The 93,217-nt window shown below is 31.9% G+C and carries 66 protein-coding genes, 1 tRNA gene and 1 pseudogene; 32 read left to right on the top strand and 36 right to left on the bottom strand.

What is annotated here, in order from left to right:
* Window positions 1-261, top strand: a pseudogene (locus RCH18_RS10175) (hypothetical protein); the annotation flags it as partial.
* Between the two features lie 167 nt (window positions 262-428).
* Here RCH18_RS10175 and RCH18_RS10170 read toward each other — a convergent pair.
* From RCH18_RS10170 to RCH18_RS10160, 3 genes are read right to left on the bottom strand one after another with little or no spacing between them, the layout of a single operon-like run.
* Window positions 429-1,436 carry a TlpA family protein disulfide reductase gene (locus RCH18_RS10170; protein WP_326936647.1) on the bottom strand — a complete coding sequence of 336 codons (1,008 nt, stop codon included), beginning with the start codon at window positions 1,434-1,436 and terminating at the stop codon, window positions 429-431.
* A 43-nt stretch (window positions 1,437-1,479) separates the two neighbouring features.
* Window positions 1,480-2,016, bottom strand: a complete 537-nt coding sequence (locus RCH18_RS10165) for a hypothetical protein (RefSeq protein ID WP_326936646.1) — start codon at window positions 2,014-2,016, stop codon at window positions 1,480-1,482.
* Window positions 2,017-2,019: 3 nt separating this feature from the next.
* Complete coding sequence (locus tag RCH18_RS10160) at window positions 2,020-3,363, bottom strand: AAA family ATPase (RefSeq protein WP_326936645.1); 1,344 nt, start codon at window positions 3,361-3,363, stop codon at window positions 2,020-2,022.
* A gap of 253 nt (window positions 3,364-3,616) precedes the next feature.
* On the opposite strand from RCH18_RS10160, the gene RCH18_RS10155 reads away from it, so the two are divergent.
* Window positions 3,617-4,054: a hypothetical protein gene (locus RCH18_RS10155; protein WP_326936644.1), complete on the top strand. Its 438-nt coding sequence runs from the start codon at window positions 3,617-3,619 to the stop codon at window positions 4,052-4,054.
* A 143-nt stretch (window positions 4,055-4,197) separates the two neighbouring features.
* Here RCH18_RS10155 and RCH18_RS10150 read toward each other — a convergent pair whose 3' ends face one another.
* The 3 genes from RCH18_RS10150 to htpG all read right to left on the bottom strand — a co-directional run bounded on the left by RCH18_RS10150 (window position 4,198) and on the right by htpG (window position 8,212).
* Entirely contained in the window at window positions 4,198-5,244 is a 1,047-nt protein-coding gene (locus tag RCH18_RS10150; RefSeq protein ID WP_326936643.1) for a sensor histidine kinase, read from the bottom strand.
* Window positions 5,244-5,900: a response regulator gene (locus RCH18_RS10145; protein WP_326936642.1), complete on the bottom strand. Its 657-nt coding sequence runs from the start codon at window positions 5,898-5,900 to the stop codon at window positions 5,244-5,246. Before RCH18_RS10145 ends, RCH18_RS10150 begins: the two co-directional genes overlap by 1 nt.
* A 422-nt stretch (window positions 5,901-6,322) precedes the next feature.
* Window positions 6,323-8,212, bottom strand: a complete 1,890-nt coding sequence (gene htpG, locus RCH18_RS10140) for a molecular chaperone HtpG (protein ID WP_326936641.1) — start codon at window positions 8,210-8,212, stop codon at window positions 6,323-6,325.
* Window positions 8,213-8,394: 182 nt separating this feature from the next.
* Between htpG and RCH18_RS10135 the strand changes: the two genes are divergently transcribed.
* The 3 genes from RCH18_RS10135 to RCH18_RS10125 all read left to right on the top strand — a co-directional run bounded on the left by RCH18_RS10135 (window position 8,395) and on the right by RCH18_RS10125 (window position 10,890).
* Window positions 8,395-8,868 carry a lipocalin family protein gene (locus RCH18_RS10135; protein WP_326936640.1) on the top strand — a complete coding sequence of 158 codons (474 nt, stop codon included), beginning with the start codon at window positions 8,395-8,397 and terminating at the stop codon, window positions 8,866-8,868.
* Window positions 8,869-8,888: 20 nt separating this feature from the next.
* Window positions 8,889-9,584 (top strand): OmpA family protein, encoded by a 696-nt coding sequence (locus RCH18_RS10130; RefSeq protein WP_326936639.1) that lies wholly within the window; start codon window positions 8,889-8,891, stop codon window positions 9,582-9,584.
* A 358-nt stretch (window positions 9,585-9,942) separates the two neighbouring features.
* Entirely contained in the window at window positions 9,943-10,890 is a 948-nt protein-coding gene (locus tag RCH18_RS10125; protein WP_326936648.1) for an ABC transporter ATP-binding protein, read from the top strand.
* Between the two features lie 57 nt (window positions 10,891-10,947).
* On the opposite strand, the gene RCH18_RS10120 is transcribed toward RCH18_RS10125, so the two are convergent.
* A complete protein-coding gene (locus RCH18_RS10120) occupies window positions 10,948-13,359 on the bottom strand; it encodes a S9 family peptidase (RefSeq protein ID WP_326936638.1) in 2,412 nt (803 codons plus the stop codon).
* A 321-nt stretch (window positions 13,360-13,680) separates the two neighbouring features.
* On the opposite strand from RCH18_RS10120, the gene RCH18_RS10115 reads away from it, so the two are divergent.
* The 11 genes from RCH18_RS10115 (at window position 13,681) to RCH18_RS10065 (ending at window position 34,594) form a co-directional block, all read left to right on the top strand.
* Entirely contained in the window at window positions 13,681-14,688 is a 1,008-nt protein-coding gene (locus RCH18_RS10115; RefSeq protein ID WP_326936637.1) for a 3-oxoacyl-ACP synthase III family protein, read from the top strand.
* A 347-nt stretch (window positions 14,689-15,035) separates the two neighbouring features.
* Entirely contained in the window at window positions 15,036-16,091 is a 1,056-nt protein-coding gene (locus tag RCH18_RS10110) for a LacI family DNA-binding transcriptional regulator (protein WP_442788156.1), read from the top strand.
* Window positions 16,092-16,274: 183 nt separating this feature from the next.
* Complete coding sequence (locus RCH18_RS10105) at window positions 16,275-19,391, top strand: SusC/RagA family TonB-linked outer membrane protein (protein WP_326936635.1); 3,117 nt, start codon at window positions 16,275-16,277, stop codon at window positions 19,389-19,391.
* A gap of 22 nt (window positions 19,392-19,413) precedes the next feature.
* On the top strand, window positions 19,414-21,321 hold the full coding sequence (locus tag RCH18_RS10100) for a SusD/RagB family nutrient-binding outer membrane lipoprotein (protein ID WP_326936634.1): 1,908 nt from the start codon (window positions 19,414-19,416) through the stop codon (window positions 21,319-21,321).
* A 321-nt stretch (window positions 21,322-21,642) separates the two neighbouring features.
* Entirely contained in the window at window positions 21,643-23,640 is a 1,998-nt protein-coding gene (locus tag RCH18_RS10095; protein ID WP_326936633.1) for a beta-mannosidase, read from the top strand.
* A 163-nt stretch (window positions 23,641-23,803) separates the two neighbouring features.
* Window positions 23,804-26,080: a GH92 family glycosyl hydrolase gene (locus RCH18_RS10090; RefSeq protein ID WP_326936632.1), complete on the top strand. Its 2,277-nt coding sequence runs from the start codon at window positions 23,804-23,806 to the stop codon at window positions 26,078-26,080.
* 220 nt (window positions 26,081-26,300) lie between these two features.
* A complete protein-coding gene (locus tag RCH18_RS10085) occupies window positions 26,301-27,152 on the top strand; it encodes an endonuclease/exonuclease/phosphatase family protein (protein WP_326936631.1) in 852 nt (283 codons plus the stop codon).
* A gap of 171 nt (window positions 27,153-27,323) precedes the next feature.
* On the top strand, window positions 27,324-29,615 hold the full coding sequence (locus RCH18_RS10080; RefSeq protein WP_326936630.1) for a GH92 family glycosyl hydrolase: 2,292 nt from the start codon (window positions 27,324-27,326) through the stop codon (window positions 29,613-29,615).
* Between the two features lies 1 nt (window position 29,616).
* A complete protein-coding gene (locus RCH18_RS10075; RefSeq protein WP_326936629.1) occupies window positions 29,617-31,077 on the top strand; it encodes a glycoside hydrolase family 125 protein in 1,461 nt (486 codons plus the stop codon).
* Between the two features lie 292 nt (window positions 31,078-31,369).
* Window positions 31,370-32,242, top strand: a complete 873-nt coding sequence (locus RCH18_RS10070; RefSeq protein WP_326936628.1) for a glycoside hydrolase family 16 protein — start codon at window positions 31,370-31,372, stop codon at window positions 32,240-32,242.
* Between the two features lie 42 nt (window positions 32,243-32,284).
* Entirely contained in the window at window positions 32,285-34,594 is a 2,310-nt protein-coding gene (locus tag RCH18_RS10065; RefSeq protein WP_326936627.1) for a glycoside hydrolase family 20 protein, read from the top strand.
* Between the two features lie 397 nt (window positions 34,595-34,991).
* On the opposite strand, the gene RCH18_RS10060 is transcribed toward RCH18_RS10065, so the two are convergent.
* Both RCH18_RS10060 and RCH18_RS10055 read right to left on the bottom strand, forming a co-directional pair.
* Complete coding sequence (locus tag RCH18_RS10060) at window positions 34,992-36,647, bottom strand: beta-N-acetylhexosaminidase (protein ID WP_326936626.1); 1,656 nt, start codon at window positions 36,645-36,647, stop codon at window positions 34,992-34,994.
* Window positions 36,648-36,713: 66 nt separating this feature from the next.
* Window positions 36,714-37,544 carry a glycoside hydrolase family 16 protein gene (locus RCH18_RS10055; protein ID WP_326936625.1) on the bottom strand — a complete coding sequence of 277 codons (831 nt, stop codon included), beginning with the start codon at window positions 37,542-37,544 and terminating at the stop codon, window positions 36,714-36,716.
* Window positions 37,545-38,153: 609 nt separating this feature from the next.
* Between RCH18_RS10055 and RCH18_RS10050 the strand changes: the two genes are divergently transcribed.
* Window positions 38,154-39,152 carry an isoaspartyl peptidase/L-asparaginase family protein gene (locus RCH18_RS10050; RefSeq protein WP_326936624.1) on the top strand — a complete coding sequence of 333 codons (999 nt, stop codon included), beginning with the start codon at window positions 38,154-38,156 and terminating at the stop codon, window positions 39,150-39,152.
* Window positions 39,153-39,824 carry a copper homeostasis protein CutC gene (locus tag RCH18_RS10045; protein ID WP_326936623.1) on the top strand — a complete coding sequence of 224 codons (672 nt, stop codon included), beginning with the start codon at window positions 39,153-39,155 and terminating at the stop codon, window positions 39,822-39,824.
* A gap of 233 nt (window positions 39,825-40,057) precedes the next feature.
* Here RCH18_RS10045 and RCH18_RS10040 read toward each other — a convergent pair whose 3' ends face one another.
* On the bottom strand, window positions 40,058-44,323 hold the full coding sequence (locus tag RCH18_RS10040; RefSeq protein ID WP_326936622.1) for a choice-of-anchor L domain-containing protein: 4,266 nt from the start codon (window positions 44,321-44,323) through the stop codon (window positions 40,058-40,060).
* A gap of 1,310 nt (window positions 44,324-45,633) precedes the next feature.
* A complete protein-coding gene (locus tag RCH18_RS10035) occupies window positions 45,634-49,914 on the bottom strand; it encodes a T9SS type B sorting domain-containing protein (protein WP_326936621.1) in 4,281 nt (1,426 codons plus the stop codon).
* Between the two features lie 1,121 nt (window positions 49,915-51,035).
* On the opposite strand from RCH18_RS10035, the gene RCH18_RS10030 reads away from it, so the two are divergent.
* Complete coding sequence (locus RCH18_RS10030; RefSeq protein ID WP_326936620.1) at window positions 51,036-51,554, top strand: SRPBCC family protein; 519 nt, start codon at window positions 51,036-51,038, stop codon at window positions 51,552-51,554.
* Window positions 51,555-52,033: 479 nt separating this feature from the next.
* On the opposite strand, the gene RCH18_RS10025 is transcribed toward RCH18_RS10030, so the two are convergent.
* The 4 genes from RCH18_RS10025 to RCH18_RS10010 form a co-directional block, all read right to left on the bottom strand.
* Entirely contained in the window at window positions 52,034-52,162 is a 129-nt protein-coding gene (locus RCH18_RS10025) for a hypothetical protein (protein ID WP_326936619.1), read from the bottom strand.
* A gap of 181 nt (window positions 52,163-52,343) precedes the next feature.
* Window positions 52,344-52,784 carry an OsmC family protein gene (locus RCH18_RS10020; RefSeq protein ID WP_326936618.1) on the bottom strand — a complete coding sequence of 147 codons (441 nt, stop codon included), beginning with the start codon at window positions 52,782-52,784 and terminating at the stop codon, window positions 52,344-52,346.
* A 382-nt stretch (window positions 52,785-53,166) separates the two neighbouring features.
* Entirely contained in the window at window positions 53,167-53,586 is a 420-nt protein-coding gene (locus tag RCH18_RS10015) for a fasciclin domain-containing protein (protein ID WP_326936617.1), read from the bottom strand.
* A gap of 497 nt (window positions 53,587-54,083) precedes the next feature.
* Window positions 54,084-54,845 carry an SDR family NAD(P)-dependent oxidoreductase gene (locus RCH18_RS10010; RefSeq protein ID WP_326936616.1) on the bottom strand — a complete coding sequence of 254 codons (762 nt, stop codon included), beginning with the start codon at window positions 54,843-54,845 and terminating at the stop codon, window positions 54,084-54,086.
* A 1,074-nt stretch (window positions 54,846-55,919) separates the two neighbouring features.
* Between RCH18_RS10010 and argS the strand changes: the two genes are divergently transcribed.
* The 3 genes from argS (at window position 55,920) to RCH18_RS09995 (ending at window position 60,703) form a co-directional block, all read left to right on the top strand.
* Complete coding sequence (gene argS / locus RCH18_RS10005) at window positions 55,920-57,710, top strand: arginine--tRNA ligase (RefSeq protein WP_326936615.1); 1,791 nt, start codon at window positions 55,920-55,922, stop codon at window positions 57,708-57,710.
* 619 nt (window positions 57,711-58,329) lie between these two features.
* Complete coding sequence (gene ffh / locus RCH18_RS10000) at window positions 58,330-59,691, top strand: signal recognition particle protein (RefSeq protein WP_326936614.1); 1,362 nt, start codon at window positions 58,330-58,332, stop codon at window positions 59,689-59,691.
* A 130-nt stretch (window positions 59,692-59,821) separates the two neighbouring features.
* On the top strand, window positions 59,822-60,703 hold the full coding sequence (locus RCH18_RS09995) for a bifunctional 5,10-methylenetetrahydrofolate dehydrogenase/5,10-methenyltetrahydrofolate cyclohydrolase (protein ID WP_326936613.1): 882 nt from the start codon (window positions 59,822-59,824) through the stop codon (window positions 60,701-60,703).
* 424 nt (window positions 60,704-61,127) lie between these two features.
* On the opposite strand, the gene rluF is transcribed toward RCH18_RS09995, so the two are convergent.
* The 4 genes from rluF to RCH18_RS09975 form a co-directional block, all read right to left on the bottom strand.
* A complete protein-coding gene (rluF, locus tag RCH18_RS09990) occupies window positions 61,128-61,943 on the bottom strand; it encodes a 23S rRNA pseudouridine(2604) synthase RluF (RefSeq protein WP_326936612.1) in 816 nt (271 codons plus the stop codon).
* 322 nt (window positions 61,944-62,265) lie between these two features.
* A complete protein-coding gene (locus tag RCH18_RS09985) occupies window positions 62,266-63,108 on the bottom strand; it encodes an alpha/beta hydrolase (protein ID WP_326936611.1) in 843 nt (280 codons plus the stop codon).
* A 95-nt stretch (window positions 63,109-63,203) separates the two neighbouring features.
* Window positions 63,204-63,983, bottom strand: a complete 780-nt coding sequence (locus RCH18_RS09980; RefSeq protein ID WP_326936610.1) for a zinc ribbon domain-containing protein — start codon at window positions 63,981-63,983, stop codon at window positions 63,204-63,206.
* Between the two features lie 3 nt (window positions 63,984-63,986).
* Window positions 63,987-65,081: a Nif3-like dinuclear metal center hexameric protein gene (locus RCH18_RS09975; RefSeq protein ID WP_326936609.1), complete on the bottom strand. Its 1,095-nt coding sequence runs from the start codon at window positions 65,079-65,081 to the stop codon at window positions 63,987-63,989.
* 229 nt (window positions 65,082-65,310) lie between these two features.
* Between RCH18_RS09975 and lpxK the strand changes: the two genes are divergently transcribed.
* Both lpxK and RCH18_RS09965 read left to right on the top strand, forming a co-directional pair.
* Window positions 65,311-66,348: a tetraacyldisaccharide 4'-kinase gene (gene lpxK, locus RCH18_RS09970; RefSeq protein ID WP_326936608.1), complete on the top strand. Its 1,038-nt coding sequence runs from the start codon at window positions 65,311-65,313 to the stop codon at window positions 66,346-66,348.
* Entirely contained in the window at window positions 66,320-67,132 is an 813-nt protein-coding gene (locus RCH18_RS09965; protein WP_326936607.1) for a purine-nucleoside phosphorylase, read from the top strand. The genes lpxK and RCH18_RS09965 overlap by 29 nt, the downstream gene beginning before the upstream one ends.
* A 2-nt stretch (window positions 67,133-67,134) precedes the next feature.
* Here RCH18_RS09965 and RCH18_RS09960 read toward each other — a convergent pair whose 3' ends face one another.
* The 11 genes from RCH18_RS09960 to recF form a co-directional block, all read right to left on the bottom strand.
* Window positions 67,135-69,300 carry a tetratricopeptide repeat-containing hybrid sensor histidine kinase/response regulator gene (locus tag RCH18_RS09960; RefSeq protein WP_326936606.1) on the bottom strand — a complete coding sequence of 722 codons (2,166 nt, stop codon included), beginning with the start codon at window positions 69,298-69,300 and terminating at the stop codon, window positions 67,135-67,137.
* Window positions 69,301-69,329: 29 nt separating this feature from the next.
* Window positions 69,330-70,337, bottom strand: a complete 1,008-nt coding sequence (gap, locus tag RCH18_RS09955; RefSeq protein WP_326936605.1) for a type I glyceraldehyde-3-phosphate dehydrogenase — start codon at window positions 70,335-70,337, stop codon at window positions 69,330-69,332.
* 40 nt (window positions 70,338-70,377) lie between these two features.
* The gene (gene lipA, locus RCH18_RS09950) at window positions 70,378-71,277 is read right to left on the bottom strand and encodes a lipoyl synthase (protein WP_326936604.1); all 900 of its coding nucleotides are present in this window, start codon (window positions 71,275-71,277) and stop codon (window positions 70,378-70,380) included.
* 513 nt (window positions 71,278-71,790) lie between these two features.
* Window positions 71,791-72,618, bottom strand: a complete 828-nt coding sequence (locus RCH18_RS09945; protein ID WP_326936603.1) for an energy transducer TonB — start codon at window positions 72,616-72,618, stop codon at window positions 71,791-71,793.
* Window positions 72,619-72,896: 278 nt separating this feature from the next.
* A complete protein-coding gene (locus RCH18_RS09940; protein ID WP_326936602.1) occupies window positions 72,897-73,448 on the bottom strand; it encodes an RNA polymerase sigma factor in 552 nt (183 codons plus the stop codon).
* Window positions 73,439-74,545, bottom strand: a complete 1,107-nt coding sequence (locus RCH18_RS09935) for a glycosyltransferase (RefSeq protein ID WP_326936601.1) — start codon at window positions 74,543-74,545, stop codon at window positions 73,439-73,441. Before RCH18_RS09935 ends, RCH18_RS09940 begins: the two co-directional genes overlap by 10 nt.
* A 161-nt stretch (window positions 74,546-74,706) precedes the next feature.
* Window positions 74,707-75,720, bottom strand: a complete 1,014-nt coding sequence (murB, locus tag RCH18_RS09930; RefSeq protein ID WP_326936600.1) for a UDP-N-acetylmuramate dehydrogenase — start codon at window positions 75,718-75,720, stop codon at window positions 74,707-74,709.
* A gap of 175 nt (window positions 75,721-75,895) precedes the next feature.
* Window positions 75,896-76,960 (bottom strand): glycosyltransferase, encoded by a 1,065-nt coding sequence (locus RCH18_RS09925; protein WP_326936599.1) that lies wholly within the window; start codon window positions 76,958-76,960, stop codon window positions 75,896-75,898.
* A gap of 10 nt (window positions 76,961-76,970) precedes the next feature.
* Complete coding sequence (locus RCH18_RS09920; protein ID WP_326936598.1) at window positions 76,971-77,642, bottom strand: DUF2461 domain-containing protein; 672 nt, start codon at window positions 77,640-77,642, stop codon at window positions 76,971-76,973.
* Window positions 77,643-77,647: 5 nt separating this feature from the next.
* Window positions 77,648-78,346: a thioredoxin domain-containing protein gene (locus RCH18_RS09915; protein WP_326936597.1), complete on the bottom strand. Its 699-nt coding sequence runs from the start codon at window positions 78,344-78,346 to the stop codon at window positions 77,648-77,650.
* A 78-nt stretch (window positions 78,347-78,424) separates the two neighbouring features.
* On the bottom strand, window positions 78,425-79,504 hold the full coding sequence (gene recF / locus RCH18_RS09910; protein WP_326936596.1) for a DNA replication/repair protein RecF: 1,080 nt from the start codon (window positions 79,502-79,504) through the stop codon (window positions 78,425-78,427).
* 231 nt (window positions 79,505-79,735) lie between these two features.
* On the opposite strand from recF, the gene RCH18_RS09905 reads away from it, so the two are divergent.
* The 6 genes from RCH18_RS09905 (at window position 79,736) to RCH18_RS09880 (ending at window position 85,919) form a co-directional block, all read left to right on the top strand.
* On the top strand, window positions 79,736-80,512 hold the full coding sequence (locus tag RCH18_RS09905; protein ID WP_326936595.1) for a tetratricopeptide repeat protein: 777 nt from the start codon (window positions 79,736-79,738) through the stop codon (window positions 80,510-80,512).
* A gap of 104 nt (window positions 80,513-80,616) precedes the next feature.
* On the top strand, window positions 80,617-81,189 hold the full coding sequence (gene ribH / locus RCH18_RS09900; protein ID WP_326936594.1) for a 6,7-dimethyl-8-ribityllumazine synthase: 573 nt from the start codon (window positions 80,617-80,619) through the stop codon (window positions 81,187-81,189).
* A gap of 165 nt (window positions 81,190-81,354) precedes the next feature.
* Window positions 81,355-83,196 (top strand): DNA mismatch repair endonuclease MutL, encoded by a 1,842-nt coding sequence (gene mutL / locus RCH18_RS09895; RefSeq protein WP_326936593.1) that lies wholly within the window; start codon window positions 81,355-81,357, stop codon window positions 83,194-83,196.
* A complete protein-coding gene (locus tag RCH18_RS09890; protein ID WP_326936592.1) occupies window positions 83,193-83,939 on the top strand; it encodes a rhomboid family intramembrane serine protease in 747 nt (248 codons plus the stop codon). Before mutL ends, RCH18_RS09890 begins: the two co-directional genes overlap by 4 nt.
* A gap of 22 nt (window positions 83,940-83,961) precedes the next feature.
* Window positions 83,962-84,831, top strand: coding sequence for a rhomboid family intramembrane serine protease (locus RCH18_RS09885; protein ID WP_326936591.1), 870 nt, complete (start codon window positions 83,962-83,964; stop codon window positions 84,829-84,831).
* Window positions 84,832-84,872: 41 nt separating this feature from the next.
* Complete coding sequence (locus tag RCH18_RS09880) at window positions 84,873-85,919, top strand: endonuclease/exonuclease/phosphatase family protein (RefSeq protein WP_326936590.1); 1,047 nt, start codon at window positions 84,873-84,875, stop codon at window positions 85,917-85,919.
* A gap of 192 nt (window positions 85,920-86,111) precedes the next feature.
* On the opposite strand, the gene RCH18_RS09875 is transcribed toward RCH18_RS09880, so the two are convergent.
* The 6 genes from RCH18_RS09875 to RCH18_RS09850 all read right to left on the bottom strand — a co-directional run bounded on the left by RCH18_RS09875 (window position 86,112) and on the right by RCH18_RS09850 (window position 91,681).
* Window positions 86,112-86,738 (bottom strand): WbqC family protein, encoded by a 627-nt coding sequence (locus RCH18_RS09875; protein ID WP_326936589.1) that lies wholly within the window; start codon window positions 86,736-86,738, stop codon window positions 86,112-86,114.
* Between the two features lie 72 nt (window positions 86,739-86,810).
* Window positions 86,811-88,364, bottom strand: a complete 1,554-nt coding sequence (gene lepB, locus RCH18_RS09870) for a signal peptidase I (RefSeq protein WP_326936588.1) — start codon at window positions 88,362-88,364, stop codon at window positions 86,811-86,813.
* 142 nt (window positions 88,365-88,506) lie between these two features.
* Entirely contained in the window at window positions 88,507-89,205 is a 699-nt protein-coding gene (gene dapB, locus RCH18_RS09865; protein ID WP_326936587.1) for a 4-hydroxy-tetrahydrodipicolinate reductase, read from the bottom strand.
* A 245-nt stretch (window positions 89,206-89,450) separates the two neighbouring features.
* Window positions 89,451-90,011, bottom strand: coding sequence for a DUF5683 domain-containing protein (locus tag RCH18_RS09860; protein ID WP_326936586.1), 561 nt, complete (start codon window positions 90,009-90,011; stop codon window positions 89,451-89,453).
* A complete protein-coding gene (locus RCH18_RS09855) occupies window positions 90,011-90,910 on the bottom strand; it encodes a ParB/RepB/Spo0J family partition protein (RefSeq protein WP_326936585.1) in 900 nt (299 codons plus the stop codon). The genes RCH18_RS09860 and RCH18_RS09855 overlap by 1 nt, the downstream gene beginning before the upstream one ends.
* Window positions 90,911-90,913: 3 nt before the next feature.
* Entirely contained in the window at window positions 90,914-91,681 is a 768-nt protein-coding gene (locus RCH18_RS09850; RefSeq protein ID WP_326936584.1) for a ParA family protein, read from the bottom strand.
* 317 nt (window positions 91,682-91,998) lie between these two features.
* On the opposite strand from RCH18_RS09850, the gene RCH18_RS09845 reads away from it, so the two are divergent.
* Together RCH18_RS09845 and RCH18_RS16145 are read left to right on the top strand one after the other, a co-directional pair.
* Window positions 91,999-92,073, top strand: a tRNA-Pro gene (locus RCH18_RS09845).
* A gap of 499 nt (window positions 92,074-92,572) precedes the next feature.
* Complete coding sequence (locus RCH18_RS16145) at window positions 92,573-92,677, top strand: hypothetical protein (protein WP_442788154.1); 105 nt, start codon at window positions 92,573-92,575, stop codon at window positions 92,675-92,677.
* The last annotated feature ends 540 nt before the right edge of the window (window positions 92,678-93,217 follow it).

Genomic DNA, 93,217 nt, shown 5'->3' with positions numbered 1-93,217 from the left:
GTAAATGGCGAACACAGTTTGATCATGTTAGTGTACAACATCAAACGCACGATGAATATTCTGGGCGTTCCCGATTTAATTGATAAAATCCAGAAGTGGAATGCAAAATACCCACCAAAAGGGTATGCCGTAATGAAAACGACCTTTTTTAAGCTCTTATGCGAGTTCAAAATTAGTAAACATTTATTTCTATCTCCAAAAACCGCCTCGCTTACAAGCGAATTTTGTGCGAATAGAAAAGGAGTTATTGAGTTAATTTGAGCAAAAGTGGGGTAAATTCACATCCTGACGTTCCCGCGCTAGGCGTCCGTTGCCAATGAAAGCGAACTGAGAACTTTCGGCAAGATAAAATATTTTCGTGAAAACAAATGTTCTGGCTACAAAAAAAGTTGGCAATGGCGCTTAGCGTGTGTTACCAGAAGGCAGAATTAGTAGCCAAATATTTTTAATAGCTGTTCTTGCAATTCTTTTTTATTCAATTCTCCTCCACCTTTCCATTTCCCGATTATTAGTCCATTCTTATCAATCAGAACTTTGTGAGGAATCCCGTTCACAAAATAATCTTGTTTTACAGTGCTGTTGTTTTCTACTAAAGAATAATGAATCCAATTATTGATTTTGTCTTTTTCAATTGTCTTTTTCCAATTATTCAAGTTTTCATCAATTGAAATGCTGATGATTTCAAATTTATCTTTCCCATATTTTGTAGATAATTCCTTTAAATATGGAAATTCTTCTTTACACGGAGCACACCAACTTGCCCAAAAATCTATTAGAACATATTTATTACGAAAACCTTCAAGTGAAATGTGTTCATCCCTTACATCTTTTCCTTGAAATGCGGGTGCGTTACTTCCCACTTTGCTTTGCTTAAAAAATATCAATTGTTCGGACATCCTCTTTCCCGCGTCGCTCTCTTTCACATTTTGTGATGCATTGACGTATAATTCTTCAAAGTCGTTATAAAAATTTTTACCTGGCTGCCTAGAAATTTGTTGCTGTACTAGTTTAAATGCATATAAAGAATAAGGATGCTTTTTAGCAAAGTCAAGATTACGCTTTAACTCTTGTATTTCAATTCTATCTGCTAGGTTCCATAAGGTGTCAGCTTGTAAAGTAAGTTTCTCAAGGATATTGGGTTCAATTGTAGTTTTGGTCTTTTCATTTAATGATCCTATCAAACTATGTAATGAATCCCGACTTTTTTTGCTTTCGCTATTTAAAATTTCAAGGTCAAATTGAATCTGAGTTTCAGATTTCTGTCCACGGCAGACAAAAATTTGAAGTGTTAAGAATGTTAGAAAGATAATCTTCATGTTTCGATTTTTTACTGCTTTCTGGTAACGTTTGGCGGCTTGCGGAAGTGGCGAACTTCGTAACCGAGATTTTTCGGCTAAGATAAAATTTCTTGCGATAGATAAATATGAATTTACCACATAATTCGCCATTTTTGCAAACCGCTGTTGTGCGTTCGTACTTTTATTTAATCAACTTTTCAAGTCTAATTCTGGCAGGAAATCCTGGAGTTTTTATATCAATTGAATTACCACAACTATCGGATGTAGATATATCCTGAATTCTACTACTTGCAGTGAAACCAATATTATATTTAGGACTTAATAAAATTCTTTGAAATGTATAAGTGATTTTTGTACAACTAATATAGTTAGAAAGTTTACTACAATATTCTATAAAAATTTCAGAAGCAACAAATTGATTTACGTAGTCTTTAACTTTCGGTTTTAAAGACTTTAGTTCAAATAAAATTATTTTTTCTTGAGAAGGAATAATTAAACAATAATCACAACCTTTGTGAATAATAGGCGTATCTCTTTTTAAATACATAGACTTTCTTTTAAATTCACGTTTATCTACATCAAGTTTTAGTAATATAGAATCAGTTGGAATTCCTCCAATTAAAATTTCTTGGTTAGTGTCTATTTCTTTAAGAATCATAGTTTGATTTAGTAAATCAAAGTTCTGAATAACTTCTTCATCGCAGAATATTTCTCTCATAGACTAATCAATTAAATAATCTAAATCTGAAGATATAGAAAATAGATTATTTATTTCATCATCGAAGAAAGGAATTTCTATTCCTTTATTTGTAACTTTTAGTTTATCGAGTTTCCCATTAATTGCTTGATAAACTGAAACCTCATCATTTTTTATGAAATCTAAATTAGAGTAACTCTTTTTGTTTTTTAAAAGCCATTGATTCTTATCTTTAAATTCGTTAGATAATAAAATTAAATTATTTAATTCTTTTACAAGAAAATCACTGTGAGTTGTAATAAAGACTTTAATGCCAAGATTAATAATCGATGCAATAAGTTTTGCAATTAATCTTTGATTTTTTAATGTTAAGTGACTTTCTGGCTCATCAATAATAAGTATATCACCTTGTTTTGCAAGATGTTTTAAATAAAAATAAATATCAACAATACATCTAGCAGAAGAAGATGCTAAATAAAGTGGAATATCAAATTTATTGTTTTTTTTATTTTTTGTGTAAAACCTAATATCTTGTTTGTTTTCTTTTTTAAATTCCGCTCCTAATATTTCTTTAATAATTTCCATAGGATAAGTGGAATCTATTTTTGAAGTATTTTTTTTGATATTATCCAAATTTCTTGTAAAAGCAATATGATCTCTAATTGGAGTTGCATAATAAGCACTCATTGACATTAGAAGTTCAAAAGGATGAAAGTTACCTTCTTTATCGTCAAGTTTTTGTAAACCGTCAACTAAAGAATTTCTTTGCTCGTCTAGTTCTTTGTAGAAAAGTGAAATCCCTAATCTTTCAGCCGTTATAATTGTTGGGTCTGGAAAAATTTCATCAAATACTAAATATGCAAATAAATCACCAAGAACTCTTTTAAACAAAGTGTCGTCAATTTCATTTTTTGTTTGTTTAATATAGCTTATAGATAAAATATTATTTTCAAGTTTACCATCAAAAACTATATTCTCTCCAATTTGGATTTTCTTTTCAGAATCCTTAAATTCGGTAGGTTTTTCAAAATCCAATTTTACTTTTGCGTCAGCAAATATTTTCTCTTTATCGTTGAATAAATCTCTAATTCTCTTTTGAAAATTAGAGCTTTCAGTAACAATACTTTTAGATACTATTTCTTGGATTTCCTCTTTATTTAGTGATATTTGACCTTCACTTTTAAGTCTTGTTTCTAAATTTTTGAAGCTATTATAGTTAATGAAATCAGTCCAATTTTTTAACATTCCATATATACTATAAGTAATGTAGGTCTTTCCTGAATTATTATCTCCAACTAAAATAGTTAGATTATTTAGTTCAATTTCGCTTTGAACTATTTTTCCAAGATTGTCAACAGTTAATTTCATTTAATTTTCATTCAAAATTTATTATGCGAATTTACGTTTTTTTTTCGTATTTAAAAATAAGGTTGAATTTTAGCAGTTTTTTTAGTATGACGCCTAACGTTTGGTGCTTTGCGTAGTGCAAGGCTAAGTAACTGTGAATTTTCTGTTTTGCACCAAATATGATGCGAACCTATAATTACACTAAATCCTTGCATTACGCAAAACACGTGTTAGGCATAGTGCTCTTTACACGATAATTTAAAATTAACAAAAAATGAATATAGCAGATAACAAAGAATATTTTGGAAAAATGATTCATAATTGGACTTCTGAAATGAAAAATAAATATGTAATAACTGGTTTTATTGCAGGAAAAGAAAATATTGCAAACAACCGAGTTGGTAAAGTTGTACAGGTCAGAATTGATGCTGGTGATTATGGAAGTGATTGTGTTCTTTTGAGACATAAAGACGATACACTCACTCCTCACGAAAATCAAAGTTTTTGGTTAATTCCTGATAAATTTAACGATTATTTAGATGAAATTTTTAAAGATGTTTCAGAAGATGATTCTGATAACTACGCATACACCTTGCAAGGAACTAGAAGTGAAAAAGGATTTATAATTAAATCTACTTTAAAAGATGATGAACCTTCTCCAATGCGTGATATTAAAAAAGCAATTTTAAATAAATTAAACGAGAGTCTTTAGCCCGCATTATGCCTAACGTTTTGCTGCTTTGAGATGGCTGGAAGTTCGTAACCGCTCAGTTTTCGGCTTAACGAAAATATGATGCGAAACGGTAATTCCACTAAATTCCAGCTATATCAAAACAGCTGTTGTAGGCTGTGTTTTTAGTTGTCAAATACGATTTCAAATGTATTTCTAACATAATTAATTCCTTCAATCTTTTTAGAGTAAAGTGGTAATTGATTTATGTGAACAATTAATTTTGCATCATTTAAATTTAAAATTCTATTTACAATATACAAACCTAGACCATCTCCATTTTTACCACTTTGCTTAGCATAAACTCCTGAATATCCTTCACGAAGAACATCATCTAATTCATTTGGTTTTATTTCCATACTAATCATTTCTACGATTAGACTGAAATTATTATTATCTATATTTTCAGAAAAAAGTATTTTCAATTGTGTATTTGGTGAAATATATTTCGCTGTATTATCTATAATATGGTAAAGTGCTACTCTAATCGTTTCAAAATCAAATTTTAAAAGTTTTTCATTATCTTCAACTAAAACATGAACATCTAATTCTTTAAAATCTTGATAAAAAACATGCAAAACTGTTAAAACTACTTTTCTAATGTAATGTTGTTGTTTTTGAAGTGTTGCAGAACCTCCATCTAATTTTTTAAAAACCGTAAATTCTGCTTTCATTGCAATACTGTTTTTTGCAATTCTTAAGAATGCATCTGCAACAGCGTCAGGATCTTTAGATAAATATGTTTTTATCGTTTCTTTTACTTTTCTGTAATCTTTGCTTAATTTTTCTTCTGGAACTACAACATATAATTCTTGAATATTATGTCCGTTAAATGAAGTGATGTTATGAATTAGTCTTCGATTATCTGCTTGAATATCTTGAGTTAATTTGTTTTTGATATTATTTATTTCTTGAATTTGTTCAGAATAAATAGTTAACTTTTCTTTGAAATATCTTGGTTTATTTATTAATTCAGAATTAAATGTAATTAAATATGCTATTCCATTTTCAGAAATAATTTTGCCGTGTCTAATTTTTTTACCTGTAAATTCACATTTTTCAATGATTTCTGTTTTATTTTCGCAAAGCTCAAAATAGTAATCTTGTTCTTTGGGTAAATTAGAATAAATAATAACATTGTCTTTATTTACGAGTTTGACATATGTACTCATTAGTTTAATTCTTTACTAAATCGTTCTATTAAACTGATAAACTCATACGGTTCTGCATCTTTTGAAAGAAGAAAATCTACTTTTTGAATTGCATCGTGAAATACATTATGGATTTGCACTGCTGAATAGATTACAACTTTTTTATCTGGATATTTACTTTTTATATTTAGTGCAAGTCCTAAACCTTCATCTTTACAGTCTAAAATTTTACCGACTCCTTGAACATCAACAAAAACAATATCACTGTTTTTAATTACGTCATCATTATAAGATTTCAAGTCAGTTATGCTTTTAGTATTAATCCACCCTTCGTTAATAAGAATTTTTACAACCTTAAATTTAGTGTCATCGTCAATAAAAAGAATTGATGTTGACTTTCGCAATTTATCAATATCAATAGTTTCTTTAATTGGTGTGATTTTATCTGAATTTAATTGTTCAGCATTACTTGCAAAATTCACTGTTAAATTGTTTGCGTTATTATTTGTTGGTGATATTTGAGGATTATTCTCGATTTGAAGTGGTGATGTTGTATTTGGACTTTTCTTTTTATAATTTTTGTATCCAATTGTTATTGTAATAATTGAAAATATTGATGCTATTGCTATCTTCCAAAAATCAGGTGTGTCAATAAGAGTTTGTAATAATATACTCATAATTTAAATTTGGTTTTTTTGATGGTTATTTTTTCTTCTTTTTTTAACATAGCCTACAACTAGTATATATGCGAAACAAACCTTCGCATATACACCCAAATGTGGATAGATTGGCGAAGGTTTGTTTCGCTTTATTGATTTTCAAATATATTAAAATATTCTTACAAATTTATTTTATAAACAACCTCTTATAAAAATCACACCTCATTTCTAGCCCCGATAGCAGTGAAAATCCTTTGCTTTGGCGGTAGCCAAAAGCAAAGATTGCAGCGCATAGCGGGACAAAACCTCTTTTGAAAACCGCATACTCTGCTCCAAAAAAAAAAGCTGCCCAGCGGTGGACAGCTTTAATATATTTGATATTCCGTACTAATCCGGAATTAGCAATTACGCCATTTTAATTCATAAAATGGGTTCGCGGCTTATTTAATCAACTCAAAACTTCTTTTTACAAAAGCCGTAAGTGCTTCTCCTTTTAAAAGGTTTTGTGATAGTTTAGCCAAGTCAAGTGCTTGTTTAATCAAGCTTTCTTGAGCTGCTGTATCTTTATTGTTTAGAATGCTGGTCGCTAATTCAGAATTAGTGTTTACCACTAAATTATACATTTCTGGCATATTACCCATTCCAAACATTCCGCCACCACCGCCTGATTGACTCATTTCTTTCATTCTACGCATGAATTCTGGTTGCGTGATAATGAATGGTGATGCGTTGCTGTCTAGCGCTTCTAGTTGAACCGTGTAGGTTTGCTTAGGAACAATTGATTCCAAAACGGTTTTTAAGTTGGTTTGCTCTTCTTCTGACAATTTAGAAATCGTGGTTTCGTCTTTTTTGATAAGATTATCAATATGATCTGAATCGACACGTATAAAAGTTATGTTGCTGTTATCGCCTTCAATTTTTTGAATCAAATGCGAGATAATAGGAGAATCAAGTAATAGAACTTCATACCCTTTCTCTTTTGCAATCTCAATGTAAGAGTGTTGTGCTTCCTTATTTCCAGCATACAAAACGACTAATTTACCATCTTTATCCGTTTGATTTGCAGCAAGATTTGTTTTTATCTCTTCAAGAGTGTAGAATTTGTCATCTACTGTTGGGTATAAAACAAAAGCCCCTGCCTTTTCATAGAATTTATCTTCAGATAACATTCCGTATTCCAGAACGATTTTGATGTCATTCCATTTTTGTTCAAAATCGGCGCGGTTTTCGGTAAACAACGATTTCAATTTATCAGCTACTTTACGAGTAATGTAGTTAGAGATTTTCTTAACCGCAGCATCCGCTTGCAATCCAGAGCGAGATACGTTTAGTGGAATATCTGGTGAATCAACAACACCTTTTAGCATCATTAAAAATTCAGGAACAATTCCTTCTACATTATCAGTTACATATACCTGATTTTGATACAACTGGATTTTGTCTTTCTGAATTTGTAAATCAGAACCCAATTTAGGGAAATATAAAATTCCAGTTAAGTTAAAAGGATAATCTACATTTAAGTGAATATGGAATAATGGCTCCTCAAATTGCATAGGATACAATTCATGGTAAAAATTTTTATAATCTTCAGCCGATAATTCACTTGGCTGTTTCGTCCACGCTGGATTAGGGTTGTTGATGATATTGTCTTTTTCAACCGTTTCATTTACATAATCTTCTGGTGCATCCTCTGGTTTAGGAAGTGTCTCTGTTTTTGTTCCAAATTTAATTGCAATAGGCATAAACTTATTATACTTATTCAGCAAACCTTTGATTTTAGAATCTTCAAGAAATTCTAAAGAATCTTCGGCAATATGTAAAATAATTTCAGTTCCACGAGTGGTTTTATCTGCTGGCTCTAGTGTAAATTCTGGACTTCCATCACAGATCCAGTGAGCAGCGGGTTCGTCTTTATAAGATTTAGTAATAATCTCTACTTTTTCAGCAACCATAAAAGCCGAATAGAAACCAAGACCGAAATGGCCAATAATTCCAGAATCCTTAGCCGAATCTTTGTATTTATCTAAAAATTCTTCAGCTCCAGAAAAAGCAACTTGGTTGATGTATTTCTCCACTTCTTCAGCAGTCATTCCTAGACCTTGATCGATAATGTGCAATTTTTTCCCTTCTTTATCGATTTTTACTTCAATCATTGGGTTGCCATATTCCACTTTAGCTTCTCCAATACTTGTTAAATGTTTAAGCTTTAACGTTGCATCAGTACCATTTGAAATCAATTCTCTTAAAAAAATTTCGTGGTCGCTATATAGAAATTTCTTGATTAAGGGAAAGATGTTTTCAACTGAGACATTAATTTTACCTGTTGCCATATTTTAAAATATTAAATTTTGTTTTAATGGCTTATGATCTTTCAAACACAATACCATTTGTAATTAAAGTGACAAAATGGCGTAAGTGATAATTTTAATAAAATTTATTATAATCATGCAACAAAAAATAGCGATTAGCTAGCTACCTTTGTGTAAGTATTAATTCATTAAAATCTACAAAAATGAAAAAAATTATTTTATTGTTTGCGCTATCTGTAGTGCTTTTTGCCTGTAAATCACAGTCGGCTACAAACACTGGTACTGATAGAAAAGCACAGGTTGCTATTAAAGGAAATTGGGAGATTACTGCTGTGACGTATCCAGGATCAGAATATATTAAAGTGAATACTTTTCAATTAGCAGATTCAGAGTGTTTTGTAGGTAGCACATGGAAATTTGTTTCAAATAATAACAAAGGAACAATGGCATTAAACAAAGCAAATTGTATTGCGTTTGATTCACCAATTACTTGGTTTGTGAATGATAATGGACAATTTGTACTTAAAATTTTAGATGCTGGCGAAAAAGCGAAGAAAGTAAGAGATGGATATGTTTTAGGATTAGCTAATCAAACAGAATCATCATTCCAATTGATTGATAAAATTGATGTAGGCGGAAAAATAACTGATGTTGTTTACCAATTCCAAAAAAGATAATTAAGATAAAAATTACAATTATGAAAAAGATTTCAGTAGTTGCAATAGCAACAATAATGGTTATAGGTTCTATGTTTACAAGTTGCGAAGCTGTAAAAAACACCAATCAAAAACAAAGAGGAGCAGGAATAGGTGCTATTGCTGGTGCAGTTTTAGGTGGCGTTCTAGGAAATAATCTGGGTAAAGGTGGAAATGGTGCTATGGGTGCTGTTCTTGGTGGTGTTGTAGGTGGTGTTGCTGGTGGCGTTATTGGAAATAAAATGGACAAGCAAGCCAGACAAATTGATGAGGTACTTCCAGGCGCTGAAGTAGTGCGTGTTGGTGAAGGTATCAAATTAGTTTTGAATGAAAACGCAGTGCGTTTTGATACTAATAAATCATCTTTGACCGCTGACGCAAAAGCAAACCTAGATAAATTAGTTCCTGTATTAAGTGAATATCCTGATACTAATATTACTATTTATGGTTATACAGATAATACTGGTGCAGCAGAATATAATTTAAAACTTTCAGGAGAGAGAGCCGCGTCTGTCAAAAATTATTTATCGGGTAAAGGTGTAGCGTCAAGTAGATTTCAAGTAACTGGTTTGGGAATTGCTGATCCAATTGCTTCAAATGAAACATTGCAAGGAAGAAGTCAAAATCGTCGTGTTGAATTTGCTATCACTGCTAATGAAAAAATGATTAAAGACTCTGAAGCAGAAAGTAAAAATTAATAAAATATTTTTAAATTATAAAGGTTGTTTCGTAAAGAAGCAGCCTTTTTTTATGTTTAATCTGATTTTAATTTTTTTGATAATCACTTTTATTTGCTGAAAAAGTAAAAGTGAAATCTGTAAGTAATATAAAAAACTATTAGGATAAAATATTTTTAAATACTACCTATTTTAGTTGATTAGCGGATAAGTAAAACGACCTACTATTTATTTTTTGATATTGTATTGATTATTTATTTAGTAAATAGGAATGGGTTTTAATTTTACTATTTTTTCATTACTAATTGAATGATAAACAGAATCAAATCGTGGTATAAATAAATTTAACATTGTAAATTTGCACTCTTAAATATTAATGATGCTAGAGATAAAAGACATAACATTTACGTATATTGAAAAACCAGTTATTGAGAATGTTAGTTTTGCAATTACAAAAGGTAAAAACACAGCTTTAATTGGCGAAAGCGGTTGCGGCAAAAGTACAGTATTAAAACTCATTTATGGATTGTATGATTTAGATAGTGGAGCGATACTGTATAATGGAAAGCCTATTTTAGGTCCTAAAAATAAATTGGTACCCGGTGAAGATTTTATTAAATATCTAGCACAAGATTTTGACTTGATGCCCTACATTACTGTTGAAGAAAATATTGGTAAATTCTTGTCTAATATGTATCCTGAACAAAAAAGGGCGCGTGTTCAAGAGTTATTAGATATGGTTGAAATGAATGCTTTCGCAAAAGTAAAAGCAAAATTTCTTAGTGGTGGACAGCAACAAAGAGTGGCACTAGCGCGGGTTTTAGCATTGGAGCCAGAAATTCTTTTGCTAGACGAACCTTTTAGTCAAATAGATTCCTTTCGAAAAAATGCATTACGACGCAATTTATTTAAATATTTAAAAGATAGAGGAGTTACTTGTATTATTGCTACCCACGATAGTACAGATGCGCTTGCTTTTTCTGATGAAACGATTGTTATTCAAAATGGTAGAATGGTAGCTCAAGGAGATTCAAAAACATTATATGAAAATCCAACAACTAAATATGTTGCTTCACTTTTTGGAGAGGTGAACGAGATAAAACTATCAAATTTGATTGATGTTGAAGTTGCCGATGATCAGATTCTTTTATTATACCCACATCAATTGAAAGTGGTTGACAACGCATTAATGCAAGTAGTGGTAAAGCAATGTTATTTTAAAGGCAGTCACTACTTAATTAAAGCTGCGTTTGAAAAAAGAGCTATTTTCTTTGAACATGATCTAGACTTAGCGTTAAACCAAGAAGTGTATTTGATGTTATCTTAAAAAACAAAACCCCGAAAATTAATTTTTCGGGGTTTTTTGATATTATTTACGATGTCATTAATTCTTTAAATACTTTTCTAAAAACTGATCCTGTTCCCATAGCAGGTGCAAGATATTTTCTTTTGCAGCGTAACCATGAGATTCTTTTGGCAAAATCACCATTCTTGCTGGAGCTCCTAGTCCTTTTAAAGCTTGGAAATAGCGTTCTGTTTGCAAAGTAAAAGTTCCTGGATTATTGTCTGCTTCTCCGTGAACTAGAAGCATTGGTGTTTTCATTTTACCCGCATTCATAAATGGTGACATGGCAGTATACACTTCAGGACTTTCCCAATAGTTACGTTGCTCACTTTGGAAACCAAAAGGGGTCAAAGTTCTATTATAAGCACCGCTTCTTGCAATGCCGCAAGCAAATAGGTTAGAATGGGTCAGCAAATTAGCAGTCATAAAAGCGCCATAAGAGTGACCGCCAATGGCTACTTTTTTTCTGTCAATATAACCTAAAGCCTCTACAGCATTGATCGCAGCTTCAGCATTATCTACCAATTGCGTTATAAAATTATCATTAGGTTCGGTTGTTCCTTCGCCAATAATTGGGAAAGCAGCATCATCAAGAACAACATATCCTTTAGTTACCCAGTATACAAATGAGCCGTAACTAGGAAAAGTGAACTCATTTGGGTTTTGAGTAACTTGTCCTGCTGAGTTTTTATCTTTATATTCAGCTGGGTAAGCCCAAATTAGCAATGGCATTTTTTCTTTTTTGGCTTTATCGTACCCACTTGGTAAGTATAAAGTACCTGATAATTCAACACCATCTTTGCGCTTGTATTTTATCACTTCTTTACTCACATTTTTAATACTTTCAAAAGGATTGTTAAAGTCAGTAATAGCGGTTAATTTATTTTTTTGTTTTATATTTCTCAAGTAATAATTTGGATACTCATTTTTAGATTGAATTTGAACTAAAACAATTCCCTTTTTAAAATCTTCAATTTCAATAATATCTTCCTTTTTATCAGTATATGTTGAGGTATAAAGTCGATTTGTTTTTAATGTTTTCAAGTTAAATTCGCTAATAAAAGGAAATTGACCTTTTTTTGTAAATCCATCTCCAATAAGAAAAGCATTGTCATTCTCAATTGCTAGAACATAGCGATTGAATTCGTTTTTTCGTGTTTCAAAATTACCTGGATTTGAATAAGCATCTTGCGAATTTCGATCAAAAATCACTTTAGGAGCCTGATTAGGATTAGAGGGATTAATTAAATAAGTCTTGGTATTACGAGTGTCATACCATTCATCAGCAACAATAGCAGTTGTCTCATTCCCCCAAGTCATACGGCTATAACGTTGTGGTGTTTTTACTAATGATGTCGGTGCAGCATTAAAAGGAGCATTCCATAGAAAAACTTCGTCTCTAAATGCAACTTTGTTAGCTGGATCTCCACCATCCAAAGCTTCAGCATATACTAAAGTTGCTGGCTTATCTGATCTCCAGCTCATATTTCTTTTTCCTTTTCTAACAGCCATAAAACCTTTTGGAATAATTTCAGTCAATGGCACTTCATTCACTACTTTTATTTGTTTTCCTGACCTATCATAAATTGTTGATTTTGAAGGAAAACGACTAAGTGGAACAATGTAAGAAAACGGTTTTTCAATAGTGGTTACCATTAAATAATTACCATCTGGCGAAAAACTTTCTCCAGCGTACATATCTGCTTTCATAAATAAAGTAGCATTTCCGTTTAAGTTTACTTGATACAATTCAGATGTCATAATATTCTCAAAATTAATTTCATCATTCTTGTTTTTCAACATATCAGGATAAGTTCTATTTTGAGATTTTTCGCCATCAGCATTGGATATTATAGGACCTGCAGGTAAATCTTTTTTAGAATCTAATAAGGCTGCTTTATTTTTTGGAAGCATTTTTACTAAAATAGTCTCATTGTCGTTCATCCAGCTAAAGGGACTTCCTATATTAGCATTTACAGTAGCAGCGGTAAGCTTAGTGGCTTTGGCAGAAGCTACATCAATCACCCAAAGCTCAACTCCAGAGGCTGCTGTATGAGAAAATGAGATTTTTTTATCATTTGGTGACCAAGCTATGTTACTGATTTTTGGATTTTCAGGCAATCCTGTAACTTGCATTTCGTTTTTATCTTTTAATTTTCTGATTTTAAGATTATTAATGTAAGTAACAGTACTCGAAATATTAGTAATAGGATTAATTCTTAATCCGCCTAAACGCAATTCATCTTGGTTAAGATCATCAAGTGACTTATACGTATTTCTATAGGAAAGTAGCATATACTCTTTCTTAGTGTCCATTGATACCGAAGGAGCTCTTTCGAAATCAGCTAATTCTAAGATGGATTTAGAAGGTTTTTGATAACTTAAGTTTTCTTGTGCAAAGGCACTTAAGCTAAGCCCTAAAAATAGGAAAAAAGGAAATTTTAACTTCATAATTTGAATGATTTTAAATTAGCGGTCGTGTTAACTAATAATTCTCGAAAATAACCTAATGTTATTACATTTGAAAATAAATAATCTTTTTTAACTTTTGTACTCAATTTTATTGGAGATATATAATTTATATTTACTTTAGAAATAGGAATAAGCAGGAGTTTGCATTCATTAATAAACATAAAAATCATAAATTTTTATTTCTTTAGATTTATATTTTAGCCAAAAAATATTCTATTTTTAGTCATTAATAGTTAGTTGGTTTTTAAGTTCAAAAAATTAAATTCTTATAGATTTAAACAAAATTTAATAAAAAAATATATGTATCATTCAAAAATAACAGGATTAGGTTTTTATGTTCCTGAAAATGTCGTTACTAATGACGATTTATCAAAAATAATTGAAACCAATGACGAATGGATTCAAGAAAGAACAGGGATAAAAGAACGTAGGCATATCATAGCAGGACAAGATACCACAACTTCAATGGGCGTTAAAGCTGCGCAAATTGCTATTGAACGTTCTGGTGTAGCTAAAGAGGATATAGATTTTATTGTTTTTGCTACATTAAGTCCTGATTATTATTTTCCAGGTCCAGGTGTATTGGTGCAAAGAGACTTAGGTTTAAGAACAATAGGTGCATTAGACGTAAGAAATCAGTGTTCAGGTTTTATTTACGCTCTATCAGTAGCGGATCAATATATTAAAACTGGAATGTATAAGAACATATTGATAATTGGATCAGAAGTCCATTCATCAGGATTAGATATGACTTCTCGTGGAAGAGGCGTATCAGTAATTTTTGGAGATGGAGCCGGAGCAGCTGTTTTAAGTAGAGAGGAAGATGTAACTAAGGGAATTTTATCTACACATTTACATTCAGAAGGGCAACATGCTGAGGAGTTAGTTTTAAAAGCACCTGGAATGGGTGGTCGCTGGGTTTCAGATATTCTTGCAGATAACGATCCTAATGATGAGAGTTACTTTCCACACATGAACGGACAATTTGTATTTAAAAATGCAGTTGTGCGTTTTAGTGAAGTAATTAATGAGGGTTTGCAGGCTAATAATTTAGAAGTTTCGGATATTAATATGTTAATACCGCATCAAGCTAATTTGCGGATCTCGCAGTTTATCCAAAATAAATTTAAGTTAAGTGACGATCAAGTCTTTAATAATATCCAAAAATATGGTAATACAACAGCAGCATCTATTCCAATTGCCTTAACGGAAGCTTGGGAACAGGGTAAAATTAAGTCAGGAGATTTAGTGGTACTGGCTGCTTTTGGAAGCGGATTTACTTGGGGAAGTGCTATCATAAGATGGTGATAATTAAAGTGTTTTTTCACATCGAAAAGCATTCAATTGATTATTTGTATCAGTAAAAGATGAAAATTTAACCAGTATTTAATAAATACCTGATGGTTCTCGTGAGTTAAAAGTATTTAATAAGTGTTTCTAATATTTTAAAAATTGAGTGTAAGATTATTTTAATTAATAAATCGAGTAATTAATTTTAGAATAAATGAATTGTTGATAGATCGTAAAAGATCCTGATTTTGCTAAGAAATTCAGTGGTCTTTTACTTTTTCAAATTATTCATTAATTAAATAATTAACTTTAAAATTATAAATTATAAAAAAAAGGGGTGACAAAATCGTTTTAGAAAAAGTTTTATTATATATATTTGTGATGAAAATATCACAATGTTAATTTCTCAAATGAAAAAGATTACGATCAAGGATATTGCCATGGAGGCTCGAGTTTCTATCTCAACGGTGTCTTTTGTATTGAATGACAAAGGTGAAAAAATGGGAATTAGTACTGCAGTTATAAAAAAAGTTCAAGCAGTAGTTGAAAAATTAAATTACCGGCCTAATATGACGGCAACAAGTCTTAGGACAGGACGTACTAAGTCTATAGGTTTAATAGTGGAAAATATTTCAAATCCGTTTTTTTCTGTTCTTGCTAAAGTGATAGAAGAAGAAGCGGTTAAAATAGGATATAGAGTTTTTTACTGTAGTACAGATAATGATGACAAAAGGTCCTCAGAAATTGTGCAAAGTTTACTACAGGCAAACGTTGATGGTTTTATTATCACTCCAACAGAGAAGCTGGATAAAAGTATTGATCAACTTTTAAAAATGAAAGTGCCAGTGGTTTTAATTGATCGTTACTTTTTAGGTCAGGACGTAAGTCATGTGGTTATGGATAATTATGAAGGCGCATATAGCGCAACAAGTCACATAATTACACATGGCAGAAAAAATATAGCTGTTATAAATAATGATTCAGGAATGATTCAAATGCAGCTAAGAGAAAATGGTTATATCGATGCTATGAAAAATAGTGGTATTTACAATGAATTACTGACTCTTCATTTAGACTACCATAGTAGTGAGGAACAAAAAATAGAAAAGATAGTTCGTTTTTTTGAAAGTAACAAAACGATTGATGGTGTTCTTTTTTTAGCAAATTACATGGGTCTTGCTGGGCTTCAAGCCTTTCAAAAACTAGGTTTAACATTGCCCCATGATTTATCAGTTATTAGTTTTGATGATCACGATAGTTTTAGGTTACACTCACCGCCAATAACAGTAATGGAACAGCCAATAAATGATATTGCTGTTAAAACCGTACAATTATTAATGAGTCAAATGCAGAGTGAAAACAACTATATTGTAGAAAAGGTATTGCAAAAAGGTAAGCTGGTGATTAGGAATTCCGTTTAATTTTGATTTAATTTTTTTGCTCTATTTTAGAGTGACTTTTTTTTATAATTTACTAAAACGATTTAGCTTGTAAAAATGAAAGTACAGCGCTGCTAAATTGTTTTAATTGAAATGAATATAATGACTAATTTGAATTCAAATTTTTATTAATAGTAATCACAAACCAAAAAAAAACAAATGCTTATGAAACGAATTTTAGTAATTTTAGGGTTAATCTTGTTTAGTTGCTTCAGTGCAATTGCGCAAAATAGATCCATAACAGGAATTGTTGCTGATCAGGATAACAAAGGAGTTATTTCGGCAACCATTAAGGTCAAAGGAGTTTCCATTAGTACAGTTACTGATTTTGATGGGAAGTTCACCATTAGTGTTCCTACTGGTAAAGCTAACTTGTCAGTTTCATCGATGGGTTTTATTTCAAAATCAGTTGACGTTGCTGCAAATGAAAACAATATTACTATTATTCTTGCTTCAAATACAGAAGAGTTAGGAGAAGTAGTAGTGACAGCTTTAGGTATAAAAAAGCAGAAAAAATCATTAGGTTATGCAGTTCAAGAAATCAAAGGGCAAAGCCTTGTAGAAGCTAGAGAGCCTAATTTAGCAAATGCACTTACTGGAAAAGTAGCTGGATTGCAAGTAGTGCGCTCTAGTGCAGGTCCAGGTGGATCTTCTAAATTAGTATTGAGAGGTTTCAACTCTTTAACTGGTGATAACCAACCATTAATTGTTGTTGATGGAGTTCCTATGGATAACTTTACAGGAGCAACTAACAATGATTATTATGTTCCAAGTCTTGACATGGGTAACGGTATTTCAGATTTAAATTCAGAAGATATAGAAAGCCTTTCGGTATTAAAAGGACCCTCAGCTGCAGCACTTTATGGTTCACGAGCTGGTAATGGTGTAATCTTAATTACTACAAAGACTGGTAAAAAACAAAAAGGACTAGGTGTTACTTTTACTTCATCTGTAGGTTTTGAAACTATTTTTACTAAACCGAGAATGCAAGGTGATTTTGGACAAGGCTCTAATAAGATTTTTGACAGACTTTCTGGTTCAAGTTGGGGACCTAAAATTGAAGGTCAAAGTGTTGTTAATTGGGATGGAAAGACAGAGATGTTAGCTTCCTATGATAATGTAGATAATTATTTTAGTAAAAGTGGCGTTACTAAAAATAATAGTATTTCATTTCAACAGTCTATTCAAAAAACTTCTATTTACACTTCTGTAAGCCGAATGGAAGATTTAAGCATGGTTCCAGGTGCTAGATTAGGACGAACAAATTTACTAGCTAGAGCTGTGTCGAAATTTGGTGATAGTGATCGTTGGACTGTTGATACAAAGTTTCAATATACAAATGCAAAAGCAAACAATAGAACTGTAGGCGGACCTAATGGGACTAATCAATTCTATTCCTTAAATCTTTTTCCAAGATCATTAGATATTAGACAATTCAGTGAAGGCGTAAATGCACAAGGTAATATGATTTGGTTCGGAAGCGGTAGTGGTATAAATCCATATTGGGCCAATAAATTTAACTTGAATGAAGACGTAAGAGATCGTTTTATGATGAATGCTTCTTTAAAATATCAAGTAGCAAGTTGGTTAAGTGCTGAGATTAAAGGAGGAGCTGATATGTACACTAATAATTCAAACGCAAGAACCTTTGGTGGTAGTCCAATGACTCCAACTGGAAGATACAGTTTAGGAAAAAGTACTTTTACAGAAACTAATTATCAAGCATTATTAATTGCTCAAAAAGATGATCTATTTGGGAAATTTGGAGGAATGGCAACTTTAGGAGGTAACTTGATGGAGCGTGAATCATCATCAGTGGGTGCCAATGCGGGACAACTAGTAGTTCCTAATTTATTTGCTATAAATAATTCTGAAGGGAATCCAGGAGTAAGCGAAGGTTTTAGCACGAAATCAATTAATTCAGTTTTTGGTTCCGCTCAACTTAGTTATGACGGCTACTTATATTTAGATGCTACTTTTAGAAATGACTGGTCTTCTGCATTAAGCAAAGCAAACCGCTCTTTCTTTTATCCATCATTGAGTCTATCTTATGTATTTACTGATATGTTTACTACTATGGATATTAATTTGCCAGATTGGATATCTTATGGAAAATTAAGAGCTAGTTACGCATCGGTAGGGAATGATTTAGATCCATATCAACTAGAAAATGTTTATGGGATTGGGAAAGATCCTAATGGAAACGTAACAGCCTCTAGAGGAAAAATTTTGTATGATGAAAATGTTAAAAGTGAGTTGATTAAATCTACGGAATTTGGAGCTGAATTACGTTTCTTTAATAATAGATTTGGTATTGACGCATCATTTTATAAATCTAACGCAACAAACCAATTGATAAATCTCCCGTTAGATCCATTAAGTGGTTATATTGCTAAGAAAATTAACGCTGGTAATATAGAAAACAAAGGATTTGAATTAGTTGTTGATGGACGAATATTAACTAATCCAAGTTCATTATTGTGGAATTTCACAGCAAACTTCTCAACAAATAAAAGTAAGATTATTGCACTATCTGAAGGAGTGACCCGTTATGGATTAGGTGGATTTGATAATATTTCAGTTGTTGCTGAAGTAGGAAAACAATACGGAGAAATATATGGAAGTCAATACTTAAGAGTTACTGATAATACAAATCCTGCATTTGGACAGTTAATAATTGACGCCAATGGATTACCACAGACAGCTCCTGGAGCTGCAGTTAGTTTAGGTAATCAACAAGCAAAAGGAATGGCAGGATTAACAAATACTTTCGGGTATAAAAATTTCTCATTAGCATTTTTAATAGATGCTAGAATTGGCGGAAAAATGTTTTCAGGAACTTTAGCTGATATGCAAGCAAGCGGAAACTCATCCTTGACTGTTGTTGATGGTTTAAGAGAAGATTTTATTGTTAACGGCGTTGTTGCAAGTGGTTCGAATTTCTCTCCAAATACTAAAGCAGTGCCTACTCAGTTATATTGGGATAGAGTTGCGGGTTCTGGTAATTTAGGTATTACAGAAGCAAATATGTATGATGCATCTAACATCCGTTTAAGAAATGTGCAATTGAACTATGATTTCCCTTCTAAATTTTTAACTAAAACATATATTCAAAAAGCTAAAATTGGATTTTCTTGTAATAATGTTTGGATGATAAAAAGCCACATGAATGGCTTAGACCCAGAATCTGTTTTTGCAACAGGTTCAAACGCAGTAGGTTTTGAAAATGGTGGAGCACCAACTACCCGTACTTTTTTAATTAATTTAGCCTTAAGCTTTTAAATAAATTATTAATTTTTATATCATGAAAAATATATTAAAAAAATCAAGCTTGGGTCTGGCAATGGTCGTTATGCTTGCTTCGTGCGATAACTTCGACGAAATAAATACAAACCCTACTGCAGCAAATGCGGATCAGGTGCAGGTAGAATATTTTATAAATAACGCTATTATTGGTTCACAAATGAATCCTGATGTAGCTGAAAGATCATTTGTTCTTTATTGGAAAACAGCAGGACATCAAATGCTAAGTACAGGAATTTCAGGTGGTAGCTTCAATGATGATTGGACTTCTGCTTATTATAATAGTTCTGCGGGCTGGTTAAATTCCATAAACACTGCAATTCAAGTAGCTGACGAAAAAGAAGCAAAGGGCAATGTAAAAGCCTATTCATCTAATTTAAAACAAGTAGCTCGTATTTGGAGAGTATATTTAATGAGTGAATTAGCAGATAATTTTGGTCCCATAGCTATTGAAGCTTTCCAGGCTAAAAACCCAGAATTTAACAATCTTAAAGACGTTTATTACTTTTTATTAGCAGAGCTTAAAGACGCTTCAACTAAATTAGACGTTGCGGTTATAAATCCAGATATTTTAAAGAAACAGGATCCTGCTTTTCAGTATGATTATGTTAAGTGGAGAAAGTATGCCAACTCCATGCGTCTAAGATTAGCGATGCGAATAGCTGAGGTAGACCCAGCGAAAGCGAAAGCTGAATTTGAAGCTGCTGCTGCAGGTGATTTATTAAAAGATGCCACTGATACTTTTGAAATACAAGAAAAATCAGGATGGGATGACTTAACAGGAGTAATGAGTCGTGAGTGGAATTCACAAATTATGTCTGTTACTTTAAATAATCTTTATATCGGATTAGGAGGTATAAAGTCAATAGATCAGTTAGCTTCTTCATTTCATGCTAGTGTTAAACCAGTTGATTATATCGGTTTAAAATTTGCAGATCATTTTGCTATGAAAACTAATGAGCCAGCTGCCGGCTATTGGTTGGATGGTTTGCCAAATCAAATTGATCCACGTGCTTATAAAGCATTTATTATTCCCGGAGACTTAAATAATCCTAATTTTTCTAAATATCCTTCATGGGATGATAGTTCAACGACTACCTCTGCAAATTTACTAGGTGCAACTGGTGCAGTGGTCAAAACAATCAATGCAACAAACACATGGAATGCTTTTGCTGTTGGTGACTGGGGAGCTATGGCGAGCACAAATCAAGTGAGATCTTTTAACGGCACTATGCCGCGAATGTCACAAGAATTTAGAGGAAGCAAAAGTAAAAGAATCTTTTTTGCTCCATGGGAAACTTACTTCTTGTTAGCAGAAGCTGCTGTAAAGGGCTGGACAGTTCCTATGAGTGGTCAAGCTGCTTATGAAGATGGAATCAAAGCTAATTTTGCTTACTGGGGAGTTTCCTCACATTTAGGTGCTTATCTTGCATCATCTGATTATAATAGAGCCGGTACTTCTGTAAGTTGGTCACATACTACTGAGCCGCCTGCAAGTCGTGCTATGAATTTTAAAAATGGTTACACTGATGTAGCCGGTGTAGCAACTATTTTATATCCTAAAAATGATTTGTATAAAAATGGAACGGTAAAAAATGATTTGCTTACAAAGATTATAACACAAAAGTTTATCGCTCAAACGCCTTGGTTACCTCTAGAAGGATGGAGTGACCATAGACGTTTAGGTTTACCATTCTTTGAGAACCCTGCTATTGAATCACCTTTAGTAAATCTGCCGCTTCTTACAAATGGGAACTTTATGAGCAATCAAGTTGGATTTTTTCCACAGCGATTAAAATATCCTTCTGGTCTTAAAAATTCAAATGCCAAAGGATATGATCAAGCAGTAGGTTTTTTAGGTGGTGCTGATAATGTACTTACGCCGCTATGGTGGGCTAAAAAGCAATAATTATTTTTATTTTTGAGTTAGTTTAAAATGAGTCGGGTAAAATTTACCCGACTTATTTTTAATATAAAATCTGTCTTTGTAAAGAAAGCAATAGCTCACTTAGAAAAAAAAGGTCTTTTAGTTCTATTCTTTTTGCGTGTTAACAATCAAGCTGCACGCAAAAAAAGTAGCATTATAAACAATGATCTTAATGATTAAGTTGCTAAAATGAACTTTAAATGATACAAAGAACAGAAGAATGTTAGGTTGATATAAGTAAAAGTTTTTATCACAATACTATAGAAGAGAGAGGCTCTTATAAAAATTTAAAATGCCATAATAATGAAAAATCTGAATAGCTTTTATTATTTAATTATCATTTGCGTGACGAGTTTTTCTTTTCTAGTCAATGCTCAAAACAGTAGTAATATTATAAAAAAAGGATGGCAATTTCGTCAGCAGGGAACTGCAAATTGGAATAGTGCTACTGTTCCAGGAGAAGTACACAGTGATTTGCTTAACAATAAAATGATACCAGATCCGTATTATCGCGACAATGAGAAAAAACTAGAATGGATTGAGAAAGAAAATTGGGAGTATAAAACTTCGATTGCTGTAACTCCAGCAACATTAAAAAATAAGTATATTGAATTAGTTTTTGATGGATTAGATACCTACGCAACGGTATATCTAAATGGAAAATTAATACTAAAAGCGGATAATATGTTTCGCCAATGGCGCGCTGATGTTAAGAGCGTTTTGCGTTCTGGAGATAATCAGTTAAAAGTTGTATTTCTATCAGCACAAAACGTGGTTGATTCATTGGCTAAAAAAGACCTTCCCTTTGTAATACCGGATAATCCCCGTACCTATGCGCGAAAAGCACAGTATCATTTCGGTTGGGATTGGGGTCCTAAATTAACTACTTGTGGCATTTGGAAAGAAGTAAGATTGGAAGCCTATAATGTGAAACCAAAAGAGAAAGAATATGTGCCAAGTCGTAAGGTCGAATTAGTGCAACAACCTGATAGTATTGGTAAATCATTTTATTTTAAAATTGATGGAAAACCAGTCTATATGAAAGGAGCTAATTATATTCCCTCAGACGCTTTACTTTCTCGAATGACTAAAAAAGAATATGAGAAAGTAGTCCTATCAGCCAAAGATGCGAATATGAATATGCTTCGCGTGTGGGGTGGCGGTATTTATGAAGATGATTATTTTTATGAATTGTGTGATAAATACGGAATCAATGTTTGGCAAGATTTTATGTTTGCTGGAGCAATGGTTCCTGGTGATGACGCTTTTTTTGACAATGTAAGGGAAGAGGTGAAGTACCAAGTTAAGCGTTTGCGTCATCATAAAAGTATTGTACTCTGGTGTGGAAATAATGAAATCGACGAAGCATTTAATAATTGGGGTTGGCAAAAATCAATGAAAATGTCTAAACAAGACTCCACTCGTTTGTGGAAAGATTATGTGCGACTATTTCAAGACAGTATCCCAAAATGGGTAAAAGAAGTAGATCCCACAAGACCTTATACAAGCAGTTCACCACTATTTGGTTGGGGAAGAGAAAAAAGTTATACAGAAGGCGATAGTCATTACTGGGGAACATGGTGGGGATTAGCCGATATTGAAGACAACAAAAATAGAACGGGTCGTTTTGTAAGCGAATACGGAATGCAAGCGATGCCCAATTATTCTACTATTGAAAAAATTACTGCTCCTGAAGATCGACATTTATTTTCAGATGTGTTAAAAGCACATCAAAAAGCGGGAAATGGTTTTGATAAACTAAATTCGTATTTGCATCGCTATTTTATTGATTCGACCAAAGTGGCAAAAATGAATGTAAAAGATTATACCTATCTAACACAATGTTTACAATATTATTCACTTAAAAATATTATCGGAATTCACCGTTCTAAAGCACCTTATAATATGGGGACATTAGTGTGGCAGCTCAACGATTGTTGGCCCGCAACTAGCTGGAGTGTGACTGATTATTACAATCGGCAACCAAAAGGCGCTTGGTATGCCATGCGGGAGGCTTATCGAGATGATATTATTCCAGAAATAGATTTAACGCGACCAATCAATTTGCCATTAGAAAATCCGAATATAACTTGGAATTTAAAAGGAAATGAGATTACTTTAAAAGCTTTAAAAGCTGCAAAATATGTTTACATCGAAATTGAAGGGTACACAGGAAAATTAACAGATAATTACATAGATTTAGAAGCTGGAAAAGAAATTAAAATTTCATTTGAAGGTAAGATAAGTAAGCCCGCTATTAGTGTTATCTCATTGTATGACGTTTTAAATAAATATAAATAATAGATTATAATATTTCATTTCACGAATTAAAAAAGTTATCAAACTATTCACTTACTAGATTCCTCCTTAATTACAATGGCAAAAAAAGACGTTGCCATAAGATTTTTATTAACCTTGATTGATAGTAAATTCAAAACATCAATAATCACTTAAATAAAAAATAATGCTTGTAAAACAGCCTAAAATAGTTTTCCTCTTTCTTACCGCCATCAGCGTATTGTTTACCCAAAGTACTTTTGCGCAAGCGAAAACTAAAAAACAAGCGCGTACAGATTATACTAAATATGTTGACCCTATAATAGGCTCGGCTAAGCATGGTCATGTATTTGTAGGTGCTAATGTTCCCTTTGGAGCCGTACAACTTGGTCCTGTAAATGTATTTGAAGGATGGGATTGGTGCAGTGGCTATAATTATGCGAGCAATACGATTTTAGGATTTACACATACGCATTTAAGCGGAACTGGAATTGGCGATTTAAGTGATATTTTAATTTTACCAATCTCTGGAAAAGTTAACCTTACTAAAGGGACTAAAACCGATATGGAAAATGGTTACGGTTCCTATTTTTCACATGCAAATGAAGTAAGCAAGGCTGGATATTACAGTGTTTTATTAGACAAATATAAGATAAAAGCAGAGCTAACTGCATCAGAAAGAGTAGGCTTTCATAAATATTCCTTTGAATCCGCAACAGACTCACATATATTATTAGACCTGGCAGATGGTGTGGGTTGGGATAAACCAGTGAAAACTTTTATCAAGAAAACAGGAAAGAATAGTTTAGTAGGTTACCGACTTTCTAAAGGTTGGGCTGATGACCAAAGAGTATTTTTTGCCATAGAATTCTCAGAGCCAATTACTAATATGGCTTTGTATGATAGTATTTCAAGCATCAAAGGAAATGAAGGCGAAGCGGTTCGCATGAAAGCGGTACTTGATTTTAATTTGAAAAAAGGAAAAACAGTATTAATAAAAGTTGGAATTTCACCGGTGAGTTATGAGAATGCTTTGGCAAACATTAAAGCTGAAATTCCACATTGGGATTTTTCAAAAACCGTTCAGGAAGCTAAAGCAAAATGGAATGCTGAATTAAATAAAATCAAAATTCAAGCAGACGAAGACACAAAAACGATTTTTTACACGGCTTTGTATCATACGATGTTTGCGCCTTCTATTTTTAATGATGCCAATGGCGATTATAGAGGTACGGACAAAAAAGTGTATAGAAATGCTGGTTTTACTAATTACACTACTTTTTCACTTTGGGACACTTACCGCGCTTTGCATCCTTTATACACCATTATTCAACCCGATAAAATCAGTGATATCGTAAAATCTTTTCTGGCAATTTATCAGCAGCAAGGTAGATTACCAGTTTGGCATTTGATGGGGAACGAAACCAATACTATGAATGGAAACCATTCAATTGCTGTTATTGTTGATGCTTATTTTAAAGGGTTTAGAGATTATGATGTGGAGCTTGCTTATGAAGCCATCAAGAAAACATCGATGCAAACTCGCGCTGGGATGAATTATGTTCAAAAACTAGAATATATTCCTGCTGATGTTGAAATAGAGAGTGTAGGAAACGCTCTGGAATATGCCATTGACGATTGGTGTGTGGCGCAAATGGCAAAAGCGTTGAACAAGCAAGAGGATTATGAATATTTCTCCAAAAGAGCTAAATTATACAGTCTTTACTTTGATACAAAAACCGAGTTTATGCGTGGAAAATTGAAAAACGGACAATGGCGTGAGCCTTTCAATCCACTTTCTTCTTCGCACCGTGAGGATGATTATGTAGAAGGAAATGCATGGCAATACACTTGGTTAGTTCCACAAGATCCTTATGGTTTGATTACATTATTTGGAAGCGAAGAAAAATTCATCAACAAACTCGATACTTTATTCACTTTAGAGGAAGGTGTTGTAGGCGATAACGCTTCACCCGATATTAGTGGTTTTATTGGTCAATATGCACAAGGAAATGAACCTAATCATCATATTCCGTATTTGTATGCTTATGTGGGTCAACCTTGGAAAACAGCCAAATTAGTTCATGAAATAGCAGAGAAGTTTTACACCTCGGAACCTGATGGACTTTGCGGAAACGAAGATTTAGGCCAGATGTCAGCTTGGTATATTCTTTCTTCTATGGGATTCTATTCGGTTAATCCGGCTAATGGAATTTACGTTTTAGGAAGTCCATTAGTTGAAAGTGCTACTATTACTCATAAAAATAGATTGTCTTTCAAAATGACGGCTAATGGATTAAGTAAAGATAATATCTATATTCAAAAAGCAGAATATGACGGAAAGCCTTATACCAAATCATATATTACACATGAAATGATTGTAAAGGGTGGTGAGTTGAAATTGTATATGGGAAACAAGCCTTCAGCTACTTTTGGAGTAAAAAAAGAGGATAGACCGATGTAGTTTAGATACTGTTTTGGGCGTGACCCCTGAAAACGGGGTCGGGCTATTCGTTACAATCTTTTTTTATTTCGCTATCGCTCCATATAAAAAAGGATTTTCACTACTATCCCTCACGCAAACTACCGATAAAGAGCGGTTTTGAAGTAAAAAAAGAGAGCAAGTTTTTATAATTGTATGATTAAAAATTGGAAGTATGAATTATTCAAAAATTAAATCGTGTATGAAAAGCATATTTTTTTTATTGTTGATTTTTAATCTTGCATCTGTTACAACAACTAAAACGAAACTTGATTTAAGAGTAATGACTTTTAATATTCGATATGATAATCCAGATGATAAGTTGAATAATTGGAAGTATCGAAAAGCCGAAGTGATAAAAATGATTCGCTCTCGAAACATTGATATTCTTGGTGCGCAGGAAGTTTTGTCAAGTCAACTAAAAGACATGACTCAACAATTACCAGAGTATAATGTCATAGGCGTAGGCAGAGAAGATGGCATTAGTAAAGGAGAATTCAGTCCACTATTTTATAATAAATATAAGTTCACGGTTGTTAAATCAGGTTATTTTTGGTTGAGTGAAACCACCGATAAACCCTCAAAAGGTTGGGATGCTGCTTGCGAACGAATTGCAACTTGGGCAAAATTACAAGACAAAGTTACTGGAAAAATAGTTTTTGTTTTAAATACTCATTTGGATCATCAAGGTACTGTTGCACGACAAAAAAGTGTGGAACTGCTTAAGGAACGAACAAAATTGTTAAGTAAGGGTTCGCCCCAAATAATTATGGGCGATTTTAATGCTGAACCATCTTCAACGGTGGTAAAGGAAATGCTATTGGCTTCAGATTCAGATACACTTTTTGATTCAAAATCAGTGGCCAATAAAGTAAAAGGTACGAATTGGACATTTAACGGATTTAATAAAATCGCTATAAAAGATAGACTAGTGATAGACTACATTTTTGTTAGTAAAGATTTTTATGTAAAGGAATATCATGTTGCTGCAGAAACTGTTAATAACATCTTAATATCAGATCATTCTGCTGTGTTTGTCAAAGTTACATTGTAACATTTCAACAATCGCTCAAGGTTTTAACCTTAGGTACAAAATAAGATTTCAAAATATTTCAGCCATAGCCCAAGGTTTTTACCTTGGGTACAAAATTTTATATAAAGAATAGCTCAAGGTTTCAGCCTTTGAGACTTTAGTATTGTCGATAAATCATTAATGTTAAAAAATATGATAAAAAGGTATTTAATTTTATTCTCATTACTATTATTTTCTATTGTATCACAAGCACAAACAAGCGTTAAAGATCCAGTAGATTACGTGAATCCTTTAATGGGAACACAATCCGTTCATAGTCTATCTAATGGAAATACCTATCCCGCAATCGCTAGACCTTGGGGAATGAACTTTTGGACTCCGCAAACAGGCAAAATGGGCGATGGGTGGATTTATACCTACACTGCCGAAAAAATCAGAGGTTTTAAGCAAACGCACCAACCATCGCCATGGATGAACGATTACGGACAGTTTTCGATCATGCCAGTAACTGGAAAATTAGTTTTTACCGAAGACGAGAGAGCCAGTTGGTTCAGCCATAAATCTGAAATCGTAAAACCTCATTATTATAGTGTATATCTTGCTGATTTTGATGTAACGACAGAAATAACCGCAACCGAAAGAGCAGCTCAATTTCAATTTACTTTTCCTGAAAACGAGAAATCTTCTATTGTAGTAGATGCTTTTGACAAAGGGTCTTACATTAAAATAATTCCATCGGAAAACAAAATTATAGGTTATACAACCCGCAATAGCGGTGGCGTTCCTACTAATTTTAAAAATTTTTTTATTTTAATTTTCGATAAAGCATTCAAAACTAATTATACATGGCGCGATGCTATTTTAGAACAACAAAAACTGGAATTGACAGATAATCATGTTGGTGCAATTGTAAGCTTTAAAACTAAAAAAGGAGAGAAAATTAACGTAAGTGTGGCTTCTTCCTTCATCAGTTTTGAACAGGCCGAATTAAATTTAAAAAGCGAATTAGGCAGTAAGTCTTTTGATCAAACGGTAGCTGAATCTAAAAATGAATGGAATAAAGTCTTGGGGAAAGTAGAAGTTGAAGGTGGGAGTGAAGAGCAATTAAGAACTTTTTATTCCTGTTTATATCGTACTACTTGCTTTCCGCAAAAGCAATATGAGATTGATGCTAAAGGAAAAACTATTCACTATAGTCCTTATAATGGAAAGATTTTACCGGGATATATGTATGCAGGAACTGGTTTTTGGGATACATTTCGCGCCTTATATCCATTGTTAAACTTAGTTTATCCTTCGATAAATAAAGAAATGCAAGAAGGATTAATTAATGCGTACAAAGAAGGTGGTTTCTTGCCAGAATGGTCTAGCCCAGGGTTTAGAAACGTTATGGTAGGAAATAATTCGGCTTCTGTGGTTTCTGAGGCGTATATAAAGGGATTGCGTGGTTACGATATAAATACGTTGTATAAAGCTTTGCTAAATGGAGCTAATAATGAAGGACCAATGGATGCAGTAGGAAGAAAAGGGGTAAAGTATTACAACACTTTAGGCTATGTTCCTTATGATGTACAAATAAATGAAAATGCCGCAAGAACCTTAGAATATGCTTACGATGATTTTGCGATTTGGAAATTAGCCAAGGAATTAAAGCGCCCTAAAAAGGAAATCAATCTGTTCGAAAAGCGAATGATGAATTATAAAAACCTGTTCAATCCCGCAGTAGGATTAATGAGCGGAAGAAATAAAGACGGCAGTTTTCCCGCTAATTTTAATCCATTTAAATGGGGTGATGCTTTTACCGAGGGGAATAGCTGGCATTACAGCTGGAGTGTTTTCCATGATATTCAAGGGTTGATCGATTTGATGGGCGGTGAAAGAAAGTTTACGGATAAATTAGACTCCGTATTTACAATGCCTCCTGTTTTTGACGAAAGCTACTATGGTTTCGTAATTCATGAAATTCGTGAAATGCAAATCATGAATATGGGACAATATGCTCATGGAAATCAGCCTATTCAGCACATGATTTATTTGTATAACTATGCAGGCCAACCATGGAAAACACAATACTGGTCAAGAGAAGTAATGGATCGTTTATACAAACCGGAACCTGACGGATATTGCGGAGATGAGGATAACGGACAAACATCGGCTTGGTATGTTTTTTCGGCAATGGGATTTTATCCTGTTTGTCCTGCTTCTGACGAATACGTTTTGGGAGCACCTTTATTCAAGAAAGTAACTTTGAATTTAGAAAATGGAAAGCAAGTCATAATCAAGGCGGATAATAATTCCGAGACTAATAAATATGTTGACGAATTAAAATGGAACAATTCGACTTACACCAAAAATTATCTTAATCACTTTGATTTGCTCAAAGGAGCTACTTTAGATTTTAAAATGATCAATACACCTAACCAACAAAGAGGAACTTCAGAAAGCAGTTATCCTTATTCTTATTCAGCCCAAAAAACTAAATAATATGCAATCACGTAGAAAATTTATCAGAAATACAGGAATTTTATCAGCCGGATTATTGGCAATCCAATCGCAGGTTTTCGCTTCAGAGTCTAATGCTTTACATTTTGTGATGAAAGATTTTGTTAGCAATAGACCACCATTGGCACAACGAAAGTTTACTAGTAAAGCGATAGAAGCAGCGATTGTTCGAATCAAGAAACAAATTGCTAATCCTGAATTAGCTTGGTTATTCGAAAACTGTTTCCCTAATACATTAGACACCACAGTTGATTTTGAAATAATTGATGGTAAACCAGATACTTACGTAATTACAGGCGATATTGATGCCATGTGGTTGCGTGATAGCACGGCACAAATTTGGCCTTATCTTCCTTTTATCAAAGAAGATGCAAAACTTCGCGAACTAATAAAAGGAGTAATCAACCGACAGACGAAGTGTATCATACTAGATCCGTATGCTAATGCTTTTTACAAAGATTTTAATGAAATTAGCGAGTGGAAAAATGACATCACCAAGATGCAACCTGGAATTCACGAGCGCAAATGGGAGATTGACAGTCTATGTTATCCTATCCGACTAGCACATGAATACTGGAAAAATACGGGTGATATCAGCATGTTTGATGCTGACTGGAAAAAAGCAATGGGACTGGTATTACAAACATTTAAAGAGCAACAACGTTGGGAAAGTAAAGGTCCTTATACGTTTCAAAGGACTACAGCTTGGGCCACAGATGGCGTTCCATTAAGTGGATATGGCTATCCTGTAAAGCCATGTGGATTAATTGTTTCCACCTTTAGACCAAGTGATGACAGCACATTGTTTGGCTTTTTGATTCCAAGTAATATGTTTGCTATCGAAGTTTTGGTTTATTTAGAAGAAATGTTTTCATCTCCTAAATTAAAGGATAATGAAATGGTTCGAAAATCTAAAGAATTACGACTTCAAGTCGAAAAAGGCTTGCAAGAACAAGGGATTATTGATCATCCAAAGTTTGGTAGAATCATTGCTTTTGAAGTAAATGGTTATGGTAGTTTCCACATGATGGATGATGCTAATGTACCTTCCTTATTATCATTGCCGTATTTAGGTGCGATTGCTGCTGCTGATCCATTGTATCTAAATACCCGAAAACTTGTACTTTCAGATAACAATCCGTTTTTCTACAAAGGAAAAGCAGGCGAAGGAGTTGGAGGACCACACACGGGAACTGATACGATTTGGCCAATGAGTATTATACTTAGAGCCATCACCAGTGTTGATGAAGCGGAAATCACAAAATGTATAAGTATGTTGATTAAAACTCACGCTAATACTGGATTTATGCACGAATCATTTCATAAAGATGACGCTATGCAGTTTACTCGTAAATGGTTTGCGTGGGCAAATACTTTGTTTGGGGAATTGATTGTGAACACGAGTATTAATCATCCAAAAATATTGAGTATTAAAGAATTCTAGTTTAAAAAAAAACAATTGAATTTTTAATTAAGTATAGTTATTCTTTCTTGCAAGGTTTTTAAAACGTTGTTGGTATAAAAACTATTTAAATGGATACCTACAAGGTCAAAAAAGAACTCGCAGGATAAAAAGAATCTCGTTTAACTTCGTTTCATATATCCCACGATTTCAACCTTGGTTACAAAACAATATTTCAAATAGCCCAAGGTTTTAACCTTGGGTACATTTTATTCCAGTGACAACATAGTTCAAGGTTTTAGCATTGCTTAGTTAAAATTTAAAACACTCAAAAATGAATCAACAAAATAGTGCTGCAACAAAAAATATATTTCTTTTTAATTCTAAATTACTGTTTGTAATTATATTTTTAGGAACAGTGTCTTTAAACGCACAAAACAAGGAAAAATGGAAATTAGTATGGAAAGAAGAGTTTAGTTATACAGGACTTCCCGATCCAAACAAATGGAGTTATGAAGTAGGACATATCAGGAATAATGAAAAACAGTATTATACAAACGCAAGGGAAAAAAATGCTTGGGTAAGCAATGGAGTTTTAGCTATTACAGGTAGAAAGGAAAACTATATAAATGAATTTTATTCGAAAGAAAGTGCCTCATGGAAAACTAAAGATTCTACAGCGCAATATACTTCAGCCAGCATTAATACACTGGGCAAAGTAAGTTGGAAATATGGAAGAATTGAGGTAAAAGCCAAGCTTCCTTATGGTGGTGGAATTTGGCCCGCGATTTGGATGATGGGAACGAATCGATCAGAAGTAGGATGGCCTATATGTGGCGAAATTGATATTATGGAATTCGTAGGAAATCAGCCCAAAGACATTTACGCAACTACGCATTTTCCGAATCCAAATGGTGAAGGAAATAAATCGAATGGTAATAAAGTTATTTCAGATGATTTAAAAAACGATTTCCATTTGTATGCGATAGAATGGAATAATCAAACGATTGATGTTTTTTTTGATAATAATAAGTACCATACTTTTTCAATTGATTTGGCTGGATTGGGTACAGATAATCCATTTAGAAAACCATTTTATCTATTATTGAACTTAGCCATGGGCGCGAATTGGCCTGGACCAATTGACGATAGTGTTGTACCGCAACAATTCTTAGTCGACTATGTAAGAGTTTATGAAAAGAGATAAATAATATATTATAATAATACACCAAAAATAAAATAAAAGAAAATGAAAAAGACAATTTTAATAGCCAGTTTGCTGTTCACCATGCTGCTACAGGCGCAACAAACCGTTCATATCATTCCGCAACCTTCGAGTATAGAAATGAAAGAGGGTAGTTTTATAATAGACAATAACACTTCAGTTAAATTTTCAAAAAACGATAAAGCTGTTGCCGATGTCGTTCATTTTTTTACAGAATATGTCAATAAGGTTTCTGGTTTTACATTAAAAGCGAATCAGCTTAAAGGCAAAGCAATCACTTTTAACATTGAAAAAATAAAAGAAATCGGTGATGAAGGATACTTGATTTCAGTAAGTCCAACGGGAATTTTGGTAAAAGCAAACACTTCTAAAGGATTGTTTTATGGGGTTCAATCCTTATTACAAACCTTGCCATTTATACGAACTAATGATTTAGTACAAATTCCAGGTATGGAAATTAAAGATTATCCTCGTTTTGGATGGAGGGGAATGATGCTTGATGTGAGTCGTCATTTCTTTTCAACTGATTTGGTAAAAGAATTTATCGACTTATTAGCGACCTATAAAATGAATGTTTTTCACTGGCATTTGACGGATGGTGCAGGATGGCGACTAGAAATTAAAAAATACCCAAAATTGACGCAGCAAGCTGCTTGGCGTGTAGATTCATGGGGAAAACCGTGGGATTGGGCAGGAATAGAATTTAATGCGGATAGAAGCAAAGCAACTTATGGTGGTTATTATACTCAAGAGCAAGCGAAGGATATTGTGGCTTACGCCAAAGCAAGAAATATTACAGTAGTTCCAGAAATCGAAATGCCAGGTCATTCTGAAGCTGCAATGGCTGCTTATCCTGAACTGTCTTGTAATCCTAAAAATACATTTGCGCAATCAGGAAATTTCTTGGCTAGCAAAGTAGAAAGTAATTATTGCGCAGGAAATGACCAAGCATTTACCTTTTTGCAGGATATTTTAGTGGAGGTAATGGCTATTTTTCCATCTAAATACATTCATGTTGGAGGTGATGAGGTAGACAAAAAGAGTTGGAAAAACTGTCCTAAATGTCAAGCCAGAATGAAAAAAGAGAATTTGAAAGATGAAAAGGAACTACAAAGTTATTTCATTCGTCGAATGGAAAAATTCATCGTTTCAAAAGATAGAAAAATGATTGGTTGGGATGAAATCTTAGAAGGAGGATTAGCTCCAGAAGCTACTGTTATGAGCTGGCAAGGTGAAGCAGGTGGCATTGAGGCTGCTAAAATGGGACACGATGTGATCATGACGCCTGGCTACCCACTTTATTTTGACCATTATCAAGGCGATCCAGAAACAGAGCCATTGGCAATTGGAGGGTTTAATACCTTGAAAAAAGTGTATCATTACGAACCAATTCCAGCAGAATTAACTGCCGTAGAAGGGAAAAGAGTTCTAGGTTCTCAAGCCAATCTATGGACGGAATATGTACCGACTTATGAACATGTAGAGTATATGATTTTGCCTCGTATGCCAGCATTGGCAGAAGTGTTGTGGTCTCCAAAAGAGAGCCGCAATTGGGAGGATTTCAACAAGCGACTACATCCACATATTGTGGGTTATGAGCAAAAAGGGTTTCATTATTCTAAAGGAAATTATAAAGTAGATATAAAGCCGATTGTTGCCAATAACTCGCTTTCTATAGCACTAGAAACTGAGAATGCCGAGGGTGTGATTTATTATACAACAGATGGAACTACACCAACAATTGGTAGTACTAAATATGACAAACCATTTGTAGTAACTACATCGATGACTGTAAAAGCAATCATGGCTTTGAATGGCAAAGTGATGAACAGTAAACCAGCGGAACAATCATTTACTTTTAACAAAGCCACAGGAAAAGCAGTAAAATATGAAAGTGTAAATAGTCGTTATTATCCTGCAAATGGCATAAATACATTAACGGATGGATTTAGAGGAACAAAAGATATTGGAAAACAATGGCATGGTTTCAGTGGAAATGATATGGTTGCTACAATTGATCTAGGTGCACCAATATTAGCAAGTAGTATCTCCTTAGGTACTATTCAAAATTGGCCACAATGGGTGTTTTTCCCGCAATGGGTAAAGTTTGAAGTGTCAACCGATGGGATTAATTTTAAAGAAGTTAAGACGGTTAACAATACCATTCCTGTTGATGCTAGAGATACTCAAATTCAAGATTTTTCTATTAAATTTCCGGAACAAAAGATAAGAGCTGTTCGAGTTACGGCTAAAAATTTAGGAATTTGCCCAGCAGGTCATCCTGGAGATAAGCAAGCGGCTTGGTTATTTGTAGATGAAATTATCGTAGAATAATTTGATACAAAAATAATTCAATACCTTTTCTATTGAGCGATCTTTATTGATAAACGAGTAAGAATTTAGTTTAAAAAAATTAAGTTCTTACTCGTTTACTTTATAGACAAATATTTTACTGAAAGATAATTCGTATTACATGAGAAATATGAGAATTTCATACTATAGCTGAAATTTTAGAAATATATGATGTGACAATTAATCAGGTGACCATATTAAGTAACTAGAAGAAAATAATGTTGCTATTTTTTATCATATAAGCCATGTATGTTTTCAATATAATTTTTTTAAGTTTTGAATTTAATAAGGTTAAAAGATGGTTGATTAGTTTTAAATTAAGAACATATAAGTAAGTAAACTGCAAGATGTAACTGCGACAATAATTTGTTCCCATAACTTAGTAAACTGATTTTGTATAATATTTTGGATGAAAACGAATACCATTCGATTTCCAATAATCGTAATGCCCTTGATTTAAACGGGAGATAAAAGAATTATAATTTTTATTTGCAGGAGTAGACCATAAATTTTCGGCAAATGCAGGCATTCTAGGTAATAAAATATATTCTAAGTGTTCTACTGAAGAGATGTGTTCAGTCCAAATGGCAAACTGTCCACCAATAATATATTTAGCTTCTTCGCTAGAAAGTTCCGTAGGGATTAAACTGTAGTTGTAAACTTTTTCTAAAGTGTTGATGCTGAAAATTTCACCATACGGTTCGTTCTTTGGATCTTCCTGAACTCTGTTGAAATACAATGGATTGTTGGGTGCCATAATAACATCTTGTTTTAATTTAGCAGCTTCAATTCCGCCTTTTTTACCTCTCCATGACATAACGGTAGCGTTAGTAGGCGCACCGCCTTCTAGAATTTCATCCCAACCAATAATTTTTCGATTATTCTTTTCTAGAAATTGTGCGATCCTTTTAATAAAATAGCTTTGTAGTGCATTCTCATCTTTCAAACTATTTTCTGCCATTCTCTTTTGACAATTTGGACATTTTTTCCAATAGGATTTATCTACTTCATCGCCGCCAACATGAATGTATTGCGATGGAAATAAAGACATTACCTCAGTAAACACATCTTCTAAAAATTTGAAAGTGCTCTCTTGACCTGCACAATAATTTAAATTTACATTTTCAGGTTTTACCACACCGTTCCACAAAGCAGAATTTGGGGTTTCTTGTGTGTGTTTCTCACAAGAAAATTCAGGATAAGCGGATAAGGCCGCACCAGAGTGTCCTGGAACATCAATTTCTGGAACTACGGTTATATTTCTATCTTTGGCATAAGCCACCACTTCTTTGATCTGCGCTTGTGTATAAAAGCCTCCGTATTGATACGATTTACCATCTAATTTTTTGGCGTAAGTGCTGTCTTTTTTATAAAATATGCTGCCTGGAATTTCGGTTCTCCATGCGCCGACTTCGGTAAGTTTAGGAAATTTTTTTATCTCTAATCTCCAACCTTCATTATCAGCTAAATGCCAATGGAAAATATTTAATTTATAAAATGCCATGAGATCTAAGAGTTCTTTAATGGCTTTTACATTATAAAAATGCCGACTCACATCCATTACCATTCCGCGCCACGCCACATTAGGTTTATCGCTAATACTCAAACATGGAATTTTGATTGGTGTTTGTGTGTTATTTGCAATAATGTATTGTAATAGTGATTGCGTTCCGTAAAATAAGCCCGCATAAGAGTTGGCAGTAATTTGAATTTCGGAACTTGAAATGTTTAAAAGATATCCTTCTTTTCCTAAATTTTCATTGAGCGTACGCAATATTTCTACAGATATATTTTTTTTACTTTGTTTTTTATTGGAAACGACAACATTAGTTTCAGTGGCTATTCTATTTATAATGTATGACATTAATTTAATGCTTTCAGCTTTGTCCGCATTTTCTATCGATATTCCCGTAGTTGCATCTAAAACAAAATGACCTTTTTCAATTTTTAGATTTTCGGGTGCAGGAATTAATTGCGCTTTACCGTTGTAAGTGCTAACGATAATTAAAAGCAGAATAAATAGGCTTTTTTTCATGGTTGATTTATATGGCTAATTTTTTTTCTTGATTGATTTTAACGGCTTGAAGTACTTTGTTAACTATTATTTTACCTCCCAAACCTTTACATAATCAATCATCATTTCATAAGGAAATTTTTCTGTAAAAGTAACATTTCCTGGCCAAAAGCTGACCCCTGATTGTCCTTTATCGGCACAAGCAAAATTTAAGATCAGATAATAGTCAGTTTCAAAGGGCCATCGTTTAGCAAAATCGCCTTTCGGTTCGTGCACCATAGTTAAAACATCATTCACGTAAAATTCTATTTTGTTAGGTGATTTAACAATACCATACGTGTTATATTCCGTTACATTAATAGCAGCTGTCGTAGCAGCTGAAACTTGTTTTTTTTCTCCATTGCTCTGATGCACTACTTGGTGAACAAATGAATCATTATTTAAACGTTCCATAATATCAATTTCACCTCCGTTTGGCCAGCTCGCGTAGATTTCATTTTGGGGCATTAGCCATATTGCTGGCCAACCACCTTGACCTGCAGCATTGAATTTGGCTTTAACTTCAATCTTTCCATACATAAAACTAAATTTATCTTTTGTTTGAATCGCACCGGTTTCAGGAAGATTTGTTTTTGTGTTCCAACGTGCTTTTATGTGTAAATGTCCATTTTTTACTTCAGCTAAATTACCATCGTCAATTACATACCTATTCCAAGGTGATTTTCCATTTTTTGTTTGATAGCTGCTCCAAAACTTTGAATTGTAAGCATTGCCGTTGAAATTGTCATTAAATATTAATTTATATTTTGAACTACTACTTTCCTTGTTTTGTGTTTTGATTGTGGAGCAGGAGTACAGTGCCAAAGCAAGTAAAGCAATTAGTTGGGTTCCTCTTAAAAGTCTTTTTTTAATGGTCATTTTCTTATTTTTTAAATAAATAGTTATTTGCTTTTTAATAGTATCGGTACTGCTATTTCTTCATCGTAGTAGTTATTATTCGTTCACGGGATCAAGATATAGTGCAAGTAAGAAATATAGGTATAACGATGCATAAATGTAAAATAATATTTAGATAAAAGGTAATAGTCCTACTTTATAAAACGATTAAAACTGTTTTATAACATTTTTAATGAGTCTTGATGTTTTTCTAACACTGATATCTTTTACAAAACAATTGATTTTTTCAATCTATAATTTAGCTGTTACATTAAAATCTCATAAATTATTTTATAAATTGTAAATTATAGAAGTAACGACACTTTTAAACTGTCGTAAAATTTTTAAAATACAAGCTATACTTCAATATTTTACTAGAATAAGAGTAAAATTCTCATTGTATTTGAGGCTGATTGTTTAAATTCGTAACGATTATAAAATCAAATCTGTTACTGAGACCGTTTAAAGTATAAAAATTAAAATTTTTGTTATAGTTCTAAATTATAAAAGAACAAAAGTTAAGTACTAGTTTTATAAAATTATAAGGTATCATTGTCAATTTTAAAATAGTTAAATACAATAAATAGTAATATGAATAACCGTAGAAATTTTATAAAAACAGCGGCGGTTGCCTCAGTAGCTGTGGCGCTGCAATCTTTTACTGGAAAACCAAAGGAAGAGTCAATCAATGATTTAACAAAAAAAATTAATAAACCTATAGTGCTTTCTACTTGGAACTTTGGATTGCAAGCCAATGAAGCTGCCTGGGAGATATTAAAAAATAAAGGACGTGCTCTGGATGCTGTAGAAGCTGGAGTAAAAATTCCTGAAGGTGATCCAAAGGAGCGAAGCGTAGGTTATGGTGGAAGACCCGATAGAGATGGTCATGTCACACTTGACGCTTGTATTATGGATGAGCAGGCTAATATTGGTGCTGTTGCTTGTTTAGAAAATATAAAACATCCTATTTCTGTCGCACGTGCTGTGATGGAAAAAACACCTCACGTTATGTTAGTAGGCGAGGGTGCACTACAATTTGCAGTAGCGCAAGGATTTAAAGAGGAAAATTTATTGACTGAAGAGTCTGAGAAAGAGTGGAAAGAGTGGCTAAAAACCAGCCAATACAAACCGATTGCTAATATTGAAAATCATGATACCATTGGGATGATTGCTTTAGATGCTGATGGAAATCTTTCGGGAGCTTGCACTACCAGCGGAATGGCTTTTAAAATGCGAGGTCGTCTTGGAGATTCTCCTATTATAGGTGCGGGATTATTTGTGGATAATGAAATTGGTGCCGCTACCGCGACCGGTCACGGCGAAGAAGTAATTAGGATTTCAGGTTGTCATTTAGTGGTTGAATTGATGCGTCAAGGAAAATCACCTCAAAAAGCGTGTGAAGAAGCTGTATCTCGTATTATTAAATTAACTAAAAACAGAAATAAAGATTTAAAAGATATACAAGTAGGGTTTATCGCTTTGAACAAAAAAGGAGAATACGGATCGTATTGCATACAAGGCGGTTTTAATTATGCCGTTTATGACGACACGGGCAACCGATTAATTGATGCTAATTATTTTTTAAAGTAAATGGAAATATATAAATTAGAAATTGCCTGTTTTAACCTAAAATCTGCAATTATTGCCCAAAAGAATGGCGCTGATAGAATAGAATTGTGTGCCAATATGGAAGATGGTGGAACAACACCAGATTTTAAAATTACCGAACAAGCTCGTAACGAGTTAGATATCGATTTGAATATCATGATTCGTCCTCGTGGCGGAGATTTCGTTTACACAGACGCTGAATTCGAACAGATGAAAAGTGAGATAAATACATTCAAACAATTAAATGTTGATGGTTTTGTTTTCGGCATTTTAGATAAAGAAGGAAATATAAATTCCATTCAAAATACAGAATTAATAAAACTAGCTAGCCCAATCCCATGCACCTTTCATCGCGCTTTTGATGTTGTAAATGACGTTTATAAATCACTTGAAATTGTAATCGAATGTGGTTTTAAAACAATACTGACTTCTGGGCAAGAAAAGAATGTAGTAGAAGGAATTGATGTTTTAGCAGAATTAGTCAAAAAAGCGAACAACAGAATTGTGATTATGCTGGGAGGTGGGTTACGTTCAACTAATATTGATTTAATAAGAGAAAAAACAAAGGCTCTATTTTATCATTCTTCAGCTATTACTCAGGCGGGCGAAATAGCGAATGGTGATGAAATTAAAAAATTAAAAAACAGGTGCTAATAGGATTACAGGCGAGTAAAATAAGACGAGAAATAATTGATTATTCATTATCAATTATTTATCTTCTTTAGTTTAAATAATCTTAGCGTTTTAAAGAAAAATGAGCTTTAAATATTTTGAAGATTCTTTTTCTTCATAATTTACAGTAAACAATAATTAGTAGCCACTAAATCCTGTCCGTTTAGCGTCCCGTCCCAGCCTTTTTTGGACGGCGTTATCTAGTTTAAATAATCTTAGCGTTTTAAAGAAAAATGAGCTTTAAATATTTTTGAAGATTCTTTTTCATCATAATTTACAGTAAACCAATAATCAGTAGCCAATAAATCCTGTCCGTTTAGCGTCCCGTCCCAGCCTCTTTTGGATGGAGTTATTTGCGTAATTAACTTTCCAAAACGATCAAATATTGAAATTATAGCATTTGGATTAGTCGATAGTAAATGCGATATATTCCACGTTTCGTTTGCTCCGTCTCCATTAGGAGTAAAAAATTTCGGATAATTTATGATTACTACATTAATAGGTGCAGGGTTACAATATCCACTTTTATCATTAACAGAAATGAGATGCTCACCAGCAAGAACATTATGAAATTGATTACTTTCCTGATAGGGGTCATCATCAAGTTTATATTCGAATTGCCCCGAACCTACACCAAGTATATTGACTTTGATGTAAGTAGGATCATTAAAATGATCACTACTACTAATTTCTAGATAAGGGCTGTATTTTATTACTTTAGTGGATACAGTGTACGAACAATTAGTCTTAATATTTGTAACTTTTACTTTGTATTCACCCGTTTTAGTTGTTGAAATCGCTGCTGTATCTCCACCAAAAACAACACCGTCATGCCACCATTCAAATTTGTATTGTCCTGCTGAGATTTTAATGGCGATGTTTGCAGGATTAAGTAATTTTCCAGTCTTATAATCTTCACAGATGAAATATTCAGGCTCTAATTTAGGATCTGATCTTAAATATACAGCTAATTTTAATTCAACAACAACGAAACAGGAATCAGTAATAGTATTGTTTTCTAAACGAATCCAAACACTTTCAATAAAGGGATTTCTATTGATATATGCTTGGGGATTTTTGATATTGCTAGAATTTGAATCATTAGCTGCAGCAAAAGAATTGTAATACGTTATATTAAAATTCGAATGCAACCCTTGTCCGTTCAAAATTTGGTTTCTTATAGCTAAAGTTGTCAAATCAAATTGTGCGACACCATCATTTGCGCCATATTCGTCACAGATTTCTAAAGGTTTGAGATTGTTTACGATAGGTTTTGGAGCCACTGTAATGCTAAATGATTTTTCGTCAGTACAATTTAATCGATTTCCAGATTCATAATAAATATAATATTTTGGTAATACTGTCGCAGTTGTTACCTTCGTCCCAAAAGGGATTATATTACCTGAGCCATAAGGACCTCCTGGAGCATCATAATAAAAATTCTTTGGAGTTGGTAATGCTGGAAAAGTAAAACTTTCACAATAAGATAATTGCGTTGGTACAGGGTCCGTTTCGACTCCGTTGATTTTAATGTCAAAAAAGTTTTCACTGTTGCAAGCGGCATCATTAACGTTAGCGGCGTAAATATAAATTCTTTTGCTAATTTTTATACGAGTTCCAGCCGCAATAGGTTTAACACCGTTTGGTTCTTCATAATAATTCCCATTAGTTAAAGGAGTTAAAACATAAGAATTACATTGATCGATGTTAGATCTTGAATCTATAAGTGCTTTTTTATAAATTGTTATAAGCCAAGGTTTTTCATTATAACAATTCGCTAACGTTGTTGATGGTTTATAGATATAAATTGTGGCAGTTTTAGTCACAGCACTATTAGGAAGTAGTTTTTTATTACCCGCCTTTGATGGTCCTCCAGGTAACGTATAATACTCACCATTTTCTGCTTGATTTGGCAACAAAAATCGCTCACATCTAAACACATTTTCTGGTGTTGAAAGAAAAGGCGCATTAATAGTAATGGTAAAAAAATCATCATCTGTCACATTAGGTGTTCCTGAATTAGGAACATAACTATAAATAGTTGTGTTTTTTGTGATTATTCCAGCTTTAATAATATTCCCTTCACCATTGGGTGCGTCGCGATATTCTCCTATAGGAGCGGGTGGTAATGTGTAGGATATGCAGACATTTTCATTTTTTATTCCCACTGTGTTGATGTATACTGTAAAAACAGTATCTGGAGTTCTACATATATTATTAGTAGCATAAACATATAGTTTTGTGGTAGTTGTTATTGGCGAAGTGGCAGGCGTATATATTTTAGTAACAGCATCATAAGTGTAATAATTACCAACACTTAAAGGCGGTAAAGTATAGGAAGTACTTTCAAAAACATTTGCAATGGGTAAAACTTTTGGTGTTTGATATATAGTGATATTGAATTTCCCTTCTAAAACGCAAGGATTAGTAATTTCTGTTGAATTGAAATAAGTATGGACAGTTGTTAATCCTAATGTTCGTATTGTTGATCCTGCTGCAATTTCTACTCCACCTCCAGTTGGGCCACCTGATCTAGTATAATATCGAATACTATAATTTGTTTTAGGTACGTAATATTTATCACATGAAAATTTATCTACTTGATTGAGATGCACTTGTTTTACAATTACTACTTTAAAACTACTTTCAGATGAACAACTAGGTGTGCCAGATGTTTCATGGTATATATAAATAGTTTTCTCAGTTGAAATGACATCTCCAGCATTGAGAATTGGTAATTCTTTATTAGGTCCACTGTAATAATTACCAGGATGTTCTAATGGAAGAAGTGTATAACTAGTACAAACGTATTGATCATCAAATACATCAATGATTGGTTTTGGTATAACAGTTAAATCAAAATTTGTAATAGTATAGCATAATTTATCTGTTAAGTTTTGGATACGAGCGAATATAGTAGTGCTTTTAGAAGAATAAGGTTTATTGCTATCAATTGGATTTTTAGCTGTTTCAGCATCGGTATTGTTTTTATAATAACTGACATGATACATACCAGCAGTTTGCGAACCTAATATCGTTGCAGTTACAGTGGCAATATTAAAACTTGCCATTTCTGGATTAGAAGTATCTTCACACAAAAATAAGGTTGCTGGTGTATGAGCTATTGGAGGTGCAGTCTTATGTAACTCAAATGATTTAGTAGTTATACATTTAGTTATAGTATTTTGAAAACGAATCCACACTGTTAGTGGTAAATTACTATTCACAACACTATAATTATTGTTAAGTGGATTATTATTAACAAGAGCATCTAATTTTGAACTGTGATAACTCGTTACCACACCTGCAGTACTAACTATTGGAGTATTATAAGCAAGATCAAAAACGGAAGTAGTGCCAGTGAAATCACATTGATATAAATTAACAGGATTGGGCGTAATAATAGGAGCGTAGTATTCAATTACTATTTCATCAGTAGTTACAACGCAGTTGGATTTGATAATAGTGTAAGTGAGTCCATAAGTTCCGGGTTTATCAACGAGGATATCTGGAGTGTTTCCACCAATTTTTGTTCCGTTTAATGTCCATGCAAAGGTGTATATTGATGAATCTAATCCTGAGGTTAAAAGATGAGTTTCTTGAGCACAAATTGCCGTTTTTGAAGCCACGGTAAGATCTTTTCCCAATACATCCTGTCCTACATTAAAACTATTTGCGCCAAGAAATATAGCTGAATCTGATTTAAAATCCTTTCCGTCAGCAATAACTAACTTAATATGGTAAGTAGTGTTAGGAATTAATGTTGTAGATGATGCACTCATCGACACGGTTTGACCGTTAAAATTAGTGGCAGAATTAGCTGCATTTGAGCCGCCGTTAAAACTCCCAAAATAATTTACATTTTCAGAAGAACAAGAAGAATTATAAAGAGAATTTCTAATAGTTACTACTGAGATGGGATCAGAAGTATCTGGTACAACAGCTAAATTTGTAGTAACTCCAGTAGATTTATTGGTCAAAAGAAATGCAAATGCATCTGAAAACTGACACTGAAAGTTACCGTATTCTTCTGATGCAAATATGAAATTAAAATTAAAATTGGAGGAAAATGGTACAAAGTCAAATTCTAATACTGTTGCATTTGTAGATTTTACTCGTACGCCAGCAGCTAACATAGCCGATTCTAAATCTAGATCTCCACTCCATAGTGTGTTGCCATCACTTAATTCACTTACATTAGGACCCGCTGCTTTTTCTACATTTCCAGTGCTTAGAATTACCCCTCTTGATAGTGGGAAATTACTGTTAGTGTTAGTAAAATAGCCTATACCATTAGTAGATCCAAAATTATTAGTATTGCCTGTTCTCCAGCTGATATTTGATATAGAAACACAATTTTTATTTACTAATACATCAGTAACTAGTTGAGGAACGGTGTACGTTGACGTATTCACTGTAATGGACTGAGAGAAGGATCCCAACCAACAAAGCAATAATACAAAACTAATTTTAGCTCTCATCGATTTATAAGTTGTTTGCAAGTATCAAACTTTATATTAATTTAAATAAAAGTTGAATACGTGATAAAAATAATGAAAATAGATTATCAGTAGTTTGTAAACATATTAAATATTATCGACCAAGAGTAAATATTATCGATGAAATACACTAATTATTCAAAAATAAAAATAAATATAAGTTATTTCAACTATTTTTATATTTATTTTTTTTATCATTTAATTATTGATAGCAGTTTAGCAAAAGTGTCTATTATTTTTTAATCAATAAATCTAATTACAGAATTAAAAGAAAAATAGGTCATTATTATAATTATCTAAGCCATATAAGTTTTAAATATAATCTTTAATCTAGGTCATAATAAATGAAATTGTTTTTGGTCAAATTAAAGCATTATGAGTATATACGCTAAAAAAGTTGAATGCATCGATGAGTTGTTCCAATAACTTAATTTACCTAATCCTTAAAGATTAGTTATACTAATTATTTGGTGCGCAATCTTGAAATAATGATATTATCACACTAACTGAAAATGTAAAGTTATTTTTTGGTAGATAGGGTAAATATGTGATCAAAAGCAGTTGAGCAGATATAATTATAAATAAATAACGATAAATCTTAAGCTAAAAAATTTATGTGGTTATACTTAAATTATACTCTAATATAAAATTTTTTAGAGGTATTAGTATTGACTAAAAAAGGAAATTTATTAATACTGAATAATTAAAGTTGGAAATTTATCGCTCTTTAATCTTAAAAGCAATAGCTAAAATTTAGCGTATTTATTTTGATTATCTATAAAATTGATAATGTTGGCTTTAAAATTTTTAAAAATAAAAAAAGCAAGTCTAATTTATATTTTTAGAATTGATCAAAATGAATAATACCAATAGCAATAGCATATTAGCTTCTGCAAGATCATTAGGAAGAACTAATAAAAAAAAATAAGATGTAAGTTTGTTTTTATCGATAATTGGGTAAAATCTAACAATACTAATATCTCGTTCTCAATTTGAAATAGTTAACTAATGGAGCGTACTTGTGTTTGTTTGCAATTATTTAATCAGTTATGGGAATTTTAGAAATGAAACTAATTCGAGACTAAATAAATTGCAGTAAAATGTTTTATATCAATTTAATAGGCTAACGATAACTCTCTTTTTTCTACTAAAAAGCAATTGAAAAAATGCTTATATAATTGCAAATAAGAAGTAGTAAATACTATTATTTAAAATATAAACTTGAATTACTATTTTATTAAAATGAGCATAGGATTTTCGATTAAAAAATCCAATGCTCATTTTGCTTATTTTTATCGTTTTAATGAAAAATGTGATTTGTATTCTTTATTCACATCATCTTCAGTGTAGGTGATGGTAAACCAGTAATCATCCGCTGGAAGAGGTATTCCATTTAAAGTTCCATCCCATCCTCTTTTGTCATTAGGTCGTATTTCTTTTAATAGTTTTCCATATCGATCATATATATATACTTTTAAATTTTGAATAAATGGCAATCCTGATATATTCCAAGTGTCATTTAAGCCATCATCATTAGGAGTAAAAAATTTAGGACTATAGATTAACTGGATTGTTAATGGAATTGTAATGGTTCCACAATTAGAATCGCTCACTATTATGTCGTGAATTCCAGAACTAATATTTGTAAATATATTTGATACTTGCGGTGTTCCTCCATCTAGTGAATATAGAAAATTAGTTCCATTACCCACAAAAGGGACAGCATTTACAGTTATAGTTTGCTGATCAGTAAACCAATTACTGCTAGTATAAGTAACAGATTTAGGTATTGCAGATTCTATAATTGTAAATCGTGTAGTAGAGGAGCAACCAGATACCGATAAGTCAGTTATTGTCAATGTATAATCGCCAGCAATAAAAGTGGAGAAGTTTTCATCGGTACTTAATAGAGTGCCATCTTCACTATTCCATTCTATGGCGTACTTCGGTGTGGGAAAATTAATATTAATTAAAGCAGCAGTCTTAATTCCAGTAATGATATCGACACAAATAGCAGGGACATTTAATATTGGCTGAGGTTTATTTAAGATCGTAATTAAAATTGGTTTTTCAATAGGGCAAATTACAGTTGAATTAGTTCCAGTTTCAGCATAAGCGTAAATAGTAGTAGATGTAGTTATAAGATCTCCTGGAAATCTTTCCGTATTAATAACAGATGGTCCTCCTTGATTTACAAAATATTGATTTACAGGGAATAAATATGGCGGAAGTGTATAGTATTCGCATCTTGTTACAGGAGCAATATCAGGTATAACTGGGCTATTGTAAATAGTTATAGTAAATTCGTCTTCATCTACACAGCTAAGTCTGTTATTATTTGAATAATAGACATAAAGTGTTGTTGTAGAGCTTATAAGAGAATATGGAGACAATGGCGTTCCTGTCCCATCGGGGCCATTAGGAGCTGTGTAATAAGTACCCATACCTACTATTGGAGGCAGTACAAAGTTATTGCATGCATATTTATCCTCAATATCATTCACAAGAGTAATGGACACATCTATACTATATTCAGAAATACAATTGTTTGGATCATCAGCTTTTGCATAAACATAAATTGTTTTTGAACTGTTTATGATAGTACCAGGAATTAGAATAGGATTTGTAGGCGATGGACCTCCTGAGAATTCATAATATTCTCCATTAATTAAATCATCTAAAACATAGCTTTGTCCACATTGAACAACTTCGATTGGTCTAGCGTCAATTGGTGGTGATTGATTAATAGTTATAATAAAATCTTCTTCAACATAACAAGTTCCTGTTGCAAATTTGTCAAAAAAATATATTTTTTGTGTACTTGTAATTGGGAAACCTACTTCACGAAGTTGACCTGTTCCTAACGGTCCTGTAAAATAATTGCCTGAATGATCGACTGGAGGTAAATAATAAACATCACACTGTGGTTCAGTGTCAAGCATTTCAGGTAATGGTGGAATCTTTACTGTAATTGTAAAGTTTAAATTATTGGTACAATATTCTCCAGAAACATAAAACCATAGTGTCGTTGTTGTATTTATTAGTCTACCAGCAGGTACAGAAATTCCACCACCTGAAGGAGCAGTTCTATATTCGCCAACCGTTAAAACAGGTAACCTATAAGCAGAGCAAGAGTCTTTGTTTTCAGGAGGCATTATGCTAGCAAGACCAATAAAAACTTTAAATGACTTTTCTGAAATACAATTTATTAACGGAGTATTTGATTCCTTATACACATATATTAAGGTTGTTGTGCTAATGGATTCACCGGGCAATATTTTACGTCCATTTTTATTTGATTCAGTATAATAAGTTCCCCCATTATCATCTTGAGGTACAGTATAAGAGGTGCATCTAAATTCATTTGAATAAGAGGGTAAGTCTACAAAAGGAATAATTGTGATATTAAATTGTTTTTCCTGCTGACAAGAAGGTGTAACTGTTTTGTCTTCAGTCCACACATAAATAGTGTTTAATCCAGCTGTTGTCATTTTATCTCCAGAGTTCAGCTGAACATTTCCTGGGGTGCTAGTGCCTTCGCTTTGTGTATAATAATTGCCATAAGGCAAAGCGGGAAGCTCGTATTGTGTACAATACGAACCTGAAGAAGGCGTAATGCTATCTAAATCTATAATTGTGACTTTAAATGCATCTTGATTAGTGCAAACTCCTGATTTATTATAAATGTACAAAGTTTTGCTTTCAGAAATGAGAGCACCTTCTGCGATTATTATTCCTGCACCATCTGGTAAAGTCCGATATTCAGATCCAAGGTTTATTAACTGTGGTAACTTATATGAAGTGCAGGCATATACATCTGGTAAAATATCTACTTTAGGAATTGGAGTTACGATCAAATTGATCTTAGTTATAATATAACACTCTGTATTAGAAACGTTTTGTACTCGCACCCATAAAGTAGCACTAGGAGACAATAATCGATTGCCTGAACTTAAATTTATAGTATTGGAATTGTTATTTGCTGCAATTTCTGATGGATGGAATGATATTTTATTATATGTAGAACTACTCGATCCTAAAACAGCAGCGATTTGTGAAGTCAAGATAAAATTTGCTCTTAAAGGACTATCTGTTAGATTTCTAGCGCACAATATAATGTCTTCTGGCACAGTTGCTATGACTGGTGCATTTACAATAATTAACCGGAAAGATTTTATTTCACTGCACGATGTTATTGTGTTTTCAATTCTTACAAATATTTGTTTATTACTTTCGGTATTTGAAATGATAAGTTCATTTGGTAATGCATTATAATTATCTTTTGCGTCCGAGTCAGTAAAGTGATAAGTGATAATGGTTGTTGAAGGTAGATCATCAAGAATACCACTTGGAGTGGTAGCCTGATTTATACCTGCTTTAATTATCTTAGTGTTTTTATCAAGATCAAATTTGTAAGTTGATTCTTCAGAATTACAAGCATATATGTTTGGTACAGTATTTAACACTCTGATTTTAGGATAAATTTCAACAATAATTTCATCAGTAACTTCAATACAATCAGGTTCTTTATAGGTTACGCTGAATTTATTCACGCCAGAGCTAATTAAAGGCACAATAGTGTTTAAATTTAAGGTCTCTGATGTTTGTGCAGGTGTAAATGCAACTCCTTGTTTTTTCCAAACAAATGTAGTTCCCGGACTTAAACCAGTTGCAGACAATATTGGTAATGTACTTCCAGGACAAATTGCTGTGCCATTTTCAGCGCTATAGTCTTGACCTAAAATATATTGACCTATATTTAAACTATTCGCTTCTAAAAATATAGCGGAATCATTTTTAGTATTACCTCCTCCATCAGCAATTACAATTTTAATTCGATACACATGATTAATATCTAAATTATTGGCCGAAGCCACCATTGCAACTGTCTGGCCATTAAAATTAATAGCTGGACCAAATCCACTTCCATTAAAACTTCCAAAATAATTTTGATTAGCAGATGGGCAATCCCGATTATAGGTATCATCTCTTATGGTTGCAACTGAAACAGGTATACTTGTAAATGGTATTACTGCCAAGTTTTTGTTACTGCTAGAAGCTGTCAAGTCTTTCAAAAGAAATGCAAAAGCATCAGAAAAATCACACTGAGAAGTACCATACTCCTCCGATGCAAAAATAAAGTTAAAATTAAAATTAGGTGTTTTAGGTTGAAAATCAAATTCAATATAACTTGCATTTATTGAATTAATTGAAATGTTATTTTGCGCAAGCAAGACATTCTCCAAATCTGTGTCGCCAAGCCAAGCAGAGATACCATCGCTTAATACGTTAATGTTTGGCCCTGGACTTCTTGTAACATCTCCTGTACTTAGCACTACTCCGCTTGCAAAGGGAAAGTTAGTAGTTGTGCGTTCAAAATAGCCTATTCCATTTGAAGAACCATAATTAGTTCCTGTCCTCGACTTTACATTTTTTCCTTGTACACAAGGAGAATTAACCAATACTTTATTTATCAATTCATCTGCAGTATAAATAGTGGTATCTACTGTTAATGCTTGAGAATAACCGTTATAAAAAAATATAAAAAAAATGTAAACTACTGCTTTTTTCATTTAAAAATTATTGTTGTTAACAGGATCAATATTTATTTAAGATTCAAATAACTATCATAAGTTACGAAAAAAAATTAATAAACATGCATTGTTATTTGCAAAACGACTTTTTTATCTTATTAGTGTTTCAATAAGTAATTTTATCTTTTTTTATTTTCTTTAATGAGTTAAAATTATGTTCACATTTTAAATTTTTTTTGACTACCGTACTAATAATACTTAAACATTCTGTTTAGAAAGGTAATAAGGTGTTGTTTGTTAATGGTTAACAGTAATTTAGATTTTAATACATACACACGAACTTTATAGATACTATTATAATAGTTATATTGCCATTAACGAATTAGTAAAATATTCCTGCAGTATTACAAATTAAGATCGGAAATTGTTTAACTGAAAATCTTATTTAGGTGACCTGTCTTCAAGTAGTCTTTGGATTTAAAATAACAATAATTCGGATAACTAATATTTAGATTTTGTTCGAAAAATAAAAGATTAAACTAAGATAAGTTTCGTGATTTCATCTTGAAGTATGGGGACAGAAGATCAAGAAATAATAATTTACTTTTCTTTTTTTGTACTTATAAAGTACCCCATTTAGTTCCTGATAGAAATAATCAATTAGGATTTATTATGGATAAAATAGTAAAATTTTTTCGCTCACATCAAAAGACAATTAATTTAAAAACTTGTTAATTTATTTTGGTCAGTTAGTCAGTTAATTAAGCTATTGGCGCACTATCTAAAAATATCTATTACTAATATGCTGATTTCCTTTATGCTAATTTCTATAGGACTCGGTTTATTGACGACAAATAAAATTTTAACCACAATCAGTTTTTTTTATTGATGCACAAAAAATTTGTTAAAATAACGGCGATATGTATTCTTATTGTATTGACTATGGAGCGAAACAAAATAAGATGTCATTTAGTGAATCAATTAATTTTACTTTGCTTAAAAGTTGATATTTTTTAACTACCGCAATTATAAACGGTTAGTTGAAAAATAAAAGAACATACAGAATAAAATTCGTTTATTTAAGAAATAGGTTATTTGCCACGTAAGTTTTAATTTTTAAATCAAAAATGAAATGAATTGCGTACTTTTATAAAAAAAATATGACTGTAATTTTAATAATAGCCATCGCCGTAATTGTGTTAGGGTCTTATTTAAAGAATGATTATTTAATTGTTAGAGAGATAAGAATTAATAAACCAAAACAACAAATTTTTAATTACATAAAACTTCTTAGAAATCAAAATGAGTATAGTTATTATAATAGAAAAGATCCAAATGCAGTAAAGTCCTATTCTGGAATTGATGGTGAAGTTGGTTTTACTTATTCATGGAGTAGCAAAATAAATAGTATCGGTACAGGCACCCAAACAATATCAAAAATAGTAGAAGGAGAAGAAATGTGCTGTAATATAAAATTTACAAAACCATTACCCTTAAAGTCAATTGCTATAATTGCATTGACAGCAATTAATGAAAACGAAACTAAAGTGACGTGGACTTTTAGTAGTTTTTATAATTTTCCACTAAATATTATAATTTACTTTGTAGATCTTGAAAAATTAATAGGTGAAGATATTGCAAGTAGTTTAGTAACATTAAAAGAAAATCTTGAACGATAATTTTTTTAAATGAAACTTTTAATGTGCTAAAGTTGTTTTCTTAACTTTAATCAAAAAATTTAAACAGATAATTTCCTACTATTTGGAATCTTTACAAAATATGAAATATTTTTAAAAAAGATAAAGTAGAAAGTATCTGACCATTTAATGTAACGAATAGTAAGCTTTATTGGATCTTATTATTTAGACTATTTCAATTCTTTACACCATATTTAATTTTGTAGTCAAGTGAACTAAAAATGCTCATCAATATTAATTTTCTCTATTATTATAGTTGAACAATTTTATATCTTTCTTTTTAGCATTCTGATTAATTTTAACAAAAAAATCGATATTACACCTAAAATAGCCATGACAAGAATTAAAATGTAATCATCCAAGCGGGTCTGATAAGAGGTGATGTTTTTACTCACTTAAAGCAATAACAGAAAATGGAGATCAAATTCAGCTTTTAAATAATCTATTTACTTTTTTAATTTTTAATTTTTCGTTTTTTTAGGAACACAGTTTGGCACTTTTTTACCATCTTTAGTTTTTATTCCTAATTGATGATACCCTTTCCAGCAAGGATCTTCTTCTTTATTATCTTTCTTATTTTCTTTTTTCATGTTTATTTTTTTTAAAGTGTAGTTGATAGCGATAAATTCTTTTTAATTAATGTTACCAACGTATTTCATTTGGTTCATAACATAATGATTCCCTTTGTTAAATTTTAAATTCAAATAATTCAGCTTGTAAAATAAGCTAGATTTTACTACAATAATTATTTTGCAAGGAATAAAGTTTTAATTAAGAAGAGATTATAATTTCAGGTTCCACTATTATAGTTGATTTTACAGAATTTGAAATCAAACAATTTTTCTCGCTCATTTCTATAACTCGCAACGCTTTATCAGATTCTTCGGCATTAGCAATGGTTAAGATGATTTTTAATTTTATTTCAGTTACCGTAAACGTTTCATCGCTTTTTTTTACAATACCAATAGCATTAGATTTATAGCTTTCATATTCCAATTCAGAATTTTCGGCAATGGCAAAAAAAGTATTCATGATGCAACTATTAACGGCCGCAATAAATAGATGTTCAGGTGACCAAATATTTGGTTCTCCTTTTGGAAAATCAGGTGGCGTTGCAATTTCTATTTTTTGGTGTAAAACGGGTGACGAAATTATTCCTTTTCTATCCTCTGTCCATTCGACATTGACTTCATATTGATGATTGTTTTCCATTGTATTTATGTATTTAGAAGTTTTAAATTAAAGTTATCGTTTTATAAAAAAAGGATTAAAATAGGTTTAGATAAATTTTTTCTTATTTCAGGGAATTATTAACTTTTTAGTCAAGATTCATTGTTTTCCACTAATACTAGATCCTTTTTAAAAACATACGCTTTTAGGTTTAATATTTTATTGCAGTAATGTGAATTACTGATAAATAAATTAGTATAAAATTAATTAAGAGTTATATCTTTAAAAAAATTATAAAATAGCTCCCTCGCTAAATTCTGAATTTTAGTGCATTAATTAATTTATTTTTAAAAGAAAAGTGTTAATTTTAATATACAAAAAATAAAACCTCACATGAGTAAGGTTTTATTTTTAATTAAGAAATTTAATCTTTTGGCATTAATACTTGATCAATAACATGAATGACTCCATTTGATGCCATGATATCTGCAGATGTAACATTAGCGTCTCCTATTGTTACTTTTCCATCCTTTATCTTTACATGTAGATTACTTCCTTCAACTGTTGTCAATTCTTGGCCATCTTTTAAATCAGCTGCATTCATTTTACCACTTACTACATGATAAGTCAAAATCTTAGTAAGTTTTGATTTATTTTCTGGCTTTAATAATTCATCAACATCTGACTGAATAGCAGCAAAAGCTGCATCAGTAGGAGCAAAAACAGTAAATGGACCCTCTCCCTGTAAAGTTTCGACTAATCCAGCTGCTTGAACTGCTGCAGCTAATGTTTTTGCTGATGTTGTAGCTATTGCTACAATGTCATTTTGCATTTCATTTTCCATTTTATAATTGATTTATTTAGAAAAAGAATTTTTTCTAATTGTAAAATTCAAAAAAAAATAATAAATATATCTTATAAAATAATGTTTTAAAGTTGCTTATTTCACAGTAATGTTTAATGATCATAAAGTTTTACTATTATGTTTTTAATTTTAAAGTGCAATCATAGATGGGTTAGACAGCCTAAATAATCTAATTTTTTGTGTTAATTTAAATCACAAAGTGAATAATTGTTAATTTTATTAAAATTTATTTAACAATAAAATACTAGTTAATTAAGAATTTCGACACTCACTGTCTAACTAGAAAGATAAACTAAAAAAAACAAGAGTACAATTTCCACTGAATTAAATTTTTTAAAAAATAAAAATAAAATATCGCTATATTAATTTCTAGTTCAAGAAGTACTAATAAATACCGTATGAGTTAAAAAGATCTTGACCATTCAATAATCAATTTATCTTTTAAGCTGACAAGGTGAATAAGTTATCAAATTTTATTATTGAGCTGACAAACCACCATCTATAATTTGAGTGGTTCCTGTAATAAATTGACTGTCATCACTTGCGAGAAATAGAACTAATTTGGCAATTTCTTCAGGTTCGGCATAACGTTTTAGTGGTATAGTTGCTTCAAAATCGCGTTGTGCTTTTTCTGCGTTACCAGATGAAACACCATCTTCAATAGAGCGCATCATTCTACTATTCACAGGGGACGGATTTACCGTATTTACTCGAATTTTCCTTGGTGCTACCTCAATAGCTGCACTTCTCATAATTCCTATAATGGCATGTTTACTAATAATATAAGCACTCATATTGCCCGATCCTAAAATTCCTGCAACAGATGAAGTCATGATGATGCTTCCTCCATCTTTCATGTGAGGGATCGCATATTTATTTCCTAACCACATACCCTTGACATTAATAGCAATAACTTTATCAAAAATTTCTTCAGGATAATCTACTATTGGCTTCACGGCGCCTTCAATTCCAGCATTGTTAAAAAAAATATCAATTTCTCCAAATATTTTAACTGTTTCATCAATGTAATGTTGAACCTCGGGAGCTTTAGTTACATCGGCAACACAATATTTAACGTGTTCACTGTTCAACTCTTTTGTATTTTTTTCAAGGGACTCGCCGTCAAGGTCAACTAACATCACTTTAGCTCCTTCATCTAAAAATAGTTTGGCAGTGATTTTTCCAATACTACCAGCTCCACCAGTTATTATTGCTACTTTATCTTGTAATTTTTTCATTTTCCTTAGTTTTGTAAATTTTTATATCCTTTTGATTTTCATTATCGAATATTACCTTTTGTAAAATATATTTCTATCTAAAAATTTTAAAATGTTTTGATATTTAAACTCATACTATTAATCATAGAACAATTAAAAATTTGATGTTTTATTTTAAATATTTTTTCTTCAATTAAATTACTATTAATGTCTTTTAAACAGTGATAATTTTTATCTTCATTGGAACTGAAAATACTTTTTAATTGATTGTTTACTCCGAGCTTAAAATACTTGAATTGATTATTAGTAATATATTTGATGTTTTTTTATGTTAGCTGCGCGTTTTGAATTGGCTAATATTATTATTCAAGTGTTTACAAAAAAAATATCTGCCTCTTTCTCAAACTATATTTAAGTATAATTTCCATTAGGAAATTCAAAAATATGGGTAAGAAGTTTTTTTTACTTTTATTTTGATGTAACTGTAATTAATGTTTTTTATAAAGTTGATAAATTAGGTTTCAAATGATTGCTTATATTCGTCAAAATTTTACTTTTTACTAGTCATTCTATGTGCTTTTAAAACGCCTGTAATCTCTCCTGAATATTTCTTGTAGAATCTCTCCTGTTTATTGTAGTTCTTTTATCCTCTTTTATTTTCAGTTTTTCTGCAATACCCTTTTCGATAGTCGCCGCAAAAGATAACATTGATAATAAGTAAAATTTATATTGTTTCTTATTTTACGATCTCTTAGTAAATCATTTTTAAAGTAACACTTCACAAGTTATAGTAGAACATTTCTTCTTGAATTTTTAGTACCACTTGAATAAATAGCTATATGATAAAGGTCAATATTTACTGAAGAAATTGAGTTATACAATTATTTTCATTCATTGTCTTATTCACACTTTTAAATATAAAATTATCTTCTTTATATTCCACTTTATGATATACATATCAAGAATTTTAATATGGGAACTATATTTTAAATAAAGACTATAGATTTTGGTTTGATTATAAAATATATTCTATAACTCTCAATTCACAAATTCCTTTAGAATAACTATCTTTGCGCTCTTAAAAAAGTTGATAAAATGACATTACCACAAATTCTTACGCCCGCTGTCGAAAAAGCTGTAAAAGCATTATTTGACGTTACTCTTGATAAAGTTGAATTTCAGACCACACGGAAAGAATTTGAGGGCGATATAACAATGGTCATTTTTCCACTTTTAAAAATGGTAAAAAGCAATCCCGTTGAATTAGGGAATAAAATAGGAAACTATTTAGTTGAAAATTTGACCGAAGTAAGCCAGTTTAATGTGGTATCTGGATTTTTAAATATTGTTATTTCTGACACGTATTATATAGAATTTTTCGCTAAAATAAAAGATAATGACAAGTTTGGTTATGTATCTTCATCCCAAAGCGGTGGCGAAAATGAAAAAGCAATTCTGGTAGAATATTCCTCACCTAATACTAATAAACCCCTTCATTTAGGGCATGTACGTAACAATCTATTAGGTTATTCAGTAGCTGAAATAATAAAAGCGAGTGGGAAAAAAGTATATAAAACCCAAATAATCAATGATAGAGGAATTCATATTTGTAAGTCTATGTTGGCTTGGCAGAAATTAGGAAACGGACAAACCCCGCAATCAACTGGATTAAAAGGAGATAAATTAGTAGGTAACTATTATGTGGCTTTTGATAAAGCTTATAAAGAAGAAATAGCACATTTAATGAATGCTGGTAAAACTGAAGATGAAGCTAAAAAGCAAGCGCCAATTATTTTAGAAGCACAAGAAATGCTTTTGAAATGGGAATCCGGCGATGAAGAAGTTATTAAACTTTGGAAAATGATGAACCAGTGGGTTTATGATGGTTTTGCTATTACATATAAAAATTTAGGAGTCGATTTTGACAAGTATTATTATGAAAGTAATACTTATTTATTAGGAAAAGATGTTGTTCAGATAGGTTTAGATAAAGGTGTTTTCGAAAAAGATCCTGATGGTTCGGTTTGGATTGATTTAACCGAAGAAGGTTTAGATCGTAAAATTGTATTGCGTTCTGATGGAACTGCTGTTTATATGACACAAGATATTGGAACAGCGATTCAACGTGTAAAAGATTTTCCAGATGTTGGCGGAATGGTCTATACAGTAGGAAATGAACAAGATTATCATTTTAAAGTCTTATTCTTAATCTTAAAAAAATTGGGTTTCGACTGGTCTAAAAATTTATTCCATCTGTCTTATGGAATGGTAGATTTACCATCAGGCAAAATGAAAAGCCGCGAAGGAACTGTTGTTGATGCTGATGATTTGATGCAAGAAATGACAGATACGGCTCAGAAAATTGCGGAAGATTTGGGAAAATTAGACAGTTATTCGGAAGAAGAAAAAGCTAAATTATATAACACAATTGGTCTTGGCGCTTTAAAATATTATATTTTAAAAGTAGATCCTAAAAAGCGCATTTTGTTTAATCCAGAAGAATCCGTTGATTTTGCTGGAAATACAGGTCCGTTTATACAATATACTTATGCCAGAATTCAATCTATAATTCGAAAGGCAGATTTTGATTTTACAAATAAATCAGAAATAACTATACTTCATGAAAAAGAAAAAGAATTAGTTAAGCAATTAGAGCTGTTTCCTGAAGTCATCCAAAACGCAGCGCAGCATCATAGTCCAGCGTTGTTAGCCAATTTCACTTATGATTTAGTACGTGCATATAATTCATTCTATCAGGCGGTATCTATATTAGGCGAAGAAGATTTACATAAGAAAATATTCCGAGTACAATTGTCTAAAAAAGTAGCTGATGTTATTGCATCTTCCTTTAAATTGTTAGGTATAAATGTTCCGGAGAGAATGTAATATTATTTACTAAAAAACTTAAAACGACTTCAATATGAGGTCGTTTTTTTGTCGTATAAGTGCCCCGTAAAATCTCCAACTTTGAGGATGGTTTTTTCAGTTTTAAACGGATATAAATAAATGCTTCGACTCGAGTAAATTATTGGTTTATATGATTTTCTTGATTAACGATTATGAGTAGCAAGCACATGTTTTTGATTTAAAAATTACTCTGCAAAGTTTGTGACTTTGAGTACTTGATTTTTAGTTTTTTAATACTTATCGACATTGCCACTTTTCATTATTCGAAAGACATGGTTTGTAAAAAAATTATTTTCTTCCCAATATTACTGTATTGTCCTGATCTCAATCCAGTTTTTTAATATTTCCAAGGTTGAGGATTTTGTGTTCACTGTTTAATCCAAAGAAAGCAATTGTAACATAAATGAAGTGATACCACAACTTATTACATGTTGTAGAACTAACATTAATTTACTCGACACTTTATCCGTTAAAAGCAGCTCACAATCTATTTTTTTTTATTTCAAAAGACCATTAAAATATCCAGCAATTATCTAATGTATCTAATTGCCTAATTATCTAATTAGTTTATCTTTGCATTTCAAAATAAATCAATACTATGTTCGATAATTTAAGCGATAAACTAGACAAGGCCTTTCATATACTTAAAGGTCACGGAAAAATCACCGAAGTAAATGTAGCTGATACGCTAAAAGAAGTTCGTAGAGCCTTGCTTGACGCCGATGTCAACTTTAAGATCGCAAAAGATTTTACCACTAAAGTAAAAGAAAAAGCACTCGGACAGGATGTATTAACAACGCTTCAGCCAGGACAACTGTTAGTAAAACTTGTAAAAGATGAACTAACAGAATTAATGGGTGGTGATGTTGCGGGAATCAATCTTTCTGGAAATCCAACTGTTATCCTTATGTCAGGTTTACAAGGGTCAGGAAAAACTACTTTCTCGGGAAAACTAGCTAATTATCTTTTAAATAAGAAGAACAAAAAACCGCTATTGGTTGCTTGTGATATTTATCGTCCAGCAGCGATCCAACAATTATATGTTGTAGGAGATTCGATAGGAGTTGAGGTTTATTCAGAACCAGAGAATAAAAATCCAGTTGAAATTGCTCAAAATGCAATTAAGCACGCTAAAGCAAATGGATTTAATGTGGTTATTGTCGATACAGCAGGCCGATTGGCTGTTGACGAAGAGATGATGAACGAAATTGAACGTGTTCATAAAGCGATTCAACCGCAAGAAACCTTGTTTGTTGTAGATGCCATGACGGGTCAAGATGCAGTAAATACCGCAAAAACATTCAACGATAGATTAAATTTTGATGGAGTAATCCTAACTAAATTAGATGGTGACACCCGTGGTGGAGCGGCTCTTTCGATAAAAACGGTTGTTAACAAACCAATTAAATTTGTAGGTACTGGTGAAAAGATGGATGCTATTGATGTATTCTATCCTATTCGTATGGCCGAAAGAATTTTAGGGATGGGAGATGTTGTGTCTTTGGTAGAAAGAGCACAGGAACAATTTGACGAAGATGAAGCTAGAAAAATCCAAAAGAAAATTGCTAAAAACGAATTTGGTTTTGACGATTTCCTTTCTCAAATTCAGCAGGTAAAGAAAATGGGTAATATGAAAGACTTGGTTGGTATGATTCCAGGTGCTTCAAAAGCCATGAAAGATGTTGAGATTGAAGACGACGCATTCAAACATATTGAAGCTATAATTCACTCTATGACGCCTATTGAAAGAAGTAAACCTGCAGTTATTGATGTAAAAAGAAAGGCGAGAATTGCAAAAGGTTCTGGAACCAAAATCGAACAAGTCAATCAATTAATGAAACAATTTGAGCAGATGAGTAAGATGATGAAAATGATGCAAGGACCAGGCGGAAAAAACCTAATGAAAATGATGGGTGGCATGAAAGGTGGAATCCCCGGAGGAATGCCTGGAATGAGATAGAGATTCGTAATCAGTGTTCAGTGTTCCGCAATTAGTGTTCAGTTTTCAAGTGATCGGTTTTAAAGGATAAAATATAGCTAACTATTAAATGTGCCAACGGTCAAAAACCAAAAGCCAAAAACAATAATAAATGCAATTATTAGACGGAAAAAAAACAGCAGAAGATATAAAAGTTGAAATCGCTGTTGAAGTACAAAAAATGAAAGATAAAGGGGAAAAAGTTCCTCATTTAGCAGCTGTAATTGTTGGTAATGATGGTGCTAGTTTAACTTATGTAGGAAGTAAAGTTAAAGCATGTCAAAGAGTTGGGTTTGAATCTACTTTAGTTAAAATGCCAAGTACTACTACTGAAGTTGAATTACTAAAAAAGATTAAAGAACTCAATGAGAATGATGAAATAGATGGATTTATTGTTCAGTTGCCTTTGCCAGAGCAAATCAATGAACAAAAAGTGCTTATGGCGGTTGATCCTAGTAAAGATGTTGATGGATTTCATCCAGAGAATTTTGGGAAAATGGCCTTAGACATGAGTACATTTATTCCTGCAACACCTTTTGGAATATTAGAACTTTTAGAGAGGTACGAAGTAGAGACAAAGGGGAAACATACTGTAGTTATAGGTCGTAGCCATATTGTAGGAAGACCAATGAGTATTTTAATGGGTCGTAAAGGTTTCCCTGGAAATTCCACCGTTACTTTGACACATAGCTATACTAAAAATATTGAGGAGATAACGATACAAGCTGATATAATAATTACTGCTTTAGGAGTGCCAAACTATCTAAAAGCCAATATGGTTAAAGATGGTGTTGTGGTAATTGATGTTGGTATTACTCGTGTTCCAGATGAATCTAATGAAAAAGGATATGTTATTACTGGCGATGTGGATTTTGAGCAAGTATGTAAAAAAGCTTCTTATATTACTCCAGTTCCAGGCGGAGTAGGTCCAATGACTATTGCAATGCTTCTAAAAAATACGTTAATTGCGAGAGAAATGAAAAGAAGTAAATAATTTTAAAATTTATATTTACTTGAATTGTAACTTTTCAAAGCAATTAATTAATAATTTACATTTTGTAATTATTGAAATAAATTTTCTTTAATCTAAGATCTAATTAAATAAACACTTCTTAGTGTCTGCCATTCAAATTTAAAAATTTTTTTAAATATAGCCTTTACGTAAGATAAAGGCTTTTTTTATTTTTAAAGTTTAAGATAGATCGCAATTTCTAGTTAATCAAATGGCTCGATTTTTCTAATGCAAGATACTTTTAACTAAACAGCAATATTAAAAATACATTGTAATTGCTATGTTCAAATAATTTGCGAGAATATGAAATATTATTATGATAAATTTTAAAAGTGGAAAGTGATTTATTTTTTATGCAAATATTATTTAAATAACTATAAAATTCAATAAGAGTAAAACTTACCATTCAATAATCACCTCTTTTCTTAAACCTCGGGTCGTCTCTTTTTATGAACTCTGTTCTTCTTTTTACAACAGGTTCTATTTTTGGCAAACTTCCTTCTTCGGTTTTAATAGAAGGTTCTATGAGTTGGTTCATTTCTATTATTTCAGCTTCCGTCAAATCACGATAACGACCTACAGGGATATCAAGCGAAATATTGATGATTCGGATGCGTTTTAAGGCTGTAACTTCATACCCTAAATATTCCGTCATTCTACGAATTTGTCGGTTTAAACCTTGGGTCAAAATGATTTTGAAAGTGGTAGAGCTAACTTTATCTACCTTACATTTTTTTGTAATAGTATCCAAAATAGGAACACCATTTCCCATTTTTTCTATAAAACGATCGGTGATTAATTTGTTTACGGTTACGGTGTATTCTTTTTCGTGGTTGTTTCTGGCACGTAATATTTTATTGACGATATCTCCGTCATTAGTCATGAAAATTAAACCTTCACTGGCTTTATCTAATCGTCCAATGGGGAAAATACGTTTGGGATAGTTGAGGTAATCTACAATATTATTACGTACTTCTAAATTAGTCGTACATTCTATTCCCACCGGTTTGTTGAAAGCAAGATAAACAGGTTTCTCGTTTTTTTCACGGATCAATTTTCCGTCAATACGCACTTCGTCATTTGGCGAAACTTTTGTTCCTAGTTCAGGCACAATTCCATTAATGGTAACGCGACCTTCTTCGATGATTTTATCGGCTTCACGACGTGAACAAAAGCCCGTTTCTCCTATAAATTTATTAAGACGTTTTAGATTTTCTTCCATAATGCAAAAGTAAGTAATTAGAAAATTAGTTAATTAGAAAATTGGTAAATTAATTAAGTAGAAAAATAGAAAATTTGGAATAAGTTTTTCGTTAGCTACAAGAATAAGTAAGTCATAGCAACAATTTCTTGTGGTATTTAGCTGTTGTGGTTTAGTTACTTATATGTTCTTAATTTAAAACTAAACAGCTGTCCTTTACCCTTATAATTTCAAATATTATGAAAGATTATTTTTTAAATCTTAATTGGCTTATACTGCAAAAAATAACGACATTGTTTGCTTCTAATTACGTACTTGATAGCATTTTAGAATATGCATGCGTTTATTCAAATAAAAACGTACTTACTTTTCTATATAAAGCGTCATCATGTAATTTGTGTCCCAATCCTTTTGTTATTTCAAATTGAACATCTTTCCATTGTGCCGCAATTTTTTCCCCTTCTTTGAACAATACAATAGTGTCATCAATATCATGTGCTAAAAAACCTTTAGTTTCCATGTTTGAAACAAATTCCTTTGATGCAAACTGTGCCAAATTTGTATCTAATATTTTTGTGTATTTATTTTCCAAAGCTTTAGTAACTTTTGTATTCAAACTTAAAAGAACAATAAAATTTTTCAAAATAACAGTAAAGTCACTTGGCGCTCCTAAAATAACGATCTTTTTTAAAGTTGGATTTTGATATTTATAATGATAATATAAACTTGTTTTACCACCCATAGAATGACCAATTAGGTAATGAGGTTTATATTTTTTGGCAACAATATTAATAAACGCTGCATAATCAGGTACTGTAAATTCCTTTCCACTTGACAATCCTTGTCCAGGCCCATCGATAGCAATTATGGTACTGCCAGATTCAATAAGATAGGGTAACATTCTCTTCCATCTTGACGAATTACTTTCCCATCCATGAATCAGCAAAATGATAGTTTCACTCCCTTTCCAAATATAAGTTTGGATTATATTATCATTATCAGTGATAATCTCTAGATTCGCTTTCTGTAGGGTTTCAGGAAGTTTATTACTTTCAATTTTTCCTTTTCTAGGTTCGCTAAAATAACAATGCGCTATTTTAATTGCTTTTTTTGGAAACAGATAAATCAATATGTTGATGTAGGATCCAATCGACTTGGTAAGCAAAAAATAAAGTGTTTTTTTCATCAAATAGACTTAATATAATAACCAAAAAAGTCTGCAAAGCAGACCAAATATAATATAAAAAAAAAGTCCCGATGGGTGTCGGGACTTATGTATATCTAAAACTTAGCAAATAATTGATCCATTTTTTCTTTTTCTTCATCAGCAAGCACGCTATCTACTAAAATTCTTCCTGAGTGTTCATCAGTAATGATTTTCTTTCTAGAAGCAATCTCAACTTGAGTTTGTGGTGGTATTGTAAAAAATGATCCTGCAGAGGCACCTCTTTCAATAGATACAACCGCTAAACCATTTCGAACGCTAGTTCTTATTCTAGTGTATGCCTTTAATAAACGCTCTTCAATTAAAGCTTGGTATTCAGCTGATTTCTCAGATAAGAAAGCCTCTTCTTTCGCAGTTTCAGACATGATAGCATCCAACTCCGATTTTTTATGCTTTAAGTGATTAGATTTTTGCTCTAATCTTTCTTTTGAACTTGAAATTACTTCTTTCTTATGCTCAATAGAAGCCTTCATTTCTTTAATTTGTTTTTCAGACAATTGAATTTCAAGTTCTTGAAATTCAATTTCTTTGGTCAGCGAATTAAATTCTCTGTTATTACGTACCGTTTCTTGCTGCTTAGTATATTTTTTAATAGATTCTTTATGCTCATCAATGGCATTCTTCTTTATTTTGATATTATTCTCAGCAACTTCAAGCTCTCCTTTTAATTTTTCTGCACGTATGCTTAAACCAGCCACTTCATCTTCTAAATCTTCTACTTCTAAAGGAAGTTCTCCTCTTACGTTTCTAATTTCGTCAATTCTAGAGTCAATAAGTTGCAAATCGTAAATCGCTCTTAACTTGTCTTCAACACTTAATTCTTTCGTATTCGCCATATTCTATAAGTACTTAACTGGATTTGAATTTTCTTCTGATAAAATAACGGCAAAATTAAGGATTTTTTTTCGAAGATACTCTACAATATAATTTTTTGTATAGCGTTCGCTTTCAAAATGTCCAATATCGGCCAATAAAAGTTTGTTTTCGGCTTCATAAAACTGATGATACTTTAAATCAGCAGTCAAATAAGCATCGGCTCCAGCTTGAATTGCATTTTTTATGGCAAAACTTCCAGCACCGCCAAGCACTGCTATTTTTTTTATTTCTTTATCTATAAAGTTGGAATGCCTAATGCCATCAGCTTGCATCTTATCCTTGACAAAAAGCAAAAATTCTTTTTCTTTCATTGGCATCTTTAGCTCGCCAATCATTCCCAAACCAATATTTTGATGTTGGTTTTGCAGCTCGTAAATTTCATAAGCTACTTCTTCATACAGATGACTTGCAAACAATGCTTTTAGGATTTTATTTTCTAAATGTTTCTCAAATGTAACTTCGATCTTTACTTCCTCTGTTTGCACAAATTCAAATTTGCTTCCTAATTGCGGATCGCTATTTTCGTTGCCCATAAACGTCCCAATTCCTTTTGAACTAAAACTACAATCTTTATAATTCCCAATATTTCCTGCACCAGCATTAAAGAGCGCGTTTCTAACTTTTTCTGCGTTTTCTGGAATAGTAAAAGTTACTAATTTATAAATGAAATTTTGTTTTGGGATAAGCACCTTAGTATTAATTAAACCAAGCGCATCACAGAAAATTTTATTTACGCCATATTGATGATTGTCTAAAGCGGTGTGAACTGCATAAATAGCGATATCATTTTTTATAGCTTTTATAATAGCACGTTCTACATAATTTTTACCTGTAATTTTCTTTACCCCAGAGAATAAAATAGGGTGGAAGCAAACAACCAAATTGCATTTTTTGATAATTGCTTCATCTATTATGCTTTCTAAAGCATCATGACAAACGAGTATGCCTATGGCCTCTACGTCTTGGTTTCCCACCAATAATCCTACATTATCAAAATCTTCAGCATAGGCGAGCGGTGCCATTTCTTCAAGTATATATATAATTTCTTTTATTTTCATTTTATAGTTAAAGATGTTAATTTGATTTTGATAAGAGCAAATGTGATAGTCAAAGGTTTAATGTCCCTTTAGTAAATCGTAAAAATTTTAATTACAATCATAAAAAGATTGATTTTAATTTTTATCAATAAAATTAAATTTACTAAAACAGCAAGATCAAATATAATTCATTTACTGAAATAAAAAGGATTAAATTCGTCAATTCAGCTCAAATTACTACTTTCGCAATATGAATTTAATTAGAAAAATACTCTTTCCATTTGCCATTTTATATGGTATTATAACGAGTATTCGAAACTTTCTCTTTGATAAAGATATATTAAAATCATACTCTTTTGATTTGCCCATTGTTGTCGTTGGTAATCTCAGTGTTGGCGGAACTGGAAAAACGCCGCAAATTGAATATTTAATTCGATTGTTAAGTGACAACTATAAAATTGCTACACTAAGCCGAGGTTATAAAAGAGGATCAAAAGGCTATATTTTAGCAGATAAAAATGCCAATGTAAAACTCCTAGGCGACGAACCTTTCCAATTTTTTGAAAAATTTAAAAACATACAAGTTGCCGTAGATGCTAATAGAAAAAATGGAATTGAACAATTGCTTTCGCAAAAAGAAAAGCCGGAAGTTATATTACTAGACGACGCTTTTCAGCACCGCAAAGTTAAAGCTGGATTTTATATATTATTAACTTCTTATGGCGATCTCTATTCACAAGACTTTATTCTTCCAATGGGCAATTTGCGCGAGAGTAAAAATGGAGCTAAAAGAGCAAATATTGTTATAGTTACTAAATGTCCCGCTACTCTTTCAGTTGAAAAACAGGATAGCATCAGAAATCAGTTAAAACTTTCTGCTAAGCAAGAATTATACTTTACTTTTATAGCTTACAACGAGTTTATCTTTGGTGAAAACCAAAAAATAAAAGCAAGCAAAATTCAGGTAAATTCTAAACTATTAGTAGCTGGAATTGCTAAACCACAGCCTTTTTTCACTTACCTAAAAAATATAAATGATGTTTGCTTGTCTTTTCCAGACCATCATAATTTTACAGATAAAGACATTTTAGAAATTAAAAAATTAGCTCAAAATAAAATCATTATTACAACCGAAAAAGATTATGTGCGATTAAAAGGAAATTTGCCAAGTGAACAGCTTTTTTATTTACCTATACAAAGTAAATTTGTTGCTAACAATGACAATTCGGGTAATAATTTTGATAAAACAATTTTAAATTATGTGGGAACAAGTTCAAGAAACCGTTAATTATATTAACGACAAATTTAATTTCAAACCAGAATATGGTATAATCTTGGGGTCAGGATTAGGAAGTTTTACTGATGAAATGAAAATAGTGCATACATTGCCTTATAATGAAATTCCTAATTTTCCAGTATCAACAGTGCAAGGTCATAAAGGTGCGCTGGTTTTTGGTACAATTGGAGACAAAACAGTAGTTGCTATGCAAGGACGATTTCATTTTTATGAAGGATATTCTATGACAGAAGTTACGTTTCCTGTTCGAGTAATGAAATTTTTAGGTGTTCAAAAATTAATTGTTTCTAATGCTTCTGGTGGTGTAAATCCGGCTTATAAAGTTGGTTCTATTGTCTTGATTACAGATCATATTAATATGACACCAGAGCATCCGCTTCGTGGTAAAAATGACGAGCGTTTTGGTCCACGATTTGTAAATATGAGCGAGCCTTATTCTAGAAAAATGATTGCTAAGGTAACAGCCATTGCTCAGAATTTAAATATTGAGGTTTATGAAGGAATTTATTTAGGACTACAAGGACCAACATTTGAGACCTTAGCCGAGTATAAAATGGTTAAAATTCTTGGTGCAGACTGTGTAGGAATGTCTACTGTTCCAGAGGTAATTGTAGCGCGTCACATGGATTTAGAGACTTTTGGTGTTTCTGTAATTACTGATATGGGAAATGAGGAAAGCATCGGAAGTATTTCACATGATGAGGTTCTCGAAGCTGCAAAAGAAGCAGAACCTAAAGTAAGAAAGCTTATAAGAGAATTGATTGTAAACTATTAGTTTTAAATATTTTGTGCAATTACAGTATAAAAATCTTCTGGAATGAATGGCTTAGTTATTACTTCATTCATTCCAAAAGATAATAGCATCTCGCGATTTTCATGCAGAGATATTGCTGTAAGTGCTATAATGGGCGTTGTCTTATCAAATGATCGAATTAGTTCTGTAGCAATAGTTCCATTTATACCAGGTAAATGGACATCCATCAAAATCATATCATATTTATTTCTTCGAACTTCCTCAACTGCATCTTCACCATTATCAATCATTTTGCAAATAACTTGTTTGTTTTCAAGCATTTTTTTGGTAATCATTTGATTGATTTTGTTATCCTCAACCACTAATATTTTTTTATCTTTCAATTTAGAAATATAATCAAACTGTAATACTTTTTGTATCTCTATTGGGATTTCACCTTCCTTAAATGCTAATTTGAATGAGAATGTAGAACCTTGACCCACAATACTTTTTAATTTTATCTTTCCACCCAATATCTTAACTAACTTTTTAACAATGGTCAGTCCTAGTCCAGTACCACCATATTTGCGATTAACTTCAATAGAACCTTGTGAAAAGCTATCAAAAACACTCGATATTTTGTTTTCAGGAATTCCGATTCCAGTATCAGAAATTTCAAAGTAAATACATGTTGTGTCGTTTTCACTCTTGTGTACATTAATTATGACTGCAACGGAGCCATCTTTAGTAAATTTTAAAGCATTATTGATAAGATTTAAAATAATCTGAGATAATTTTGTTGGATCACCTATTAAGAATTCTGGGATAGCTGAATCTATATTTAATGTCAAATTATTATTATTTATCGAGGCTAATTCTTTTAAAGAATTGTGTATTCCTGTTATTAATTTTTTAAGATTAAAATTTATCAGTTCTACTTCACTATTATTAGATTCTATTTTATTGATTTCTAATATCTCATTAATAAATTTGGTAAGATAGTCACCAGAAAATTTTAATGATGTTAAATAATCTAGTTGTCCTTTTTTAGGTTTTTCTTCGAGTAATAAATGCGTAATCCCATTTATAGCATTTAATGGTGTACGTAGTTCATGGCTTACTGTCGAAAGAAATTCAGATCTAGCCTTTGAAGCTTTTTCTGCTTTATTTTTAGCGATTTCTAGTTCACTATTTTTTTCTTTCAGTAATAAATTGGAGTGATTCCTGATAATGTTATTCTTATATAATGCCAAACTTAGTAATGATAAGATGGAAATAAGTGCTATTGCTAATATACTAACGAGCTTAGAGAATTTATTAGTTTTCTCTTGGTCTTTAATTGTGTTATTGGTTTGTATAATTTCCTTAAGTCTCTCTGATTCTTTAAATTTGGTATAATCATCTATACCGAGTCTAGTGCTATTCAAAATTGAAATGCGTTCTTTTAAATTAAGATGCTGTTTCAAATATAAATAAGCATTTTTTTTATCTAAAATATTTTCGTGAGCAATACTAAGTGCAAGTAATATGCTAGATCGCTGTTCAAGATTTTCAGTTGTATTATTTAATTCTAAAGCTTTGTTTAAATAATTTATGGCTAAATTATTTTTCTTACTTTGAATTTCAATACTTCCTATCTGATATAGAGATTCTATTTTTGCGTATAAGATAGATTCATTGGTCGGTTTTATACTAATAGCCGTAAATATAGTTTTTGCAAAATTTAATTTATTTTTTGCTTTATATAAGATTGCTTTTTGCAGATTGAGCAATGCTGAACTGTCAGGTATGTTTAAAAGAGAATGTATAGTTTTGGCTTTTTCAAAATAAAGAGCCGAGGTGTCTATTTTATGTTTTGCAAAATAACTTAAACTGAGATAGTAATAGGTGGCTAGTTGCTTCGAATTTGGTTCTAAATTATTATAAAGGGCCGCGCTTTTTAAAAGGGATCCAATAGCATCATTATATTTATTTAGTTCAAAGTAAAGTTTTCCAAGATTATAATTTTCTGATGCCTGTTCTTTGATGTCTTTGGAAGTTTCTGCTATAATTATAGCAGTTTGCGCTTGTTTTAAAGCCTCGTTATATTTGTTATTAACAACTAATGGAAAATTCGAGTTACTATAAAAGGCAAGACTATCTATAATCTCAGGAGTTTGAGAAAATAGTATAGTTTGAGAGAACAGCAAATAAACGAAAAGCCATTTCATTTTTTACCACTTTATTTTGATGATAATTCTTATTGATCATTTTTCTTACTTGTCAAAAGAATTAAATCTATTAATCGAGAGGAATATCCTATTTCATTATCATACCACCCTACTACTTTTACCATTTTTTCGATAACCGAAGTGAGTTGCGCATCAAATATACAGGAATTTCTATTCCCTATTACATCAACAGATACAATAGGATCTTCAGTATAATCCAAAATTCCTTTTAATGTAGTTTTTGCTGCTAGTTTGAAGGCTGCATTTATTTCGGCAATGGTCACCTGTCTTTTAACATTAAACGTTATATCTGTTAGGGAACCATCAGGAACAGGAACTCTAATTCCGCAGCCACCAATTTTCCCTTCAAACTTAGGGAATATTTTGGTCAAAGCTTTTGCAGCTCCAGTTGTAGTAGGCACTATAGACTGACTCGCACCGCGAGCGCGACGTAAGTCTTTATGTGGTTGATCGTGCAAACTTTGATCAGTAGTAAAAGAGTGAATTGTGGTAATATAGGCCTGCTTAATGCCACAAAGTTCATCAATGACCTTCATCATTGGTGCCGCATTATTTGTTGTACAGCTAGCATTTGAAATTATGGTTTCAGTGCCATCAAGAATTCCTTCGTTAACGCCAAGAACTACTGTTTTTATAGTATCAACTTCAGATGGAGCCGATAAAATTACTTTTTTGGCTCCAGCCAAAATATGAGCATTTAGTTCCTCAAATGTTTTAAATTTTCCCGTTGATTCAATCACAAAATCAATAGTATTACTTTTCCAATCTAGGTTTGCGATTTTTTTTTCATGAAAAAATAAATAGTGTTTTCCATCAACACTGATTCCTTTTTCATCATAACTAACAGTGTGAGGCAAGACACCGTGTATACTATCATATTTTATTAAATGAGCCATCGTTTTAGTATCTGCGATATCATTTATAGCAATGACTTCAATTTCTGGATGGTTAATTAATAATCTAAATAAATTTCTACCTATTCTACCAAAACCGTTTATTGCAATTCTTATTTTCACCTTATTTTTATATTTACTGACTTTTTTGAACTCAAAAAATTTATAGAATATGTTTCTGCGCTTTGTAAGATGAACGAACTAATGGTCCGCTTTCCACATGTCGAAAACCAAGTTCTAAACCAAACTTCTCATATTTTTCAAATTGTTCAGGGGTAATAAATTCTTTGACAGGTAAATGTTTTTTACTAGGTTGTAAATATTGACCTATAGTGACAATATCAACATTTACAGCCCGTAAATCACGCATTGTTTGATAAACCTCTTCTTCGAGTTCACCCAAACCAAGCATAATTCCCGACTTTGTTCTATTAATACCTTTTTCTTTTAAATAGCGTAAAACCTCTAGGCTTTTATCATATTTTGCTTGAATTCTCACTTCGCGAGTCAGCCTACGTACAGTTTCTACATTATGTGAAACGACTTCAGGATTAGCCTCTACAATACGATCAATATTTCTTTCATTTCCCTGAAAATCGGGAATTAGAGTTTCTAACGTTGTATTGGGATTCATTCTTCTAATGGCTTTTACCGTCTCAATCCAAATTATAGAACCGCCATCTTTTAAATCATCTCTATCTACACTAGTAATTACTGCATGTTTGATATTCATGATTTTTATGGATCTAGCTACTTTTTCTGGTTCATCCCAATCAACCGTTTCTGGTCGTCCTGTTTTGACACCACAAAAACCACAAGAACGAGTACATATATTTCCTAGAATCATAAACGTTGCCGTCCCTTCTCCCCAACACTCACCCATATTAGGACAACTACCCGATGTACATATTGTATTAAGGCTATATTTATCTACTAAACCACGAAGTTCAGTGTATTTCTGACCTATCGGGAGTTTTACTTTCAACCATTTTGGTTTACTAACAGGCAGCTCAGTTTTATTAACGGTTGTAACAGCTAAAGTATTTTCTAAAACAGTTTCCATATATCATTTTTCAGATTGCAAAGATAAGGAATGTACTTTATTTGTTCATTGGTTTAGCATTTTATTTAAACAAAATTCATTAGTTATTTAGGAGCAGCTGTTTTAGTTCTTTCATTAGCATGCGGTCCTGCTTTCGCCTTGACCTCTCCGTTTCATTGCGAAGATATCTCCTGACGCTTCGGGATCATCAGGGCTATGTAGCGCCTCCACTAATTCTAAAGTTCGATTGTTATAAATTAAAAATAGTTGTTTAAGTCTTTAATGAGTTTTAACATATTGTAATATCCCCTAAGTTTTATTGATTATCAAGTTTTTATTAATGCCAACAACATGGTTAATTTATTTTTTAGTTATCATTATGTTTAAAAGTAAAGAGTCCTATAGCTTCTAATCTCTGGATTCAAAAGAGGTTGTTCTTAATTTTTACTAATCAAAATTCAATAATGTTTAAAGAGGTTAAAATAAAAAAAACAGCACCTTATGATGCTGCTCTAAAACTTTATAAGAAAATTATTATTGCATTTGTACTGAAATAGGTAAGTTGTAGGCTGTGCGAATTGGCAGACCACCTAACATTCCTGGAGTCCATTTAGTGCGTAAGGATTTCAACACGCGTACTGCTTCTTTTCCCAAACCATAGCCTGAATCTTTTAACACTTTAATATCCGACATTTTACCGTCTTTTTCGATAACGAAAGAAATGAAAATACGGATCGTTTCTACACTTTCTATCTCTGGTTTTTCGAAATTATTACCAACATACAAATAAAATTTATTAATGCCACCAGGATATTCAGGTAGCTTGTCTAAAGAAACAGTATTAACAATGGCATTTCCATTATCTATTGCAGGATTTGCATTACCCGCTGATCCATTACTCTCTGAAAAAGATGAATTTAAGCTAATAATTCCTGAGCCATCTGTGTCTGGAGAAACAATTGTTTTATCTTTAATGTTTTTTGCAATATCAGGAGTGGCTAAAGCGGCTTGGACGATCTGAGGTTTGCGCAATTGAACCATTTTTACAATTTCAGTAGTGGCTATGCTTTTTACAGCTGGAAGTGCTTCAATAGGCTTAGGCACATTAGGTTTAATTTTAGACAGTTGCACAATGTGATCAATTATTTCAGGTGCTGATGTGGCAACTGCTGTGTCAGGACTAAAATAATGTATTACTTTAGGAATTGTCATTAGTAAACACAAAAGCATAACACCAGAAATAAGTGCAATCAAAGAAGTTTTAGCGCTATCTTGACGCAATTTATAGGCACCATATTCTTTATTCCTATTTTCAAAAACAAGATCAATCCAGCCGGTTTCGTAAATACTTAATTTAGACATAATAAGTGGTTTTAATGGTTAAGTATTATTATTATTATCATAAGTAAACTTTTTATTAAATTCTAACGTATAATTAAGATTTTTGTTATCAAAATTTTAATTATTTTTATAATTATGTAAGTTAAATATAAGATATTTTATAATACTTATGTATTTTTATCACAAGAGTAGTTTTCTCTTATTAACTCTAAATCACAGAATAGCTATAACGTATAATAGTACATTAATTAGAATCTTTGAAATGTGAAATTTAGTTATTAGATAAATCTATATATAAATTACCTTTTATTACGAATAATTTCGGCCAGAAGTTTTTTAGCGCGAAGTAGTTTAACTTTGACATTGCTTAATGGCTCACCAATTTTCGTTGCTATTTCTTGATAACTTAGCTCTTGAAAATAACGCAATTGAATGACCTCTTGATAATGTGGTTTTAATTCTTTGATAAATTGTAATAAGCGGGACAGGTTTTGTTCAGTAATTAATTCATCTTCTGCAGAAGGAGTAGTGTCTGCAATGTTATATGCTTGTTGATTTTCTTCGTTGGTAATATCGATAAATAAACTAGATTTATTTTTACGCAACAAATCAATATGTACATTTTTAGCAATAGCGATTAGCCAAGTATTAAACTGAAATTCGGGATTGTAGGTAGCTATTTTATCAAATGCTTTTGAGAAAGTTTCAATAGTAATATCTTCTGCATTAGTTTCATTTTGGGTTCGGAGTAGCATGAAACCGTAGACTTCATTCCAGTATTGATTTAATAGAAAAGTGAAGGCCGTTTGATCACCTTTTTTCGCCTTCTCTATTTGATTTTTTATCTCCACTGGACCGGTTTTGAAATTATATTTTTAAAAAAAACATTTAATTGTGTAAAAATGAGTATAAATTCAATTATTGGATAAAAATAGACAACATCTTTCTCTTTAAGTTTTGCTGCTGAAAATCCTATAATGAGCCAAGTTATTAAATATCGTATTCCTATTAAACTGACTACAAGAATCCATTCATACTGGAATGCTAATAAAACAATTGGAACTAGCAAAAACAGCAATTGTGAAAAATAAAAAATCCCAAGTTGAACTTTATCAAACGTTTTATAATATGTAGCAGTAGCAAAATGTCTTCTCTTTTGTATGATCCAATCTTTATAAGTAATTTTTGGTTTAGAGAGTGTAAAACTCTCAGGCAGATAAGCAATCGTTGTATTTTTGGCATTTGCAGCTTCATTAATAAACAAATCATCATCACCTGAGCGTACTTGTATATGAGAAATAAATCCATTTACATTAAAAAACTCTTCTTTTTTATAAGCTAAATTTCGTCCAACGCCCATGTATGGATGTCCAGCTTTAGCCCATGAAAAATATTGAATTGCAGTCAATAAGGTCTCAAATCGTATTATTTTATTTAAAAAAGAATTAGCAATTTTTTCATATTTCCCATATCCTAAAACTATCGTTTTCTGCATCGTAAATTGTGAACTCATCGCTGTAATCCAATCTTTAGAAGTAGGATAACAATCAGCATCAGTGAATAATAAATATTCTTTTTTTGCTGTTTTTATTCCTAATGTCAAAGCATATTTTTTATTGCCCCAAAAAGCTTCATTATTTTTAACTTTTACTAAACGAATGTTGGAGTATTGCTTTTCATAAGTTTCAAATATTTCTAATGTATTATCGCTAGAAGCATCGTCAATTAATATGATTTCAAAATCAGGATAATCTTGTTCTAGTAGTAAAGGAATAAAATTAGCAACATTTTCTGCTTCATTTTTAGCACAAACTATTACAGAAACAGAAACTTTCTTTGGAGTGATCGATTGTGCTTTGGCAAAGGCAAACTTGCTAAAAACAATTAAATAAAATAAAATTTGAACCGCAACAATAGCAACAAAAAAGTAAAGAATAATGATAAGCATCGGAGTTCTATTTTCAGGTGGTTCTCAATTTTTAATAAAGTGCAAAGGTATAAAATTCAAGGAGGAATTATAAATTAAACTATTATCAATTTGAAGAGCATTTTGAAGTAGGATAATATCTATTTTAAATCTAAAGTTTTTATCAATTATATCGTTGAATGTTAGATCACATTTACCTCTGCTTCAATGTAAATACCAAACTTTTTATAAATAGTCTCTTGAATATTCTTTGACACCTCTAAAATTTCCTGACCAGTTGCATTGCCATAGTTTACTAAAACTAAAGCTTGGTTTTTATGTATTCCAGCATCGCCAAATCGTTTTCCTTTAAAACCTGCTTGTTCAATAAGCCAACCAGCTGGAACTTTAACTTCGGTTTCAGATATATCATAAAACTTCATCTCTGGAAATTGTTGCTGAATTTTTATAAAATCAGTTTTTTTCAAGATGGGATTTTTAAAAAAACTACCGCTGTTTCCTAGTTCTTTTGGATCTGGTAATTTACTTTTTCTTATGGCAATAACAGCATTACTTATTTCTTTTAGTGTGGGACTGCTAATATTGTTTTTAGTTAATTCATTTATAATATCTCCATAAGAAACATTGATTTTATGTTCTTTTTTAGTTAGTTTATACACTACCGACGTAATTATATAATGATCTTTTACCTCATTTTTAAAAATACTTTCTCGATACCCAAAATTACATTCCTCTTTAGTAAACGTTTTAAGTTCTTGATTTTTTATTGCTACCGCTTGGCAAGAAACAAAAGTGTCCTTTATTTCAGTTCCGTAAGCACCTATATTTTGAACAGGAGTTGTTCCCACATTTCCAGGAATTAGTGACATATTTTCTAATCCACCATAATTATTTTCAATGGTATAGAGTACAAAGTCATGCCAGTTTTCGCCAGCTTGACTCTCTACCCAAACAAAATTTTCATCTTCAGCTATTACCTTTTTGCCTTTTAAATCAATATGAATTACTAATGCATCGATGTCTCTTGTCAAAAGCATATTGCTTCCTCCACCTAAAATAAATATATTTTGAGCTCTATTTTGTTGTAAAATTAATTGTAATTCTTCAACAGATTGAACAGCTATAAACTGCTTTGCTTTAGCTTCAATGCCAAAAGTATTATGATTTTTTAAAGAATATTGATGTTGAATTTCCATGAAAATGCGTTTTTTTTAAGCTCGATCAAAAGTAATAATTTTAATGTAGTTGTGTACTCTTTCATTTAAAAATGAAAAGAGTATAATTATTATAGTGCGCTTTTTAATAGTTTTCAGCAAGTCTACCTTCTATAAATAAAATCTTAGAAATATCGTTTTACATGTAAAAAACGGATTAAGCACGATTTGCTTCTATCATTTCATGGTATTTAGCAGAGATAATTTTCATGTTAGTTTTATAGTTAGCATTAGCTTCCACAAATGCTCTATTGTTAATAACTGCTTGTTTACGATGATTTTTATTAGTAAAAGACCACATTATTTCATCAGCAAGACTTTTAAAATTATCGATTTGAACTAAGTTTCCATTTTCTTGATGTTTGATCCAACATCTATTTCCTGATATATCTGTTACTATAGGATAACAACTGCACGCCATAGCCTCAAATAATGATGATGAAACTCCCTCGGTTATTGGCATACTGATGTATATATTTGATTCTTGAAGTAATTGAGGTAATTCTGAATTGAGAACTCGACCAGTAAAAATCACTTTATGCTCTATACTAAGATCCTTTGCCAATTGCTTTAGAGTAGAAATTTGTGTTCCATCACCAACGATGGTAAGTTTAAAATCAACTCCTTGTTGATGTAAAATATGAAATGCTTTCAGAATAGTTTTATGACCGTATTCAGGCGATAAAGAACGTGTTACGATGGCACAAATTTTATTAGTATCTGATATATTGTGATTCGTAAAGTTATTGAGATTGATTCCCTTCGGTAGAACTAGAACTTTACTCATATCAACGTTAGCTTTTTTCATAGAAATGGTCATCACTAATCCCCACGCATGAATTATATCTGCGTTTTTGAAAGCATAATGCTGTATTATTTTTTTTAACGGTAAAGTAAATGAGTCTTTTGGCCATAAATCAGTTTGACCTTGTTGTGCTATTGCCACTGGTTTTACACCTGACAAGACAGCAAGAAAACCATAGCTAGTTGTTCTTTCTGCAATAACCATATCTGGTTTTTCTCTAGCAATGATTCTTTTTATTTTAATGAGAGCAAATAGAAATTCTATTGTTCGTAAAATACGATTTATCTTTGTGTGATTCGGTGTTTTTAATTCCCAAGAGAATACTTCAAAGTTGCCAAATTCTTTTAAGCCGTTCATCCAAGTGATTGCATCGGGTCGAAATGATTCTCCTAGAAAAAATATTTTCCTTTTTTTCATTTCGATTAAATTACTCTGAAGTTAATGCACGATTGATAAAGTCATTTAAAGGTTTTAACACAATTAATTTTTGGCTCATAACAGCAACAAAATCTTTTTTTGTCGCAGCTGAAATATCAATTTCCTGCACAGATTCAAAGCTTTTTAATTTAAGGAAATCTATTGCTGGATGTTCTTTTTCATAACCTCGTGGCGGATTTTTTAACGTATTTTTTTCCTCGCGAGCAAAATCGCCAAATTCTCTTGTAAAATCTTTTTCATCAAGAATTTCTTGTAGATCATCGTAAAAGAAAGCTATTTCTTTTCGTATTTTTTTTAAATCTTCTGCTTCTGGAACATATAATCCACCTGCAATAAAGCTCGCTCCTTTTTCAAGATGAATATAATATCCGGAACGATTTTGACCTTTAGCACCTGACGAAAACCAAAAACTTAAGTGTGTTTTATAAGGTGTTTTATTTTTAGAAAATCGAATATCACGATTAATTCTAAAAGTACATTTTTTTGCTTCGAGCATTTCCAGCGAGGGATCGAGTGGTTTTAAAGCATCAAGTAATTCACTTGCAGATTGTAAATAATCTTTTTTAAATTCTTCATATCGCTTTTTGTTTTCTAAAAACCAATCTCGATTATTATTAGCTTTTAGATCAACTAAAAATTGAAGTGTATCTTTAGACAGCATAATAACTATTGTATTTGTGTTCTTAAATCGACTTCACTTACAAAACCAGATTGTCTCCATTTAACTTCTTTATTATCATATAGTAATAAGGTAGGAAGTTCGCTGATTTTCATTTCATCCATTAAAGTTTTGTTTTTATCAGCATCAACTCTAATAATTGTTACGTTATCAGCAAATTCAGTTTGCATTGTTTTGATGTAAGGAGCCATTTTTTTACAAGGCGCACACCATTCTGCGTAGAAATTAATGAGGACTTTCTTGTCAGAATCTATTAATTTGTTATATTCTTGGATGCTCATGCCACTTGCTTTATTGCTAGGTTTTGATAAACCTGCAGCGTCCCATTTCAAAATCCCACCTTTTAATTGATAGATATTTGTAAAACCAAGTTCAGATAATTTTTCTATAGCACTTTGACTTCGTCCGCCACTTTTACAGTAAACAAAAACAGGTTTAGTTTTGTCTAATTTGCTTGTACCTTCAACAAAGGTATTTCCTAACCAGTCAGAGTTTACTGCTTGATCGATATGATCAGATGAAAATTCAGCTGGAGTTCTTACATCTAAAATTTGAGGATTTGATGTCGCTGTTATCTTTTCTGAAAAAGTTTTAGCATCAATAGTTTCACTGTTTTTAGCAGTTTGACCATTACAGGATAAAATTATAAAAGATATAATTGCGAGTATTTTTGGATTAAATTTCACGATAAAATTGTTTATGATTAATTATGTAAAAGTAAGTCTTTTTTCAGATTTGAAATCTTCTGGCTTATTAAATAAAAGTTATAAATTAAAAATTTTATAACTTTGATGTGTTGATTTTAGAATGATCTCTGTACGCTTGGGATGCGTGTCGGTTATAAAAAGCTGACCAAAAGTTTCATTATTGACCATTTCAATTATTTTGGCAACCCTGTTTTCATCTAACTTATCAAAGACATCATCAAATAATAAGATAGGTTTTACACCGCTTTGTTTTTTCAAGAATTCAAATTGCGCCAATTTTAAGGCAATCAAATAAGATTTTTGTTGCCCTTGAGATCCAAATTTCTTTATTGCATAATTATCAATTTCAAAGGATAAATCATCTTTGTGAATGCCTACGCTAGTATATTGTAAAACTCTGTCTTTAGTCAAACTCTCATTCAAAAGCTGAGATAAATCTTTTTCAAATAAATTACTTTCGTAAACTAATTGAACGGTTTCTTCAGACCCTGTTATTGCTTGATGATGTTTGTTAAAGATGGGAATAAATTGTTCTATAAATTCTTTTCGCTTTTCAAAAATATATTGTCCATATACGGTAAGTTGCTCATTATATATAGACAAAGTATCATTATCGAAAACCTGATTTAATGAAAAGTATTTTAATAGCGCATTTCGCTGACTAATAACTTTTTGATATTGTATTAATTGCTGTAAATAATTGGGATTTAATTGCGAAATAACATTATCAAGAAATTTGCGTCTTGTTTCACTGCCTTCAACAATTAAGTCTCGATCAGCGGGCGAAATTATCACCAAAGGAATAAATCCAACATGATCAGAAAATTTATCATACGCTTTGCCATTGCGTTTTAATATTTTTTTTTGTCCTTTTTTTATGCTGCATATAATTTCCTCTGTTCTATCATTTTTATAAAAGTTGCCATCAATCACAAAAAATTCCTCACCATGTTTAATATTTTGCACCGCTAAGGGATTAAAATAACTTTTACCGTATGACAAGTGATATATAGCGTCTAGAACATTGGTTTTACCAATTCCATTTTTACCTACAAAACAATTAATTTTGCTATCAAATTCGAAATTTGCCTCAGCAAAATTCTTATAGTTGAAGAGTGAAATATTTTTTAAATGCATTTTGAATATTACTGATATTTAGAATTTTAATGTTCTAAAATCGATTTTTAAAAGAGCGTGCAAATTATCGAAAAATTTTGAGAAAAAATATATTTCATGTGCTTTCGATAATTATTATTTTGCTATTTTGAGGAAAGAGATCTCAATTATAACTTTTTTTAATATAAAGACATATTTTATGCGTGAATTTGAATAAAAATTTTATTTTTGCGCTTCACTAAATTAAAAAAAATGGCAACGTACAATAAACGAGGATATAAAGCACCAAAAGAAAAAGAAGTAAAAGATGACGCATTAACAGCTAGTGTTATTGATGAGAAAGATAGTGCAACTGCTGAGGTATTTTCAACATTAGATCATGGAGCTAATGTAGCGGAGGATTGGGTAGCTAAAAATCAAAAAATCATTATTGGTTTAGTTGCTGCAGCTGCTATTTTTACGATTGGTTATTTAGGATATCAACGTTTTATCGCTGCACCACAACAAGAGGAAGCAGCAAATGAAATGTTTGTTGCACAACAAAATTTTCAAAAAGCAACAGATGGTGTTTCTAGCGACTCATTATATAAATTGTCTCTTAACGGATCTGAAGGTAAGTTTGGATTTTTGAAAATAGCTGATGAATACTCGGGAACTGATGCTGGAAATTTAGCTAATTATTACGCAGGAATTGCGTATTTAAACACTGGAAAATATACCGAAGCAATTGATTATCTAAATAAATTTAATTCAGATGATATTGTGTTAAATGCTTTAGCAAAAGGCGCAATAGGAGATGCTTATTCTGAAAAAAATCAACCCAAAGAGGCTTTAGATAATTATGTAAAAGCTGCTGAGTCTAATAAAAATGATTTTACTACTCCTCGTTTTTTATTAAAAGCTGGAAAAGTTGCATTAACTTTAGGAAATAAAACGGATGCTTTAAAATATTTTACGGATATTAAAGATAATTACGATGCTTCACCAGAGGCAGCTACAATTGATGTACTAATAGGATTGGCTCAATAGCAAAAAGGATTTAAGATTGAACATGCAAGTGAGTCGCTTTTTAATTTCAAAATGTTATCTTTAACATTGCTAAATATAAATCTGAATTTAAAAACTAGAAACTAATGGCTACTGTAAATAAAAATTTATCTGAGTACGACAAAAATACAATCCCAAGCGCGAAAGCTTTTCGGTTTGGGATTGTTGTTTCAGAATGGAATGAAACTATTACTGAAGGACTTTGTAAGGGAGCAATCCAAGCATTATTAGAAAACCAGGTACCTGCACATCATATTGTACGATGGAATGTTCCAGGAAGCTTTGAACTTATTTATGGTTCGAAAAAAATGTTGCAAACACAAAATGTTGATGCTGTTATTGCCATAGGATGCGTGATTCAAGGGCAAACTAAACATTTTGATTTTGTTTGTGAAGGTGTTACTCAAGGAATAAAAGATTTGAATGTACAAACTGATATTCCAGTTATTTTTTGCGTGTTAACGGATAATACTATGCAACAATCAATAGATAGAAGCGGGGGAGTACATGGTAATAAAGGTACTGAAGCAGCTATTGCTGCTATAAAAATGGCTTATATCCGTCAACAGGCTTCATTTACACATCAAATTGAAAATCAACATTTATTGACTTCAGGAGCATTACAAATAGAAAATTTACCGCTCGAATTAAAGGAATAAATAGTCCAAAGGTTATAAAGCAAAAAACCTATACTGTTTCTAATAGTATAGGTTTTTTGTTTTAATTATGACTTATGAAGGCAATATTGCCAATTGAAATTCATTAAATTTGCAGGGCTAAGTTTAAAAATGCAATAACTCAAAAATTTTAATCCCTTATTATTAATGTCCAGTATTATTCAATTACTTCCAGATCATGTTGCCAATCAGATTGCTGCTGGTGAAGTAGTTCAAAGACCCGCCTCGGTGGTCAAAGAATTACTAGAAAATGCAGTTGATGCGCGAGCAACTGATATCAAATTGATTATAAAAGATGCAGGAAAAGCATTAGTGCAAGTCATTGATAATGGTTTAGGAATGAGTGTTACTGATGCCCGTTTATGTTTTGAGCGACATGCGACTTCTAAAATTCGGCAGGCAGAGGATTTATTTTCTTTACATACAAAAGGTTTTCGCGGAGAAGCATTAGCATCCATTGCCGCAATTGCGCATGTAGAGATGAAAACGAAACAAGACCAAGAAGAGCTTGGAAATCACATTATAATTGAAGGTAGTAAGTTTGTATCACAAGAAGTGGCCGTTTTACCAAAAGGAACTTCTTTTGCTGTAAAAAATCTATTTTTTAATATTCCTGCCCGTCGCAATTTCTTGAAATCAGATACTGTGGAATACCGTCATGTAGTTGATGAATTTCAGCGCGTTGCATTGGCCCACCCAAAAATTCATTTTACCTTTTATCACAATGGAAGTGAAATGTTTAATTTATCTCCAGGAACTTTACGCCACAGAATAGTTGCTATTTTTGGTGGTAAATCTAACGAGAAATTGATTCCAGTGCAAGAAGAAACAGAAATTGTAACCATTGAAGGGTTTGTTAGTAAGCCTGAATTTGCTAAGAAAAGTAGGGGTGAGCAGTTTTTCTTTGTGAATGATCGATTTATTAAAAGTGGTTATTTGCATCATGCGGTTATGGCTGCTTATGAAGGAATTTTAAAGGAAGGTACTCAGCCAAGTTATTTTTTAAATCTAACTTTGCCACCTAACACAATTGATATCAATATCCATCCTACTAAAACAGAAATTAAGTTTGACGATGAGCAAGCTTTATATGCTATTTTAAGAGCTTCTATCAAACACGGTTTAGGACAATTTAATGTTGCTCCTGTTTTAGATTTTGAACGAGATTCTGATTTAGATACTCCATATCATTATAAAGATCTTAACGTGGATATACCTACAATAGAAGTAGATGGAAGTTTTAATCCGTTTGCTGAAAGTGCACCAAGCAAACAGTTTGCATCTTATAAAAAACCTGAATCAACAGCTAACTGGGAAAGCTTATATGTTGGATTAGATCAAGTTCCAAATGAAGCGCAACACTTAACATTTGAAAACGAAGAAATGACATCCTCGTTATTTCAGGATGACGAAGTAGAAAATTCAGTTCATAAAACGTATCAAATTCATAAAAAATATATTATTTCCTCCATTAAGTCAGGAATGGTTATAGTAGATCAGCAACGTGCACATCAGCGGGTTCTATATGAACAGTTTTTAATGAATATGACGGTGAATCAAGCCTCAAGTCAGCAATTGTTGTTTCCGTTGAATTTGTTTTACTCCACTAACGAAATGGAACTTATTTCAGGTATTCAACTATCGTTAATGAATACTGGATTTGTATTTGAGGAAAATAATACAGATCATATTGTAATTTCAGGAATTCCTGTAAATGTAACCGAGAGTGAAGTTTCAATAGTTTTAGAGCAGTTACTGAGTGATTTGCAAGATGGAATTCCCGAAAGTAGTTTTAGTCAAAATGATTCGATAGCGAAATCCATGGCTAAAAGTTTAGCCGTAAAAACAGGATCACACCTGACAGAAAAAGAACAAGAAAATTTGGTGAATGGTCTCTTTGCATGTAAAGACCCCAATGTGTCCCCATTTCATAAACCCACTTTCATCACCATGCGTGTGGAAGATTTAGATAAAAAATTTACGATATGAGAAACGTTACTGAAACTGTAAAACAGCTAGTAATTATAAATGTTTTATTCTTTGTTGGAACTCTCGCTTTAGGTGATGTTGCCTATAAATACCTTGCGTTGTATTTCCCTGAAAACCCAGGATTTGAATACTGGCAAATAGTTACACACATGTTTATGCATGGCGGTTTTATGCATATCTTTTTTAATATGTTTGCTTTATATTCATTTGGATCTGCTTTAGAGAGTGTTTGGGGAAGTAAAAAATTCCTATTTTTCTATGTTTCATGTGGTTTAGGAGCAGCGCTTTTACACACTGGTGTTAATTATTACTATTTTCAAGATGGCATTAATACGCTTATTGAAAATGGTTTTCAAAAACAAGACATTTTACAAATCTTAAGTGAAGGGAAAATCAATACAGGTTGGCAAGAAGTGCTTACCGTATCTGATTTTAATAATTTTACGAGCGCTTATGCTGGAACTGCGGTGGGAGCATCAGGTGCTATTTATGGAACTATTGTAGCATTTGCCTTTATGTTTCCTAATGCTGAATTAGCTTTAATGTTTATTCCTGTTCCTATTAAAGCAAAATATTTTGTACCAGGAATCGTTTTAGTTGATTTGTATTTAGGAATATCTGGAAAATCTATTTTTGGAGGAGGCGGAATCGCGCATTTTGCACACGTTGGTGGTGCCTTATTTGGTTTTATTATTATGTGGTATTGGAAAAAAAATCAGTTCAATAATAATCGCTGGAACTAATATCAATCTTAATTTAAAAAGTATGAATGTAGTTAACGACTTAAAATTGCAATATAAGGTTGGAGGAATTGTTACCAGACTTATTTTTTGGAACGTGGCTCTCTTTGTGCTTCCCTGGTTGTTTTTTGGGCTTTTATCGTTGATAGGAATCAATATAGATTATATGAAGCTTGTTAGCTTATCATCTAATCCAGCTAATCTAGTGTGGAAACCGTGGTCATTGTTAACCTATTCTTTTTTTCATGCTGGAATTATGCATATTATTTTTAATTTGCTAGTACTTAATTTTGCAGGGCGGTTATTTATGACTTATTTTACAGGCAAACAATTATTAGGGTTATATGTTTTAAGTGCTATTTTTGCTGGGTTTAGTTATATTTTAATCTTTTATATATTAAATATAGACGCGCCTTTAGTAGGCGCTTCTGCTGCAATAATGGCCATATTAGTGGCGACAACAACGTACAATCCTATGATGGAATTGAGGTTGTTGATCGTTGGAAATGTAAAGTTATGGCATGTAACCGCTGTAATTTTAATTATTGATTTGATGCAAATTAGATCTGAAAATATGGGTGGTCATATATCGCATCTTGCTGGTGCTCTATTTGGCTTTATATTCATTAAATTGCTTCAAAATGGAACGGATGCTAGCAAAATTGTTTCTTCAGTTATAGATTTTTTTGCTAATTTATTTCGCAAAAAAGAATCGACACCGTTTAAAAAAGTGCATAAAAACTATAGCAAACCAGTAGAAAAAAGTGTTTCTAAAATTGTCACCAAGGATAAATCGCAACAACAAATTGATGAGATTTTAGATAAAATAAGTCAATCTGGTTATGATAGTTTGACTAAAGAGGAAAAAGAATTTTTGTTTAAAGTTGGTAAGTAGATTTAAATACAAACTTCTAGACCAAAATAAAAAATATCAAAATGAAAAATTTGTCATGGTTTAATAAAGGAATGTTTTTTCTAAATATTGTTCTTATTCTCGTGACTTTTATTGCGTATGCTTTACCGTTTTTAGCCCCAAAATCATTTCCTATATTATCAGTATTAACGCTTTTTATGCCTGTTTTTTTTGTGCTAAATGCACTTTTTTTTGTTTATTGGGCACTTCAATTTAAAAAAAGATTAATTATATCTGGTTTAGTTTTATTACTGGGAATAACTTTTATAAATAAGTTTTATAAATTTTCTACACCTGCCTTTACAGTGGAAGAGAAGGATTTTACTATAATGAGTTACAATGTGCGCTTGTTGAATGTATTCCAGTGGATTGACAGGAATGATGTGCCATTAGATATTGTCGATTTTATCAACGAAAAAAATCCAGATATTCTATGTATTCAAGAATATGCTCCATCGGCAAAAATTGATTTAAAAGTGTATAGACATCGTTATATATTTACCACTGGAAACCAAATAAAATCAGGACAAGCTATATTTTCCAAATTTCCTATTATCAATCAAGGTAATATTACATTTCCTAAATCCAATAATAATGTTGTTTATGCTGATATAAAAAAAGGTAAAGATATTATTAGAGTCTATAATATGCATTTACAGTCTATAAAAATATCACCCGATGTTAATGAAATTGATGAAAATATAGATGCTATTAATCAACAAAAGTCGCAAAAACTTTTAAACAGAATAAGCAAAGCTTTTAAACAGCAGCAGCAACAAGCAGAAATTTTTAGAGAGCATAAAATCACGTCTATTTATCCTACTATAATTTGTGGAGACATGAATAACAGTGCCTTTTCCTATGTTTATAGAAGTATTAAAGGCAATATGAAAGATGCTTTTGAAGAGGCTGGAATTGGTTTTGGTGCCACTTATAAATTTAGATATTATCCTGCTCGAATCGATTATATTTTTGCTGATGAAAGAATGCAAGTAAAAAATTTTGAAAGTTTCCCAGACTTTGTAAATTCAGACCATTTTCCTATAATGGCGCGCTTGACTTATGATTAAAAATCGTATCTGTTTCCTTATAAAAGTGATAGAAGGATAATTTTTTCTCTAATTTGAACTTTATGCTTTTTAAATTAAGTCAACGGTTAGTATGTGATGTAAAAAGTTAAACACAATAAAATTACCAGAAGACACAACAAACTAATTTTACGGTTGTACGGAGAGCACGATTCTTTCCGTTTTAACAAATACTTACTTGATTATAAGGGTTTGCTCTTTTACATAATTTATAGCATATTTACCTTCGTTGAAAAGTAAATCAAGAATACTTAAATTATTGATAAATCCATATTTCTCCTCAAAAACCTGAGTGTATTTTGTGAACTCAGAACTATCTTTTTTACCGTCAATTAAATTTCTATAATCCTTTATTTTATTACAATCTACTGGAGTCAAGTATTCAGTAGTTTTACTATAATCGATCTTCATTCTTAAGCATTTAAAAACGATGTCTAATGATTCGAAATTCAAATCAATTAAAAACTGATGTTTCTTTTCAAAAATAGGACGAAGGTCATCTTCAAAAAATTCAAAGAATGGAGAGCTTCTATAAGCAGCTTCAAGTGATTTAAAATGTTGTTTTTGCCAGTCGAAATCAGGTTCGATTTTAATATCTTTTGTTTTCTGACGCGAGTCTTTCGAATGTTTTATCGGGATATTTAGTAACTGAATTCCATTTGGACTATAAATATAAGTACGATTTCTATTGGTTTGCTTTTGGAAATTATCTTCAATTTCAAATATAACTTCCTCGGTCTGTGAGAGCGCCACAAAATGACTAATTGAAGGAAAGTAGGAGGGATGTATTAAAGTTTTCATTGCTTAATTGATTATTATTTAAAGTTTAAGATGTTCAAACTGAATTAAATCTTAAACTTTAAATATTTATAGTTATCCATTCTTCTCTTTTCTTTTTTTCCAAAAATATTCTCCAACAAAGAATAGCACTAATCCGAGTAAGAATAATTTAAAGTATGATTGTGGTTGACCCTCGCCACTAACGGTGGTGAATACTCTATCCCAGCGTACTTTATTAATTCCTTTTCCATTGGGATCAATACTTAACCAAATAAAAACAGGTTTTCCTACAATGTGATTTTCAGGTACAAATCCCCAGTAGCGACTGTCTTCTGAATTGTGACGGTTGTCTCCCATCATCCAGTAATAATTTTGACCAAAAGTATAAGTCGTTGCCACCTCACCATTGATTCTAATTTCAGATCCAGTAACTTTTAAATCATTATTTTCATAATCAGTTATAATAGACTTATAAAAAGGTAATGTCTCCAAATTCAGTGGCACTATTTTTCCTTGCTCTGGAATATATATAGGTCCATAATTATCACGATTCCATTTGTTAATATGAGGAAAAACACTATTATCAGCTTCTTTAGCAATTTGTTTTATAACGGCGGTAATACCAGGTGTGTTTTTAAATTTTTGTGCGCCAAGGTCAGTCAATGCGCTTAAAAATAATGTATCTCTTTTAGTATCATTCAAGAAAAATGCTGGATCTGTTATACTCAAATCTTGGAATAAATATTCAAGATTTACAGGTGTTGTTCCATCAAATGCAATCTTATACGAATATTGCGGTTTTGCTCTCTCTGATAATTGTAAAACTTTACCGTCAATATAAACGACTCCATCTTTGATCGATAAATTGTCACCTGGAACTCCCACGCACCTTTTAACATAATTTGATTTTTTATCTACTGGTTTGTAAGCGCGTCTTTTTGATGTATCAAAAAACTTATATACCGTGTCAATTGGCCAGTTAAAAACTACAATATCCGCTCTTTCAATATTTTGAATTCCTGGCAATCTCATATAAGGTAACTGTGGTTTTATCAGGTACGATTTGGATTTCGTCAACGGAATTGAATCATGAACCATTGGTAATGCAATTGTAGTCATTGGGACTCTAGCGCCGTAATTCATTTTGCTTACAAAAAGAAAGTCACCTACCAATAATGATTTTTCTAAAGAAGATGTTGGTATCGTAAAAGGCTGAATTAAATAGGTATGTACTAATGTTGCCACAATCACCGCAAAAAGCAATGAACTAATGGTATCTGCAGTTTTATTTTGCGGAATTAAACTTCTATCGGAAACATAAACTAATTTTTGGGTATAATTGACATAATAGATATACAATCCCAGAGTTACAATTCCTAAAAAAGTATCTAAAGCCGTTCTTTTTCCAAAGCTTCTCAAAGTCTCCACCCAAATTACTGGAAACATAATTAAATTTATGATTGGTAAAAACAATAAGACAGTCCACCATGTAGGGCGCTTTATTATTTTCATCAATACAATAGCATTATAAACGGGTATAGCTGCCTCCCAACGTTTTCTTCCTGCACTTTGGTATAGTTTCCAAGTCCCTAAAAAATGAACAATTTGGATAAGCAAGAAAAAGACAAACCATTGATATGCTGACATAATATTTATTTTTTATTGGATAAAGTACAAATTAAATATGAACTAATTTGACCGCTTTATTTCTGTTTAATTTACTATTTGATGGTGTAATAGACTAACACTAAAAATTTATATTGCAATGATGCAATGAAACGTTCTCATTTTAAAACTCTAAAACATCTTTCATTGTAAAGATACCTTTTTTGCCCACAATCCATTCAGCAGCTATTAGTGCTCCAAGAGCAAAACCTTCACGATTATGTGCTGTATGCTTTATTTCTATTGCGTCTACAGAGGAGTTATAAGATACAGTATGAGTTCCTGGAACATTCCCTATTCGTTTCGCTTCAATATGAATTTCATTTTGATTAGGATCGTCTAATGTCCAATTAGTATATGAACTATTTTCGATCACACCTTTAGCTAGTGAAATGGCTGTTCCGCTTGGCGCATCTAGTTTTTGAGTATGATGTATCTCTTCCATAATCACAGCATAAGAATCAAACTTTGACATGATTTTAGCTAAATAGTCATTGATTTCAAAAAATATGTTTACTCCTAAACTAAAATTAGAACTAGAGATAAAAGCGCCTTTTTTATCCCCACATAAATCGACCATTTCTTGATAATGTTCTAACCATCCCGTAGTGCCTGATATTACTGGTATGTTATTATTAAGACAACTAGAGATATTCTCTACAGCTGCAGCTGGAATACTAAAATCAATAGCTACATCAGCATTAGATAAACCGTCAAAAGTATTGTTTTCATCTTTTTTCAGTACAATTTCATGTCCTCTTTCAAGCGCAATACGCTCAATTACTTGACCCATTTTTCCGTATCCTAATAAAGCAATTTTCATTATTTTTTTTTATTTTACTATAGTAAACTATTCCTATAAAAACCTGTATCGTAAAAATTCTCTAAAAAATCCTGAAAACAAATCATTCATTCTGATCGAATTAACAGGTGCAATATCAGAATAGCTAATTATATTTTAAATCAAGAGCAGTATAAAAATACTAGTAAACTATTTATTTCCTATTACTTCTAACTATGACATGTTCAGTGTTATTCTAGTTATTATTCTCGGACATGCTATAACAATCAAAAATTATAATTAATAGTTAGTCCAACATTAGTTTTAAACGTTACATCATTGGGATAAATAACAGGTCTCACTGATATATTTTCATCAACATTAAATTGAATTAAGGCCGCATCTACATTGGCATCAATAATGTTTAACGCATAAAACGCTAAGGTAACGAGAGCCGATAAATCGCGATTGCGCTGGTAGAATTTTTGTCCAGCAATTAAGCGATTATTATCTAAAAAGGCTAAATCATCTGTAATATATCCTTCCAACCTATTTTTGTAAGCATCTCGATATTTATGATAATTTCTATTATTACTGATATAAAAATAAAGACTAGTTCCTAAAGCTCCGTAAACCAGAGGTATTTTCCAATATTTCTTATTGTAAGCTTGTCCCAAACCAGGTAAAACAGCGGAGTAAAAAGCCGCTTTTGCAGGAGTCAAAGGATCAATATCGTTTGATTTTAAAGTGTCTTTAGCCACAATAACTGAATCTGTTATTAGTTGGGCTAAAACAGTTGTAGTTCCTATGGTTACAAATAAAAATATTGTGAAAAAGAATTTATTCACTATTTATCTATTAATTTTATAATTCTGCTGAAATCCTCCTCAGAATGAAACGGGATCGTGATTTTTCCCTTTCCATTTCCTGCTACTTTAACATCGACTTTTGTTCCAAAATAATTGGTAAAAGCATTTTTTTGCTCATTGGCAATTTCAAATGAAGCTGCTTTTGGTTTTCCAGCCTGTTTTGGTTTTAAACTTTCTTGATAATTTTTCACCAAAGCTTCAGTGTCACGAACGGATAAATTTTGACTAACAATTTTTTGATAGATATCAGTTTGAATATCCTGGTCTTCAATATTTATAATAGCGCGACCGTGACCCATACTAATAAAACCATCGCGAATACCTGTTTGGATAATAGGATCTAGTTTTAAAAGGCGTAAATAATTAGCAATTGTAGAACGTTTTTTTCCAACGCGATCACTCATCTGTTCTTGAGTCAGTTGAATTTCATCAATCAATCTTTGGTAGGAAAGCGCAATTTCTATAGGATCTAAATCATGACGTTGAATGTTTTCAACAAGCGCCATGACAAGCGATTCATTGTCATTTGCAATTCTAATATAAGCCGGAACCGTAGTTAATCCAACTAATGTGGAAGCACGAAGACGGCGCTCACCAGAGATTAATTGGTATTTATTAAACTCTAATTTTCGAACAGTTATTGGTTGGATCACTCCTAACTCTTTAATAGAAGTAGCCAGTTCTCTTAGTGATTCTTCATTAAAGTTACTTCTGGGCTGAAACGGATTGATTTCTATAGCTGTAATGTCAAGCTCAATAATATTTCCTACTACTTTATCAGCATTTTTATCATTAACAGATTTGATATCGTTTTCTGGATCTTTCAACAATGCCGATAATCCTCTTCCTAAAGCTTGTTTTTTTATTGCTTGTGCCATGAATTATTTGCTATTTTTCTTTATAATCTCTTGAGCTAAATGTAAATAATTTATTGCTCCTTTACTTGTTGCATCATAGTTTATTATGCTTTCGCCAAAACTTGGTGCTTCACTTAATTTTACATTTCGTTGAATGATCGTATCAAAAACCATATCATTAAAATGTTTTTGAACCTCTTCCACCACTTGATTGGATAATCGCAATCTAGAGTCAAACATAGTTAATAGTAAACCTTCAATATCTAGATCTGGATTATGAATTTTTTGAATACTCTTAATGGTGTTTAGCAGTTTGCCTAAACCCTCTAATGCAAAATACTCGCATTGAATAGGAATAATTACAGAATCAGCCGCAGTCAATGCATTTAGCGTTAGCAATCCTAATGATGGTGCACAATCTATGATAATAAAATCGTAATCATCTTTAACACTTTCTAAAGCTTTTTTAAACATGTATTCGCGGTTTTCCTTATCTACTAATTCTATTTCTATAGCAACAAGGTCAATATGAGCCGGAATAATATCTACGTTAGGAGCAGAACAAGATACAATAGCTTCTCTAGGAGTATGGCTATGCTCTAATATTTGGTATGTTCCAATTTCAACAGATTCAACATCAATACCTAATCCTGAACTGGCATTTGCCTGAGGATCAGCATCTATAAGTAAAACTTTTTTTTCTAAAACTCCTAATGAAGCAGCAAGATTAACTGATGTAGTTGTCTTTCCAACGCCTCCTTTTTGATTAGCAATCGCAATGATTTTGCCCATTTATTTTCTCTAATTTTGAACGGTAAAAATACAATTATTTATGGTTATTGAAAATCTATTTTGTTAACATTCGTCAATGCTTGGGGGAATGCAGTTTGATGATTTATATCTTTAATGTTTAGGATTATTAGAAGTTAAGTTAATTGTAAGGTTATTAAGCGTTATTAAAATTTGTAAAATGGTTTTGGCCATTGTTTATGATGATGTATAACACTTGAAACATACAGAAAGTAAAGCTGAATCAAATATGCATTTGACTTTATATTATTAAAACAGTTTGTAAAAGTAAAAAATAATTATATCTTTGCACTCGCTTTCGGGGTGTAGCGTAGCTCGGTTATCGCGCCTGCTTTGGGAGCAGGAGGCCGCAGGTTCGAATCCTGCCACCCCGACAAAAAGCCGAACAGAAATGTTTGGCTTTTTTTGTGCAATAATTCCAGGCTTATGTATACAGTTTACATTCTTTTTAGCAAAACTTCCTTAAAATAGTATACCGGACAAACGGACAATCTTGAAAACAGATTGTATCGACATAATTCTGGTTTAAGTTTATCTAGTAATCAGGCAAGCCTTGGACTCTAATTTATCAAATATAATTTAATACGCGATCTGAAGCTGTACAATTAGAGAGTAAAATCAAAAAAAGAGGCGCAAAAAGGTATTTAGAAGACATTTGGTTTCTGTAAAACTGTAATTAATATGGTTGGTTATAGCGTCCCGCTATGGCGGGAAGGCCGCAGGTTCGAATCCTGCCACCCCGACAAAAAGCCGAACAGAAATGTTTGGCTTTTTTTGTGCAATAATTCCAGGCTTATGTATACAGTTTACATTCTTTTTAGCAAAACTTACTTAAAATAGTATACAGGACAAACGGACAATCTTGAAAACAGATTGTATCGACATAATTCTGGTTTAAGTTTATCTAGTAAATTAGGCAAGCCTTGGACTCTAATTTTCAAATACAATTTAATACGCGATCTGAAGCTGTACAATTAGAGAGTAAAATCAAAAAAAGAGGCGCAAAAAGGTATTTAGAAGACATTTGGTTTCTGTAAAACTGTAATTAATATGGTTGGTTATAGCGTCCCGCTATGGCGGGAAGGCCGCAGGTTCGAATCCTGCCACCCCGACAAAAAGCCGAACAGAAATGTTTGGCTTTTTTTGTGCAATAATTCCAGGCTTATGTATACAGTTTACATTCTTTTTAGCAAAACTTCCTTAAAATAGTATACAGGACAAACGGACAATCTTGAAAACAGATTGTATCGACATAATTCTGGTTTAAGTTTATCTAGTAATCAGGCAAGCCTTGGATTCTAATTTATCAAATACAATTTAATACGCGATCTGAAGCTGTACAATTAGAGAGTAAAATCAAAAAAAGAGGCGCAAAAAGATATTTAGAAGACATTTCGTTTCTGTAAAACTTTAATAAATATGATTGGTTATAGCGTCCCGCTATGGCGGGAAGGCCGCAGGTTCGAATCCTGCCACCCCGACAAAAAGCCGAACAGAAATGTTTGGCTTTTTTTGTGC

Origin of the sequence: Flavobacterium sp. PL11 (assembly GCF_035985025.1) — a bacterium.
Lineage (GTDB): Bacteria > Bacteroidota > Bacteroidia > Flavobacteriales > Flavobacteriaceae > Flavobacterium.
Note: the sequence above shows the minus strand (reverse complement) of the source record. Positions and strands in the feature narration are given on the sequence as shown.

What these genes read in the sequence shown, in the direction of transcription:
- RCH18_RS10010 (WP_326936616.1), bottom strand. Translation starts at nt 54,845, where the DNA reads ATGAAAAAATTACAAGATAAAGTAGCAATAATAACTGGTGGAGCTGGT.
- RCH18_RS09935 (WP_326936601.1), bottom strand. Translation starts at nt 74,545, where the DNA reads ATGCTTATCATTATTCTTTACTTTTTTGTTGCTATTGTTGCGGTTCAA.
- RCH18_RS09850 (WP_326936584.1), bottom strand. Translation starts at nt 91,681, where the DNA reads ATGGGCAAAATCATTGCGATTGCTAATCAAAAAGGAGGCGTTGGAAAG.
- RCH18_RS09945 (WP_326936603.1), bottom strand. Translation starts at nt 72,618, where the DNA reads ATGTCTAAATTAAGTATTTACGAAACCGGCTGGATTGATCTTGTTTTT.
- RCH18_RS09985 (WP_326936611.1), bottom strand. Translation starts at nt 63,108, where the DNA reads ATGAAAAAAACACTTTATTTTTTGCTTACCAAGTCGATTGGATCCTAC.
- ffh (WP_326936614.1), top strand. Translation starts at nt 58,330, where the DNA reads ATGTTCGATAATTTAAGCGATAAACTAGACAAGGCCTTTCATATACTT.
- recF (WP_326936596.1), bottom strand. Translation starts at nt 79,504, where the DNA reads ATGCATTTAAAAAATATTTCACTCTTCAACTATAAGAATTTTGCTGAG.
- murB (WP_326936600.1), bottom strand. Translation starts at nt 75,720, where the DNA reads ATGGAAATTCAACATCAATATTCTTTAAAAAATCATAATACTTTTGGC.
- RCH18_RS09925 (WP_326936599.1), bottom strand. Translation starts at nt 76,960, where the DNA reads ATGAAAAAAAGGAAAATATTTTTTCTAGGAGAATCATTTCGACCCGAT.
- lipA (WP_326936604.1), bottom strand. Translation starts at nt 71,277, where the DNA reads ATGGAAACTGTTTTAGAAAATACTTTAGCTGTTACAACCGTTAATAAA.
- RCH18_RS10100 (WP_326936634.1), top strand. Translation starts at nt 19,414, where the DNA reads ATGAAAAATATATTAAAAAAATCAAGCTTGGGTCTGGCAATGGTCGTT.
- RCH18_RS09905 (WP_326936595.1), top strand. Translation starts at nt 79,736, where the DNA reads ATGGCAACGTACAATAAACGAGGATATAAAGCACCAAAAGAAAAAGAA.
- RCH18_RS09920 (WP_326936598.1), bottom strand. Translation starts at nt 77,642, where the DNA reads ATGCTGTCTAAAGATACACTTCAATTTTTAGTTGATCTAAAAGCTAAT.
- RCH18_RS09975 (WP_326936609.1), bottom strand. Translation starts at nt 65,081, where the DNA reads ATGAAAATAAAAGAAATTATATATATACTTGAAGAAATGGCACCGCTC.
- htpG (WP_326936641.1), bottom strand. Translation starts at nt 8,212, where the DNA reads ATGGCAACAGGTAAAATTAATGTCTCAGTTGAAAACATCTTTCCCTTA.
- RCH18_RS10155 (WP_326936644.1), top strand. Translation starts at nt 3,617, where the DNA reads ATGAATATAGCAGATAACAAAGAATATTTTGGAAAAATGATTCATAAT.
- RCH18_RS09980 (WP_326936610.1), bottom strand. Translation starts at nt 63,983, where the DNA reads ATGGCGAATACGAAAGAATTAAGTGTTGAAGACAAGTTAAGAGCGATT.
- RCH18_RS10125 (WP_326936648.1), top strand. Translation starts at nt 9,943, where the DNA reads ATGCTAGAGATAAAAGACATAACATTTACGTATATTGAAAAACCAGTT.
- RCH18_RS10080 (WP_326936630.1), top strand. Translation starts at nt 27,324, where the DNA reads ATGATAAAAAGGTATTTAATTTTATTCTCATTACTATTATTTTCTATT.
- RCH18_RS10035 (WP_326936621.1), bottom strand. Translation starts at nt 49,914, where the DNA reads ATGAAAAAAGCAGTAGTTTACATTTTTTTTATATTTTTTTATAACGGT.
- RCH18_RS10095 (WP_326936633.1), top strand. Translation starts at nt 21,643, where the DNA reads ATGAAAAATCTGAATAGCTTTTATTATTTAATTATCATTTGCGTGACG.
- RCH18_RS10050 (WP_326936624.1), top strand. Translation starts at nt 38,154, where the DNA reads ATGAATAACCGTAGAAATTTTATAAAAACAGCGGCGGTTGCCTCAGTA.
- ribH (WP_326936594.1), top strand. Translation starts at nt 80,617, where the DNA reads ATGGCTACTGTAAATAAAAATTTATCTGAGTACGACAAAAATACAATC.
- RCH18_RS09890 (WP_326936592.1), top strand. Translation starts at nt 83,193, where the DNA reads ATGAGAAACGTTACTGAAACTGTAAAACAGCTAGTAATTATAAATGTT.
- lpxK (WP_326936608.1), top strand. Translation starts at nt 65,311, where the DNA reads ATGAATTTAATTAGAAAAATACTCTTTCCATTTGCCATTTTATATGGT.
- RCH18_RS09965 (WP_326936607.1), top strand. Translation starts at nt 66,320, where the DNA reads ATGTGGGAACAAGTTCAAGAAACCGTTAATTATATTAACGACAAATTT.
- RCH18_RS09995 (WP_326936613.1), top strand. Translation starts at nt 59,822, where the DNA reads ATGCAATTATTAGACGGAAAAAAAACAGCAGAAGATATAAAAGTTGAA.
- RCH18_RS10070 (WP_326936628.1), top strand. Translation starts at nt 31,370, where the DNA reads ATGAATCAACAAAATAGTGCTGCAACAAAAAATATATTTCTTTTTAAT.
- RCH18_RS09960 (WP_326936606.1), bottom strand. Translation starts at nt 69,300, where the DNA reads ATGAAATGGCTTTTCGTTTATTTGCTGTTCTCTCAAACTATACTATTT.
- RCH18_RS10075 (WP_326936629.1), top strand. Translation starts at nt 29,617, where the DNA reads ATGCAATCACGTAGAAAATTTATCAGAAATACAGGAATTTTATCAGCC.
- RCH18_RS10130 (WP_326936639.1), top strand. Translation starts at nt 8,889, where the DNA reads ATGAAAAAGATTTCAGTAGTTGCAATAGCAACAATAATGGTTATAGGT.
- RCH18_RS10060 (WP_326936626.1), bottom strand. Translation starts at nt 36,647, where the DNA reads ATGAAAAAAAGCCTATTTATTCTGCTTTTAATTATCGTTAGCACTTAC.
- argS (WP_326936615.1), top strand. Translation starts at nt 55,920, where the DNA reads ATGACATTACCACAAATTCTTACGCCCGCTGTCGAAAAAGCTGTAAAA.
- RCH18_RS09875 (WP_326936589.1), bottom strand. Translation starts at nt 86,738, where the DNA reads ATGAAAACTTTAATACATCCCTCCTACTTTCCTTCAATTAGTCATTTT.
- RCH18_RS10135 (WP_326936640.1), top strand. Translation starts at nt 8,395, where the DNA reads ATGAAAAAAATTATTTTATTGTTTGCGCTATCTGTAGTGCTTTTTGCC.
- RCH18_RS10015 (WP_326936617.1), bottom strand. Translation starts at nt 53,586, where the DNA reads ATGGAAAATGAAATGCAAAATGACATTGTAGCAATAGCTACAACATCA.
- rluF (WP_326936612.1), bottom strand. Translation starts at nt 61,943, where the DNA reads ATGGAAGAAAATCTAAAACGTCTTAATAAATTTATAGGAGAAACGGGC.
- dapB (WP_326936587.1), bottom strand. Translation starts at nt 89,205, where the DNA reads ATGAAAATTGCTTTATTAGGATACGGAAAAATGGGTCAAGTAATTGAG.
- RCH18_RS10085 (WP_326936631.1), top strand. Translation starts at nt 26,301, where the DNA reads ATGAAAAGCATATTTTTTTTATTGTTGATTTTTAATCTTGCATCTGTT.
- mutL (WP_326936593.1), top strand. Translation starts at nt 81,355, where the DNA reads ATGTCCAGTATTATTCAATTACTTCCAGATCATGTTGCCAATCAGATT.
- RCH18_RS10105 (WP_326936635.1), top strand. Translation starts at nt 16,275, where the DNA reads ATGAAACGAATTTTAGTAATTTTAGGGTTAATCTTGTTTAGTTGCTTC.
- RCH18_RS10055 (WP_326936625.1), bottom strand. Translation starts at nt 37,544, where the DNA reads ATGACCATTAAAAAAAGACTTTTAAGAGGAACCCAACTAATTGCTTTA.
- RCH18_RS10045 (WP_326936623.1), top strand. Translation starts at nt 39,153, where the DNA reads ATGGAAATATATAAATTAGAAATTGCCTGTTTTAACCTAAAATCTGCA.
- RCH18_RS10150 (WP_326936643.1), bottom strand. Translation starts at nt 5,244, where the DNA reads ATGAGTACATATGTCAAACTCGTAAATAAAGACAATGTTATTATTTAT.
- RCH18_RS10040 (WP_326936622.1), bottom strand. Translation starts at nt 44,323, where the DNA reads ATGAGAGCTAAAATTAGTTTTGTATTATTGCTTTGTTGGTTGGGATCC.
- RCH18_RS10090 (WP_326936632.1), top strand. Translation starts at nt 23,804, where the DNA reads ATGCTTGTAAAACAGCCTAAAATAGTTTTCCTCTTTCTTACCGCCATC.
- RCH18_RS09885 (WP_326936591.1), top strand. Translation starts at nt 83,962, where the DNA reads ATGAATGTAGTTAACGACTTAAAATTGCAATATAAGGTTGGAGGAATT.
- RCH18_RS10115 (WP_326936637.1), top strand. Translation starts at nt 13,681, where the DNA reads ATGTATCATTCAAAAATAACAGGATTAGGTTTTTATGTTCCTGAAAAT.
- RCH18_RS09880 (WP_326936590.1), top strand. Translation starts at nt 84,873, where the DNA reads ATGAAAAATTTGTCATGGTTTAATAAAGGAATGTTTTTTCTAAATATT.
- RCH18_RS10145 (WP_326936642.1), bottom strand. Translation starts at nt 5,900, where the DNA reads ATGAGTATATTATTACAAACTCTTATTGACACACCTGATTTTTGGAAG.
- RCH18_RS10020 (WP_326936618.1), bottom strand. Translation starts at nt 52,784, where the DNA reads ATGGAAAACAATCATCAATATGAAGTCAATGTCGAATGGACAGAGGAT.
- RCH18_RS10065 (WP_326936627.1), top strand. Translation starts at nt 32,285, where the DNA reads ATGAAAAAGACAATTTTAATAGCCAGTTTGCTGTTCACCATGCTGCTA.
- RCH18_RS10165 (WP_326936646.1), bottom strand. Translation starts at nt 2,016, where the DNA reads ATGAGAGAAATATTCTGCGATGAAGAAGTTATTCAGAACTTTGATTTA.
- RCH18_RS10025 (WP_326936619.1), bottom strand. Translation starts at nt 52,162, where the DNA reads ATGAAAAAAGAAAATAAGAAAGATAATAAAGAAGAAGATCCTTGCTGG.
- RCH18_RS10160 (WP_326936645.1), bottom strand. Translation starts at nt 3,363, where the DNA reads ATGAAATTAACTGTTGACAATCTTGGAAAAATAGTTCAAAGCGAAATT.
- RCH18_RS10030 (WP_326936620.1), top strand. Translation starts at nt 51,036, where the DNA reads ATGACTGTAATTTTAATAATAGCCATCGCCGTAATTGTGTTAGGGTCT.
- RCH18_RS10120 (WP_326936638.1), bottom strand. Translation starts at nt 13,359, where the DNA reads ATGAAGTTAAAATTTCCTTTTTTCCTATTTTTAGGGCTTAGCTTAAGT.
- lepB (WP_326936588.1), bottom strand. Translation starts at nt 88,364, where the DNA reads ATGTCAGCATATCAATGGTTTGTCTTTTTCTTGCTTATCCAAATTGTT.
- RCH18_RS09855 (WP_326936585.1), bottom strand. Translation starts at nt 90,910, where the DNA reads ATGGCACAAGCAATAAAAAAACAAGCTTTAGGAAGAGGATTATCGGCA.